Below are 86693 nucleotides of genomic sequence, written 5' to 3'. Positions count from 1 at the left end.
CGTGGAAGCCACCCACCGGTGCCAACCCACCACGCCCCCCGGCGGCGTCCGCCCCGTACCCGGGTTCCACCGGCACCCCGTGGAAGCCACCCACCGGTGCCAACCCACCACGCCCCCCGGCGGCGTCCACCTCGAACCCGGGTTCCCGCTTCGGCGCCTGGCGCAATGTCCCCTCACAGCCCCAGACCAGGCGCTACCGCAGCGAACCCGACGGCACCGAACACGAGATCGCCTACCGCACCACCCGCAGCGGCGCGATCGAAGCCCCCGGCGCCCGGATCCTCACCGTCACCCCCGACCACGTCACCGTCGAGACGGACGACGGCGTCACCCACAGCTTCCGCCTCGCCGCCCACCACGACCGGGTGTACGTGGACGGCGCCACCGGCTCGTACACCTTCACCGCCCTGCCCCGCTTCACCGAACCCACCGACCGCACCGACCCCGGCTCCCTGCTCGCCCCCATGCCCGGCACCGTCGTCCGGCTCGCGGACGGACTCGTGGCGGGCGCGGCGGTCGAGGCGGGGCAACCGCTGATCTGGCTGGAGGCGATGAAGATGGAACACCGCATCCTCGCCCCCGCCTCCGGCACCCTCACCGCACTGCATGCCGCACCCGGCCTCCAGGTGGAGGTCGGCGCCCTGCTCGCCGTCGTACAGGAGGAACCGACCCCATGAGTACCGTCCTCGAAACCGAAGAGCAGCAAGCCCTGCGCGCCGCCGTCGCCGCACTCGGAAAGCGGTACGGGCGTGACTACATGACGACCGTCGTGCGCGACGGAGCCCACCCCCGCGAACTGTGGACCGAAGCGGCCAAGCTCGGCTACCTCGGGGTGAACCTCCCCGAGGAGTACGGCGGCGGAGGCGGCGGAATGGCCGAACTCTCCATCGTCCTGGAGGAATTGGGAGCGGCGGGCAGTCCGCTGCTGATGATGGTCGTCTCCCCGGCGATCTGCGGCACCGTCATCGCCCGCTTCGGCACCGACACCCAGAAGCAGCAATGGCTCCCGGGCCTCGCGGACGGCTCCCTCACCATGGCCTTCGGCATCACCGAACCCGACGCCGGATCCAACTCCCACCGCATCACCACCACTGCCCGCCGCGACGGCGAGGACTGGCTGCTCACCGGACGGAAGGTCTTCGTCTCCGGCGTCGACATCGCCGACGCCACCCTCATCGTCGGCCGCACCGAGGACGCCAGGACGGGGAGGCTCAAGCCCTGTCTCTTCATCGTCCCGCGCGACGCCCCCGGCTTCCGGCGCTCGCAGATCGACATGGAACTACAGGCACCGGAGAAGCAGTTCGAGCTCGTCCTCGACGACGTGCGGCTGCCCGCCGACGCCCTCGTCGGAGGGGGTACCTCCCGCTCGAGCGAAGCCGAGAGTGGGGGAGAGGACGCAGGTCTGCTCCAGCTCTTCGCCGGACTGAACCCCGAACGCATCATGACCGCCGCGTTCGCTCTCGGCATGGGGCGGTACGCGCTCGGCCGCGCCGTCGAGTACGCGCAGACCCGTCAGGTGTGGAAGGAGCCCATCGGCTCCCACCAGGCCATCGCCCACCCCCTCGCCCAGGCGCACATCGAACTCGAACTGGCCCGCCTGATGATGCAGAAGGCCGCCAGGCTGTACGACGAGGGCGACGACATCGGCGCGGGCGAAGCCGCCAACATGGCGAAGTACGCCGCCGCCGAAGCCTGCGTGAAGGCCGTCGACCAGGCCGTGCACACCCTCGGCGGCAACGGCCTCACCCGCGAGTACGGGCTCGCGTCCCTGATCACCGCCGCCCGCGTCGCCCGGATCGCACCCGTCAGCCGGGAAATGATCCTCAACTACGTTTCCCACCAGTCCCTGGGTCTCCCCAAGTCCTACTGACAGGAGGGACCCTGTCCCCCCACCCGCCGTATCGAAGGGACCCGCCATGGTGAACGTGTTCCGCAGCGAGTACGCAGATGTCCAGCCGCTCGACCTGCCCATCCATGACGCGGTCCTCGGAAAGATCCTCCGGCGCGAACTGCGCGACCGGGAGAAGGCCGACGAAAAGGTCAGCGAGAGGGCGGAAGAGGCATGAAACTGGTCCGCACCGGCCACGAGCGCGGGATCGCCACCGTACGGCTGGACTCACTGAAGAACCGCAACGCGCTCTCCGCACAGCTCGTCGCCGAACTCCGCGACACCCTCGCCGCATTCGGCGCGGACGACACCGTGCGGGCCGTGGTCCTCACCCACACCGGCAATACGTTCTGCGCCGGCGCCGACCTCGCCGCACCCCCGGATCCCCAGGCGTTCGTCGCCCTGATGCGGCAGATCGTGACCCTGCCCAAACCGGTCGTGGCCCGCGTCGACGGACACGTCCGGGCGGGCGGCCTCGGCCTCCTCGCGGCCTGCGACATCTCGGTCGCCGGACCCGCCTCCACCTTCGCCCTCACCGAGTCCCGGCTCGGCCTCGCCCCCGCCGTCATCTCCCTGCCGCTGCTGCCCCGCCTGGACCCGGCCGCGGCCTCCCGCTACTACCTCACCGGAGAACGCTTCGACGCGGCAGAAGCCGCCCGCATCTCCCTCGTCACGATTGCCGCGGAAGACGTGGACAAGGCGCTCGTACCCGTACTGGACGGACTGCGCCGGGCCTCACCGCAGGGGCTGGCAGCATCGAAGGAGCTGGTCACAGCTACTGTGCGGGAGAGTTTCGACCAGTACGCCGAAGACCTCATCGCCCGCTCGGCAGCACTCTTCGCCTCCGCCGAGGCACGAGAAGGGATGACGGCCTTCCTCGAACGACGGGACCCCGCATGGGTGTTGTGACGCCCCCCACCGACCGGACCCCCAAGCAGGACCGCAGCCGCGCCACCCGCCAACGGCTGCTCGAAGCCGCGGTCGCCTGCCTCGCCGAACACGGCTGGGCAGGCTCCACGGTCTCCGTCGTCGCCGAACACGCCGGGGTCTCCCGCGGCGCCGCCCAGCACCACTTCCCCACCCGCGAGGACCTGTTCACCGCCGCCGTCGAATACGTCGCCGAGGAACGCTCCGCCGCCCTGCGCGCCCTTCCCGTCCAGGGCCGTACGGCTGTCGTCGCCGCCCTCGTCGATCTCTACACCGGCCCGCTCTTCCGCGCCGCCCTCCAGCTCTGGGTCGCCGCGTCCAACGAATCCCAGCTCCGCCCCCGCGTCACGGAACTCGAAGCCCGCGTCGGCCGCGAAACCCACCGCATCGCCGTCGAACTCCTCGCCGCCGACGAGACGAAACCCGGCGCACGCGAAACCGTCCAGGGGTTCCTCGACATGGCCCGCGGGCTCGGCCTGGCCAACGTCCTGACCGACGACACCGCCCGGCGTCAGAGGGTCGTGGCACAGTGGGCGGCACTGGTGGACGAGGCGTTGGGGTGAGCGGCGTCCGACCGCGCTGCCGCTACTCCGGGCCGCCGATGGCGAGGGCGAGCCTCCACATGCCCGTGGAGGGATTCACTTCCGGCTCCTTGCCCTCCGGAGCCAGCCCTTTTGCGCGGCGGACGGCTTCGCGCCAGTCGCTTTCGTAGTGACGGAAATCGAGGCCGGTCTTGCAGTATCCGCCTGGCGTGTGCTTGTTCAGGTGCGGCACAAGATGGTCGTAGGACGGCGCGTGACTGCGGTGGTCGGTGAAGTGCAACAGTAGCCAAAGCTCGAAGCACGGGTTGGACAGAGCGATGCCGACCTCGTGGAGGTCTGCCTCGGCCACGGCCTGATTGATGTCCGTGAATTCGTCGACGTCAAAGACGCACCACGCTTCGTCATACTCGTCGCCGGCCGACTTGAGCTGCTTCACGGTGTACGCGACGACCTGGGAAGGCGCTTTGGGACGCTCGAAAATCTTGACCGAAACCGCTGGATTTCTCACAGAGGACTTGAGGCCCTGCAAGTAGTCCCGCTCCGTCACCTCGGCGCTGCAGACGACCAGTAATCGCTGCCGGGGAACACGACGCCCCATTCTCCTGTCGAGCCGGGACTCAAAGGAGGGACGTTTCCGTCCGTCCGGCTTCGGTTTCCTCGCCATCCTGCTCCCCCCGAGTCGCCAGAGCCTTGGCGAAACTCTCGTCGATGAACGGCACGCCGCCGTAGCTACCGCCCAGGTAGCGGCGCTCGTGGTTCTCCCCGATGCGCGGTTTGAACTCCGAGAGAGCGAACAATTCCGTCTCCCCGTACTGGTTCTTCTCCACGAACCACACCTGGTCCCGCTTGAGGATGTCCTCCCCACCCGTGCGTCCGAGAAGGCTGGCATCGTGGGAGGTGAAGACCAGTTGCGCGCCGCGCTGGTTGTTGGCCGGATCCTGAAACAGACCGATGAGCTGCGCGGTGAGCAACGGGTGGAGACTGGAGTCGATCTCGTCCACGACGAATGTGCCACCCCGACGCAGGACCGCCATGAACCGTGGGGCCTGCTCCAGAAGCGCCCGCGTACCGGCGGACTGCTCGTGTAGCTCCATCCGCACCACGCCGGTACGACCGCGATGCCCGATCCACGGTCGTACGAGTTCCCGCGGCCCCTCTTCCTCCAGCCTGGCGAGCACATGTGTCGGAACGCGTCCGCCGTATCGCTGGCGCAGGGCGTCCTCGTCCATGAGCACCCGCTCCGTGCCGCACTCCTCGATACCCAGGTCGGCCGCACGCAGGAGCGCCATGAGCTCGGGGTGACGCTCAGGTGCCTCCAGCATCCGACCCACGTCGACTCCCACGGGGTGCCGCGGACGCTGCCCTCCGAACCTCAGGTCTGTCGCGAACCAGTCGTAGACCGGGCGGAAGTCCATCTGCTTGGAACGTGCCGCCATGGTCAGGAACAGCACATTGGGTTCGGTGATGTTCTCGACGAGTTCCAGTTCGCGCTTGGCCTGCGAGTCGCCGGGCTGCACGTCGCCGTCGGGGCGCTCGAAGATCTTGCGCTTCTTCCCGTGCGGGTAGCTGTAGAGCCATTCGTCGAGGACCCTCTCGTCGTCGACGCTGAATCCGTAGGTGTAGCGGACGCCACCGAGCTGCAGGTCCACCACGTACCACGAAGGCTCGTCGGACGCGGAGGCGTCCAGGCGGAAGGGGCTGCGGGTAACGCCGCCGCCGGGCTCCGCGTCACGGTGCGAGTTCACCACCATCCGGGCCATGTACTCCAGCGCGCCGACGAGGTTCGACTTGCCCGCGGCATTCGCGCCGAAGAGGCCGGCCACGGGGACGGCGTGCCAGTCCGTGCCCGGGGGGCGGTCCGCGTCGTAGGCGGGGTGAAGCTGGAGCTCCTGCTCTTCCCGGATCGAGCGGTGATTTGACACCCTGAAGTTCAGCAGCATGTACGCCCTCCCCCCGACGATCTAATGGATATCTGTGCAAGTGAATCGCGTGAATCAGAGGTAGGCAACCTCTTGCAGGGAATACCAGGCGGTCGAGGTGGTGATTCCACCCGATGGGTCTCGATGCTTGGAGGCGCCCCGCTGCCGTCGGGGCGTCGTACAGAACTCAAGGCGCCTTGAGCAGGTCGCGGAGGCGGCTGACGTGTACGCGGACGTCGGGCTGGATGGGCGGCGCGCCTGCTGCCGGGGTCTCCGCCGACTTGGGCCGGCGGCAGGCCCGGCACAGCCCGTCCGGGAGCGCTTCGGGGCGGCCGGGGGTGCCGCATTCGGTGCACTCCATCATCACGCGGCGGGTGGGAGTGCCGGGCGGCGGCGGTACCGGGGCGGCCGGCAGGGCGGGCGGGATCTTGTCGTTGAGGCGGCGGCGGACGAAGCCGACGGGTGAGTCGACCTGGGCGGGGAGTCCGGCGGTAAGGGCCTGGGTGAGGTAGTCGGTGTTCACGCCGCGTGCGAGCCATTCAGCGGCCTGTGCCTCCAGGGCTTGGCAGTCGGCGGCGGAGAGGGCCAGGCGGGGATCGGTGCGGCCGAGTTGGGCCAGGGCCAGGTAGGCGGGCGAGGGGGCGTCAGGGGTGGGCTCCGGGGGCGGGGCCGCGGTTCGCTGCTGCGGTACGGCGGGGGCGGCGGGCACGGGTGCGGGTGCCGCCGCCGCTGTCGCCGTACGAACCGCGCCGTGGGTGTTCTCGGCGGCGAGGTAGGCGGCCCACCATTCGTTGTCGCGTGCGGTGCGGGACCAGAAGGTGCGGAAGACCCAGCGGACCTGGTCGCCTTCGCCGATCAGGCACCGTACGCGGCGCAGGTACCCGGCGACCGACAGAGCGGTCAGGGCGGAGCCGACGGCCTGCTGGCCGTAGAGCGGGAGCTGTTTGGCCATGCACTTCACGTTCATCGCCGCGCCGTCGGGCAGGTGGTCGATGAACCCGGCGATGTAGCGCTCCCTTGCCGGCGGCAGCGTGAAGTCATCCGCGCTGCAGGGCTGTTGGGCCGGGGCTGATCGCTTGCCGTAGCCAGTTTTGGCCATCGGGTACGGGGGCGAGGATGCGGGCGCGGACGGGGCAGGGCTAAGGTTCTGGGTAGCCACGAGATCGCTCTTTCGATCTTGGGGTGAGACCCCGGCCTGGTGCTCTAACACCGTGTCGGGGTCGCTTCGTTCTCGCACCGTAAGCAGTCGCGGCACCGCGCCGCAAGCTGTCACGATTAGTCATACTTGCTGGCCGTGACGGGGCAGGGAGGTCGGGGATGTTTTCCCAAACCCCCTTCTTTTCCTGCCGGTTAAAGAAGGAGCTCGAATCCCGGAGCCCGTGTCCCGACGCCCGAGTCCCGAAGCTCAGGCTTCGGCCCCAGCCCTCTCCTCGTACCCACGAAAGAGTGAACCGGCCGGTCTCGATGCTCGAAGCCCGAGACTCGGGACCCGAGGGCCGTTGTCAGTGGGGGGTGGCACCGTGGGTGGTGGATCCGGACGACGTACGCAACTGACCCTGGGGGAAACGTGGGAGACCACTTCCAGACGATCGTCGACCTCGACGCCACCGAGCAGGACGCCGCACCACTCGGCGCCGGGCTACTCGACTGGCTGATCGCCGAAGGAATCGTCAGCGCCGAGCGCACCGACTGCGTCCTCGACGGAGACGGCTACGGCAACGCACCTGGTCCGAACTACGCCAAGGCCGTCGACGACCCGGAACCGGTCGACCTGTGGAGCAACGGCCTCTACGTTGCGACCGGACGCACCGTCTTCGACAGCGGCCAGGGCGACGCGGGAGCCGCCACCTGCCCGCTCTGCGCCACCGAGATCCGCCTCGTCGACGACACCTGGTGCCCCGTCGACAGCGCCTGGGCCCCGCTCGCGGGCCGGCTCGGCGCCTGGGCGAACGGCGGCGAAGGCGTCGTGGAATGCCCCTCCTGCCGCCGGCCCTCCGGCGTCGACCGCTGGAGCTGGGAGGACGACTACTACGCCTGCGGGCAACTCGGCCTCACCTTCTGGAACTGGGCGGAGCTGACCTACGGCTTCGAACAGGAGGTGCGGCGCCGCCTCGGCGGACACCGCACCGTCACTCTCCGCGGCAAGCTCTAGGGCCTCTCGTTCGGATTCTGCCGGGCTTGCGCAGTACCGGGACCGTCAGTTCCCCAGATCCGTGATCTGCTCGTATCCCTCGATCTCCCGCGGGTCGCGCGGCCCGGGACCGACATACCTCGCCGACGGCCGCACCAGCCGCCCCGTCCGCTTCTGCTCCAGGATGTGCGCCGACCATCCCGCCGTACGCGCGCACGTGAACATCGACGTGAACATGTGGGCCGGGACCTCGGCGAAGTCCAGCATGATCGCCGCCCAGAACTCCACGTTCGTCGCCAGCACCCGGTCCGGGCGCCGCGCGTGCAGCTCCTCCAGCGCGGCCTTCTCCAGCGCCTGGGCCACCTCGAACCGCGGCGCGCCCAGCTCCTTCGCCGTACGCCGCAGCACGCGCGCCCGCGGGTCCTCGGCCCGGTAGACCCGGTGTCCGAAGCCCATCAGCCGCTCACCCTTGTCCAGGGCCTTCTTCACGTACGCGGTGGCGTCACCGGTCCGCTCGATCTCCTCGATCATGCCGAGGACCCGGGACGGGGCGCCGCCGTGCAGCGGACCCGACATCGCGCCCACCGCACCGGACAGCGCGGCCGCCACATCGGCGCCGGTCGACGCGATGACCCGGGCGGTGAACGTGGACGCGTTCATGCCGTGCTCGGCGGCCGACGTCCAGTACGCGTCGACGGCCTTGACGTGCTTCGGGTCCGGCTCGCCGCGCCAGCGGATCATGAACCGCTCGACGACGGACTGCGCCTTGTCGATCTCGCTCTGCGGGACCATCGGCAGCCCCTGCCCGCGCGCCGACTGGGCGACGTACGACAGCGCCATCACGGCGGCCCGCGCCAGATCGTTGCGGGCGGTCTCCTCGTCGATGTCGAGGAGCGGCTTCAGCCCCCAGACCGGCGCCAGCATGGCCAGCGCGGACTGCACATCGACACGGATGTCACCCGAGTGGACCGGGATCGGGAACGGCTCGGCGGGCGGCAGACCGGGGTTGAACGCCCCGTCGACCAGCAGACCCCACACGTTCCCGAACGACACATGACCGACGAGATCCTCGATGTCGACCCCGCGGTAGCGGAGCGAGCCGCCTTCCTTGTCGGGTTCGGCGATCTCCGTCTCGAACGCGACGACTCCTTCGAGTCCGGGTACGAAGTCGGACATCATGCGGCTCCCTCGATCGGCGGGCTGTATGGAGGCCACAGTGGCCTGCCCCAAGATATTGGCGGGTTCCCACGATGCGGGGAAGCGTGACATCCGGCACAGCCACCCACTTCATCCGTGCACGATTGACACCCCTCCTTACCGGGCAGACTCGGCCCCTGCGGCAGGATGACCCCGTGCCCACCGCAGATTCCCCTTCCGATTCCACCACCGATCCGGCCGCGATGCGCGAGCAGTACCGCTCCGAGGGCTTCACCGAGGACACGCTCGACGCCGACCCGATGCAGCAGTTCGCCCACTGGTTCCGGCAGATCGCCGCAGGTGGAATGGTCTACGAGCCGAACGCCATGGTGGTCTCGACAGCCACCCCCGACGGCCGCCCCTCCTCCCGGACTGTGCTGCTGAAGAAGTACGACGACCGCGGTTTCGTCTTCTTCACCAACTACGCCTCCCGCAAGGGCCGCGAGCTGGACGCCAACCCGTACGTCTCCCTGCTCTTCCCCTGGCACCCGCTGGCCCGCCAGGTCATCATCACCGGCACAGCGGCCCGTGTCGCCCGTGAGGAGACGGTCGCCTACTTCCGCACCCGCCCGCACGGCTCCCAGCTGGGCGCCTGGGCGAGCGAGCAGTCGACAATCATCGGCTCGCGCCAGGAACTCATCGACCGGTACGAGGAACTGGCGGCCCGCTACCCGGAGGGCGAACACATCCCCGCACCCCCCGAGTGGGGCGGCTTCCGTGTCGTACCGGAGACGATCGAGTTCTGGCAGGGCCACGAGAACCGTCTCCACGACCGGCTGCGGTACGTACGCGAGGGCGAGGGCTGGCGAGTGGAACGCCTCTGCCCCTGACCGGCCCCGGACACGCAGAAACCCGCGGGCTCCGGTCCCTCCTTGCGGAGGAGCCGGCCGGATCTACCGGCGAGCCCGCGGGTCGGTGACTGCTTGGGTTTCGGCAGACAGCCTGCCGAGGTGCACGATGTGCGACGACGGGCTGTCAGCCCGCAGCCACCTCACGAATCCGATAAGACTGCACTTTTCGGATCACCTCCTTTCAACGTGTAAGGCACACACTAGGAACCTCTCCGGGACCGCACAACCCATTTATCGAGATCCCTCGGAGCACCGATTTCCCGGAAGTCGATGTGTGCTGAGTCACGTTCGAGTTCAATGATCTGACGTGCGGCAACGGCGGACACGTCCGGCAGGGGGTCCGGGATGAGCGCTTCCAGGAGCAGTGGGATCACCGACGCCCTCGGGCCCGATCCCATCCCCGGGTCGGAGCTGCTCGCGGCGCTGCTCGACGGCATGGACGCGGCGCTCTGCGCGTTCGACGCGGGCGGTGCGATCACCCACTGGAACCGTGAGGCCGAGCGGATTCTCGGCTGGAGCGCCGAGGAAGCGGTGGGGCGGCCCGGGTTCGCGGGGTGGGCGGTGCGCCATGCGGACGCGGGTGAGGTGCACGGGCGGCTGATGGCGGCCATGGACGCGCCGGGCCGCCAGGTCCACGAGTTCGCACTGCTGCGCAAGGACGGCGGCCGGGTGCTCGTACGGACCCAGTCGGCCGGGGTGCGGGGCGCGGACGGGAAGCCGGCCGGGGTCTACTGCGCATTCGGCGAGGTGCACGCCCAGATCGACCTGGAGCGGTCGATCGCCCTCAGCGAGGCGCTGTTCGAGGACGCCTCCTGGGGCGTGGTCCTCGTCGACGTGGACCTGCGGCCCACGGTCGTCAACGCCTATGCGGCGCGGGCGCTCGGCGGCGGCCGTACGACGATGCTGGGACGCCCGCTCGGAGAGCTGCTCGTGCAGGGTGTCGAGGACCTGGAGGGCGCGTTGCAGCACGTCCTGGCCGAGGGGCCGCCGCCCGCGCCCGCCGACCTGTGGGTGACGCTGCGGACGGCGGAGGGGGACCGGCGGCGCTGCTGGCACAGCGGGTTACTGCAGCTGGCGTCGCCGCTCGCGGAGGAGCCCGTTCCGTTGGGGGTCGGCTGGCTGTTCCAGGACGTGACGGCGGAGCGGCTGGCGGCGCAGGAGGCGGACCGGGTGCGGTTCCGGTCGAACCAGCTGCACCGGGCGTGCCGGTCGGCTGCCGAGTGCGAGGACCCGATGGAGGCGGCGACGTCCTACCTGGACTACGCACTCGCGGGCTTCGCCGACCATGCGCTGATCGACCTGGTGGCGGGGGTGCGGCTGGTCCGGGCGGCGGCGACACCGACCGACGCCCCCGGCCCGTGCCGGCCCGTGGCGGGAGGCGGCATTCCGCTCCGTTACGCCCCGGGCCACCCGGCACTCGAGGCGGTGGACCGCACGGGCTCGGTCCGCGCGAGCGCCGGTGCGGCTCCGGGGGCCGGGGCCTGGGCGGCGGACCGCCAGTGGCCGGGCGACTCGGTCCATGCCCTGTGCGCGGTGCTGCGGAGCCGGGGCCGGACGCTGGGCGTGGTGACGTTCCTCCGGGCGGCGAACCGCAGCCCTTTCGGACGCCAGGACGCGACGTACGCGGAGAGCGTGGCGGCCCGGGTGGCAACAGCGGTGGACCTGTCCCGGGCACTGCCCGCAACCCCGTAGCCCGCTGGGCGGCCGATCCGCCCCGTCCGGCGTTCGAGGACGGAACCGACCACCCGGTGAAGCCGCAGCCCCTGCCTCAGTGCCGGTAGAAGATCCGATCCGCGTACTCCGCCATCACGCGCCCGTTCCACTCGTGCCCGCCATCGACGTTCCCCGACCGCAGCAGCGGCGGCTCGATCCCCCGCTCGACCAATCGCTCCGCGGCCGTCGCCATCATGGCCTGCATCACCGCACTGGTGACCACCGTCGACGCGGGCGCGAACGGCGCCTCGACGCCCTCCGCCGTCAGCTCCGCGTCGCCGATCGCGATCTTGCTGTCGATGACGATGTCGCAGTGGTCCCGCAGGAACCCGCCCGAGACGTGCCGCGACCGGGTCCCGTCCGCGTAGGCGACCGACGTGACACCGATGACCTTCAGGCCGAGTGCCCGCGCGTTGACCGCCATTTCGACGGGCAGCGCGTTGCGCCCGGAGAGCGAGATGATCACCAGCAGGTCGCCGGCGCTCGCCGGGCTGGAGTCGAGCACGGCGCCGGCCAGCCCCTCGACCCGTTCCAGCGCCGAGCCGAGCGTCGCCGGCATGACGTCGATGCCGAGTGTGCCGGGCACGGCGAGCGGGTTCATCAGGGCCAGTCCACCGGCCCGGTAGACGACGTCCTGGGCGGCGAGGGACGAGTGGCCGGCGCCGAACGCGAAGAGTCGGCCGCCCGCTTCGACGGTGTCGGCGATCGCGGCCCCGGCTGCCGCGATCGTGCCGGCCTCCTCGTCGCGTACACGCTCCAGCAGGCCGATCGCTGCATCGAAGAACTGACCGGCCAGCTTGCTGTCGCTCATCGAGGAGGCCCTTTCCGCAGGGGTGGGGTGTCCGTGCCGCGGATCACGTTGCGGTCTGGACCAGTGACCTGTCAATACCGTCCGGGACGCACACGGACGGTCCGGGCTTCGGTCGGCACGGCACGGTTGTCAGCGGTATGCGTCAGAATTGCTTGAGGGCCAGCGCACGACGTTTTTCATGTCACAGCATCGAGGGGCACGAATGTCCGGACTGATCGACACAACGGAGATGTATCTCCGCACCATCCTCGAACTCGAAGAAGAAGGCGTCGTTCCCATGCGCGCCCGGATCGCGGAACGGCTGGACCAGAGCGGTCCGACGGTCAGCCAGACGGTGGCGCGGATGGAGCGCGACGGTCTGGTGCAGGTCGCGGGCGACCGGCATCTGGAGCTGACGGAGGAGGGCCGCCGGCTGGCGACCCGGGTGATGCGCAAGCACCGCCTCGCCGAGTGCCTGCTCGTCGACGTGATCGGCCTGGAGTGGGAGCAGGTGCACGCCGAGGCCTGCCGCTGGGAGCACGTGATGAGCGAGGCGGTGGAGCGGCGGGTGCTGGAGCTGCTGCGGCACCCGACGGAGTCCCCGTACGGGAATCCGATCCCCGGCCTGGAGGAGCTGGGCGAGAAGGCCGAGGCCGACCCGTTCCTGAACGACGGCATGGTGAGCCTGTCGGAGCTCGACCCGGGAGCCGACGGCAAGACCGTGGTGGTGCGCCGGATCGGTGAGCCGATCCAGACGGACGCCCAGCTGATGTATACGTTGCGGCGGGCGGGCGTGCAGCCCGGTTCCGTGGTCAGCGTGACGCAGTCGCCGGGCGGGGTGCTGGTCGGCAGCAGCGGTGAGGCGGCGGAGCTGGACTCCGAGGTCGCCTCGCACGTTTTCGTGGCCAAGCGCTGACCGGGGCGGCCCGGGAGGGCCGCACGTGGACCGCACGCCGACCCGTACACGGGACGCCGAAGCGTCACGGCCTCCCCCGCGACAGGGAGTGGGCTCCCGGCGCCCTGCGACGTTGCTTGCGGCGTTGTCGTCGGTCACCGACTCCCCCATAGCCTTAAAGGCAGTGGGAGGGGCCCCCTTCGCGTCGACTCCGTTCTCCGCCCTGCCATCGCAGCCGCATGACGCCGCTCGCTGATCCACTCCCTGAAATGGGGGAGGCCGTGACGTCCGGTTTCCGATTTTCCGTCCCGAATGGCAGCGGCCGGGCGCATCGCGTGCCAGGCTGTGGCTGAGCCATACCTGAGAGTGCCGGCCGCCTGGCCATGCGGTCGGGGAGGGAGCAGCGGATGCGCCCGTCGTACTGGCATGTGCAGCAGAGGGCGGCTGCCACGATCACGAGCACCCGGACCGCCCTGCCCGTCCGGGCTGCCCAGAGGGGCAGGGCTGCCCTCAAGGCCGCAGCCCCGCACGTCGCGGCCCCGGCCCCGCATGCCCCGGCGCCCGCCGCCCCGCACGCCCCCCGGACGTGGGAGGGCCCCGGCGCCGCGCGGCGCCGGGGCCTCTCCTCCCCTGTTCCGACCTGGAGCCCCGAGCTCTCAAGGCCGGTCCCCACGGACCCTCATCCCCGAGTGGTCCGCCTCCCGGAGAAGATCTCCCCTCCGTGGCCGACGTCAATCCTTGGCAGCTGTCACTCGAACGAGGGGTGTTGCGCGCCGGACACCGATTTTCGAATACGGGTTCGATAGTCTGGCGTGACGCGACCACACGGCGATCGAGCGGTTGTCGAGGACCAGAAGGGGGTGCCAGGACACATGGTGCGGCGCATCGATGTAACCGGATCCGACGGCGTACGCCTCGCGGCCTGGGAGTTCGCAGATCCGCCCAAGGAGCGCACGGAGGGCGAACGCGCCCCCGGGGTCTTACTGCTTCATGGACTGATGGGCCGGGCTTCCCACTGGGCCTCCACCACCCGCTGGCTCGCCGAGCGGCACCGGGCGGTCGGGCTCGACCAGCGGGGGCACGGCCGCAGCGAGAAACCCGCCGAGGGCCCGTACACCCGTGAGGCGTACGTCGCCGATGCCGAGGCGGCGATCGAGCAGCTCGACCTGGCCCCCGTCACCGTCGTCGGCCATGCGATGGGCGCCCTCACCGCCTGGCAGCTCGCTGCGAAGCGCCCCGATCTGGTCCACGCCCTGGTCATCTGTGACATGCGGGCCTCCGCGCTCGGCGCGGCCTCGCAGCGGGAGTGGGAGGACTGGTTCAAGTCCTGGCCGGTGCCGTTCGCGACGCTTTCCGACGTTCGGAAGTGGTTCGGCGAGGACGACCCCTGGGTGGAGCGGCCGAACCCGGCCCGCGGCGAGTTCTTCGCCGAGGTGATGGCCGAGCGCGCCGACGGCTGGCGCCCCGTCTTCTCCCGCCGTCAGATGCTCCGGTCCCGTGCGACATGGGTGTACGACGCGCACTGGGAGGAGCTGGCGCAGGTCCGGTGCCCGGCGCTGGTGCTCCGTGGTCCGGACGGCGAGCTGGGCCGGGCGGAGGCCCAGGAGATGGTCCGCGTACTGCCGCGCGGGCAGTACGCGGAGGTGGCGGACGCCGGCCATCTCGTCCACTACGACCAGCCGGAGGGCTGGCGCGCCGCGGTCGAACCGTTCCTGGAGGAGTTCGCCGAGGACCCCCGGAACGACCGCGAGCCCGTCTCCCCGTGACGGAGCGGCCCGACCCGGCTCGCGTCACCCCTTGCTGACCGCCGCCAGGATCTCGGGCAGCCGGTTCGCCGTGCGCGGTGCGGCCAGCCGCAGACCCGCCCAGGCGACCAGCGCCCCGTACGCGCTGCCGACCGGCAGCATCACCCACAACCAGTCCTCCGCGTCGATCAGATGCAGCCAGATCGTCGCCACGATCACCGGCGCGCACAGCACCGCCGCCGAGACCATGCCGCCGAAGATCGAGATCCAGGCGAGCCCGGCCTGCCCCGGTGCCACGTTCTTGAACCCGCTGTCCTGAGGGATCGAGTACGGGAAGTTGGCCGATGCCAGCGCCCCCGTCGCCAGCATCGCGCCCAGCAGGGCGAGCGACAGCCCTATGGCGCCCGGCAGTTTCTCCCAGTCGCCGAGCACCGCCGCCGTCACCACGGTCACCAGCACCGTGTACGGGAGAGTGATCACCAGCAACGCCGCCGCCCGCCCCCGCAGTTCGAGGTAGGCGTCCCGGGTGGAGGAGATCGTCAGCGCCACCATCCAGAACGCGGAGGTGTCCTGCCCGAACTGGTTGTACATCTGGATGCCGAGCATCCCGGCGGCGAAGCAGGCGAAGTAGACCGAGCCGGTGCCCTGCACCGCGTTGAGCAGCGGCACGATCAGCCCGATGGCGAGCGCCGTCACCCAGGCGGCCTTGGTCTTCGGGTCCCGTGCCACATACCGCAGACTGCGCCGTATCACCGTCCCCGTGCGCCCCTCGGGCAGCAGTGCGGAGAGCCGGGAGCCGCCCCTGCCGGACTTCTCCCGGGCCGCTCCGGCGGCGGCCGCCGTGGAACCGTCCGGGGCGGTCATCAGCTTCACCAGACTCCGCTGCCAGAGCCACACCAGCGCACCCAGCGCCGCGACGGAGAGCAGCAGTTGCGCCGCGGCCCGCCCGTACGACCCCTGCGCCGCCGAGTCCACCGCGCCGATCGCCGAGGCGGGCGGCAGCCAGCGCACCACGTCCGCCGCCGGGTCGAGCGCGGCGAGCCCACCGGACCGGCCGAGCCGCTGCGCACCGAAGTTGACGACCTGGATGCCGACCGCGACCACGAGTCCGCTGAGAACCGCCAGATCGCGGCCCTTGCGGGAGCTCAGCAGCCGGGTGTTGGCCGTGGCGACGGCCCGCGCCAGGGCGACGCACACCACCAGTGTCAGCGGCACGGCGACCACCGCGCACGCCACGGCCGCCGCCCCGTGTGCCACCGCGAACGCCGAACCGGCCGCCAGACAGAGCGTGAACAGCGGTCCGATGCCGACGAGCGATGCCACCAGCAGCGCCCCGACCAGCGGGCGCGGCCGCAGCGGCAGCATCACGAGCCGGCTCGGGTCGAGGGTTTCGTCGCCGCTGGGGAAGAAGAGCGGCATCACCGCCCAGCCGAGCGCCAGCACCCCGGCCAGCAGGACCGTCAGGGAACCCGCGTGGGCATGGCCGCGCAGTGCGGCCAGCGCGACGATCTGGCCCGCGGCGAACAGCAGGGTGAGGACGACGGACGAGATGTACGCGACCCGTCTGCCGGCGGACTGCCGCAGCCCGTTGCGCAGCAGCGTCAGTTTGAGCCGTACGAAGACGGGGACGAGCCGTTCGCCGCCGACGGCGGGGCGGGCGGCGGAGGTGACGGGTGTGTCGAGCATGCTCATCGGCCGCCGCCCAGCCAGTCGAGGGAGTCACCGGTGTCCCGGCCGCCCGCGCCGACGAGTTCGAGGAACGCGTCCTGCAGCGACGTCGCGTCGCCGCGCACCTCGGCGAGGGTGCCCTGCGCCCGGATCGTGCCGCCCGCCATGACGGCCACCCAGTCGCACAGCGACTCGACGAGCTCCATCACATGGCTGGAGAAGACGACGGTCGCCCCCGAGCGGGTGTACCGCTCCAGGACCCCGCGGATGGTCTGCGCCGAGACGGGGTCGACGCCCTCGAACGGCTCGTCCAGAAACAGTACGTCGGGGTTGTGCAGCAGCGCCGCGGCGAGCCCGATCTTCTTCCGCATGCCGGTCGAGTAGTCGACGACCAGCTTGTTCCGGGAGCCCGCCAGGTCGAGCACGTCCAGCAGCTGGATGGCCCGCTTGTCGACCTCGGCGCCCGGCAGCCCGCGCAACCGTCCGGTGTACGCGAGGAGTTCGCGCCCCGAGAGGCGCTCGAAGAGCCGCAGCCCCTCCGGCAGGACGCCGATCCTGGCTTTCACCTCGACCGGGTCCCGCCAGACGTCGTGCCCGCCGACCTCGACCGTGCCGTGGTCGGGACGGAGCAGCCCGGTCACCATCGACAGCGTGGTCGTCTTGCCCGCGCCGTTGGGTCCGACCAGACCGATGAACTTGCCTGCGGGCAGCTCCAGATCGATCCCGGCGACCGCGACCTGTTCCCCGAACCGCTTCCACAGGCCCTGTACGCGAACGGCGGGCGGCGCCGTTCGCGCCCCGCCCGCCTCCACCGCCCCGTGCGATCCCGCCGTGTTCCGGTCCGACATGGTGCTCCTGCCTTCGGTGTCCCCGTGTGAGGGGCCCAGACTACGAAAGGCGTGCGCGCGCGTCGGCTGCTTCCCGTCCGCAGGCGTAGGCGAGGGGGCTGATGACCTCTTCGGCGTCGGGCAGCCAGCGGTTGGCGGGGGTGGGCCGACGTGCCCACTGCACCGCACCGCGCCCGCCGATCCTGGTCGGCGGGCCCGCCACGTAGTGGCCCTCGCCGCGGCCGAGCAGACCGATCGCGGTGGCGCTCCAGCCCAGCCTCCGTACGAGATCGTCCACCTTGGCCGCCGCGCCGGGCAGTACGAAGAAGAGCATCCGGCGGTCGGGGGTGCAGGTGACGGGGGAGAGCGGCAGGTTCATCCGCTCCATCCGGGCCAGCGCCAGGAAGCCGGCGGACTCCGGTACGTCGATCGCGTCGAAGGTGCGTCCGGTGGGCAGCAGCACCGACGCCCCGGGCTGCTGGGACCACATCCGGCGGGCCGCGGCGCCGCTGCCGGTCGACCGGCTCGCCCAGTCGGGCCGGGTGGGGTGGGCTCCGGGGGCGGCGCAGCCGGCTTCTCCGCACGAGCACCGTTCCGCCCCTTCCACCGTCTGGAGCCAGGTGCCGGGGAACACCTCCCAGTGCTGCTCCTCCGCATAGCGCACGGCGGCGTCGAGCAGTTGCTCACCTCGTTGTTGGGGGGGCCTGCGCGGTTTCCGTGACTCCGATGGGCTCTTCCACGAACATCACAACTTCCGCAACCACCTGGGGTTACGGGCGTGGCGAGCGCGGTCACGGTGCATCGGCCCTGCACATGGGGCGCATGGATGCATGGACGGGGGCGCGCATGAGGCAGCGCGTCGAGGGACGGGTAGCCACATGTGGGGAATCCGGAACAGTTCCCCCATGCCGAATACGCACCGAACCTGAACAACTACACGATAAGCGCCATAAATGCCGTGAACACCGTGAACGCCACGGAAAACACCAACACGATGTATGTGCGCATTTCTTGGTCATATGCCGGGCAGTGATCCATTCACCGATCACTGCGGCCTCAGGGGGAAACATGGCAGCCAGGCCTCTCGTCGCACGCCAGCCGAACGAACGGCTCCAGGCGCTCATCCAGGAAGCCGGATGTTCCAATGCGGGCCTCGCCCGCCGAGTCAACATGGTCGGCGCGGAGCGCGGCCTCGACCTCCGTTACGACAAGACCTCCGTGGCCCGCTGGCTGCGCGGGCAGCAACCGCGGGGCAGGGCGCCGGGAATCATCGCCGAGGCGCTCGGCCGCAAGCTCGGCCGTACGGTCACGATCGACGAGATCGGGATGGCCCACGGCAAGAATCTGGCGTCCGGCGTCGGCCTGCAGTTCGCGCCGACCGTGATCGGCGCGATCGAGCAGGTCTGCGAGCTGTGGCGCAGCGATGTCGGACGCCGCGACGTCCTGTCCGGTTCGGCGGTCGCGTCCTCGGCGCTGGTCGAGCCCAGCAGGGACTGGCTGATCACCGGCGCCGACCCGCAGGTGGCGCGCGCGGCGGGGGCGCGGGTCGGGATGCCGGACGTGGAGGCGGTTCGGGCGATGACGGTGGCGCTGGTCGACCTCGACCACCGGTTCGGCAGCGGACATGTGCGGCCGGTCCTGGTGCACTACCTCAACAGCGTGGTCTCCGGGCTGCTCTCGGGGGCGTACCGCGAAACGGTCGGGCGGCAGTTGTTCGCGGCGGTCGCGCGGCTCACCGAGCTCGCCGGGTACATGGCGGTGGACACGGGGCAGCCGGGGCTCGCCCAGCGGTACTACATCCAGGCTCTGCGGCTGGCGCAGGCGGCGGGCGACCGGGCGTACGGCGGCTATGTGCTGGCCGCTTCGATGAGCCATCTCGCCGCACAGCTCGGCAACCCGCGGGAGATCGCGCAGCTGGCACGGGCCGCGCAGGAGGGGACGCGCGGGCGGGTCACCCCGCGCGCGGAGGCGATGTTCTACGCGGCGGAGGCGCGCGGGCACGCGTTGCTCGGCGATGCCCGGACCTGCCAGGCGGTGGCGGGCCGGGCCCTGACGGCGCTGGAGCACGCCGAGCCGGACACCGGGGACGACCCGTCATGGATCGTCCACTTCGACTCCGCCTATCTCGCCGACGAGCTGGCGCACTGTCACCGCGATCTCGGCCAGGCGGAGGCGGCCGCGCGCCGGGCGACGGAGTCCCTGGCCGCTCTCCCGGAGTCCCGGGCCCGGCGCCGGGGCATCGGTCTGGTGCTGCTCGCCACGGCGCAGGTGCAGCTGCGCGAGGTGGAGCAGGCGTGTCATACGGGGACGCGGGCGATGGAGCTGCTGGGGACGGTGCGGTCGAGCCGGGGCGCGGAGTACCTGGACGATCTGCAGCAGCGGCTGGTCCCGTACGGCGACGAGACGGCGGTCCGGGAGTTCGGGGCGCGGCTGGAGCTCCAGGCGGCCTGACCGGCGTCTGATCGGGGATTTTTCGGGGCGCCCGTTAACTGCGTCGTCAGGGCCCGGCGTGTTACTGCCCCGGTGAAGGGACGATGAGTGATATCGGGCGCTTGGCGGAGAGCGGCTGCCACCCGATAGCGTGAGCCGACGATTCCGTAGGTTTACACGTAGGAGTCCCGGTGACGCAGAGCGGACAGGGTGACGAGCAGCAGCCCCCTGCTGTACGGCCCGCGCACGAAGGTGTCGTGCTGCCCGCAGGTGGCGGCGAGCCCTGGATACCGGGCGGACCGGCCGACCGGTCCGCTCCGGCGGGCGGGCAGCCATGGGGTCAGCCCTGGGGGCCGCAGGCGCCGCAGCAGGACGGGTCGCCGCAGGGCCAGTACGCGCAGTACGACCAGGGGCAGGCGTACGGGCAGCAGGGCCCGGCCCTGCCGGCCGAGCAGCCTCAGCCGTACGCCCAGCCCCAGCCCCAGCCGTACGCCCAGCCCCAGCCCCAGCCGTACGCCCAGCCCCAGCCCCAGCAGTACGCCCAGCCCCAGCCGTACGCCCAGCCGCTGCCCCCGGAGGCCGGACCGGGGACGGGAACGGGCACGGGTGCGGGTGCGGGCACGGGTGCGGGCATGGGCGGCGACGCGGATGCCACGCAGTTCATCGCGCCGGTGCCGGCCGAGAGTGCCGCGGAGGCGACCCAGTTCATCGCCCACGCACAGCCGCCCGCATCGGCCTCCGACGCCGACGCGACCCAGTACATTGCGCCGGTGCCCGGTGGTGCCCCGTACGGCATCGGGCCGGGGACGCCCGAGGAGCGGCAGCCCCCCGCCGAGTTCGACAACCTGTTCCGCACCGAGGAGCCGGCGGCCTCCACGCAGCAGATGCCCCGGTTCGACCCGGGACAGGCGCCGTACCAGGGCGCCGCCCAGTCGCACCAGCAGCCCGCGCCGGCCTACCAGCCGCAGCACGGCGAGCCGCCGCAGGGCCGGGCCGGGCAGCGCAAGAAGCCGTCGCACGTCCCGCTGATCGCCGCGGTCGTCGTCGGCTGCGCCATCGTCGGGCTCGGCGCGGGTGCGCTGATGAGTGGCGACGACAAGGGCACGGACAACAAGCAGCCGGTGGCCGCGGCGAGTTCGCCCGCCGCGAAGCCCTCCACGCAGACGGCGGCCGACCCGGCGAAGCAGCAGGCCGAGGCGCTCGACAAGCTGCTCGCGGACAGCAACAGCAGCCGTGCGGCGGTCATCGGGGCCGTGGAGAAGACCAAGTCCTGCACCGACCTGGACCAGGCGGTCACTGATCTGCAGGGCGCGGCCAAGCAGCGCCGCGACCTGGTGACGCGGCTGCAGGGGCTGACCGTCGACAAGCTGCCGAACAACGCGGAGCTGACCTCGGCGCTCACGAAGGCGTGGCAGGCGTCGGCCTCCGCCGACGACCACTACGCGGCATGGGCCGCGCAGGCCAAGAACGGCAAGAAGGTCTGCAAGCACGGGCGGGCCCGCGCGACGCCCGAGAAGGGCCAGGCCGACCGGGAGAGCGGTGAGGCGAGCAAGGCGAAGGCGCAGGCGTCGGGGCTGTGGAACTCGATCGCGGCGAAGTACGGGTTGACGCGGCGGGCGCCGACGGAGCTCTGACGGCGGTGCGGGGTGCTGCCCAGCACTGGGCAGCACCCCGCACCCGGTGCGCACGCCCCCGGTGCCGCCCGCACCCCCTGTGCGCCCGCACCCCCCTGTGCGCCGCTCCTCGATCGCCGGAGGGGCTTGCGGGTGCTCAGCCCTTCGCGCTGGCCTCCGACAGCGTGTTCGTGACGTCCACGAACCCCTTCCTGTCGGACACCAGCCGCCCCTTCCGCACCACTTGGAACGTCACCTTCCGGTTCACGATCCGCGGATACGCCGACGAGCCCAGCATGTCCTCGAACCGCCACCGCAGCACCGGGGTGAGACCACCGGTGTCGACCTCGGCGCCTCTGTTGAGGGCGGCCGTGATTTTGCGGCCGGTGATGTCCGGGGCGTTGATCGCCGTCACGATCTCCTTCAGTGCCGTGTACGCGATCCACGTCGTCTGGACACCCGTGTCGTCGGGGTCGATCCGGTTGTCGCCGAACGCGTGCTTCCGGATCACCGCGCGCATCTCGTCCCAGCGGGCATCCCCCGACTCGGGGTACCAGCCGGTGACGTACGCCCCCTCGAACGGGCTGTTCCGCCCGCCGGTGCTGTTGATCAGCGGCTGGCCGACGCTGCCGAGGACCGACGAGATCCGCACGGACCCCTCCGACGGTTCGAGACGGCGGAAGGAGTCGAAGAACGTCTCCGTGCGGTTCCCGAGCACCGCCGTCACGCACCCGTCGGACCGCCCCGCCCCTTCCAGCGCCTGCTCGGCCGCCTGGTCGTAGGACGTGGCCGCCTCCGCCGCCCGGATGTCGGTGGGCGCGGGCCGCTTCTCCTCCTTCAGGCCGGTGCTGAGGAGCCACGCCTGGCCGTCGCCGCCCAGCGTGTCGGGGCGCACCAGGGAGACCCGCTCGCAACTGCGGGCGAGCTGCTTGGCGTTGCCCGCCAGCAGCGCCGACTGGCCGCCGTTGACGGGGTACGAGTTGTAGCTGGTGAACTCCTCCGCGGAGGCCCCGTAGCCGCCGATGTACGGGATCCGGGCGGCCTCCAGCGGCCCCATGAAGGAGTGGCCCTCCGGACTGTACGAGCCGACGACCGCGACCGCCTTCTCCGCGACCGCCCGCCGGGCGCAGTCCCCCGCGCCGCTCGACGTGTCGTCCTCGTTGCAGGTGACGACGCGCAGTTTGTGCCCGTCTAGCCCGCCGTTGCTGTTCACCCAGCGGGCATAGGCGCGGGCCATGGCCGTCATGCCCGCCATGTTCTCCGTATCCGGACCGTTGGAGCCGTCGGGGGCCCAGGTCACGACGGTGACGGGCTCCCTGGAGTCCCCCGAGGCCCCAGGGAGCACACCGCAGCCGGTGATCAGCAATGCCCCGGCCGCCGCCGTACATGTGAGGAATGTGTAGGGGCGGGGGGAAGTGAGGCGTTGCCATCCGGTCATGGGTATGGACATTTCCGCGTCCGGGGTAACGCCGATGTGTGCTCCGTTCAACGCTCGGTGACGTCCAGGTGAATTACAGGGGCCGGTGCGAGCCCGGAAGGAAGGAACGTACGATCGACAACCGTGCAGCAAGGTTCGGAGAACACTTCCCGTCGCGGCCGTCGCTCCTCCACCATGGGCGGCATGCCGCTCAATGATGTTCCTTGGTGGCGCTGGCGCAGCAACGTGCGCTCGGCGCTGCACATGCTCTCCGACCCCGTCTTCCACCACGAGTGCTGGCTGGCCGGCCGGGAGGGGTACGGCGATGTCACCGACGCCGTGTACCGCCTGGTCGAGGACACCTGGCTGGACAACTGGTCCGCCGAGAAATACGTCGGCACGGTCTTCCGCGACTCCGGCGAGGCGACCCTCGTCGACGTCGCCGTGCTGCGGGTGCTGCGCATCATGCACCAGGTCGGCGCCGACGCCCCCGTCTCCGCCTACCTGGAGCACCACGGCTGGCCGGAAGGCGTACGGGCCGCCCGTGAGGCGCACGTGCTCCTCGCCACGAACGACGGCGAGGACCCCGACACCCCGCCGCGCTCCCTGGACGTGCTCCGCATCATGACCAGGACCGCCTGAACCAGGGGACGGTGTGGCACGCTACGGACATGACCGCGCCGCAGCCTGCTGAGACCACCCCCGAGCAGTACGTCCTCACCCTGTCGTGCCCGGACAAACAAGGCATCGTGCACGCCGTGTCGAGTTATCTCTTCATGACCGGCTGCAATATCGAGGACAGCCAGCAGTTCGGTGACCACGACACGGGTCTGTTCTTCATGCGGGTCCACTTCTCGGCGGACGCCCCGGTGACCGTGGAGAAGCTGCGGGCCAGTTTCGCCGCCATCGGGGACTCGTTCCGGATGGACTGGCAGATCCACCGCTCCTCGGACCGGATGCGGGTCGTGCTGATGGTCAGCAAGTTCGGCCACTGCCTCAACGACCTGCTGTTCCGCTCCAGCATCGGCGCGCTGCCGATCGACATCGCGGCCGTCGTCTCCAACCACACGGACTTCGCCGAGCTCGCCGCCTCGTACGACGTGCCCTTCCGGCACATCCCGGTGACCAAGGAGACCAAGGCGGAGGCGGAGGAACAGCTGCTGCAGCTGGTCCGCGAAGAGAACGTCGAGCTGGTCGTCCTCGCCCGCTACATGCAGGTCCTGTCCGACGATCTGTGCAAGCAGCTCAGCGGCCGGATCATCAATATCCACCACTCCTTCCTGCCGAGCTTCAAGGGCGCGAAGCCGTACCACCAGGCGCATGCCCGCGGTGTGAAGCTGATCGGTGCGACGGCGCACTACGTGACTGCCGACCTCGACGAGGGACCGATCATCGAGCAGGAGGTCGAGCGGGTCGGCCACGGCGTCACGCCGGACGAACTGGTCGCGATCGGGCGCGATGTGGAGTGCCAGGCGCTGGCGCGCGCGGTGAAGTGGCACGCGGAGCGACGCATCCTGCTCAACGGGCGCCGCACGGTGATCTTCGCGTAGCGCGAAAGACGCCAGGAGCCACCGTTTATTGGATCGCCACCAACGCGCCCGTCATGCCTCCGACGCACCGCGACGGGTACGTACCCGTACCCGTATCCTCAAGGGATGGGAAGGAGTACGACGATGTCCGATGCCAATGTCCGTATCCCCAAGGAAGCCAAGGACCGACTGGCCGCGATCGCGGCTGCCGAGGGTCTGTCGCTGCGCGCCTATCTGGCTCGCCTGGCCGAGACCATGCTCACCCCGGCCGAGCGCGCCGAACGTGCGGAGAAGGCCCGTGCCGCGCTGAATGAGTGGAACGGCTACGCCCCCTCTCCGGCCGAGCAGGACAACCTGGACAGCGAGCTGGACCGGCGCCTGGCCCAGGTGACTGCCCGGTGAGCGACGCCATGCACATCGTCCTGGACGACACGGCGATGACAGCGGCCGGCCAGGGCAACGTACTCGCCTCACGACTCATCCACCGGGCCCACGCCGAACCGGACTGGTTCCTCTACGCCCCGGCCTGCGCTCTCGTCGAAGCCGACCGCGCACGGCCCGGCACGGCCGAGCATCTGGCCGCTCTGCCGGGCATCACGGTCCTGGACCTGGATCTGGCCGCAGCCCTGGCCCTTGCCCGGCAGGAGACGTGGGCGGCGGCCCACAGTCAGTACGCGGCGCAGCCCACCCCCGACCGCCCCGACGGAGCGGTCATCGCCACCACTGCCCCGAAGCGGTGGGAGGGCGAGCCGGTCCGCGTGCTGGACCTCAACGCCTGAGCAGCGGTCGCCGAGAACCGCCGATCTCGTTCCGACAATTGCCGGACTGCCGAGAATGCCTGGGACGCCGCGCTCCGAAAGCGCGAGAGATTCCCCGCCGCGGTGGTTGAGCTACGTGCGAGTGCCATGTGAACGCCGTCTCCGTCAGGCGATGGCTCGCGCTGCGCTGCTGACGTCCTTGGTGCACTGCCGCGGCACTGAATGCAGCCCCAAGACCGATGACGCTCGGGTCTTCCTCCTTCTTGCCGCCTCCCGAGGTGGAGAGACCCTTGATGGCGGTGTCGAAGTAGGCCTTTGTGACCCATGTATCCTGACTTTTTGTCAGGAGGGTCTTGATTTCAGCTACTTTTTCGTAGATTTCGTCGTTGGTTCGATTACTCACTGTTTCTCCTGCGCTTTTGATAGAAGTGAGGGGGCGACGGTTCGTTTCGGAGGCAGAGTTACTGGTTCCCAGGTCTGTGAACGGCTAGAAGTCCGGATTGCTGGATTCGGGTGGAGCTGGAGAGGTGGGGGATCATGCTTGATGGGCTGCACGGATATGCGATGGATATCCTGGTCTTTGGAATTCCCGTACTGGCCGGGGCGCTTCTATTTATCTGGCGCGATGGGAATCTTCGTCGCAGAGGTGTCGTTATTCGCGCTGCGTGCGTCAATAGGGCCTTTGATGGAAAAGGTCTGGTCACTTTACGCCTGGAGTACGAAGTTGAAGGCCTGCGCTATTACCGCGACAGCATGCCGTATAGATTTCCTCCGGTTGGTGTCGGTCAGCGGTTGGATGTGATCTATGACTCCAAAAATCCCGGCTACTCGGAGGTGGTGGAACAGCGGGGCCGCGGCACAGTGCCCTGGATCGTCGGAGGTATCGCGTTCATATTTCTCCTGCTGGCAGGTATTTCTTACCTCTGACCTCGGGGGGCTAGGTAAAGAAGCGAGTCATTTCGCCATGGCTCGGCAGCCTGGATTCGGCAGGCTCCGTCTCGTTGGCCGGAGCAGGGATCTCCGAAGGTGTGCCGGGACGGGGGACGGGCTCAGGGAAGTCCAGGGGATCGGCGTACCATCCCGACCGGCACGCCCACCACGGCAGCGTCCACCTAGAGCCGGCTGAGCGACGCCGCCGCGAACAGCACGTCGCGGATCGCCTCGCGGTCGCCTTCCTGTCCGGCCGCCGCGTCGACGGGCGACACATGGCCCGCGACCAGCCGGCAGAACTCAGTGCTGTCCAGCGCCACCTGCGCGACCGCGTGGTCGGGCGAGCCGAGCGCGGCCGGGGAGTCCAGGGCGATGTACCAGTTGCCGCCGCCCGAGCCCTCGATCTCCAGATGGAGCGAACGGCCCGGCGAACCGGCCGTCACCAGATGGCGGGCGGGCGCCGCGAGCCCGGCCCGGCGGCGTCCGGCGAGGGCGGCCGGCAGGAGCCGGGCCGCCAGATCGATCATCGGTTGGAGATGGGCGGCGGACGGGGCCTCGTACGGATAGTCCACCGCGTCCGCGATGTCACCGCCGTGCACCCAGCACTCGAAGGCCCGGTCCAGCAGGGCGTCCTGCAGCGGGAGGGCGAAGTCCCCGTACGAGACGGACAGCTCGGCGACCCCGCGGCCGGCGAACGACACCGTACGGATGAGGGCGTGGCTCTGGTCGCGCCAGGGCTCGCGGACGGCCCGGGTGGGCGGTCGTCGGGCCGCCGACCAGTACGTCTCGGTGCGCGGGGTGGGGGAGAGCGGGAGCTCGGAGCCGGCGGCGGTATCGCTCCCGCCGCGTCCGCCGGCGCCGTCGGCGACCGGATCGTCCAGGCCGAGGGCGGTGCTGACCAGCCCGTCGACGGTCATGAGATGGCCGATCACCCCGGCGACCGTCGTCTTGCGGTTGACCTGTCGTTCACCCTCGAACCACCTCAGCCGCACCGGCGCATGCCATTCCGAGCTGCCGATGTCACGGAGGAGCGCATCGAGGCGGGCGGTCTCCGCGTCGTACGGAACGGCCCAGCCCGGTACCGGGATCTTGGCCGGGCGACGGCTCAGACAGCCTTCGAGCACCCGGGAGCGCAGCAGCGGGTCGAGGTCCAGGCTGCGGTCGGTGTGCAGCAGACCGACCGCGTCGCGCAGCCGCAGCGCTTCGTCCGCGCAGGCGGCGCACCCGGTGAGGTGCGCCTCGACCGCCTCGGTCTCCTCGGCGGAACAGGCGGCCAGCGCCCAGGCGCCGAGGAGGGCCTCGAGCACGCGGTGGGGAAGCACCGGGGCGGGCGGTTGCGGTGGCGCCGCCGGGGATTCCGGTTCCGGTTCGGGTGTCGCCGGTTCACGTGTCGTGGGCCCGGGCGCCGTCGGTACGGCGCCGAGGTCGAAGTCGTCCGCCGCCGCCCGCGGTCCCGGTATGCGCCGCGCGCCCCGCACCTCGTCGTCGCGCATGTTCGCGTCGTCGTCGCCGGTCACAGCATCCGTCCGTATCCGGGCGGCGCGGCCCCCTCGAGCGGGCGGGTGCCGGCGGTGGAGAGCAGCTGCAGCCCGAGCCGCAGCCGGCGGCGGGCCTCGTCCGCGGTCACCCCGAGGTCGGCCGCGGTCTGCCGGTAGTCCCTGCGCTGGATGTACGCGAGCTCCAGTGCGGCCCGCAGCGGCGCGGGCATGGAGGCGACGATGTAGTCGGCGCGGGCTGCGGCCGTGGCGCGTTGCACCCGCTCCTCCAGCTCCTGCCGGGCCGCGGTGTCCTCACCCCCGCCGTGTTCGCCGTCCTCGCTGCCGTCCGCGCCCCGCGCGAACGAGGACGGTTCCGCGGCGCGCAGGCGCCGCACGGACTGGCGGTGGGTGAGCCGGGCCACCCAGGACCGCATCGAGCCCTGCTTGGGGTCGTACGCGTCGGGGTTCTCCCACACGTACCCGAAGACCTCGCGGGTCACCAGGTCGGCGGCCGACTCGTCGTCGAGCATCCGGTGGGCCTGGCTGTGGACGAGCGAGGCGAAACGGTCGTAGAGCTCGCCGAGGGCCGCCGCCTCGCCGCGTGCCAGCCGCTGCTGCATCTTGCGGTCCCAGCGGGGCGGTGCGTCTTTCGCCATAGGACCCCCAGCCCTGTCCCCCTCGTCACATCGAATGTAGTCGGCGGCACTCGCCCTGCAGGCGTCTTTGCGGCAAGTACGCCCCTGAGAACGCCCTGGATGGTAGGGAATGCGACATCCCGGGATGTTGGAATCGGACCTGAAGTGATCATTTCTGCCGGAAACCCGTCTGTGTCTACTTCTGTCTGTCGGTCGGTGTTTCATGGGTGTGCGGCGGGGGCAGCCGCGAGGAGGAACAGATACTTCCGGATCGCCGGATTCCCCGGAACGAGAGGCCCAGTCGCGTGACTCTGAAAGTGGCCGAGACCGAGCAGGGCGTATGGACCGTGCTGCACATACGAGGCGAACTGGACCTGCTGACGTCGCCAGCGGTCCGCCAGTCCGTCCATGACGCGGTCGCCGTCGGACGTCACGACGTGGTGCTCGACCTCTCCGAGGTGCTGTTCTGCGATTCGAGCGGCGTCGGCGTGCTGATCGCGGCCCGGCGTCTGATGCGCTCCTGCGGCGGGAGACTGCGGCTGATCCTGCCGGCCCGCGGCGCGGAGGAGGGCTCCCACGTCAACCGGGTGCTCGCCGCCCTCGGCGTGCGCCGTTTGTTCGATGTCTACCCCGACTGGGACGCGGCCGTCGACGACCGAGCCCAGCCGCTTTCGGCCTGAAACCATCCCGCCACACGGTGTTAAGACCAGGTTGTAACACCGGTGGCGCGCGTAAGTGACACGTGATGCCCGCAGGCGTCGTACGCTCCCCGCATGGACAGCGCAGAGTATGAGCGCAAGATCGCCTTCCGCTTCGCCGCCTTCGACCAGGACGGCAACGGATACATCGATCGCGCGGATTTCAACGCCGCCGCGGCCCGTCTGCTCGCCGAATTCGGTACGACGGCCCGCTGCGACAAGGGGCAGGCGCTCTACACCGGGGCCGAGGCGTTCTGGCAGGGCATGGCGGGCATCGCCGATGTCGACGGGGACCAGCGCGTCACCCGTGAGGAGTTCGTGGGCGGGGCCGTGAAACGGCTGCGCGACAACCCCGAGCGCTTCGCGGAGATCGCCCGCCCGTTCCTGCGCGCGGCGATCGCCGTGGCGGACAACGACGACGACGGCGCGGCCTCGGTGCCCGCCGTGGAGCGGGCGATGAAGATCCTGGGCGCGAGCGAGGAGTCGGCAGGACTGGCCGCACGGAGCCTGGACACGGACCACGACGGCAAGATCGCCGAGGACGAGGCGGTTGCCGCGTTCGCCGTCTATTTCACGGTGATCGAGCCGGACGCGTAACGGCCTGACCAGGCCGGGTGCGGCCCCCTCGCCGAGACCGCACCCGGCCCCCTCACAGGTCCGCGACCGCCTCGGCGAGGCGGCCGATGGGATCACCGTCGACACGTTGCCCGGACCGCCCGGCGGGCCAGGTCGAGAACCCGTCGCCGGGCCGGCGGGGCACGACGTGGACGTGCAGATGGGGGACGGACTGCTGCGAGCCCGGCCCGCTCGCGCTCAGGATGTTCACGCCCCCGGCGCCGAGCGCCGGCCGCATCACCTCGCCCGGCCGGCGGTGAGCGACGGAGGCGACCCGTTTTCCGTCAGGAGAACTGCTCCCGCAGCCTGTACTTGAGCACCTTCCGCAGCGTCTCGTTGCGCGGCAGCGCGTCCACCACCTCCAGCTGCTCCGGCAGCTTGTGCACCGCGAGCCCCTCCGTGCGCAGATACCCGGCCAGCTCCGCCAGCGTCAGCGCCCCCGCCCCGGCCGGCTGCTCGACGACCGCGCAGACGCGTTCCCCGCGCTCCTCGTCCGGCAGTCCGATCACGGCCGCGTCGGCGACCCCGGGGTGGCGGTGGAGCAGGTCCTCGATCTCCTTGGCGGAGATGTTCTCGCCCTTGCGGATGATGATGTCCTTGAGCCGCCCGGTGAGGACCAGATGGCCGCTCTCCAGGAGATGGCCGACATCGCCGGTGACGAGGAAGCCGTCCGCGTCGAAGGCGTCCCGGGCCGCGTTCAGATAGCCCTGGCAGACGGCTTCCCCGCGGAGCCGTACCTCGCCGTCCGTCCCGTACGGCAGCGGCTTGCCGTCCTCGTCGGTGATCCGTATCTCCATGCCCTCGGGCGGCCGCCCCTCCGTCTCGGCGAGGTGTTCCACCGTGTCGTCGGGGGCGCCCATCGTGATCATGGGAACCTCGGTCATGCCGTAGCCGTGGGTGAGCTGGATGCCCATCTCCCGTACGACCGCGTGGTAGATCTCCGGCGGTTTCGGCGCCCCGCCGCCCGCCAGCAGCCGCAGCGTGGGGACCACCTTGCGCGTGGGGTCCTTGCGCTGTTCGGTCAGGAACATGGAGTAGAACGCGGTCGAGCCGCCCGCGACCGTCACCCCGTGGCGCCGGTAGCCGTCCAGCGCCCCGTCCATCGCGAAGTGCTCGAACAGGACCGCGGGGAATCCGTACAGCAGCAGCATCACGGTGTAGTCGGGCCCGGCGATATGGGCGAACGGGAACGCCATCGAGCCGATGTCGTCGGCCGACAGATGCAGTGCGTGGGCCAGGCACGAGCCGCCCGCGATCAGGCTGCGGTCGGTGTGCAGGACGCCCTTCGGGTCGGAGGTGGTCCCCGACGTCCAGTAGATCCAGCGCACTGCCGTGCCGTCCGTGGGAGGGGGCGGGAGCACGGCGGGGTCGCCGTCCGGCAGCTCCTCGTACGCCTCGAGGACCTGCGGCGGTTGCTCGAGGTCCGCGGCGATCCGGTGCGCCATCGCGGTGTGGTCGAAGCCGCGCCAGGTGCCGGGCACGGCGAAGAAGGCGGCCTTCGACTCGCGCAGCGCGAACCCCACCTCGCGGTCCCGGTAGAACGGGATGACGGGCGACTGTACGGCCCCGAGCCGGGTGAGGGCGAAGGAGAGCAGCGCCGTCTCCAGGCGGGTCGGCAGCTGCCAGGCGACGACGCTGCCGGGGCGCACCCCCAGCCCGTGCAGGCCGGCCGCGACCCGCTCGCAGCGGTCGCGCAGCTCGCCGAAGGTGAGGGTGCGGTCGTCCTGGATGAGGACGGGGCGGTCCGGGGTCAGCGCGGCGCGGCGCTCGATGAGTTCCCAGAAGGTGGCCGATGCGCCCAGGGCGTGTGCGGTCTCGTTCACTGCGTTCCCCGCTCCCTCGTAGCTGACGGGTAGTCAGATGATGCGGAGAGCGTAGAGCGCTGCGCCTTGTCGGTCCAGGGGTGCGGGGCTAGCCTGGGAGCCGAACCAAATCTGACGGGGCATCAGATACATGCCTTGTGTGCCGAAGGGGACACCATGACGGAACTGCCTCGGATCGTCAGCGTCGACGACCATGTGATCGAGCCGCCGCACCTCTTCTCGACCTGGCTGCCCGCCAAGTACCGCGACCGCGGCCCGCAGCCGCTCACCGCCGGGATCGGCGAGCTGGCGTACACGGGTGGCAAGTACGTCATCACCATGGATCCGGACGGGCCGCCGACCGACTGGTGGATCTACGAGGACCTGAAGTTCCCGTACAAGCGGAACATCGCCGCCGTCGGCTTCGACCGCGACGACATGACGCTGGAGGGCATCACCCGGGCCGAGATGCGGCGCGGCTGCTGGGACCCCGTCGAACGCCTCAAGGACATGGATCTCAACCATGTCGAGGCGTCGCTCTGTTTCCCCACCTTCCCGCGCTTCTGCGGCCAGACCTTCGCCGAGGCCGAGGACAAGGAGGTCGCGCTCGCCTGTGTGCGCGCCTACAACGACTGGATGGTGGAGGAGTGGTGCGGCGACAGCGGCGGCCGGCTGATCCCGCTCTGCATCATCCCGCTCTGGGACATCGGCCTGGCGGTCGCCGAGATCAGGCGGAACGCCGCCCGCGGGGTGCGGGCCGTGACGTTCTCCGAGATCCCCACCCATCTCGGCCTGCCGTCGATCCACACCGGCTACTGGGATCCGTTCTTCGCCGTCTGCCAGGAGACCGGCACGGTCGTCAACATGCACATCGGGTCCAGCTCGCAGATGCCGGCCGCCTCGCCGGACGCCCCGCCCGCCGTCCAGGCCTCGCTCTCCTTCAACAACGCGATGGCCTCGATGATGGACTTCCTGTTCAGCGGAGTGCTGGTGAAGTTCCCGCAGCTGAAGCTGGCGTACAGCGAGGGCCAGATGGGCTGGATCCCGTACGCCCTGGAGCGCGCCGACGACGTGTGGGAGGAGCACCGGGCCTGGGGCGGGGTGCGCGATCTGATCCCGGAGCCGCCGTCGACGTACTACTACCGGCAGATGTTCTGCTGCTTCTTCCGCGACAAGCACGGGGTCGCGTCGCTCGACGTGGTCGGGCGGGACAACGCCACCTTCGAGACCGACTATCCGCACGTCGACTCGACCTTCCCGCACACGAAGGAGGTCGCGCTCGACCACGTCAGGGGACTGGACGACGAGACCGTCTACAAACTGATGCGCGGAAACGCGATCAGGATGCTGGACCTGGATCTCGACCGGGACCGGGGCCGGTAGTGGATCTCGCGGACACGGACGAGGAGCAGGAGTTCCGGGCGCGGCTGCGGGAGTGGCTCGCCGCGGTGCTGCCCGGGCTGCCGGCGAAGCCCGGCCCCGACGACTGGCCGGGCCGGCGGGCCTGCGACACCACCTGGCAGCGCCTGCTGTACGACGCCGGGTACGCGGGGCTGCACTGGCCCGTCGACGCGGGCGGGCGGGGCGCCACCCCCACCCAGCACCTGATCTTCCTGGAGGAGACGGAGCGGGCCGGGGCGCCGTATGTCGGCGCGAACTTCGTCGGGCTGCTGCACGCGGGTCCCACGATCGCGGCCGAGGGCACGGCCGGGCAGCGAGCCCGCTGGCTGCCGCCGGTGCTGCGCGGCGACGAGATCTGGTGCCAGGGGTTCAGCGAGCCGGAGGCGGGCTCCGACCTGGCCTCGCTGCGGACCCGGGCGGTCCGGGACGGCGACCACTACGTCGTCACCGGCCAGAAGATCTGGACCTCGCACGCGGAGGTCGCCGACTGGTGCGAGCTGCTCGTGCGGACGGATCCGGCCGCGCCGAAGCACCGCGGGATCAGCTGGCTCGCGATGCGGATGGACGCCCCCGGCGTCACCGTCCGCCCGCTGCGCACACTCGCCGGATCCACCGAGTTCGCCGAGATGTTCCTCGACGAGGTGCGGGTGCCGGTCTCCCACCGGGTCGGCGCCGAGAACGACGGCTGGCGGGTCACCATGGTCACCCTCTCCTTCGAACGCGGTACGGCGTTCGTCGGCGAGGTCGTCGCCTGCCGCCGCACCCTGAACGCCCTGGCCGCCGAGGCGCGGCGCAGCGGCCGCTGGGACGACCCGCTGCTGCGCAGGACGCTCGGCAGACTGAACGCCGAATTCCGGGCGCTGTGGCGGCTCACCCAGTGGAACGTCGGCGAGGCCCAGCGCAGCGGCGGCGTCCCCGGCACCGGCGGCTCGGTCTTCAAGCTGCGCTACTCGCAGGCCCGCCAGGAGCTGTACGAAGCGGCCGCGGAGGTGCTCGGCGCCGACGGGGCCGATCTGGACCGGGAATGGGTCCTGGACCGGCTGACCTCGCTCTCGTACACGATCGCCGCGGGCACCTCGCAGATCCAGCGGAACATCGTCGCCGAGCGGATCCTCGGCCTGCCGAAGGGACGCTGAGCGGACCGTGGACTTCCAGCTTTCGGACGACCAGCGGGCCCTGCGGGCAGGGATACGGGAGCTGCTCGCCGGCCGCTTCGGCAGGGACCGGATGCGGGCCGCGCTCGACGCGGGCGTGGCCGTCGACCGGGGGGTGTGGGGGGAGCTGGGCGCGGCCGGGTTCTTCGCGCTGCGGCTGCCCGAGGCGGACGGCGGCGTGGGGCTCGGGCTGCCCGAGTCCGTGCTCCTGTTCGAGGAGGCGGGGCGGGTGCTGCTGCCCGGACCGCTGGCGGCCACGCATCTCGCCGCGGGCGCGGTGGGGGCGGTGAAGGGGGCGGCGGACGGCGGGGCGGTGGTCGCGGTGCTGGACGAGGGGCGGCCGGTGGCCCATCTGGAAGCGGCGGATGCGCTGATTGCCCTGGTGGGAGGGGCGGCGCGGGTCCTGGAGGGGGACGCGTTGCGGGAGCTCGTACGGACGGCGCGTCCCGTACGGTCACTCGACCCGCTCACGCCCCTGCACCGTGTGACGGCGGGCGTCGAGGACGGGGCCGCGCTGCCCGGTGCGACGCCGCTCCGGCTCGAAGGCGCCCTGCTGGCCGCTGCCGAGCAGCTCGGCAGCGCCGCCCGGACCACTGAGATGGCCGTCCAACACGCCCGTGAGCGCGAGCAGTTCGGATCGCCGATCGGCGCCTTCCAGGCGGTCAAGCACCTGTGTGCCCAGATGCTGGTGCGCGCCGAGGTGGCCCGTACGGTGGTGTACGCGGCAGCGGTGACCGCGGACCCGGCCGAGATCGCGGGCGCCAAGCTGCTCGCCGACGAGGCGGCCGTCCGCAACGCACGGGACTGCCTCCAGGTGCACGGCGGCATGGGCTTCACCTGGGAGGCGGACATTCATCTGCATCTCAAGCGGGCGTGGCTGCGGGCCGGGCAGTGGCTGACGGCGGCAGAGGCCGAGGAGGCCCTGGCGGCAGATCTGTGCCGAGTGCACGCATGTGACGGGGGAGACCCCTGAGGTTCACGCTGCGGAGTTACCCAGTGCAGTCGGCAAGCGCCGATACCGGCTTGTGTCCTTTGCGTGATTCGTCACGGGCCGCAGTTGCCCTCTGCTCGGGTACGCTCCGTTGGATGCGAGTGGTTCTGGAACCGGGCGATCCGGGTGTTGCCCGTGCGGCGACTCCGGTCCGGACGAGGTGCCCTGCTCGCGTTCCACGCAGAAGCGCCGGGCCTGCCCGGGGAGCGTTCCCCACGGCTTCGGTGCGCTGCTGTTCGACTCCCCGCGACGTGCGTCGCACAGTATGCACCACGCGTACTCCTTCGCGCTGGAATATGCCCGAAGCGCTTGTTGCGGTGACTGTACGTCAACCATGCTGTCTCGTAAGGGAATCACGTTCCGTGACCCTGAGGAGGCGCGAGGCGATGTGTCCGCCGGTTCGGATGGTGTGAGCGGTGCAGGTGCTTCAGGTTCAGCTGGAGGTCGGTCCGGATCCCGCGGAGGTCGGGCGGGCCCGTAGATGGGCGCGGTCGAGACTGGTCTGCTCCGGGATAAGAGACGACGAGCCACTGGCCGAGACGCTCATCCTGCTGATCTCGGAGCTGGTCACCAACGCGGTCGTCCACACCGGCTGTCCGGCCGTGCTGCGCATGCTGTTCGGCGCGACGGGAGCGGCCGGGACGGCCGGGACCGTACGGGTCGAGGTGGCCGACACCAGCTGCCGCCCGCCGCAGCAGCGGCACGCGGAGGGCGAGGACACCGGCGGCCGCGGCCTGGAGCTGGTCGACGGCCTCGCCGACCGCTGGGGCTGGCAGCCGGAGGGCGCCGGAAAGCGGATCTGGTGCGAGGTGGACCGGGGCGCGCCGGTGGTGCAGATGCGGACGGGTGCGCACGGTCCGGGCGTGCCGGGCATCGGCGCCCAGAGCGCGGGCCCGTACGAACCGTCGCGCGCCGTCACACATCGCGCATAAGACCGGCCGGCAATTGGGGGCGGCGTCACGGGGCCGGGGCACGCACCTCGCTGCGTTGTCGTCAATCACCATGGCTCAATCCTCCGCCTTGCGATGCACGCACCCCCCCATTGCCGGTCGGTCCAAGAAGCCGGAATGTGCTGGAACGTTCCTGGCCGTGGCCGGTCAGAGAAGGGCGACCGGGGCGACCGGCGTGCCGGTGGCGCCGACGAACGGTTCCGGCATCGCGGAGAGCAGGAAGCCGTAGCGCTTCTCCTCCGCACAGGCTGTGGACAGCGTCTCCAGGTTCCAGTTCTGGCCCTGCAGCATGCCCATCTCGACCAGGTCGAGCGCGTGCACGCCCAGCCACAGGTCCTCGATCTCCGCGGGGAAGATCTCGAAGGTCAGCGTGTCATTGGCGACCGCGGCGACATCGCGGGCACGGAACCACTCGGGCGTCCGGATCGACAGGCCGGGTGACGGATAGGCGTACGCCTGCTTGTCGCCGGCCAGATACACCTGGACCTGCCCGGTGCGTACGAGCACGATGTCCCCGGCCCGGACCCGGATCCCGGCGAACTCCTCCGCCGCGTCGAGGTCTTCCGGGGTGACGGCGTGGTCGCCTGGCAGCCGGTCGACACCGTGGGCGCGTGCCACGTCCAGCAGGACGCCGCGCGAGACGAGGTGCGGGGGCTTGTCGATCCCGCTGAACTCGGCGCCGCCGTGCGCGGTGACAGTGGTGGCGGGACGGCCGTTGTAGATCTTCCCCGAGTGCGAGGCGTGCGTGAGCGCATCCCAGTGGGTGGCCGCCTGCAGGCCGAGCGTCACGACGTCGTCGCTGGTCGCGACCGTACCCGGGCCGAAGAGCTCCTGGTTGATCTGGACCATGGCGTGCAGTGGGTTGACCCGCCCCGGAATCAGTCCGCTCTGCACACCGTCCTGCTGGAGCGGGAGCGCGAGAGGGATCCGCTGCCCCGTGCGGACGGTGGCCGCCGCGTCCCGCACCACCGCGTCGGTGATCAGGTTGAGCGTCCCGATCTCGTCGTCCGCGCCCCAGCGCCCCCAGTTGTTCACGTGCTTGGCGATCTCGTGGAACTCGGCGGGCAGGGACATGAGGGCCTCCTCGAATCGGTGGGTCACCGGGTCTTGTGCTGACGGAGCCGACTGCCCATAAAATCTAACGGTCCGTCAGAAACCGCGGGAAGGGGCCGGGCATGGGGAACTTCTTGGCAGGCAAGGTGGTGGCCGTGACCGGTGCCGGCCGTGGCATCGGACGGGCCGTCGCGATCGCCGCGGCGGCGGAGGGGGCCAGGGTCGTCGTCAACGACTACGGCGTCTCCGTCGAGGGCGGAGAGCCGACCAGTGCGATAGCCGAGTCCGTCGTCGAGGAGATCGAGGCGGCGGGCGGCGAGGCGGTCGCGGTCGCCGACGACATCTCCACGATGGAGGGGGGCCGGCGCATCGTGGACACGGCGCTGGCGCAGTTCGGGCGGATCGACGGGGTCGTGTGCGTGGCCGGGATCCTCCGCGAACGGATGCTGTTCAACATGTCCGAGGAGGAGTGGGACCCGGTTGTCGCCACCCACCTCAAGGGCACCTTCACCGTCTTCCGCGCGGCCTCGGCGGTGATGCGGAAGCAGGAGGGGGGCGGCACGCTGATCGGCTTCACCAGCGGCAACCACCAGGGCAGCGTCGCCCAGGCGAACTACAGCGCCGCGAAGGGCGGCATCATCTCGCTGGTCCGCAGCGCAGCGCTCGGCCTGCACAAGTACGGCGTCACGGCGAACGCGGTCGCCCCGGTGGCCCGGACCCGGATGTCCGCGAACGTCCCGATGGAGCTGAAGGAGATCGGCGAGCCGGAGGACGTTGCCGCACTCGTCGTCTACCTGCTCAGCGAGCGGGCCCGCGAGGAGAAGATCACCGGCCAGGTGTACACGATCGCGGGCCCCAAGATCGCTGTCTGGGCCCAGCCGAGGGAGCTGCGGGCGGGGTACGCGGAGGGGGCGTGGACCCCGGAGAGAATCGCCGACTTCCTGCCGGGGACGGTGGGGGTGGACCCGATGCCGATGCTGGCGCAGCTGGAGGAGATGGCGGCCGCGGCGGCGGCGAAGGCGAGGCCCAACGCGTGACCTCCCACCGGGGCTCCGCCCCGGACCCCGCTCCTCAATCGCCGGAGCGACTGGATTTCCGCCCGACCCCGAGGAGTGGACGTGGACTTCGCGTTCGAGGCAACGGACGACGCCTTCCGCCAGGATGTCCGGGCCTGGCTGCAGGCGCACCTCACACAGCCCTGCGCCGCCGAGGGCGGCCGCGCGTGGGAGCGCGAGCTGGGCCGCGGCGGCTGGATCGGCCTCGGCTGGGACAGCGGGGCAGCCGGCTACGGAAACCGGCACGCCACCCTCACCGAGCAGGTTGTCTGGGCAGAGGAGTACGCCCGCGTCAACGCTCCCGCCCGCGTCGGCCACATCGGCGAGAACCTCCTCGCCCCCACCCTCCTCGCGTACGGCACCGACGCGCAGCAGCAGCGTTTCCTCCCCGCCATCGCCCGCGGCGAAGAGCTCTGGTGCCAGGGCTACAGCGAACCCGGCGCCGGCTCCGACCTCGCCGGCATACGCACCACCGCCGAACCCGACGGCACCGGCCGCCGCACCGTCACCGGCCAGAAGATCTGGACCTCGCTCGCACGGGACGCCGACTGGTGCTTCGTCCTCGCCCGCACCACCCCCGGCTCACAGCGCCACCACGGACTTTCGTTCCTGCTCGTGCCGATGGACCAGCCGGGCCGTATCGAGGTGCGGCCGATCCGCCAGATGTCCGGGACGAGCGAGTTCAACGAGGTTTTCTTCGACGGCGCGCTCGCCGAGGAGCTCGTCGGCGGCGAGGGCAACGGCTGGACCGTCGCCATGGGCCTCCTCGCCCTGGAGCGCGGTGTCTCCACCCTCGTCCAGCAGATCGGCTTCGCCGCCGAACTGGACCGCGTGATCCGCACCGCCGTCGACAGCGGCGCGGTCACCGACCCCGTACTGCGCGAGCGGCTCGTGCGTCAGTGGGCGGAGCTGAAGACCATGCGCTGGAACGCCCTGCGCACCCTGGGCAATTCGCGCGACGCGGGCGCCCCCAGCGTCGCCAAGCTGCTCTGGGGCGGCTGGCACCGACGTCTCGGCGAACTTGCCGTGGAGATCAGGGGCGCCGCCGGAGCCGTGGGTCCGGACGACTGGTCGCCCACCACCCCGTACGAACTCGACGAAGCGCAGCGCCTGTTCCTGTTCACCCGGTCCGACACCATCTACGGCGGCTCGGACGAGATCCAGCGGAACATCATCGCCGAGCGGGTGCTCGGCCTACCGAGGGAGCCGAGATGAGAGGCGTCGTCTTCGACGGCAAGCAGACCGAGGTCGTCGACGACCTGGAGATACGCGACCCGGGCCCGGGCGAGGTGCTGGTCGCGGTGGCCGCCGCGGGCCTGTGCCACAGCGATCTGTCGGTCGTCGACGGAACCATCCCGTTCCCGCTGCCGGTGGTCCTCGGGCATGAGGGCGCGGGCGTGGTGGAGGCGGTCGGCGCGGGCGTCGTCCATGTCGTGCCCGGCGACCACGTCGCACTCTCCACCCTGGCCTGCTGTGGCGCGTGCGCCCAGTGCGACCGGGGCCGGCCGACGATGTGCCGCAAGGCGATCGGGATGCCGGGGCAGCCGTTCTCCCGGGGCGGCACACCGCTGTACCAGTTCGCGTCCAGCTCCGCGTTCGCCGAACGGACCCTGGTCAAGGCCGTGCAGGCGGTGAAGATCCCGGCGGACATCCCGCCGGCCTCCGCAGCCCTGATGGGCTGCGGCGTGGTGACGGGCGTCGGAGCCGTACTCAACCGGGCGAAGGTCGACCGCGGCGACACGGTCGTCGTGATCGGTACCGGTGGCATCGGGCTCAATGTGATCCAGGGCGCCCGGATCGCGGGCGCGCTGACGATCGTCGCGGTGGACACCAACCCGGCGAAGGAGGCGGTGGCGCGGCAGTTCGGCGCGACGCACTTCCTGACGTCGACGGATGGCGTACGCGAGATCCTGCCCACCGGCGCCGACCACGCCTTCGAGTGCGTGGGCCGTACGGAACTGATCCGGCAGGCGATCGACCTGCTGGACCGGCACGGCCAGGCGATCCTGCTGGGCGTCCCGGCGGCGACGGCGGAGGCGTCGTTCCTGGTCTCGTCGATGTACCTGGACAAGTCGATCCTCGGCTGCCGGTACGGCTCCTCGCGCCCGCAGCGCGACATCGCGCTCTACGCGGAGCTGTACCGGTCCGGCCGCCTCATGCTCGACGAACTGGTCACGGAGACGTACCCGGTGGAGGACTTCGCGAAGGCGGCGGACGACGCGCACCACGGAAGGGTGGCGCGCGGGGTGCTGGTCTTCTAGTGCCCCTCCCGGCAAGCTTTGCCCCGTCGCGCCGCCCGGCACGCCCGCTCGCCGCGTTGGCCACAAGCCCTGGTAGCTCCTTCCCCAAGCTCTCAACTTCGTTCGAGCAGGGGAGACCCCATCCAAGGACTTCCGGCCGCCTTGCGATCGCACGCACTGGACGACGCTCCTCATGGGGCAGACATTGCCGGTCACGGCACTAGTGCCGGGAGGGGCACTGGGGGCCCGTCCTTCGGATCCGAAAGGCGCTGGGGCTGGCGCTTCCCCGCCCTCACCGGCCCCCGGCCGTCGCCCGGAACGTCCGCCGGTACACCGTCGGCGACACTCCCAGCGCCGCCTGGATGTGCTGCCGCAGTGACGTCGCCGTGCCGAACCCCGCCTCGCGCGCCACCTGGTCGATCGACAGGTCCGTGGACTCCAGCAGCCCCCGCGCCCGCTCCACCCGCTGCTGGGTCAGCCACTGCCCGGGGCTGATCCCGACCTCCTCACGGAACCGGCGCGTGAACGTCCGTACGCTCATCGACTCCTGCTGCGCCATGTCGCGCAGCAGGATCGGCCGGTCAAGCCGCCCGAGCGCCCAGGCCCGCGCACCGGTCGTGGTCGCGAACTGTGCCTCGGGTACGGGGCGCTGGATGTACTGCGCCTGCCCGCCGTCGCGGTGCGGTGGCACTACCGTGCGGCGGGCGACGTCGTTGGCGACGGCCGTGCCGTGGTCGCGGCGCACGATGTGCAGACACAGGTCGATGCCGGCGGCGACCCCGGCGGATGTGAGGACGTCCCCGTCGTCGATGAACAGGACGTCCGGGTCGACCTGGACCTGCGGGAACAGCCGCTGGAAGTGGTCGGCGGAGGACCAGTGCGTGGTGGCGGGGCGCCCGTCGAGGAACCCGGCGGCGGCGAGGACGTAACTGCCGGTGCAGATCGAGACGAGCCGGGTGCCCGGCCTGATGTACGCGAACGCCGCGGCGAGCTCGTCCGTCAGCCTGCCCTCTTCGTGGACGGGGCCGAGTTCGTACGAGGCGGGGATGACGACCGTGTCGGCGGTGGCCAGTGCTTCGGGGCCGCGCTCGACCGTGATCGTGAAGTCCGCGTCGGTGGAGACCGGTCCCGGTGGGCGGACGGAACAGGTAACGACTTCGTACAGTTTCCGGCCCTTGTCATGCGGCTCTGAACTGAGCGCCAGGCCGAAGATCCTTTGAGGGATGCCCAGTTCGAACGGGAGCAGCCCGTCGAGGGCGAGGACGACGACTCTGTGCTTCACGGCAAGGCTCCCTTCAACCCCTAGTGGTATAGACCATAAACTGATACATGTCACCGACGTGAAGGAAAAGTCAGCAGAGCACGAGTGCATTCCCGGCACGGCCCGCGCGAACGCACCCTCGCAGTCGTCCCCCTTGGATTCATCGGCCGCCCTGCCGCCCCTGGACGCGAGCCGGGACGGCGAACGACCGGGAAGTGAGCTCTGGAACCGTAACTTCCGGCTCTTCTTCATCGCCCGGACCGCCGCACTCTTCGGTGACGGCATGATCCCGGTGGCGCTCACCGCGGGTCTGCTGGGAGCGGGTCGCCCGCACGCGTCCGTCGGCTTCGCGCTGGCCGCATGGATGGGCCCGCTGGCGCTCTTCGTGCTCTTCGGCGGCGTGTTGGCGGATCGTTTCACCCCGCGCCGAATGATGATCATCGCCGATGCGCTGCGGCTGGTCGGGGCGTCGGCGCTCGCCGTCTCCTTCGCTACCGGCAATCCGCCGCTGTGGGCGGTGTACGCACTGAGCGCGGTGGCCGGCGTCGGTGCCGCGCTCTTCCAGCCGGGCGTCGCATCGACCGTGCCCCGGGTGTCGCTGGACGTGCAGCGCGGCAACGCGGTGCTCCGGGTCTCCGAGGCGCTGATGACGATGGCGGGCCCGGCCTTCGCAGGACTTCTGGTCGGACTCGCGAGCGCCGGAGCGGTGTACGCGGCGAACGCGGCGACGTTCGCGGTCTCCGGCGTCTGCCTCTTCCTGCTGCGGCTCGCCCCGATGCCGTCCGACGCGACGCAGCGTGGCACGTTCGTCGCCGAACTGGTCGACGGATGGCGGGAGTTCAAGGCACGCAGCTGGCTGTGGGGGGTGATCGCGATCTGGACGGTGTACGGATTCACCGTGATCGGCCCGATGCTCCCGCTGACCGCGGTCGAGGTCACCGAGGCGCACGGCTCGGGGACGTACGGCGTGATGATGGCGGTGAACGGCGCGGGCAGCGTGGTCGGCGGACTGCTGGCCCTGCGGCTGAGACCGCGCCGCCCGCTCGCGGCGGGCGCGATCGCGTTGACGGGGGTGTGCGTGAACCTGGTGGTGCTGGGGCTCGGGCTGCCGGTGTCCGCGCTGGGGGTCGGGCAGTTCGTGGCGGGCGGGGTGTTCGCGTTCTGGCTGGTGATGTGGTCGACGACGGTCCAGACACACGTCCCGCCGGAAGCCCTGAACCGGCTGCACGCGTACGACGTGGCGGGCTCCCTGCTGATGCTGGCCGCGGGCCGGGCACTGGCGGGACCGGTCGCGGACGCGGTGGGCGCCCCCGAGGTGCTGCTGGCCGGAGCGGTGATCAACGCACTGGTGGTGGGCGTGCTGCTGGTGGCCCGCCCGATCCGCCGCCTGGAGCGGATCGGGTGAGCCGGGCAACCGCGGCGGGGGCCGTGGCGCTGACGGTCGCGGCCGGGCTCGGAATCCGGGCGGTGGCGTCCGGCGGCCTCGCCAAGTACGCCGGGGACGCGCTCTACACCGTGCTGATCTATGCCCTGGTGGTGCTGATCGCACCCCGCGCGAGGCCGACGGTGGTGGCCGGGGCGGCGCTGGCGTTCAGCTGGGCGGTGGAACTGCTGCAGCTGACGGGGGTGCCCGGGGAACTGTCCCGGCACAGCACCGTGGCTCGTCTGGTGCTGGGCTCGACGTTCAACGCACCGGATCTGTTCTGGTACGCGGTGGGGGCGGGGGCGGCCTGGGCCGTGCACCGCGGGACGGCTGCCCGGGCGGCTCCTTGACCGGCCGCGCCCGTGGCCGTCAGCGCTTCTGCCGGTCCCGCTCCTCGGACTTCTGCTTCTCGATGACCTGGAAGACATGCGCACTGGTCTGCCTGCGCACACTGCCACCGACGAGCAGTGCGGAACCGAGGACGGACAGCGGCCCGGAGACCGCCAGGACGGTGAGCTGCTTCGGCCACTCCGAGACGACCTCGCACCGCGCAGACGCCCGGTAGCAGTACGCATCCGCCTGATCCACCAGCAGGAACCCCAGCCAGATCCACAGTCCGGCGGCGATCAGGAGCAGCCCGGCGCCCCACGCCTGCATCAGCGCGGAGCGGTGATGGAACTGCTGACGCGCGACCCATTGCATGAATTCCCCCGGTTCGTCCGCATCGTTCGTCCGCGTCGTTTCGTCTGGCGGGGCGGCCGACAGGTACGCCCCTGACCGACAGGTGATCGTACGGCCCCGGGGAACAATGGAACAGCGGTTGGCGCTAAGGGCTGATCTTGCCGTCTAGCACAGCGATCTACGGCGCTGCTGAGGTTCGGCAAAGCTCGGTTGAGCTGGTCGGCGCGGGGCTACGGTCCGGCCGTGTCGGTGGAATTTCTGACTGATGAGCAGGCTGAGGCGTACGGGAAGTTCGCCGAGGAGCCGACGAGGCCTGAGCTGGAGAGGTTCTTCTACCTCGATGACGTCGACCGTGCGCTGATCGGCAAGCGGCGCGGGGATCAGAACCGGCTCGGGTTCGCGCTCCAGATGTGCACGGTGCGCTACGTCGGGCCGTTCCTGGAGGACCCGCTCGCGGTGCCGTGGCCGGTCATCGAGCACCTCGGCCAGGAGCTGGGCATCGAGGACGTCTCGTGTATCAAGCAGTACACCGAGCAGCTGAAGACGGCGTACGAGCACGCGTGGGAGATCCGCGACGCCTACGGCTACCACCAGTACGAAGACCCGGAGTGGGGCCGGTTGTTCCGTACGTTCCTGCACGGCCGGGCGTGGACGAACGCCGAGGGGCCGGTGGCGCTGTTCAACCAGTCGGTGCACTGGCTGCGGCGGAACCGGGTGCTGCTGCCCGGGGTGAGCGTGCTGGCCCGGCAGGTCGCGGAGGTGCGCGGGATCGCCGAGCAGCGGCTGTACGCGACGGTGGCGAACGCGGCCCGCCGCGCGGACACCTCGCTGCCCGGGGACTTGGTCGCCCTGCTGGAGGTGCCGGAGGGCAAGCGGCTCTCGGAGCTGGAGCGGATGCGCCGGCCGCCGACGCGGACCACCGGCAATGCGATGAAGGGGGCCCTGGAGCGGGTCGACGAGATCGCGGCCTTCCGCCTGGGGAAGGTGAAGGTCGAGCAGATCCCGCCGAACCGGCTGGCCGCGCTGGCGAAGAACGGGCTGGGCTCGAAGGCCCCGGACCTGGCCCGCACCCCGGAGCCGAAGCGCACGGCGATGGTCACCGCGGTGGTCCGGTCGCTGGAGGCGGCAGCGATCGACGACGCCCTGGACCTGTTCGCGCTCCTGATGCAGGTCAAGCTGATCAGCTCGGCGAAGCGGGCCACGAACAACGACCGGCTGTCGACGCTGCCCCGGCTGGAGAAGGCGTCGCGGGTGATGACGGCGGTCTGGCGGGTGCTCTCCGAGGAGTTGGGCCTGGTCGAGGAGCACGGCACCGATCTGGACGTGGCCGCGCTGTGGCGGGCGGTGGAAACGGTCGCCCCGCGCGAGGAGGTCAACGCCGCCGCGGCGACGGTGGAGGAGCTGGTCCCGCCCGGGGACGACGCGGCCGAGGCGGGGGTCCGCGCGCTGCTGGCCGCCCGGTACAACACGGTCCGTCCGTTCCTGACCCTGCTCGGGGAGTCGACGGCGCTCGGGGCCGCGTCGGGAGGGCGCCGGGTGCTGGCCGCCGTGCAGAAACTGCCCGCGCTGTCGCGGCGCCGGGTGAAGGACAAGCCGCTGCTGCCGAGAGAGATCGACAGCAAGCTGGTGCCGCCGGCCTGGCGGCGGGCGGTGTTCAACAACGCGGACCTCCCGGCCGGGGCAGTGGACCGCGACGCGTACGTGGTGTGCGTGCTGGAGCAGCTCTACCGCGCGCTTCAGCGCCGGGACGTGTTCGCGTCGCCGTCGAACCGGTGGTCCGACCCGCGGGCGCGGCTGCTGGACGGCAAGGCGTGGGAGGCGGTACGCGAGGACATCCTGGCGGGGCTGAGCCTGAACGAGCCGGTCGAGGAGCATCTCAAGGGCCGGGTCAAGGCGTTGGATGCGGCCTGGCAGTTGATGGCGGAGCGGCTGGAGGAGGCCGGGCAGGAAGCGAAGCTCAGCTTCGAGGTGCAGCCCAACGGCAGGTTGAAGCTGAACGTGGACCGGCTCGGCGCACTCGGCGAGAGCGCGTCGTTGAAGTGGCTGCGCCAGACCACCGCGAAGATGCTCCCGAAGATCGACCTGCCGGACCTGCTGTTCGAGGTCGACTCCTGGACCGGGTTCTTGGACGCCTTCGTGCACTTGGGCGACGGCCGGACGCGCATGGAGGACATCAAGACCTCGCTGGTCGCGCTGCTGGTGAGCGAGGCGTGCAACATTGGCTACACGCCGGTCATCGACGCCGACGACGAGGCGCTCATGCGGGCCCGGCTGGTCCACGTCGATCAGTACTACCTGCGGGTAGACACCATCGCCACGGCGAACGCGAAGCTGATCGAGGCCCAGGCGAAGGTGCCGATCGTGAAGTTCTGGGGCGAGGGGCTGCTGGCCTCGGTCGACGGGCTGCGCTTCGTGGTACCGAAGCGGACCATCCACGCCGGGCCGTCGCCGAAGTACTACCACTTCAAGCGCGGCATCACCTGGCTGAATGCCGTGAACGACCAGGTCGCGGGCATCGGGCAGATGGTCGTGCCGGGCACCCCGCGCGACTCCCTGCACATCCTGGACGCGCTGCTGAACCTGGACGCCGGGGTGAAGCCGGAGATGGTCGCCACCGACAACGCCTTGTACTCCGACATCGTGTTCGGGCTGTTCACGATGCTGGGCTACAACTTCTCGCCGCGCTTCAAGGACCTGAGCGACCAGCGGTTCTGGCGGGCGGAGATGCCCGGAGTGGAGACCGGCGAGTACGGGCCGCTGGAGGACCTGGCTCGCAACAAGGTGAACCTGACCAAGGTCACCACGCACTGGCCGGACATGCTGCGGGTCGCCGGCTCGCTGGTGACCGGGCAGGTCCGCGCGTACGACCTGCTGCGGATGTTCGGCCGCGAGGGGCGGCCCACGCCCTTGGGGCAGGCGAAGCGTTGCCGCAGGCAGGCAGCGGCGGGGCCCGAGGGCCCCGGCTGCGTGCCCGCCGGGATGGTGTGTCAGACCATGGCGAGCCGGTCCACCAGCAGCTCCACCCTCGGCTCGGTGTCGCCGGGCGGCAGCCGTCCCGCCCGGGTCAGGGTCGCCAGGCCGTGCAAGGACGCCCAGAACACCTCGGTGAACAGCCCCGGGTGGACGCCGTCCCCGGCGACCTCGCCCAGGCTCTCCAGCAGCGCGGCGAAGGCGTCCTTGAGAGGTTCCGGGGTGTCCTCGTCCGCGAAGGCCAGGCCGCCGTCGAGCTGGAACATGGCGTCGTAGACCGCCGGGTTGCGTGCGGCGAAGTCGAGGTAGGCGCGGGCGAGGGCGGCGACCCGCTCGCGCGGGCTGTTCGCGCTGGAGGCCCCGGCCCGCACCGCCACGGCCATCTCGGCGGCGCCTTCGAGGGCGACGGCGCCGATGATCTCGCGTTTGCCGCGGAAGTGGTTGTAGAGGACAGGCTGGCTGTATTCGATGCGCTCGGCGAGCCGGCGGGTGGTGACCGCGTCCCAGCCCTGCTGCTCGGCGAGTTCGCGGGCTGTCGCCACGATGAGGCGTTCGCGCTCCGCCCGTTCGCGCTGCTTGCGTTCCTGTACCGACATGATTCGATCCTAGCATCGCTAGACAAGAGAGCGGCAGCAGTACTAGCGTTGCCTCATCAGCTAGCAACACTAGATGCCAAGAGGGTCATCATGCTCAACGCACTCGAGGTCGTCACCACCGTGGTCGTCGGCGTGATGGTGGGGGTGGAGTTCTCCGTCGCCTTCGTCATCAACCCGATCCTCAACGCACTCCCCGGTGACAGCGGCCAACTCGGCCACGCCCACGGGGGCCGGATGCTCGGCGCCGTGATGCCGGTCTGGTACCTCACCTCGCTCGTCCTCGTCGCGGTCTGGGCCATCGCCGGATGGCACCACCACGGCACCGGCCTCGTCGTCACCGCCGGCGCGCTGCTGATCCTCAGCGTGATCATGTCGATCCTGCTGCTCGTCCCGATCAACAACCGGAGCAAGACGTGGACCCCCGAGAACCGGCCCGCCGACTGGAAGGAGCAGATGAACCGCTGGGACCGCTTCCACTACGTCCGCGTCGCCGTCATCATCGCCGCCTTCGCCCTGCTGGTCGCCGCCCTCACCTGAGCCCGCGGGCTCACCCGCCCGGTCGTCAGCCGCAACCGCTCGGCCGTGCGCCCGAAGTGCGGCACCGCCACCTCCATCTACATCCAGGACCCGGACACCAACACCCTCGAACTCCGCTGGTATCCCCAGGACGCGGGCCCCAGCGACACCCACTGACCGATAGAGAGAGGAAGTACCGAAAATGGCCAAGCTGCAGAGTCTCGACCCGCACACGCCGATGTTCGCGCAGTTCAAGGAGAAGACCGGGCCCATCGTCCTGGCCAACACCTTCTTCGTCCCGAAGGAGAGGACTGAATCGTTCCTGGCCCTCTTTCGGAGGCAGGCCGAGTTCATGAAGGCTCAGCCGGGATTCGTCTCCCTGCAGATGCACAAGGGAACGGCGGACAGTCAGCTTCTGATGAACGTCGCGGTCTGGGAGTCGACCGAGGCGCTCGCCACGGCATTCGGCAGCCCGGAGTTCCAGCGCATGGCGGCCGAGTTCCCCGACGACATCGTGTCGTACCCGCACATCTTCGAGCAGATCGACGTATGACACGGCAGTTGTAGCCGGAGGAGGGCAGCCGGAGAAGCCCTGCCTTCCCCCGGGCAGTCACGCATCCATGCACCATGCCGGGTCGCCGAGGCCGCCACCACGCGTAGCCCCGTCCCTGAAAAGGAGTCACTATGACCGTGGAACTGAATCACACCATCGTCCCCGCCCGTGACCCGCAAGCCTCGGCGCAGTTCCTGGCCGAAATCCTCGGCCTGAGTGTAGATCCGCCGGTGGCGCACTTCACGCCGGTCACGCTGGCCAACCAGGTCAGCCTGGACTACGACCAGCTGGACGACTTTGAGCCACACCACTACGCGTTCATGGTCAGCGAGCAGGAGTTCGATGCCGCCCTCGCCCGCATCCAGCACGGTGGAATCACCCACTACGGCGATCCCGCATGCCAAGAGATTGGGCAGATTTATCACAGTAAGCACACCAAAGGCCGCAGGGGCACTTACTTCCACGACCCCGACGGACATCTCATGGAGATCCTCACCCCGGGCAGCGCCGGGTCGTGAGGCCGATGGCGGCCCAGCGGATCATGGCTTCGCTGGTGGCGGGATCGCGTTCGTAGTCGCGACCGACGTGGTGCTGTGCGCGGACGGTCCGGTGACGTCACCGGTCGCCCTGACGCTGCTGCCCGAACACCGACGGGGGCACGGCGGGCCGTACAGCAATCTCAACCGGGGCTGCATCGACGTCGACCGGCTGCGTGTGCTGCTGGCCGGGCTGCCACTGCCGCGCTCTCCGGACGGCCGGCTGGTCCTGGCCGTCGACGTGTCACCGTGGCTGCGCTCGGACGCGCCGTGCTCGGCAGAGCGGCTCTTCTGTCACGTCCACGGGCGTAACGGGCGCTCCAGCGACCAGTTCATCCCGGCCTCGTCGTCACCGCCGGCGCGCTGCTGATCCTCAGCGTGATCATGTCGATCCTGCTGCTCGTCCCGATCAACAACCGGAGCAAGACGTCGACCCCTGACAACCGGCCCGCCGACTGGAAGCAGCAGATGAACCGCTGGGACCGCCTCCACTACGTCCGCGTCGTTGTCATCATCGCCGCCTTCGCCCAGCTGGTCGCCCCCCTCGCCTGATACCAAAGCCGCCCCGACATGCCCTGGTTCGCCCCTGTATGTCGACGGCTTTCGCCCCGTCGGGATGAGCCCGACAGGGCTTCGGATTACTGACCCCGCGGGCCGACGCCGCGCCGGTGGCGCACAATCCCCACTCCCCGGGCGGCAGCTGGCCACCGAAATCCCGACATTCGGGAATGCAACTGCCGCTCAGATCCCACAACTGCGATCCCGACAAACTACGCCCCTCGATCAGCCGCGTCCGCGCGGCCTGATCAGGCCCCACACGACTCAGCAAGCTCCACGAAGCTCACCAAGCTGACGAAGACTCGCAAGGAGAAGAACAATGTCGCTGAAGAAGATCAACACCGTCCTGGCCGCCGCCTTCATCCTCTTCATCCTCTGGTTCGGGGTGGAGTTCATCCTGAGCCCGGAGACGACGGCGCCGGGCTTCGGCCTGCCGAGCTGGCCGTCCGGCGACGGCGACGGCTTCCTGATCATCAAGGGAATCCGCGACGTCGTCTTGGCCCTGGTCCTGGGCATCCTGCTGGTGACGGGCCACCGCCGGGCGCTGGGCTGGGTGCTGCTGGTGGAGGCCCTCGCCGCGTACGGCGACATGGCCACCGTGCTGGCCCACCACGGCTCCGTGGCCACCGCGCTCGGCGTCCACGGCCTGACCGCGACACTGATGGTGGTCAACGGCCTGCTGATAATGCGCGAGACCCGCAAGGTCGCGGCCGCTCCGGCAACGCCCGCCCCGCAGCCCGCCTAACGCCACCTTGGCGCGTGTCGGTATTCGCCTGTCAGCGCCCGCCGGGAAAGGCGAGGCGCACGATCTTCTTCTATCAGCGCTGGCTGACCGAACGGCTCGCCACCATCGAGGACCCCGAACACCACCTGCTTCTCCGGCACTTCGCCACCTGGCACCAGATGCGCCGACTGCGGGCCACGGCGGAGAAGGGGCCGCTGGGACGCTCCCAGACGCACCAGGCCAAGCAGGAGACCACCCAGGCCGGCGCCTTCCTTGGCTGGCTCGCCGACCGCGGCCGCACCATCGAGCATTGTCGGCAGGCCGACCTCGACGCCTGGCACACCGAGAAGCTGGCCACCCGGCGCCCAGCCCAGACGTTCCTCCGCTGGTGCATGAAAACGGGCCGGATGCCCAGCCCCACCCTTCCGCCCCAGGTCATCACCCAGGACCAGGCGCCGCTGCACCAACACCGCCGCCTCGCCATGCTCCGGCGGGTCCTCAACGACGACTCCTTGCCTCTGCGGAGCCGCATCGTTGCCGCGCTCGTCCTCCTCTATGCCCAGCCCGTGAGCCGCATCGTTCGCCTAACCATCGACGATGTCACCGACGACGGCACCACTATCGCCGTCTGCCTCGGAGATCCACCGTCTCCCCTCCCGGAGCCCGTCGCCGAGCTGATGCGGGCCTACCTCCGTTCCCGCCAGCACCTGCCTACGCCAGCAGCAGAAGTGCCCGATGGCTCTTCCCCGGCCGCCAGCCCGGGCAGCCGATGAACCCGGTCAGCCTCCAGGTCCACCTGCGCGAGATCGGCGTCCCTCCGCAGCGCGGCAGGACCTCCGCGATCCGCCAGCTCGTCCTCCAAGCCCCGGCCCCCGTCATCGCGAAGGCGCTCGGCTACCACGACAAAACCACCACGCGGCTGGTCACCGAAGCCGGCGGAACCTGGAGCCGATACGCCCCAGGCGGCCACAAGCGGTGACCGCCAGGAGCCGTTCGGCCGAACACTCAGGCGCCCGAAGCCCGGAAGAGATCAGCGGGAATGATCTCTGCCTCGTCGAAAAGCTGCTCCAACGCCTCGTGGCCGTGACCCCGCCAGGTTCTTCTCACGGCCGGCGGGGCGGCAGAGCCGCTCGGCCCCGCCAGTAGTCCGCATCACGAGGATCTGCCAACCATCTGGTCAGACGCTCAGCACCTGCTTCGACTGCTTGGGGAAGCGAGGTCTTCTCACCGACAACAAGCCTGAGGGCATCAACATCATGGGTGGCGTGATCGGTCTCGCACCAGCAGGCCACGTTCACGGCCGCGTCGACCGCGAGTTGGCCCCGATCCGTCCACACCACCTGAAGCAGGAACTCCAGCTGATCGCCCCCGCCTGCATGCTCGATGACATCCAGGCCGAGGATGATGGGCGTCCACGGCTGCGGGCCCGGGAAGACCACGTGATCCAGTGCCCACTTCCACTCCGCCCTGTCTCCGTCGACACGAGCCGCATCAACCGCGCGGACCGCCTGTTTCAGAGAGTCCACGTCAGCAGCCGAGAGGCGGGGGAAGAGCGTGGTCAAAGGGACGTCGTCGAAGACACCTCGGCTCATAGTCATGAGCCGATGATCCGTTCTCTCTGACTTGGCAGACAACCACCCCCTGCCCCTGAGGCCTTCTTCCCCACCCGGCCGCCACCTTGACGACCACCAAGGTGAACACGTTCATCCGTACCTGCCTGAGCACTTCAACGAGTACGCCGACACTCAGACCGCAATCGACCGCCCCAGACCGCTCACACAGCGTCATGGAATTGCGGGCCTCAGCCGCGAATACGCGACACCTCAACATGCGAGCCCACCAGTCCCGGGGCCGTCGTACGCCTTCCCCCATGGCCCGATCCCTGCGAACCATGTCCCTCGGGCCACTCGTGGAGACCCCCCGCCGGACCGGATGCTGTGTGACGTGACCCAGACAACCGATAGCGCCGCCGCCCGGGACGACGAACGCCCCGTCGACCGCATGCCGTCCCCCGGCCCCTCCCGCCTGCGCATCCACCGGGCCTGGATCATCGCGGCCGTCACCTTCGTGACGATCATCGGCGGGGCGGCGTTCAACTCCCTTCCCGGCCTTCTCATCGACCCGCTGAACACCGAGTTCCACTGGTCGCGCGGGGAGATCGGGCTGGCCGTCTCGATCGACATGGCCCTGTACGGGCTGACCGCGCCGTTCGCCGCCGCGCTGATGGACCGCTTCGGCATCCGGCGGGTCGTGGTGGTGGCCCTGTCCGCGGTCGCCGGCGGGGCGCTGGCCAGCATCTGGATGACGGCCTCCTGGCAGTTGATGATCTACTGGGGCGTCCTCGTCGGCCTCGGCTCGGGCTCGATGGCGATGTCCTTCTCGGCGACGGTCACCAACCGCTGGTTCGTCGCCAGACGCGGACTGGTCACCGGCATCCTCACCGCGGCCGGCGCCTCCGGACAGCTGGTCTTCCTGCCGCTCTGCGCCTGGATCGTCGACAAGCACGGCTGGCGCCCGGCGTCGGTCACCGTGGCCCTGTCCGCACTCGCCGTCGTACCGTTCGTCTGGCTGCTGATGCGCGACCACCCGGCCGATGCGGGCCTGGCCCCCTACGGCGGCGAGTACGTCGAGAAGCCGGCGCCCGCCCGGGGCGCGGCGGCCCGTACCGTACGCGTGCTGGTCGACGCCGCCCGCACCGGACCGTTCTGGCTGCTCGCGGGCACCTTCGCGATCTGCGGCGCCTCGACCAACGGCCTGATCCGTACGCACTTCGTGCCGTCGGCCCACGACCACGGCATGGAAATCACCGCGGCCGCCTCGCTGCTCGCCGTCATAGGCGTCTTCGACATCGTCGGCACGATCTTCTCCGGCTGGCTCACCGACCGCTTCGACGCCCGTCGGCTCCTCGCCGTCTACTACGCCCTGCGCGGTATCTCGCTGCTCTTCCTGCCGATCCTGATGGAGCCGACGGTGGAACCGCCGATGGTCTTCTTCATCGTGTTCTACGGCCTCGACTGGGTGGCCACGGTCCCGCCGACCATCGCCCTGTGCCGTGAGCAGTACGGCGAGGACAGCGCGATCGTCTTCGGCTGGGTCCTCGCCTCGCACCAGGTGGGCGCCGCGCTCGTGGCCTTCCTGGGGGGTGTGGCGCGCGATGTGTTCGGCACGTACAACGTGGTCTGGTACTCGGCGGGGGCACTGTGCGCGACGGCTGCGCTGATGGCGCTGGTGATCCGGCGGGCCCGGGAGCCGTCCGGCGCCGCCGGCTGACGGTGCCGGACGCGGTCGGGCACCGAAGGGCGCACGGTGCCCGACAGGCTCTCAGGCGGAGAGGTTCTCGGCGACCGCCAGAAAGACGTGGAAGTTCGCGATGTCGCTGACCGCGACGCTGCACCAGCGGCCGGATTCACCGGCCCTCATGATGTGCACCCTGCCCGCCCCGACCTGGATCTCCTGGACGTCGGACCAGGGGAGGTGACCGTTCCTGGTGGTGGCCATGCCGGTGCGGGAGAGCGAGAAGTCCCCGAAGTTGACCGTCCGGCCTTCCAGGATCGATTGCAGGACCGCCGGTCCCTGGGCGCGGAGAATGGCCCCCTGCATATGAGGTCCCCAGGTTCCGGGGCCTTCGTAGAATTCCGTGATCGTTGCGCTGACGCGGCCCGGGCCGACTGCGGAGTAGACGCGGTTGGTGGGGCCGGGAACACCATTGATGATCTTCTGGGTGATGTCCTGGTAGAGCCGCACGGAGTCCCAGCGGATGGCGACCATGCCGTCGCCGGACCGCGGGTGCACGATCATTCCGTTCTCGAACAGGTGGAGGCGCTTGGCGGCCTGTTTTCTGCTGAAGTCCGGAGTCCGGCGCAGCCACCAGAAGAACAGCAGGCCAGGTATCACGAAGATCGCCAAGAGGTGGACGATGGTGAAGATGTAGAGGGCGAAGACCGGCTTGCTCAGGCGCTTTGGGGTGAATGTGCCTTCCAGCGCGCCGAGTTGATGACGGGCAGCCAGTTCGGCGGCCTCGGGCGACAGGGCGGTCGGTGCTGGTCGGGTCATCGCCGGGTCCGCGCGATCAGTCGGGCGAGGAGATGGGTCCGGGGGATCAGCTGCCCGGTCACGACATGCTCGCTGTCCGCGTGGGCGCCGCTGCCGACGCCACCCAGGCCGTCCAGCGTCGGGCAGCCGATGCCCGCGGTGTAGTTGCCGTCGGAGGCGCCACCCACGGCGACGCCTCGCAGGGGTTCCTGCCCCAGCTCCGAGGCGATCGCGGAGGCGAGGGCGAACAGCTCGGCGGAGGCCTCCGGCTCCATGGGAGGCCGCCTCCTGCCGCCGAGAACCCTCAGACGCGCCCCGTCCGTCCGGGCGGTCAGTCCTCGCATGAGCGTGTCCATCCGGTCCTGCGCCGCCGCGGTCGGCACACGTACGTCCACCGACACCTTGGCCTGAGCGGGCACCGTGTTGATGGTGCTGCCGGCGGACAGCAGGGTGGGTGTGACGGTCGGGTCGCCCAGCGGCGAACCGGTCGGGTGGTCCATCGAAGCCGCGAGTCCGGCGATGGCCAGGACCTGATGAGCGGCCTCGATCGCGGCGTTGACTCCCTTCTCCGGTTCCAGACCGGCATGCGCAGCCCGGCCGTGCACCACGACCTCGTACCGCGAGGTGCCCTTGCGGGCGGTCTTGAGGGCACCCTCCGCGTTCGCCGAGGCCTCCAGCACGAAGGCCGCCGCGCAACCGCGTGCGGATTCCTCGATCAGCTCCCGGGAGGTCGGGGAACCGACCTCCTCGTCCCCGTTGACCAGCACGCAAACGCCGTCCGGGGACGGCAGGGATGCCAGGGCGTGGAACATCTGCACGAGCCCGGCCTTCATGTCCAGGACCCCCGGGCCCCGGGCCACCCCGTCGGTCACCGACCAGGGATGCGTCTCCAGCGAGCCCATGGGCCACACCGTGTCGTGGTGTCCCACCAGCAGGACGCACGGGGTGCCGAAGACCCACCGCAGATGAGGCACCCCGTCGATCACGATCGTCTCCGGTGCCCGGCCCAGCAGCCTCGTCCCCTGGGCGCCGACGACCTCGGCGCTGCGCGCCAGCGCCGCGTGGTCGGCCGAGAAGGACTCGCAGACCACGAGCTCCTCCAGATCGGCCAGCATCGCCGGCAGCGCGGGCGCGGCTCCCGCGTTCACCGGGCCCGCCCCGGCCCGGCCTTCGGCAGTAACGACATGATTCCCCCTCGGAGTTGGTCCTTCGGTGAAAGCACGGTCGGCAGCGGTTCCCACCGGCCCTCGTCGCGCAAGCGCGACCACGTGATTGACGCTAGGGCGGGACAAGGCATTCCACCAGCGACTAGATTGCATGGGAGCCATGCTTGGGGGGAATGTGTTCGAGATCGACGCACTGCGTCTGCTGGTGACGGTGGCCGAGACCGGCTCGTTCACGAAGGCCGCGGTCCGGCTCGACTACACCCAGTCCGCGGTGTCCCGGCGCATCGCCTCGTTGGAGAAGCAGGCGGGCGGCCCGCTGTTCGAACGGCTCGCCCGGGGCGTACGGCTGAATCCCGCCGGTCACGCGCTGCACCGTCACGCTGTGGAGGTGCTCGATCGTCTGTCGAGGGCGGAGCACGAGCTGACCGTGATCCATGCCGGGCACGGTGGGACGCTGCGTGTGGGGGCGTTCGCCACCGCCAACATCTCGTTGGTGCCCGCCGCTCTGCGGGTGTTTGTGCGGTCCAGGCCGGATGTGGACGTCATAGCGGTCGAGGGCCGGAGCGGCGCCTTGATGCAGCGTCTCGCGGAGGGGGCGCTCGACCTCGCCGTGGTCAGCGACTATCCGTCCGGTCTGCCGTCGGCCGACGGTGTCGGCACTGAGGTTCTGATGGAGGACGAACTGTTCGTCGTGCTGCCCCGGGACCATCGCCTGGCCGGAGCCGGGACGATCGATCTGCGCGAACTGCGCGAGGAGGCGTGGCTCCAGGACTCGCCCACGGACCGGCCCACGATGCTCGCCGAGGTGTGCGCACGGGCCGGCTTCCAGCCGAGGAAGATCGTCCGAATCGCGGAGTGGACCGGGAAGTTCGGCTACGTGGCCGCGGGGCTGGGCGTTGCACTGGTCCCCTCACTGGCCGCCTGGGCGGTCCCGGACGAACTGGCCATCTGCCGGCTCGGCGGCCTCGCCCCGCGCCGGACCGTGCATGTCGCGCTGCCCGCCGCGCCGCTTCCGGCGGCGCTGAAACTGCGGGAGTTGCTGCACGACACCGTCGGCTGAACGGCCACTTGCGCGCCGGGCGGAGGCCCTGGTGCACGTTCACCCATTGGTTTGGGCCGGGGCCCCGGTGCACGCTCATCCGGTGAGCGGCCCGAACCGTCCGAAGGCCCCCCGGTGGAACAGCAGCGGATCACTCCCGTCCGCCGCCCCCAGCGCCTCCACCCGGCCGACGACGATCAGATGGTCGCCCCCCGTGTGGACGGCCTGGATGCGGCAGTCGATCCAGGCCGGTACGGAGTCCAGCAGCGGTGACCCTGTCGCGGGAGCCGCCTTGTACGCCACCCCCGCGAACTTGTCGGCACCGCTGACCGCGAAGCTCCGGCACAGCGCGCCCTGGTCCGCGCCCAGGATGTTGACGCAGAAGGCCCCGGCGCGGGCGATGCGGGGCCAGGTCGTCGACGTACGGGCGACCATGAACGTGACCAGCGGCGGGTCCAGGGAGAGCGAGGCGAACGACTGGCAGGCGAAGCCCGCCGGTCCTTCGGCGTCGTCCGGGTCGTGCGCGGTGACGAGGGTGACTCCGCTCGCGAAATGGCCGAGTACGCGACGGAACTCGGACGGTTCGACCGGCGGTCGCTCGTCGTCCGCGATCGCCCGCAGATCCGGGCGCGGCAGCGGATCGACCGGTGTCGGCGCTGCGGTGGTGGCGGCGGCGCCGACGGACCTGAGGTACCGGACGGCGGTGGCGGCCATGCCTGCGTGTCCCATCACGCTCCCCATTGAAACTGATGATGCGTCAGATAGGAAGGGCGGGGGAAGCGGGGTTCCGGGAGCGCAGGGGCCGTAAGCCGCGCCCCGGAGCCCGGATGAACCGGCTCGGGGGCGTGAGCGCTCGGCGATCAGCTCCTGGCGGCGTACGTGACGAAGTCGGTCCAGGCGTGGGTCGCGATGGTGAATCGGGGGCCCTGGGTGTTTTTGGAGTCGCGAACGTGGATCGTGCCGGGGGTGGCCGCGACTTCGATGCAGTCGTTGCCGTTGCTGGTATCGCTGTAGCTGCTCTTGAACCAGCTGAGTTGGTCGGATTCCTCGGCAGAGGGCATGCGGATCATGTTTCTCCCAGCACTTGCTCGATGAAGTCCAGCGACTCCCGTGAAGTGAGAGCCTCGGCCCGGATGATGCCATAGCGCAGCTCAAGTACACGGAGTTGTTTCGGAGCAGAGACGGGGCGACCGCCGTACTCGTCGTCGATGCGGCCGACTGCCGAGCCGTCGTCGAACTTGAGAACCTGGATCCTCCCACCCGTTCCGGGATGGTCCCAGCGAGTGGTCGGCATCACCTGGATCTCAACGTTCCGCATCTGCCCCACCTCCAACAGGCGTTCGAGCTGCTGACGCTGCACCATTGTGCCCCCGAATGGGCGCCGCAGTGTCACCTCTTCCAGGACAAAGCTGAGTTCCGGTGCAGGTGACCGGTCGAAGACGGACTGCCGAGCCATGCGGGCTGCAAGCATCCGCTCCAACTCGGTGACCGAGTAGGCAGGACGTCGCGTTCGCAGCAACGCGCGGGCGTGCGCCTCAGTTTGCAGGAGGCCGTGCATGGCGTGGCTCCCGTACGACAGCAGCTCCACCGCCCGCGCCTCCATCCGCGCCAGATCCCGAATCTTCTTCGGGTACCGGACCTCCGCAACGTCCTTCTTCATCGCGGTGAGAAGCCCACCCGCGCCCAGCACCTCGTCCGCCCTGTCCAGATACTCCGGGCGCGGAATCCGCTTCCCGGCCTCGACCTTGTAGACCTGGTCCTCCCCATAGCCGATCGCCACACCGAACTCGGCCGCCCGCATCCCGGCCGCCTCCCGGCGCAGCCTCAACTGCCGCCCCACCGTGGCAACGACCGCCGCGCCGGACTCGTCGTCGGGGTCGACCTCCCAGCCGGGCTCGTCCGTCTCGCCCCCGGACCGCTCCGTACCGTCCGCATCCACCCACATACGCGCCACCTCCGACGTGCCGTCACGATCGCGGCACCACCTACCCGCACGTCTGCTCAGGACAGCCCGGACAAGCGCCGGACAGTCACCGTACGCATCCGCTTGATCACTGTTCAGCGTATGCGCGCCCGGCCACGCTCAGTGACGTGAAACAAGAAATCACCGTCTCCCAACCCCCAGCCCTCAGCCGCACGTTCACCGTGTTGCTCTCGCCCACCCGCCGAGGAGCCAGGCTGGCCCGGCTGCTCACCGCCGCGTATCTGGGCAAGTGGGGGCTCCCTTCGGAGTCGGCCGCGCAGATCGTCGCCGAACTGGCGGCCAACGCCATGGTCCATGGCCGCGTGCCGGGGCGGGACTTCCGGCTCGACCTCACGGTCCACGACGGCGGCGCGCTCCTGCGGATCGAGGTGAGCGACGCCCGTGGCGAGTGCCTTCCGTCCGGTCCGACGGGCACGGCTGTCCCGGACGGCGACTGCGAATCCGGGCGCGGTCTGCTGATCGTCGAGGCACTTGCGGACCGGTGGGGTGTCAGTCCCGGGCCCTTCCCCCGTAAGGCCGTCTGGGCCGAGCTAGACCTCGTACCGTAACCGCCGCCACCGGGTCGTGGATTTCCGCGATTCGGTCCTCCGCGGCGCGGCTCCGCACGACATCAAAAACCTTGAAGAACTTGGGAAATGACCCCTCCCAACCTCACCCCGCCTCCCGTCACCCACATGGGTGAGATTGGCCAACTTGGCTGCCATTCGGGCCGGTTGGTTGGCATATGCTCGCCGCGACGAACAACCCCAGACATGCGACGGCCCCCGGCCGGGACTGGCATCCCGATCGAGGGCCTGACCAACGAGGAAGTAAGAGGCTTCCCGATGGATACCCGGCAGATTAGCGCGCCCTCGCGCGCCCCGTCCCGCGTACGCGGAGACGCCACGCCGTCCTCCGGTGTCGTACACGACAACACCCGGCACACCAGCCGTTTCACGGTCGTGGGCAACCACCTCACCCAGCACCGTGAACTCTCCCTCACCGCGATCGGGCTCGCCGCGCACATCCAGTCGCTGCCCGCCGGAGCGAGGATCGGCATCAAGGACCTCGCCGGCCGCTTCCCGGAGAGCGAGGCCCGGATCGCCGCCGCGTTACGCGAACTCGAAGCCCACGGCTACCTGCGACGCACCCGTACGCGCCTGGCCAACGGCCGGATCGTCACCCGTACCGTCTCCTGCAACTACCCTGCCGACCGGCGGCCCACAGACGCCGCACCAGGTCGCGAGTGTCCACCGCGCCCGCAGCGTACGGCCCGGCCGCCCGCGCCCATCCGGCCCTGCCGGGAGCCCGAAGCCGACGACACGCGTCCGCTCCGGTCTCCGGCCCACACCGTGCCCGCACCACGCCGCGAGAGCGCCCCATACAGCCGGTCCAGGCCCCTCCTCGTACCGCAGCCGGCCTTTCCCGCAGCGTCCCTCCTCCGGACCGCCGCCGACCTGCTCGCCGGGCTGCACCGCCAGGACCCGCGCCTGCTGCTCTCCGCGCAGGACGTGGACGTTCTGGCCCCGGGGGTTGCCACATGGCTGGAGCGCGAGGTCGGCCCCGCCGCCGTAGAACACGCCCTGACCAGCGAACTCCCACCCGAAGGGCTGCGCCGCCCCGCCGGTCTCCTCGCCCACCGGCTCACCGCCCGGCTTCCGCCACCACCCCCGTTCCGGGCCCCGGCCGATCTCCCGCCCCGGCCGCTTCCGCTGCAGAACTGCGACGGCTGCGACCGGGCGTTCCGCGCGGCGGAGCCAGGGGGGTGCCCCGACTGCCGGACCGACAACTCTCATCCGACCGCTCAACAACTCTAGGAAATCCACATGGTCAGCTCGTCCCACGAGGCGATGCACCGCATCTTCCAGGAGTATCCGGGACTTTTCTCCCGCGTCTCCGAGGTACTGGGGGTCGAAATTGGACCACCCGCCTCGGCCACCGTCATGCCTACGGACCTCACCGAGAACAGGCCCCTCGAACGCCGTGTCGACACCCTGCTGCGCATCGACATGGAGGACGACCAGTCGTACCTCCTCGCGATCGAGGCCCAGGGCAAGAAGGACCCGGAGAAACCGGCGAGCTGGATGTACTACCTGTCCTACTTACAGGCGAAGTACAAACTGCCGCCGATGCTGCTGGTCGTCTGCCAGGACCGAGCCACCGCCGAATGGGCCGCACGCCCGTTCCCCGTCGGCCACCCGCAATCGCCCGTGCTCACCCTGCAAGCCCTGGTCGCGGGCCCGCACAACATGCCGGTGATCAAGGATGTGGCCGAGGCCCGCAAGGACCTGGCACTGGCCACGCTGGCTGCGATCACACACGCGGGCGATCCGGACATCGGTGCCATACTCAAAACACTCTCGACCGCTCTGCGGGACGTACCGGAAACCATCGCCGACCCCATCGTCGAACTCACCGCACAGGGCCTGGGCAACCGTCCGGCCGCACAACAGTGGAGGAACCTGGTGGCCGTGGACCTTTCCTTTTACAAGTCACCCCTCTCGGAAGAGATCCGGGACGAGGGGCGCGCAGAAGGCCGCGCAGAAGGCATTGCGAGGAGTATCTTGCTGCTTCTCGCCCAGGTCGGCGTCGACGTGTCAGACGAGGCGAGCGAACGCATCACGGGCTGCACTGATCTCGACATGCTGAGTCGCTGGCTCCTGCGCGTCCCCACCGCCGCTTCCGTCGAGGACGTCTTTGCCGAGAGGTAGGCAGACTGCGGCCGAGACCCGCCGGTGGCCCACGCCAACCGGCGAGTCCCCGCCGCACAGCGCTGGAAGAGCCTTGTGGGGTGCCGCGACGACTGGTTTCTCGCAGTCCAGGACCGCGGCGATCAGGCGCTGCGCGCCGAACCGGATCGTACGGGCCACGTTGCCGGGTACCCGGTCGTTCGTCGACGGGGCGCCGCGCAGGTCGGCGCCCGCGCAGAAGCCGCGGCCGGTGGCGGTGAGGACGACGGCCCGGACCGCCGGGTCGGCGGAGGCCTCGGCGAGGAGCGTGATGACGCGTTCCCGCTGGTCCCAGGTGACGGCGTTCATCGCCTCGGGGCGGTTCAGCGTGATCCACGAGACGCCGTTGTCATTGGCGTGTCGCGCCTCGTCAGGGCAGGCGGGACGGGGCCCGGCAGTGGAGCGGACCGCGGGATGGTGGTCGAGGCAGGTCAGAGTGGTCGGGTCGTGGCGACCATGCGTCCCGCATGGTCCATCACGGAGATGGACCGGATGTCGGGAAGGTGCAGGGCACTCGCCCCCGTCACGGCGGCGCTGCCGTTGGGAGTGATCGCCCAGGTGGCCGCCTGCTCCTTGCGGCCGTCCACCGAGGAGACCTGGAGGATGAAGGATCCTGGCGCTCCTGCGGGCAGGTCGGCCAGGGTGACGCTCACCGCAGTGCCCCAGGGCTTGGCCGTGAGCGTGGCACGACCGGACACGGAGTACCCGGCGGCCGAGGTGAAGGCCGTAGACGGACCGGTCGACTGCCGGAACGGCAGCATCGACCCCAGTCCGAGCCCGGCAACCACGATCAGGGCCGCAGCCAGTGCCAGCCACTGCCGACGAGCCCGGCGCCTGCGTGAGACATCGACGGCGCGGACCTGCTCCAGCAGGCGGTCGAGCCCGGTCGGCGAAGCCGGGGGCGCCGCATCGGTGTCGGCCTCGTGCGTGGCCTGGGGGCGGGGCGCGGACATGCCCGGGGCGCGGCGGAGCAGTCCAGCCAGCGGGGCCGAGCGCGCGAGCTCGTCACGGCATTCCTGGCACGTGGGCAGGTGGGACTCCAGGACGCGGCGGTCGGTCTCGCTGAGACCGCCCAGCACATACGCGCCGATCAGCATGCGCACGTCATCGTGGTCGGTGCTCACCGTAGAACTCCCATTTCTTCAAAGGCTGCGCGCAGGTTGCGTACGGCGTAGTAGGCGCGGGACTTGACCGTTCCCTCCGGGATCGTGAGCCGTGACGCGGACTCGGCGGTGGTCAGCCCCTCGAAGTACAGCGCCTGGATCACGTCACGATGCTCGCTGGACAAGCGTTCCAACGCTGCGGCAATCACGTGCCCCTCCAGCGCCGCCTCCACATCATCGGCAGAAGGTACAGCCGCGAGTGCCTCGTCGTCGTAGAGCGGTTCCGGACGCCGCTGCTCAGCGCGCCAGCTGTCGGTGAGCACGTTGCGGGCGATCGTGAAGAGATAGGAGCGGATGGTGGCGTGGCGTGGCTCGATCTTGGTGATGCTGCGCCATGCCCGCAGCAGAGTCTCCTGCACGACGTCCTCCGCCTGCTCAGGACTGCGCACGTACCTGCGCACGAAGGAGAGCAGCACATCGTGGTGCTCGGTGTACAACGCAGTCATCAACTGCTCGTCCGGCGTCACGCTCGATGTCCTCGTCTCGCAGGCTGGGGTCGCTTGGACCATCGCCGGGCCCGAACTGCAGGCGGCGGACAGCCCGCGCCCCGGGGAGGCGCGGAACCAGATCCGATCCATCCGACTCACTTCCATACCTGACCGCACCGGCTGCGCCGTCTTCGAGGACGGCTGCGACATGCGGCTTCTTGTGTCCTGAGGCACTGATCGTGTGCCCTTGCCGCTACGTATACGACGAGCTGGGGGTTCGAGTTCACCCGCAGGCAGCGGACGAACTCAGGTTCTCGCCGTCCGTCGGAACGAAGGCCTGTCGGCGCTCTTTGCAGCAGGGGTGTGCACAGGAGCGCGGACACGGGTCGGGCGTCGAGACCACGGGCGCGCTGGACGGCATCCTCGTCCCCGCAGCCTTGACGGACGCCGGACGATCCGACCCTGTGCGACTTGGTCGACCTGCGGGCTGAACCGGGTGCCGCAGGTGGTCGTACACATGACCGCAAGCCTCTCAACACTCAGGAGAACAAGTCATGAGGAAGAAGAACCTCGGCTGGTCCCTCGGCGCGGGTACGGCCATGATCCTCGGCCTGGGCGTCGCGGCCTCCGGGCTGTCCAGCGCGAACGCCTCGAGCCTGGACGAGTCCGCCTCCACCGCAAGGCACCCGGTCAAGGTGGAGGTCCTCTCACCCAAGCGCGGGGACAACGCGGGTGTGGAGGGCAAGGGCTGGATCGTGGACCTGAAGCTCTCCTTCCGGGGCAAGACCCTGGCTGGGACCGGCTTCAACGGGCTCCAGCTCACCGGCCCGGCCGCGCACAACAACATCGCCCCCTTCCCCGGCACGTTCTCCACCGGCCAGGACGACAAGATCCCTGGACTGGTCGTGCTGGACTCCACCACCAACAGCACCCTCCCCGGCTTCTCCGGGCCCGGCACCAACCTGGCCAACCTGTTCAACCTCTCCGGCGTCACCAACCGCACCCCGCACAAGACCGAACTGTGGGACACCTGGATCGTCGGCGCCCCCATCGTGGGGCAGAACGTCGACACCACCCTGACCGTGGCCGTCGTCGACGACCTCAACCACGACGGCGTCTACAACGACGCACCCGGCGTCGTGAAGGACCTCAACGGCGATGGGAAGATCGGCGCCAAGGACCTGGATCTGATGGGCGTCGCCTCCAACGTCGTCACCGTTCCCTTCCATATCAACGCCGACCCCGCCTGAGAGTCCGTCGGGTGACCTTCGCCCGATCAGAGGTCACCCGACAGGCTCTGAACCCCGCCGGGTCAGGAGGGTGCCGCTGCCGGGCCTGTGAACACCTGCACGTGTGCCGCAGTGTGCGCCGGCGCTGATGAGACGGAGCGACGACGATGTCGTCTCGCCCGCCTTCGTCTGCTGCTCCGTACGCGGTCCCCTGCGGACACCCGTTATCCGGCTGCAGACATGTCTGGGCACTTCCTGGGCTTGCCGGCTCCCGGGATACATCGTTGCCGGCGCCCGTCCGGCCACGCCGAAGACTGCCCCTGCCTGCAGCGGCATCCCCGCATGGCACCGTGCTCCGCAGGTTCCCGGGCCAAGGCCCCACGGCTTCGTCCGGGAACCTGCTGCGGCCCGTGCAAGGTCCTCGGTTCTCTGCGTCCCGTCGGACATGACTGCCAGACGGACGGGCCGACACCCGGCCCCCACCATGAGGAGCTACTTCCATGAACTCCCCGAAGACCCGTGTGGCCCTGGTGGCCTCCACGGCACTGCTGGTCGCCTCCGGCGCGGCGCCGAGCGTCGCCGCCGCCCCTGCGCCTGGGCACGCTCGCGCCTCCGTGGCGCTCGCCTGGTACGACACCACGGCTGACACGATCGCGGCGGCCGGCTCATCACTCCCTCCGGTGACCAACAGCCGCACCTGGGCGGTCAGTTGGATCGCGGCGGCGCGGGCCTTGCAACATGTGCCGTCTGGGGTCGACCGCAGGGGCTACCAGGACGCGGCGCTGGCCGCCGCGGTGCACCGCGCCCTGGTCGAACTGGTGCCCACCCGTGCCCCGGAGCTGGATGCCGCCCTGCAACAGACCCTGGATCAGACCCCCGACGGCCCGGCCGAGACCTTGGGCGCCGCAGCCGGCGAACGCCAGGCGCTGGAGGTCCTGCACGACCGTGAGGGAGACGGCCTCGACGCGGCCTCGGTGAACGCCCCCTTCGCCGTGCCGCCGGCCGCGCCAGGCGTCTGGCAACCCACCCCGCCCGCGTTCGCGCCCGCCATCCAGAACGGCACCCGGTTCGCCCGGCCCTTCCTGCTGAAATGCGCTGGCCAGTTCCGACTGCCCGCGCCTCCCGCTCCGACGTCCAAGCGGTACCAGACCGACCTGAAGGAGGTTCGAGACTTCGGCGAGCTGAACAGCACCGTGCGCACCGCGCGGCAGACCGACACGGCCAACTTCTGGTTCGACTCCTCGCCGGCCCTGTGGACCAAGCCGATTCGCGTCGCGCTCGCCGCCACTTCCCACCAGCCGCTGCGCAAGCAGGCCGAACTCGTCGCCCTGGCCAACGCCACGCTGGTGGACACCCAGATCGCCACCTCCGACAGCAAGTACACCTACCCGCTGTGGCGCCCCGTCACCGCGATCCGGACAGGCGTCGGCGAGATCCCTGCCGACCCGTCATGGAACCCGCTGCACACCACCCCGGCGCACCCGGACTACCCCAGCGGCCACAACACCTACGCAGGCGCGGCGGAAACCGTTCTCACCGCCCTCGCAGGACCGCGCACGGCCCCGTTCACCCTGACCAGCGGCACCGCGCCAGGCGTCGTCCGTACCTACACCGCATGGCACCAGCTCACGCTGGAGAACATGGACGCGCGGGTCTGGCTGGGCATTCACACCCGACTCGCGGATGAGGCCGGGGTCACACTGGGTACCGATGTCGCCAGGTACGGCCTGAACCACGCACAGGCGCTCTTCCAGTAGCACTGAATCGGCCAGGCGAACACCGCCTCGACCGTGCGCAAGCCCCTGCTCCGCTGCCAGTCGCTCGTGGACCCCGCCCGGCCAGAGGCTGGGCGGGGTCCACCGTGAACCGCTCCTGACCGGCCGACCCGGTGCTCCCCCTGCACCAGGGCGGCCACCCGATCAGCCAACCATCACGACCCTCAAACACCTGGTGAGCGCGGTTGTGACGGTGTCGTCGGGGTCTCTCTCCTTCGATCGGGTGGAGGCGGCGGCTGAAGTTTCCCCGCGGGCTGCGGCCGGGGCCCGCCGGCGACCACGCCAACCGGTGAGTCCCGGCGGCACAGACGGGAGCAGTTTCTCCGTGGTGGTGGTGGATGCAGGCGTGAGCGCCCCCGGATTCCTCACAACCCTCGGTACTTCGGTGTACGCCGTTCCACGAAGCTTGCCACGCCCTCGTTGGCGTCCTGCGTTGTCATATTGATCTCCTGGGCCATCGCCTCGGCCGCGAAGGCCGTCGCCCGGTCGGAGTCGAGGGAGGCGTTCACCAGCTGCTTGGTGAGGGCGATCGCGCGGGTCGGGCCGTCGGCCAGGCGCTGGGCCCACGCGCGGGCCTCCGTTTCCAGTTCCTCGTCCGGGACCACCCGGTTGACCAGACCCAGGCGTTCCGCGTCCGCCGCCGGGAGCGAGTCGCCGAAGAACATCAGCTCCTTGGCGCGCTGCGGCCCGATCAGGCGCGGCAGCAGATACGCGCCGCCGCCGTCGGGCACGAGGCCGCGGCGTACGAAGACTTCGATGAACTTCGCCGACTCGGCAGCCAGCACCAGATCGCAGGCGAACGCGAGATGGGCACCGATACCGGCCGCCGTGCCGTTGACGGCCGCGATCAACGGCTTCTCGCAGTCCAGGACCGCGGCGATCAGGCGCTGAGCGCCGAGCCGGATCGTACGGGCCACATCCCCCGGCACCCGGTCGCCGGTCGACGGCGCGCCTCGCAGGTCGGCGCCCGCGCAGAAGCCGCGGCCGGTGGCGGTGAGGACGACGGCCCGGACCGCCGGGTCGGCGGAGGCCTCGGCGAGCAGCGCGATGACGCGTTCCCGCTGGTCCCAGGTGACGGCGTTCATCGCCTCGGGGCGGTTCAGCGTGATCCACGAGACGCCGTTGTCAGTGGCGTGGAGTATCAATGAATCGAGCGGGTCGGCCGGTGCGGCGGACCCGGTGTGTCCGGTGTGCTCGGCGGTGTCTTCGGGGGAGGACGGCATGAGGCAGCTCCTGGGTAGGTGGTGTGACCGGTGGCGCGTCGGACGCCGTGGCCGGCGGTGTGACCGGTCAGCGGCAGACGGCCAGCGCGTCCAGCGCCACCGCTCCCTGTCCCCGCCCCAGCACCATCAGCGGGTTGATGTCCAGCTCGGAGATGTCGTCGCCCAGTTCCAGCGCCATCCGCTGGACCCGCAGCACGACCTCGACGAGCGCGTCGACGTCCACCGGCGGTCCGCCGCGTACGCCTTCCAGCAGGGCCCGGCCGCGCAGTTCGCCGAGCATCGACCGCGCCTGGTCCTCGCCGAACGGCGGCACCCGCACCGCGGCGTCGTGCAGCACCTCCACGAGCACGCCGCCGAGCCCGACCGTGACCGTCGGTCCGAACAGGGCGTCGTGCGTGACGCCGACCATCATTTCGACGCCCCGCTCGACCATCTGGCAGACCAGGATGCCGTCGAGCTCGACGCCCTCGTACCGCGCGATGTCGGTCAGTTCGCGGTACGCGTCGCGGACCTGGCTCGCGGAGGTGAGCCCGACCTTGACCAGGCCCAGCTCCGTCTTGTGGGCGAGCCGCGCGCCGGACGCCTTCATCACGACCGGGTAGCCGACCAGGCCCGCGGCTCGGACGGACGCCGCGGCGCTCGTCACCAACTGCTCCCGCGGCACGCGGATTCCGTACGCCCGCAGCAGCTGCTTTGCCGCGTGCTCGCTCAGCTGGTGGCCCGGGCGCATCAGGGCCTGCGCCTTGCGGAACGAGGGCGACGGGGTGCGCGGCGCCTCGTCGAAGGGCGAGCGGTACGAGGCGGCGAACCGGTGGTGGTCCAGATAGGCCTTCACGGCGGTGATGCAGTTGCCGAAGGTGCGGAAGGTGGCGACGCGCGACGAGCCGAGCAGCGTCGTGCGGTACGCGTCCTCCGTGCCGACCGGCGAGCCCCACACCACACACACCAGCTTGTCCGTGGTCTCCGCCGCGTCCACCAGGTCCTGCGCGAGCCGGTCGCTCATCGGGGGGAACGGGCCGGTGATCGGACAGATCAGCACCCCCACGTCCGGGTCGGCGAGGATCGCGTCGATGATCTTCCGGCCGCGCCAGTCGCCGACCGGGTGCCCGCCGTTGTCGACGGGGTTCGCCACGTTCAGATAGCCGGGAATCCATGCGTGCAGTTCGCGCTGCTTCTCCTCGGACAGGGTGGGGAGCTTCAGCCCCGCCCCGGTCGCCAGGTCCGAGAAGTGCGCGCCCGTGCCGCCCGAGATCGAATACACGACGACCCCGTCGGCCTGCGGCTTCCGCGCCCGGGCCAGCAGGGCCGCGGTGTCCTGGAGTTCGTCGAGCCCGTCCACCCGGATCACGCCGAACTGCCGCATCGCCGCGTCCACCACCTGGTCGGCGCCGGTCAGCTTGCCGGTGTGTGACGCGGCCATCCTGGCCCCCGTCTCCGTACGCCCCACCTTGACCGCCACGACCGGCACCCCGGCCCGCGCCGCCCGGTCGGCGGCGAGCAGAAAGGAGCGGCCGTCCTTGAGGCCCTCGACATAGGCGGCGATGGCCCCGACCTCGGGGCGCTCGGCGAAGTACGAGATGAAGTCGGCGGTCTCCAGATCCGCCTCGTTGCCCGTGGGCGCCCAGTGCGACAGCCGTACGCCCAGCTCCTGGAGGGTGTACACGGGACGGCCCTGGTGACCGGACTGGGTGATCAGGGCGATCGCCGGCCCGTCGAGGTCGTCCCGGAACGCCTCGAACGCGTTGAGGTTGGTGTTCGGCCCGAGCAGCCGCAGCCCCGACCGCTCCACCGCGGCCGCCAGCCGCGCCTGGGCGGCGGCGCCCTCCTCGCCGGTCTCGGCGAACCCGGAGGCGAAGGCGACCGCGAACTTCACCTTGGCCTGCCCGAGTTCCTCGATCAACGGAAGCGGGTCGCCGACCAGCAGCACCGCCAGATCGACCTGCTCCGGCAGGTCCGCGACGGAACGGGAGCAGGGCCGGCCGAACACGGACTCCCGCGTGGGATGGACCGGATGCAGCCGCGCCCCGACCCGCTCGGCCCAGACGACGAGCTGCCGGGTGATGCCGGTATTGGGCCGACCCTCGGCGTCGGACGCCCCGATGACGGCCACGGACTCGGGCCGGAAGAACCGGTCCAGATCCGGCACGGGAGCGTGCAGCGGGCGTCCGCTGACATCGAGATCGCCTTCCGCGGCGGCGACCGCCATGCTGTGGACGGCGGAGTGCGGCTCTTCGCCGCAGGCCACCACCCGGGCGCGGAAGTGTGTGGTGAGGGTGCCGTGAGTCGATCCAAGCATCGTTCCGCCCACTCCTGCCAGAAGTCCGTCGGGGTGCCTGTACCCGGCCAGCCATAAGCTGACACACTGTCAGGTTACTGAACTGACGCTCCGTCAGGAATGGGTGTGCAGGCAAAGGCTGGACGGGCCCGCCGGGCCGGCGATCCCCGGCTCCGGCCCGAAAACCCTCCCCATTTGCCGCAGTCATGACATACGCTGCGCGTGCGGCCGCGCCCTTCACATCGTCTTCACTTCTTCACCTGACGATGTGCGGGTGTCGCGCGGCCCGACTCGTCACCCGGCCGACCAAACCGGGTTTCTCCCTGGGGGTACGTATCAACGTGCGCATGCGCACCGTGGCGACCGCGCTCGCGGTCCTCTTCAGTTCGTCGGTCATGGCCGTCGGTGCCGCGGGACCGGCGGCAGCCGACTCGGCCAACGCTCTGCCGGTTTCCTCGTACGGCGACCTCGCCGTGGACGGTGTCCACAAGCGGGTCTACATCAGCGATCCGGCCGGCAACAAGATCGTCGTCACCGACTACGCGGGCCAGGTCGTGGCGACCGTCCCGAATCTCTCCGGCGTCAGGGATCTGGCGATCTCGCCCGACTCCGGATTCGTCTACGCGGCCCTCCCGGGCGCCGACGCCGTCGTGGCCATCGAGACGGTCAACTCGACCGCGACCGCCCGGTACAGCACCGGCGAGAACACCGGCCCGCAGACCCTGGCGGTGGCGGGCGGACAGGTCTGGTTCACGTACGGGCAGGAGTCCTCGCGCAACCTGGGCTCGTTCGACCCCGCGCAGAGCAACCCCGAGATCGCTCTCGGCCGGCTCCCCGGCAACATGTGGACCGACGCCCCCGAGCTGGAGTCCGCCGGGAACACCCTGGTGCTCGGATTCCACGGCACCTGGTCGGGCCTCGCGGTGTACGACGTGTCCACCGGCGCCCCCGTCCTGCGCAAGGAGGGGACGCAGGCCGATGCCAGCAGCGAGATGGCGGACTTCGCGCTCAGTGCCGACGGCGCGCAGATCGTCACCACCTCGGGCACCTCCTCCTACGAGGCGACCGCGATCAACGCCGGTGACCTGATCCGCACCGGCGGCTACCCGATCGACGCGTACGGCCCCGACTCCGCCGCGATCGCACCGGACGGCACGGTCGCCCTGGCCGCCAACAGCCCGTACGACAAGGACGTCTTCGTCTTCAAGCCCGGTGCGACGCAGCCGTTCCGCACCTACACCTACGGCGCGTCCACGCCCGGCGGCGACATCATCGCCGCTCAGGGTCTGAGCTGGGCGCCGGACGGCAGCCGGCTGTTCGCCATCGCCCAGGGCCAGGGCAGGACCTATCTCCGCGTCCTCGACGACGCCGCCCGCTACCCGGTCACGGCGGCGCTCTCCGCTCCCGCCCGGGCGACCCGCGGCAAGCAGCTCGGCGCCACCGGCAGGCTGACCTCCGACAAGCCGTTCCCGGCGGACGCGAAGGTCACGGTGGTCCGTACCGACCTCGACAGCCCGAAGGGCACGTCGCTCGGTACGACCACGGTCGCCGCGGACGGCGCGTTCTCGTTCACGGACACCCCGCCCGCGGGCGGGGACGTCACCTACGCCGTTCAGTACGCCGGTGATGCCACGCACACCGCGGCCTCCGCGTCCGCGAAGGTGGACGTCTCCCGGGCGACGCCGTCGCTGACGCTGAACCGGAACGGTTCCACGTATTCCTACGGTGCGGACGTCTCGTTCACCGCGCACCTCGGCACGACGTACAAGAACCGGACCGTGGAGATCTGGTCCGACCCGTTCGGCGCGGACAAGCCGAAGAAGCTGCTCAGGAAGGGCACGGTCAACTCCAGCGGGAACCTGTCGGTGACCGTGGACATGACCCGGGACACCACGGTGACCGCCGTGTTCGCGGGCGATGCCCGGTACGCGCCGACGTCCGTGAAGTCGACCGCGTACGCCAGGGTGAAGATCTCCACGTCGGTTGCCAAGCAGTACAAAACAGCGAAGATCGGCTCGGCCTCGTACGCGTACTTCCACAAGAAGACCAACCCGGTCTTCACCACGACCATGACGTACTACAAGAACCGCGCGCAGAAGCTGGACCTGGAGATCTACTACCAGGGCAAGTGGTACGACGGGGGCTCGAAGTACTTCAAGCTCGGCACCGACGGCAAGTCCGTCGTGACGCTCGGTGGCACGCACGAGACCGGCTACCGGATGCGTCTGCGCTCCTCGTACGTCAACGGCTCCTCCGGCGACACCGTGAACTCGACCACGCACGGCGCCTGGAAGTACTTCTGCTTCACCAAGTAGGGCCGGGAGAAAGCGAGAAGGGCCTCCGCGGCTGCGGAGGCCCTTCTCCGCGTACCGGCTACCAGGTCGGCGCGCCCGCCGGCTGCCTGGTGGTGGCGTTGAGGCGGTTGAAGAGGTTGGTGATGCCGATCATCAGAGTCAGCGCGGCGAGCCCCTGCTCGTCGAAGTGGCCGGCCGCCGCGTCCCAGATGTCGTCCGGCACCGCGTCGCCCCGGTCGCTCAGACGGGTCGCCGCCTCGGCGAGCGCCAGCGCCGCGCGCTCCTCGTCGGAGAAGTACGGCGCCTCGCGCCAGGCCGCCACGGCGAACAGCTTCTCGTCGGCCGTGCCCGCCTTCCTGGCGCTGCGGACCCCGTAGTCGACGCAGAAGCTGCATCCGTTGATCTGGCTCGCCCGCAAGTGGACGAGTTCCAGCGTCGAGTCCGGGACGCCACGGTTCCGGGTGGCCTTCAGGAGTTCCTGGATGGCGGGCATGGCCTCGGGGATGACGGCGGCCGGGTTCTTCATCCGTGCTTCCATGGTGCTGCTCCTCCGGATCTTCGGGGCCTGTGGTGACACCCGCTCGTTTTCGTCCTTCACAGCAATGACGGAACGCGTCGCGCGGATGTGACAGACCCCGAGAATTTCTTTTCCGGACCGGAGAGGACGCCCTCGGCGGTGTCCGTGACGACGAGGCGGGGAAGCGCCGGGCACGCCGGCCTGCGGGACGCGAAGTCCCGGGTCACGGCCCCCGGGGTCAGCCGGTTCGCTTCGCCAGCCGCTTGGCGATCTTCTCCGCGTCCAGGGCCATTTCGCGGAGCATGCCGCTGATCGGGTTGGTGAACCCGGTGAAGTAGAGACCTGGCGCCTGCTTCGGCGTGCGGCCGCCGTGCACGACCGGCCTGCCTCGTGCGTCCAGTACGTCGAGGTGTCCGACCAGCCCTTCGAGCGCCCGCCGGTAGCCGGTTGCCGCGATCACGGCGTCCGGCGTGATCCGGGTCCCGTCCGCCAGCACCACCGCGCCCTTGTCGAATGAATCGACGGTTGGCACCGGCACCACCCGGCCGCCCCGCACCGCGTCGATCAGCCCCACGTCCTGGACCGGAATGGCGCCGTCCTTGACCCGTGAGTAGAGACCCGTGTCCGGGCGCGGCAAGCCCTGTTCGGAGAGGTCGGGCACGGCGGCCCTGGCCATCAGCCGGCCGGCCCGGTCGACCAGGCGCACCGGCAGTCTGCGGACCAGGATGCCGGTCGCCTGCGCGGGCCAGCCCGCCGTGGAGCGGCGCACGATGTGCGGAACGGTGCGTACCGCGATCCGCACCCGGGAAGCGCCCCCCTCCACCAGGTCCACGGCGATCTCCGCCCCCGTGTTGCCGATGCCGACGACGAGGACGTCCCTGCCCGCGTACGGGGCGGGATTGCGGTAGTCCGAGGCGTGCAGCAGCTCGCCGGTGAACGTGTCGCGGCCCGCCCAGTCGGGGATACGTGGGGTGTGGTTGTGGCCGGTGGCCACGACGACGGCCCGCCCGGTCAGGACCCGTCCGCCGCTTGCGGTCAGCTGCCAGCCGGTGCCGTCCACCGCCCGGTCGATACGGGTCACCTCGACGCCCGTCACCACTTCCAGCTCATGCTGTTCGACGTACTTCTCCAGGTAGCGCACCACGTCGTCGCGGGCCACCCAGCGTCCGAACCGGCGCGGCATCGTGAGCCCCGGCAGTGCGGACCAGCGCCGGGTGGTGTGGAGATGCAGCCGGTCGTAGTGGCGGCGCCAGGAGGCGCCGACGCTCTCGGACTTCTCCAGCACGACGGCCCGCACCCCCTGCGCGCGCAGGGCGGCCGCGGCGGCGAGACCGCCCGGGCCGCCGCCGATGACATAGACGGGCCGGTGTTCCGTGATGTCGGTGGGCGCGGAGCTGGAGCTACCGGCGGTAGGGGTGCTGTCGGGCATGGTTCGGAGCGTAATCGCGCGCTCACTTGATGGGTCTCGGTCAAGAGCGGAATCGATTGCGAATTGATCACGGGCGTGTGCCTTCGGCCCATGTTCTGCGCACCTCTTGCGCAGCAGTGCCGGATCAGCTGAACTGATGTACCGTCAGATGCTTTGAGCGGGAGGGGTCCTGATGCGGACGATCTGGCTCGGCGGAGCCGAGTGGCTCGCCGTCCTTCGAACAGGGCTCGGGCTGTGGTGGCTGGAGAGCTGGCGGCACAAGGACAAGAAGGGCTGGTTCGAACGCGGTACGGGCATCGCCTGGGCGGCGGACGTCGCGGGCAAGCACAAGTGGCCGGCGGTCAGGAGCGGCTTCGAGAAGGTCGTCGCGCCCCGCCCCAAGGCGATGGCCCACCTCGTCGTGTACGCGGAACTCGCCCTCGGTATCGGGCTGATCGTCGGCTTCCTGACCCCGGTCGCGCTCGTCGGCGGGCTGCTCCTCAACCTCCTCTATCTCGTGCTGATGATCCACGACTGGGCCGAGCAGGGGCAGAACGCGATGATGGCGCTGATCTCGCTGGTCGCCCTCTTCGCCATGTCCTGGCAGGTCTGGTCCCTCGACCACGCGATCGGACTTTTCGGTTGACCGCCGCCGCCCCCCGCTTCGACCTGCCCGAACCGGACGACTTCACCCGCCGCTACTGGGACGCCGCCGCCGAGGGCCACTTGCTGCTCCGACGGTGCCGTGCCTGCGGCGCCGCCCACCACTATCCGCGCGAGTTCTGCCCCACATGCTGGAGCGAGGACGTCGACTGGGAGCGGGCGAGCGGCCGCGCCACGCTCTACACCTGGTCCGTCGTCCACCGCAACGACCTGCCGCCGTTCGGTTCCCGCGTCCCGTACACGGCGGCCGTCGTCGAACTCGCCGAGGGGCCCCGCATGATGACGGAGATCGTCGATTGCGAGGAGTCGGCCCTCGCGATCGGCATGGAGCTGCGCGTCTCCTTCCGGCAGGAGGAGGGGTGCGAGGCGGTCCCGGTCTTCCGGCCGGAAGCCGGTGCCTGACGCAGCAGGGTCAGCGCCGCTTGCTGCGGCGCAGCTTCCACCGCTCCCAGATGTTGGGGTGGCGGACGACGACTCCGCCCATGCCGCCCGAGCCGGTGAGGCGGAGCAGCGGTGCGCCCGGGAGCCTCTCGCCCCGGGTCCGGTCCTTGAAGCCGCCCAGGCCGGGACGGACGTCGTCGCTCTCCGCCGCCCACCCCCTGGGCACGACGACGACGACCCCGCCCATCTGGCCGTTGACCTCCAGCTCGATCTCGCGCAGTCGGGTCTCGGTCTGCGTGAAGTCGAGCTTGGCGCCGCCCATGCCGCCGTCCACGTCGATGCGCGCAGGCACCTTCCACCGTCCGGTCCGTGCCAGGCCGCCCATGCCGCCCTCGACGACCAGCGGCTCCGTCGCGTTCTGCGGCGCGGGCGCCAGATCGGCGGTGAGGGGTTCCAGCTCGGCGAAGGTCTTGGCGCCGAGCGCCTGCCCCAGGCGCGTATCCAGCTCGTCGAGATCGATGCGGCCCTCGGCCGCCGCCTCCTGGAGTTGCTCCACCACCGCTTCGCGGTCGGCGTCGGAGGCACGAAGCCGACTGACGGAATTCGGGCGCTCAGGAGTCATGAACCTGATGATACGGAACGGGTCACCAGTTCTCCCGTACCAACTGCGCGACCACCACCCCGTGCAGCAGCTCCGCGTCCACGAACTCCCCCTCCTCCGGCGCCCCGCACCGCCAGCTCAGCGGATACGTGTTGCCGTGCGCCGCGGGGATCCCCACGTACAGATCCCGCGCCGACGGTCCGAGGCAGGTCGCCCCGGGCGGCCAGTCGTACTCCTTGCTCACCCCGGGCGGGATCAGAAAGTACGTCCACCGCCCGCCCGCGACCTCCCGGACCACCGGACCCGGTTCGCCGTCCGTGAGCGCGGCGAGGTGGTGCAGGACGGCCTCGCCGCGTACGCCGCGCACCCGGATGGCGTCGAAGTGGACGCCGGTCAGATGGAGTTGCAGCCCCGCGGGCGGTACCCATTCGGGGAGTTTCTTGCTCGTCATGGATACGAGGATCCCGCCGACTGCGTAGCGTGACCAGGTAGACACGGTCTACATTCGGCAATGTGGTGAGAGTGGTGGTGGCTGTGGGGGCGAGTGGTGAGCCGTCGCAGGTGCGATCTCTTCGACCTCTTCGGCACCCTGCGGGCGCAGGCGCTCACGCCATGGGAGACCGCGGAGCTCATCGAGGGGAAGCGGCGCAGCTATGAATGCGACGGAACCGGCCTGGTTCAAGTCGAGTTACAGCAACAACTGGGGCGGCGCCTGCTTAGAGGTCGCCACCGGCCCCCATACCGTCCACGTCCGCGATTCCAAGGTCACCGACGGCCCCACCTTCGCGGTCACCCCGGCCGCCTGGTCCGCCTTCGTGGCCGGTGCGCGCGCTGTCTGATCTTCACAGGCCGGGCGCGCCCCAGACCGGGAACCACCGGGAGAGATCCTGCTCGACCCGCAAGTCGTCGCCCAGTGTCGCCCTGACCTGCAGCTCCAGGGGGCTGTCGCGTTTCTCGGCGCCGCCCGGCACCGGGGCGAACGGATAGAACGTGCCGCGCTTGTAGAGGTAGACCAGCGCCAGCGAGCGCCCTTCGGCGTTCCGGAAGCCGATCAGTGAGCAGAGCAGTTGCGGGCCGAAGCCGCCGTCCTGGAGCAGGGTGTTGACCGCGTGCAGGTCGTTGACCAGGGCGGCCACGTCGTCGGGGGAGTGGCGGGCGAGCAGCCAGGTGTAGCCGTACGTGTCGTGGCTGAACTCCACCGGGATCCCGCCCCGGTCCGTGTCCGCATCGAGCAGTTCCTGTACGTCCTGCTGGATACGGGCGAAGGTGCCGCCCTCCACGCCCGCGAAGCAGACCGAGCCCAGACCGGTGGGGATGAAGCCCGCGCCCGCCTGGAGGGTGAGCGCGGCGGACGGTACGGCGAAGAGCTGGTCGAGGTCGGGGCGGACCGGTTTGCTGCGTCCCAGGATCGTGTCGAGCAGACCCACTGCGGACTCCTTACGGGCGGGCGAGTTCGGCGGAGATGCGGGCCAGCTGGTCGAGGCGCTGTTCGAGGGTCGGGTGGGAGGAGAGCAGCCGGCTGAGGCTCTCCTTCGAGGAGAACGCCGGGACGAAGTAGAAGGCGTTGTACGGCTCTGCCTTCCGCAGATCCTCCGTCGGGATCCGGGCCATCTGCCCGCTGACCTTGGTGAGCGCCGAGGCGAGCGCGGAGGGGCGGCCGGTGAGGAGGGCGGCGGCGCGGTCGGCGGAGAGTTCGCGGTAGCGCGAGAGCAGTCGCGTGAGCAGGAAGCTCAGGCAGTACACGACGGCGCTGATCAGCGGGATCAGCAGGATCGCGATGCCGACGGGGTCGCTGCTGCGGCTGCTGCGGGAGAAGCCGCCCCAGAGGGCGACGCGGGTGACCACGCCGGCCATGACACCGAGGAACGAGGCGATCGTCATGACGGCGACGTCCCGGTGCGCGACGTGCGACATCTCGTGGGCGAGGACGCCCTCCAGCTCCTCGGGTTGCAGTCTGCGCAGGAGCCCGGTGGTGGCGCAGACGAGGGCGGTCCTCTCGCCGCGGCCGGTGGCGAAGGCGTTCGGTACGTCGCTCCGGGCGATGGCCACCCGGGGTTTCGGCATGTCGGCCAGGGCGCAGATCCGGTCGATGGTGCCGTGCAGCTCGGGTGCTTCCTCGGGGGTGACCTCGCGGGCGCCCATGCTGAAGGCGGCGATGCGGTCGCTGAACCAGAACTGCGCGATGAACAGGCCACCCACGACGATCAGGATGATCGGCCAGGCGCCCCGCAGCACCGCGAGGAGCACGCCCACCAGGACCACGTACAGCAGTCCGATCAGGAACATGGTGGTGACCATGCGCGTGGTCAGACCGTGGTCGGGGGCGTAACGGGAACGGGCTCGTGTCATGGAATGCCTCCAGCAACTCACCTGCTTCCCATAGTGCCCCTTTCTGGTGGAAATCGGTTTACCGGCTCACGGCCAGAGCAGCTCCCGCTCCCACGACCCGCCCGCCCGGCGGTAGCGCAGCCGGATGTGCCGTCGCTGCGCGTCGCCCTGGAAGAACTCGACCTCGCGCGGCTCCACCACGTACCGCGTCCAGCTCGTCACGTCCGCGTCCGGTTCTGCCTGCGCCCGTTCCCAGGCGGTCTCGGAAGCCCGGGTGAGGTCCTCGTACGAGTCCAGTACCTCGCTCTGCCGCCCCACCAGCGCCGACGCCAGGGCGCCGGTCGACCGGGCGTGCAGATCGGCCCGGCTCTCGGCGGGTGGGCACGCGGTGACCGGACCTCGTACGCGTACCTGGCGACCCTGCGCCGGCCAGTAGAAGCCGAGGGCCGCATGCGGATGCGCGGCGAGCTGGCGGCCCTTGGTGCTGGTGGCGTGCGTGGCGAAGTGCCAGCCGCGGTCGTCCGCGTCGTGCAGCATCAGCGTCCGTACGTCCGGGTGGCCGTCGGTATCGACCGTGGCCAGCGACATGGTGTGCGGCTCGGTCTGCCCGGCGGCCACCGCCTCCGCGAACCAGGTGCGGAAGAGGGGAATCGGGGCACGGGGCGCAGCGGCCAGGTCGAAGGCGGGGAGGTCCACATCCCAGACGTGCTGGGCGTGAAGGAGGTCCCGGAAGGTGCGCTGCGCAGGTGTCGATGCATCCGTCATGCGGCCATTGGACATCAGGGGCCTCTGAAAAAGCATCGACGTAGCACCATGAGACACGCTGGGCTACGCTGATTCCATGAAGACCATCACGCAGCGGGAATTCCGGAACAAATCCGCCGAAGTCATGGATGCGGTGGAGGGGGGCGAGATCTTTCACATCACCCGCAATGGCATAGAGGTCGCGGAGCTGCGGCCGCTCACCCGGAAGCGGCAGCTGAGCGCGGAGGAGTTGGTTGCCCGCCACCGGCGGCTGCCTCGTGTGGATCACGCGCTGATGCGCCGTGAGGCGGACGAGTTCTTCGGCGCGGAGGACCGCGTCGGGGACGACGACCCCTGGGAGCGCGACCGTGGCTGAGCGCTACCGCACGGGGGTGCTCGACACGTGCACCTATATCGACCTCGACGTGCTGAGTCCCGGTGATCTGCCGGTGATCCCCGCACTCACGGCTGTGACGTTGGCCGAACTGCAGCAAGGCGTTGCCATGGCCAAGGAACCGGCGGTGCGGGCTGCCCGGATGGAGAAGCTGGGAGCTGCCGTCGCAGACTTCGAGCCTCTGCCCTTCGACGGCGACGCCGCCGCCAGGTACGGGACTCTCGTGGCCCTGGTCATCGCGGCCGGGCGCGATCCGCGCCCACGGCGACTGGACCTCATGATCGCGTCCATCGCGTCGATCAGAGCGCTGCCGCTCTACACGCGTAACGCCGACGACTTCAAGGGGCTGGAGGGGACGCTCACCGTCGTAGGGGTCTGAGCTGCCGGGAAGGCCCCCCGACCGGCCTCGGTCAGACTGTCGAGATCGACATGTCATCGCGCTGATCGCAACGAACTCCGAAGTGGAATGGCGCATACGCAACGGATTCGCCGCCGCTGATCGCGGACCAGGGCACCTTCGACGAGATCGAGCAGATCCTGCGCCACTGCCTCACCGAGGCCGCCGCCCGGATCTGACCGATTCGGCCCCTGGGTGCAGGTGGGGCCCCGAAGGCCCCGGCACGGCACGTGCCGCGGAGCTATGCCCGCCCCAGCACCACCGTCCCCGACGAGCAGAACCAGCCGCCCGTCCCCGAGGCCACCGCCAGCTCCGGCAGCCGTCCGTCCGTCTTCCGGACCTGACGGTCTCCCGCCTCCCCGCGCAGTTGCCGTACCGCCTCCACCAGCAGGAACAGCCCGCGCATGCCGGGGTGGCAGGCGGAGAGGCCGCCGCCGTCGGTGTTGACCGGGAGTTCGCCGGTCAGGCCCGTGCGGCCCTTCTCGACGAAGGCGCCGCCCTCGCCCTTCGCGCAGAATCCGAGGTCCTCCAGCGTCACCAGCGTCATATAGGTGAAGGCGTCATAGATCTCGGCCAGGTCGATGTCCGCCGGCCGTACCCCGGCCCGTTCGAACGCCAGGCGGCCCGAGACGGCCGCCGGGGAGACCGTGAAGTCGTCCCACTCCGACATCGTGGAGTGCGAGACGTGCTCACCCGTGCCGAGGATCCACACCGGAGCCTTTGCTGTGTCCGATACGTACTCCTCCGCGGCCAGCAGCACCGCGCACCCGCCGTCGCTGCGGATGCAGCAGTGCAGCTTGGTGAACGGGTCCGCGATCATCGGGCCGGACAACACGTCGTCCACCGTGATCGGGTCCCGGAACATCGCGTCCGGGTTGGCCGCAGCGTTCGCCCGCGCCTGGACCGCCACCTCGGCGAGCTGCTCCAGCGTCGTCCCGTACGCGTGCATATGGCGGCGGGCGGCCATGGCGTACTTGGCGATCAGTGAGTGCCCGTACGCCACCTCGAACTGGAGCGGGCCGCGCGAACCGAACGACAGGTTCGACGTGCGGCGCCCCGCCCTGATGTCGGCGCGGGCGGTCGATCCGTACACCAGGAGTACGGCGTTCGCGTGGCCTGCCGCGATCGCGTCGGCGGCGTGGGCGGCCATCACCTCCCAGGTCGCACCGCCGACCGCCGTGGAGTCGACCCAGGTGGGTTTCAGCCCCAGATACTCGGCGACCTCGACGGGGGCGAGCGGGCCGAGTCCGGCGGAGGCGAAACCGTCGACGACCGAGCGGTCCAGGCCCGAGTCGGCGAGTGCCCGGCGGGCGGCCTGGGCATGGAGGGCGTACGGCGTCGGGCCGTCGACGCGTCCGCAGTCCGCGAGGGATATGCCGACGACAGCGACCTTGCGCGGGGTGGAGGAGGGTGAGGAAGGCATGAATCTGACGGTACATCAGATGCGGTGGTGCGGACCGGCGTACGGGCGGGATCGGGTCCGGGGGCAGGGGTGTGCGCGAGTCTGGGTTTCTGGCGCCACCACCCCTAGCATGACGGCCCGTCAGATCAGGAGCCGACGGCCCCTGAGGGGAAGGAGCCCGACGATGGACGCCGCCTTCACCGCGGAACAGGACGAGATCCGCCGCACCCTGCGCGAACTGCTGGCCAAACGCTGCGGACCCGCCGAGGTCAGGAGCGCCGTACGGACCGCGCACGGATACGACGAGACCCTGTGGCGGCAGCTCGCCCAGGACCTCGGACTGCCCGGCCTCGCGCTCGCGGAGGAGTACGGAGGAGTCGGCGGCGGCCCCGCCGAACTCGCCGTCGCCTGCGAGGAGGCCGGCCGCGCCCTGCTGCCGTCCCCGCTGCTCGCCACCGCCGCGCTCGCCGCACCGCTGATCGCCGCCGTCGGCACCGACGCCCAGCGCACCGCCCTGCTGCCCCGCATCGCGGCGGGCGAGCTGACCGCGACCCTCGCCGTCCCCGGCGGCTCACCGGCCACCGCCCTCGGCCTCATCGGCGACACCAGCGGCGGCGCCTGGGCGGGCGGCGGCCGGTCCGGCGGCGTACAGGCCAGGCCCGGCCCGGACGGGTGGCGGCTCTACGGGGAAGCCGCCCAGGTCCTCGACGGGCACAGCGCCGGACTTCTGCTGGTCGCCGCCCACGCGGGTGGCTTCCCGCGCAGCCGGACTCTCCTCTTCCTCGTCCGCTCCGACACGGCGACCGGGCTCGCCCGCACCCGGCAGACCTCGCTCGACGAGACCCGGCCGGTGGCCCGTGTCGAACTCCGTGAGACCACCGCCGAACTGCTCGGCGCGGACGACACGGTGGATGTGTCGGGACCGGCCGGAGCACTCGCCGCCGTCGGGCGCACGACCGCGGCCGTACTGGCGGCGGAGGCGGTCGGAGCCGCGGCGAGCGCACTCGACCGGACCATCGAATACGTCAAGGCGCGCGAGCAGTTCGGCCGCGCCATCGGCTCCTTCCAGGTGGTGAAGCACCGGCTCGCCGACCTGTACGTACGGGTGCAGGCGGCCAGGTCCGCGGCGTACTACGCGGCCTGGGACCCGGCAGCCGGAGGGCTCGCGCTCGCCCAGGCGCTGGAAGCGCTGCGGATCACCACCGCCGAGGCCGTACAGCTGCACGGCGGCATCGGCTTCACCTGGGAACACGAGGCGCATCTCTACTTCAAACGGGCCGCCGCCGACGAGCTGCTCTTCGGACCCGTCCACCGGCTGCGCGACCACGCCGCCGAACAGGCCGGTCTGTTCACGCCCGGCGTCCGGAAACCGCGCGTGGAGGTGGCGGTCTGATGGCGCCCGGAGTCCGGCTGGTCCAGAAGGTGTCCTCGACCCGCACCTTCGCCAGGATCGCCCCGCACGTCGTGCCCGCCATGGACCGCACCGTCCACCGGCTCACCCGCGGCAAGGTGCTGCTCAGCGCCCGGATGCTGCCCGGGGTGATCCTGACGGTGCGCGGGGCGAAGAGCGGACAGCCGCGCACCACTCCACTCGCCTGCATGCCGGAGCGCGGCTCCGAGGGCGGCGGCAGCGACAGCTGGATTCTGATCGGCAGCAACTTCGGCCGTCCGGGTCATCCTGCCTGGACCGCCAACCTGCTGGCCCATCCGGACGACGCCGTCATCAACTGGAAGGGGCACGACATCGCCGTGCGTGCCCGGCTGCTGGAGGGCGCGGAGCGGGCAGATGTGTGGCAGGCGGCGCTGACGTTCTGGCCGCCGTACGCCACGTATCAGGCGCGGGTGGAGCGGGAGATCCGGCTCTTCCGGCTGGAGCGGCGCGACACTCCGTGACGCGGAGGCCGCCCGGATACGCCGATGGCGGACCACATCGGGTGGTCCGCCATCGGTGAGACAGGACGTGGGCAGCCCGGGATTGCCGTGCGGAGCCCAGTACAGGAAGAAGCGAGGCAAGAAGCCGGAAAGAAGGGTGCGCCCGGCGCTATCTCGTCGGTTTCTTGCCGGTGATGCCCAGATGCACCAACAGTGCGAGGTTCGGCTTGAGTTCCGCCTGCTTGACGCCCCAGGTCTGGAAACCCTTCTGGTGCGAGGCGACCGCCGCCAGCATCGCGACGAGCGAGCCCGCCATCGCCGCCGGACTGACGTCCTTGTCGACCTTGCCCTTGGCCTGGAGCTCCTTCACCGAATCGGTGAGGGAGTTGGTGACCGAGTTCAGGATCTTCATGCGGATCTTGTAGAACCGCTTGTCGCCCTCGGCCGCCCCCAGGTCGACCACGCGCAGGATCGCGTCATGGCGTCGCCAGAAGTCGAGGAACCCCTCGACGAGCTCTTCGGAGGTCTGCCAGCCCGCCTTGCCGACCCAGGAGCGGCCGGCGACCAATTCGGTCAACGCGGCGCCCTCCTTGGCCATTTCTTCGGCGATCTCGAGGACAGCTCCCTCGACGTCGGGGAAGTACTGATAGAAGGTTGCGGGTGAAGTCCCCGCCTTGCGGGCGACGTCGATGACTTTGACGTCCCGGTAAGGCGAGGAGCTGAGCATCTCGCTGAGGCAGTCGAGCAGCTTCTGCCGCGTCGCCTGTCCTCGTCGACCGGCCACGCGGCCGTCGACGGTGCGCACTTGTCCTGTCATGCCGTCAGCTTACCGAGGGGTGATCGGAGCGCGATTCGGCCGACTGCAAATGGGGAGTTCCGCAGGTGCAGTGGGGTGGCATGGGAGAAGTGGCCGGATTTCGACGGATGCGATCCACAGCCTGAATAGTGTTATCAACAGCCTGTGGACAACTTTGGTGGATAACTTTCCGTGACGCGACGGCCAAGGAGCTCCGATATCGAACCTTCGTTCGACGAAGGGCATTCGCTGCGCGGTACATGCGGTGCGGGGCTACTTTGAGTGTGACGAGCGTCACTTCGATGGAAGGACCCGGGCCCATGGCCGCATTCCCGCGCTCCGCGCCGTGCTGGGTGGACGCGCAGCTCCCCGATCTCGAAGCGGGCAAGCGCTTCTACGGCGGGCTCTTCGGGTGGACCTTCCGGGCCGGGGACGCCGCCGGGGGCGCGTACGCCGAGGCCCTCAGCGACGGCAAGCTCGTTGCCGCACTCGCCGCCAAGCAGGACGGCCGGATGCCGACCGCCTGGGGCGTCCACTTCGCCACCGACGACATCGCCGCGACCGTCGCCCTGATCCGGCAGGAGGGCGGCCAGGTCATCACCGAGCCCGTCCGGGTCGGCCGCGCGGGCGTGCTCGCGCAGGCCGCCGACCCGGGCGGTGCGGTCTTCGGGCTCTGGCAGGCCGGTGACCGCAGCGGGTTCGAGAAGCAGAACGAGCCCGGATCCTTCTGCTGGACCGAGGTCTACACCCGGCAGAAGGACCGCGTCGACGCCTTCTACGAGAAGGTCTTCGGCTTCCGCGGAACCGATCTCGGCGAGTCCGGCACCGATCACGGCGAGCCGGGCACCGGCGATGGGGGCACCGGCGATGGGGGCGCCTCCGAGTCCGGATCTGCCGAGTCCGGCTCCGGCGGTGCGGGCGCCTCCGAGTCCGGCGTCGACTACCGCATGTGGTCCCCCGAAGGCACCGAACCCGGCCCCGACACCGCGATCGGCGGACGCAGCGTGATCACCGACGCCTTCCCGGCCGAGATGCCCAGCTATTTCCTCAGCTACTTCGCCGTCGCGGACTGCGACGCCGCCGCCGAGACGGCGGTCGGGCTCGGCGGCCGGGTCTCCGCGCCGCCCTTCGGTATCCCGTACGGGCGGATGGCGGTCCTGCACGACGATCAGGGTGCCGAGTTCGCCGTACTTCAGCCCCCGGTGTCCTGATAGAGGGCAAAGTGACATGTGACACCCCGATCCGCCCCCGGGTTCGCAACCATCGCATCGGCCAGGAACAATCAGGGAGCGCACCGCCGGGTGGTGCCCAGTGGTGAGACGCTGCACAGGGCGGGGTTTTTCGCGGACTTCTGTTCCTGAGGTCCGTACGGGGAGGTGGCAGGCAAGTGGTGGAGCAGCTGACGCAGCACGACCCGAGGCGGATCGGCCCGTTCGAGGTGCTGGGACGGCTCGGGGCCGGCGGCATGGGGCTGGTCTATCTCGCCCGCTCGGCGTCCGGCCGACGAGTGGCGATCAAGACCGTGCGTACGGAGCTCGCCGAGGACCAGCTCTTCCGGGTCCGCTTCACGCGTGAGGTGGAGGCCGCCCGCGCGATCAGCGGCTTCTACACGGCCGCCGTGGTGGACGCCGACCCGCGCGCCGCCGTGCCGTGGCTCGCCACCGCTTACGTGCCCGCTCCCTCGCTCGAAGAAATAGTGAATGAGTGCGGCCCGATGCCGACCCAGGCGGTGCGCTGGCTGGCCGCCGGGATCGCCGAGGCGCTCCAGTCCATCCACGGCGCGGGGCTGGTCCACCGTGACCTCAAGCCGTCGAACGTGCTGGTGGTCGAGGACGGTCCGCGGGTGATCGACTTCGGGATCGCGTCCGGAGTCTCCAACACCCGGCTGACCATGACCAACGTGGCGGTCGGCACCCCCGCGTACATGTCGCCGGAGCAGGCCAGGGACTCGCGCAGTGTCACGGGCGCGAGCGATGTGTTCTCGCTCGGCTCGACGCTCGTCTTCGCCGCCACCGGGCATGCGCCGTTCCACGGGGCGAACCCGGTCGAGACGGTTTTCATGCTGCTGCGGGAGGGCCCCGATGTGGAGGGGCTGCCCGACGACCTGCGGCCGCTGATCGAGTCCTGCATGCAGATGGACGCCGGGCTGCGGCCCAGCCCGGCCGATCTGCAGGCCCAGCTCGCCCCGCACCTCTTCGCCTCCGGCAGCGACGACAGCGGTACGGCGTCGGCCTGGCTGCCGACGCCCGCCACGGCGATGATCGAGCAGCGCCGCGGCGGGGGGCGGACGGCGACACCCGCCGCCCCGGCGCCCGCTCCGGCGCCGCCGCCGCCCCAGCAGCCGCCGCGGGGCGCGGACTGGGAGTCGGCGTGGCGCAGCGGCGCGGACCTGAGATCGCCGTCCCCCGCCCCCGCACCTGTTCGGGCGGCGGAGTCGGACGAGGGCGGTCCGGTGCGGCTGCCTGGGGCGAAGGTGCCGATCGGACCCGGGCCGCGTGCCGCGGACGTGCGCGCGACGGCCGGCGCGGAGGCGGGTCCCGCGACCGGGTGGGTGCGCCCGCCCGCCGGGCTGAACGGCGCGGTCCCGGCCGCCGCCCCACTGCCCGCTCCGGCGCACGCCCCCGATGCGCCGCCCGCGGAGCCGGACCGCTGGCGACCCTGGCGGTTCCGGATGTCGAACGACGTGTGGGGCACGCCGGTCGTCGCCGGGGACCTGCTGTACGTGACGTCGTTCGAGGTGCACGCGCTGGACGTCGGCAACGGGCGGCGCCAGTTCAAGACTCGTGACGTCGCCTGGTCGATGACGCTCGACGGCGGCCGCATCCACGGCTCCGACGGCCCTTCGCTGTACGCCCTGGACGCGCTGACCGGCGCCGAACGGTGGCGGCTGCAGACCGACGCCTGGGTGTACTCGCTCAAGGCCGACCGGGGCACCGTCATCACCGGCACGCGCGGTGGCGGCGTGCAGGCGTGGGAAGCGTCCACCGGCGAGAAGCTGTGGGAGACCGGAGGCGTACAGACCGACTTCGAGACGGCCGAGGCCGGGCCCGCGATCCACGACGGCATGGTGTACCTGTGGCAGGACGCCCGGCTGCGCGCGGTGGACGCCCGTACGGGCATGGAGCGCTGGTCGTACCCGATCGGTGACGCGGCGTCCTGCGGGGGTGTGCCGGTACGGGTGACGGCCGCCGCGGACGGCCACGTGTACGTCGCCGCGGGTACCCGGGTCCTCGCGGTGGACATCGCGTCGGGGCTGGTGCGGTGGCACTTCGAGTCGCCCGCGGTCTTCCTGTCCCCGCCCGCGTTCGCGCCGGGGCCCGCGGTCACCGGCGGCGGGGTGTACCTGGCCGACTACCTCGGCACGGTGTACGCACTCGACGCGACGACCGGCAAGGACCGGTGGCGCATCGCGACGGAGGCGCGCCAGTCGATCGAACCGGTACTGGTCACGGCGGGCAATGTCCACGTCGGCAGCGGCAGCGCGCTGTACACGCTGGACGCGGTGACGGGTACCCCGAAATGGCGGTTCGCCGCGGGCGGCGAGGTCGTCGGCGCGCCGGTCGTCGCGGACGGCCGCGTCCACTTCGGTTCCGCGGACCACGTGCTGTACACGCTGGACGCGGCGGGCGGCCAGCTGCGCTGGAAGCTTGCGACGGGCGGCGAGATCACGGGGTCGCCGGTGGCGAAGGGGGGCGTGGTGTACGCGTGCAGCAAGGACCGCTGCGTGTACGCGCTGGACGCGCTGAAGGGGACGGGCACGGGGAACCGGGCACGGGCGTAGGCGTTCACCGGGCTCGCCCGGCAGCCGCTTTGTCCTCAATCGCCGGACGGGCTCGAATTTCCCCGCTCGGCCGGCACGTATCGGCCCGTCCTCACACCCCGGCCCGTCCGGCGTGTGAGGACGCAACCGTGCGCCACGGGTGGGGCGGGGCTGCGAAGCGCGTCGGGTTCGTCCGGCGCGTCAAGGGCCCGGCGGACGGTGCGCCTCCGGGCCCTCCGGGGACTCGGGGCCCGTGTACGGGTCCGCCTCCGGCTCAGGCAGGGGACTTGTCTGCACCGATGGCCCCGGCTCCTGCGTCGGCGGCCACGTGTCCGGATCGTCCGACCCCGGCGCCGCGTAGGGCCGCTTCCGGTCCACGCGCCCCGGATGTTCGCGCCCACCCCGCCGCCCCGGCATCACCGCAGCCCCCACCAGCATCAGTGCCCCGCCCACC

87 protein-coding genes and 6 pseudogenes (1 of these 93 only partly in view) are annotated in these 86693 nt (G+C 70.4%); 55 read left to right on the top strand and 38 right to left on the bottom strand.

What is annotated here, in order from left to right:
• From ACWD6R_RS00730 to ACWD6R_RS00710, 5 genes and pseudogenes are all read left to right on the top strand, one after another.
• Positions 1-677 (top strand): annotated as a pseudogene (locus ACWD6R_RS00730) (biotin/lipoyl-containing protein); the annotation flags it as partial.
• Positions 674-1870 carry an acyl-CoA dehydrogenase family protein gene (locus ACWD6R_RS00725; protein WP_451816686.1) on the top strand — a complete coding sequence of 399 codons (1197 nt, stop codon included), beginning with the start codon at positions 674-676 and terminating at the stop codon, positions 1868-1870. The pseudogene ACWD6R_RS00730 and the gene ACWD6R_RS00725, both read left to right, overlap by 4 nt.
• Positions 1871-1916: 46 nt before the next feature.
• Positions 1917-2066 (top strand): hypothetical protein, encoded by a 150-nt coding sequence (locus ACWD6R_RS00720; protein ID WP_451816685.1) that lies wholly within the window; start codon positions 1917-1919, stop codon positions 2064-2066.
• Positions 2063-2797: an enoyl-CoA hydratase family protein gene (locus ACWD6R_RS00715; protein WP_451816684.1), complete on the top strand. Its 735-nt coding sequence runs from the start codon at positions 2063-2065 to the stop codon at positions 2795-2797. The genes ACWD6R_RS00720 and ACWD6R_RS00715 overlap by 4 nt, the downstream gene beginning before the upstream one ends.
• The gene (locus tag ACWD6R_RS00710; RefSeq protein WP_451816683.1) at positions 2785-3378 is read left to right on the top strand and encodes a TetR/AcrR family transcriptional regulator; all 594 of its coding nucleotides are present in this window, start codon (positions 2785-2787) and stop codon (positions 3376-3378) included. Before ACWD6R_RS00715 ends, ACWD6R_RS00710 begins: the two co-directional genes overlap by 13 nt.
• Before the next feature lie 22 nt (positions 3379-3400).
• On the opposite strand, the gene ACWD6R_RS00705 is transcribed toward ACWD6R_RS00710, so the two are convergent.
• The 3 genes from ACWD6R_RS00705 to ACWD6R_RS00695 all read right to left on the bottom strand — a co-directional run bounded on the left by ACWD6R_RS00705 (position 3401) and on the right by ACWD6R_RS00695 (position 6435).
• Positions 3401-3955 (bottom strand): RloB family protein, encoded by a 555-nt coding sequence (locus ACWD6R_RS00705; protein ID WP_451816682.1) that lies wholly within the window; start codon positions 3953-3955, stop codon positions 3401-3403.
• Between the two features lie 19 nt (positions 3956-3974).
• Positions 3975-5297, bottom strand: a complete 1323-nt coding sequence (locus tag ACWD6R_RS00700) for an AAA family ATPase (RefSeq protein WP_451816681.1) — start codon at positions 5295-5297, stop codon at positions 3975-3977.
• Between the two features lie 166 nt (positions 5298-5463).
• Complete coding sequence (locus tag ACWD6R_RS00695; protein WP_451816680.1) at positions 5464-6435, bottom strand: MarR family transcriptional regulator; 972 nt, start codon at positions 6433-6435, stop codon at positions 5464-5466.
• Between the two features lie 408 nt (positions 6436-6843).
• Between ACWD6R_RS00695 and ACWD6R_RS00690 the strand changes: the two genes are divergently transcribed.
• Complete coding sequence (locus ACWD6R_RS00690) at positions 6844-7428, top strand: hypothetical protein (protein WP_451816679.1); 585 nt, start codon at positions 6844-6846, stop codon at positions 7426-7428.
• Between the two features lie 45 nt (positions 7429-7473).
• Here ACWD6R_RS00690 and ACWD6R_RS00685 read toward each other — a convergent pair whose 3' ends face one another.
• Positions 7474-8583, bottom strand: a complete 1110-nt coding sequence (locus ACWD6R_RS00685; RefSeq protein ID WP_451816678.1) for a citrate synthase 2 — start codon at positions 8581-8583, stop codon at positions 7474-7476.
• A gap of 224 nt (positions 8584-8807) precedes the next feature.
• Between ACWD6R_RS00685 and pdxH the strand changes: the two genes are divergently transcribed.
• Together pdxH and ACWD6R_RS00675 are read left to right on the top strand one after the other, a co-directional pair.
• Entirely contained in the window at positions 8808-9434 is a 627-nt protein-coding gene (gene pdxH / locus ACWD6R_RS00680) for a pyridoxamine 5'-phosphate oxidase (protein ID WP_451816825.1), read from the top strand.
• A 366-nt stretch (positions 9435-9800) separates the two neighbouring features.
• Positions 9801-11147 (top strand): PAS domain-containing protein, encoded by a 1347-nt coding sequence (locus ACWD6R_RS00675; RefSeq protein ID WP_451816677.1) that lies wholly within the window; start codon positions 9801-9803, stop codon positions 11145-11147.
• Positions 11148-11223: 76 nt separating this feature from the next.
• Here the strand turns inward: ACWD6R_RS00675 and ACWD6R_RS00670 are convergent, their stop codons facing one another.
• The gene (locus tag ACWD6R_RS00670; RefSeq protein WP_451816676.1) at positions 11224-11979 is read right to left on the bottom strand and encodes an SIS domain-containing protein; all 756 of its coding nucleotides are present in this window, start codon (positions 11977-11979) and stop codon (positions 11224-11226) included.
• A 202-nt stretch (positions 11980-12181) separates the two neighbouring features.
• On the opposite strand from ACWD6R_RS00670, the gene ACWD6R_RS00665 reads away from it, so the two are divergent.
• On the top strand, positions 12182-12874 hold the full coding sequence (locus tag ACWD6R_RS00665) for a metal-dependent transcriptional regulator (RefSeq protein ID WP_266982858.1): 693 nt from the start codon (positions 12182-12184) through the stop codon (positions 12872-12874).
• Positions 12875-13725: 851 nt separating this feature from the next.
• A complete protein-coding gene (locus ACWD6R_RS00660; RefSeq protein ID WP_451816675.1) occupies positions 13726-14619 on the top strand; it encodes an alpha/beta fold hydrolase in 894 nt (297 codons plus the stop codon).
• 24 nt (positions 14620-14643) lie between these two features.
• Here the strand turns inward: ACWD6R_RS00660 and ACWD6R_RS00655 are convergent, their stop codons facing one another.
• The 3 genes and pseudogenes from ACWD6R_RS00655 to ACWD6R_RS00645 form a co-directional block, all read right to left on the bottom strand.
• Positions 14644-16290: a transporter gene (locus tag ACWD6R_RS00655; protein ID WP_451816674.1), complete on the bottom strand. Its 1647-nt coding sequence runs from the start codon at positions 16288-16290 to the stop codon at positions 14644-14646.
• Positions 16287-17114, bottom strand: a complete 828-nt coding sequence (locus ACWD6R_RS00650) for an ABC transporter ATP-binding protein (RefSeq protein ID WP_451816673.1) — start codon at positions 17112-17114, stop codon at positions 16287-16289. Before ACWD6R_RS00650 ends, ACWD6R_RS00655 begins: the two co-directional genes overlap by 4 nt.
• A gap of 40 nt (positions 17115-17154) precedes the next feature.
• Positions 17155-17842 (bottom strand): annotated as a pseudogene (locus ACWD6R_RS00645) (bifunctional DNA primase/polymerase).
• A 319-nt stretch (positions 17843-18161) separates the two neighbouring features.
• Between ACWD6R_RS00645 and ACWD6R_RS00640 the strand changes: the two are divergent.
• Both ACWD6R_RS00640 and ACWD6R_RS00635 read left to right on the top strand, forming a co-directional pair.
• Complete coding sequence (locus ACWD6R_RS00640; protein ID WP_451816672.1) at positions 18162-19544, top strand: transcriptional regulator; 1383 nt, start codon at positions 18162-18164, stop codon at positions 19542-19544.
• 170 nt (positions 19545-19714) lie between these two features.
• Positions 19715-21157 carry a hypothetical protein gene (locus ACWD6R_RS00635; RefSeq protein WP_451816671.1) on the top strand — a complete coding sequence of 481 codons (1443 nt, stop codon included), beginning with the start codon at positions 19715-19717 and terminating at the stop codon, positions 21155-21157.
• A gap of 136 nt (positions 21158-21293) precedes the next feature.
• Here the strand turns inward: ACWD6R_RS00635 and ACWD6R_RS00630 are convergent, their stop codons facing one another.
• Positions 21294-22574: an ABC transporter substrate-binding protein gene (locus tag ACWD6R_RS00630; RefSeq protein WP_451816670.1), complete on the bottom strand. Its 1281-nt coding sequence runs from the start codon at positions 22572-22574 to the stop codon at positions 21294-21296.
• Between the two features lie 174 nt (positions 22575-22748).
• Between ACWD6R_RS00630 and ACWD6R_RS00625 the strand changes: the two genes are divergently transcribed.
• From ACWD6R_RS00625 to ACWD6R_RS00605, 5 genes are all read left to right on the top strand, one after another.
• The gene (locus tag ACWD6R_RS00625; protein WP_451816824.1) at positions 22749-23195 is read left to right on the top strand and encodes an SCO4402 family protein; all 447 of its coding nucleotides are present in this window, start codon (positions 22749-22751) and stop codon (positions 23193-23195) included.
• Positions 23196-23224: 29 nt separating this feature from the next.
• Positions 23225-24103, top strand: coding sequence for a formyltetrahydrofolate deformylase (gene purU, locus ACWD6R_RS00620; RefSeq protein WP_451816669.1), 879 nt, complete (start codon positions 23225-23227; stop codon positions 24101-24103).
• A gap of 123 nt (positions 24104-24226) precedes the next feature.
• Complete coding sequence (locus ACWD6R_RS00615) at positions 24227-24484, top strand: hypothetical protein (RefSeq protein ID WP_451816668.1); 258 nt, start codon at positions 24227-24229, stop codon at positions 24482-24484.
• 8 nt (positions 24485-24492) lie between these two features.
• A complete protein-coding gene (locus ACWD6R_RS00610) occupies positions 24493-24861 on the top strand; it encodes a hypothetical protein (protein ID WP_451816823.1) in 369 nt (122 codons plus the stop codon).
• A gap of 516 nt (positions 24862-25377) precedes the next feature.
• Positions 25378-25767 (top strand): hypothetical protein, encoded by a 390-nt coding sequence (locus ACWD6R_RS00605; RefSeq protein WP_451816667.1) that lies wholly within the window; start codon positions 25378-25380, stop codon positions 25765-25767.
• A gap of 185 nt (positions 25768-25952) precedes the next feature.
• Here the strand turns inward: ACWD6R_RS00605 and ACWD6R_RS00600 are convergent, their stop codons facing one another.
• Together ACWD6R_RS00600 and ACWD6R_RS00595 are read right to left on the bottom strand one after the other, a co-directional pair.
• Positions 25953-27263 carry a zf-HC2 domain-containing protein gene (locus tag ACWD6R_RS00600; RefSeq protein WP_451816822.1) on the bottom strand — a complete coding sequence of 437 codons (1311 nt, stop codon included), beginning with the start codon at positions 27261-27263 and terminating at the stop codon, positions 25953-25955.
• A 20-nt stretch (positions 27264-27283) separates the two neighbouring features.
• Positions 27284-27904 (bottom strand): RNA polymerase sigma factor, encoded by a 621-nt coding sequence (locus ACWD6R_RS00595; protein WP_451816666.1) that lies wholly within the window; start codon positions 27902-27904, stop codon positions 27284-27286.
• Positions 27905-28188: 284 nt separating this feature from the next.
• On the opposite strand from ACWD6R_RS00595, the gene ACWD6R_RS00590 reads away from it, so the two are divergent.
• The gene (locus tag ACWD6R_RS00590) at positions 28189-28563 is read left to right on the top strand and encodes an STAS domain-containing protein (protein WP_451816665.1); all 375 of its coding nucleotides are present in this window, start codon (positions 28189-28191) and stop codon (positions 28561-28563) included.
• Between the two features lie 93 nt (positions 28564-28656).
• The gene (locus ACWD6R_RS00585) at positions 28657-29178 is read left to right on the top strand and encodes an EF-hand domain-containing protein (RefSeq protein ID WP_451816664.1); all 522 of its coding nucleotides are present in this window, start codon (positions 28657-28659) and stop codon (positions 29176-29178) included.
• Positions 29179-29230: 52 nt separating this feature from the next.
• Here ACWD6R_RS00585 and ACWD6R_RS00580 read toward each other — a convergent pair whose 3' ends face one another.
• The gene (locus ACWD6R_RS00580) at positions 29231-29434 is read right to left on the bottom strand and encodes an HIT family protein (RefSeq protein ID WP_451816663.1); all 204 of its coding nucleotides are present in this window, start codon (positions 29432-29434) and stop codon (positions 29231-29233) included.
• A 46-nt stretch (positions 29435-29480) separates the two neighbouring features.
• Entirely contained in the window at positions 29481-31019 is a 1539-nt protein-coding gene (locus ACWD6R_RS00575) for a class I adenylate-forming enzyme family protein (protein WP_451816662.1), read from the bottom strand.
• A 156-nt stretch (positions 31020-31175) separates the two neighbouring features.
• On the opposite strand from ACWD6R_RS00575, the gene ACWD6R_RS00570 reads away from it, so the two are divergent.
• From ACWD6R_RS00570 to ACWD6R_RS00555, 4 genes are all read left to right on the top strand, one after another.
• Positions 31176-32381, top strand: coding sequence for an amidohydrolase family protein (locus ACWD6R_RS00570; RefSeq protein WP_451816661.1), 1206 nt, complete (start codon positions 31176-31178; stop codon positions 32379-32381).
• The gene (locus ACWD6R_RS00565) at positions 32381-33535 is read left to right on the top strand and encodes an acyl-CoA dehydrogenase (protein WP_451816660.1); all 1155 of its coding nucleotides are present in this window, start codon (positions 32381-32383) and stop codon (positions 33533-33535) included. The genes ACWD6R_RS00570 and ACWD6R_RS00565 overlap by 1 nt, the downstream gene beginning before the upstream one ends.
• Before the next feature lie 7 nt (positions 33536-33542).
• On the top strand, positions 33543-34526 hold the full coding sequence (locus tag ACWD6R_RS00560; RefSeq protein WP_451816659.1) for an acyl-CoA dehydrogenase family protein: 984 nt from the start codon (positions 33543-33545) through the stop codon (positions 34524-34526).
• Between the two features lie 434 nt (positions 34527-34960).
• Positions 34961-35476 carry an ATP-binding protein gene (locus tag ACWD6R_RS00555; protein ID WP_451816658.1) on the top strand — a complete coding sequence of 172 codons (516 nt, stop codon included), beginning with the start codon at positions 34961-34963 and terminating at the stop codon, positions 35474-35476.
• A 165-nt stretch (positions 35477-35641) separates the two neighbouring features.
• Here ACWD6R_RS00555 and ACWD6R_RS00550 read toward each other — a convergent pair whose 3' ends face one another.
• The gene (locus ACWD6R_RS00550; RefSeq protein ID WP_451816657.1) at positions 35642-36568 is read right to left on the bottom strand and encodes a cyclase family protein; all 927 of its coding nucleotides are present in this window, start codon (positions 36566-36568) and stop codon (positions 35642-35644) included.
• 101 nt (positions 36569-36669) lie between these two features.
• Between ACWD6R_RS00550 and ACWD6R_RS00545 the strand changes: the two genes are divergently transcribed.
• From ACWD6R_RS00545 to ACWD6R_RS00535, 3 genes are all read left to right on the top strand, one after another.
• On the top strand, positions 36670-37584 hold the full coding sequence (locus ACWD6R_RS00545) for an SDR family oxidoreductase (protein ID WP_451816656.1): 915 nt from the start codon (positions 36670-36672) through the stop codon (positions 37582-37584).
• Positions 37585-37665: 81 nt separating this feature from the next.
• The gene (locus ACWD6R_RS00540; protein ID WP_451816655.1) at positions 37666-38817 is read left to right on the top strand and encodes an acyl-CoA dehydrogenase family protein; all 1152 of its coding nucleotides are present in this window, start codon (positions 37666-37668) and stop codon (positions 38815-38817) included.
• Entirely contained in the window at positions 38814-39863 is a 1050-nt protein-coding gene (locus ACWD6R_RS00535) for a Zn-dependent alcohol dehydrogenase (RefSeq protein ID WP_451816654.1), read from the top strand. Before ACWD6R_RS00540 ends, ACWD6R_RS00535 begins: the two co-directional genes overlap by 4 nt.
• A 271-nt stretch (positions 39864-40134) precedes the next feature.
• Here the strand turns inward: ACWD6R_RS00535 and ACWD6R_RS00530 are convergent, their stop codons facing one another.
• Complete coding sequence (locus ACWD6R_RS00530; RefSeq protein WP_451816653.1) at positions 40135-41124, bottom strand: GlxA family transcriptional regulator; 990 nt, start codon at positions 41122-41124, stop codon at positions 40135-40137.
• Positions 41125-41257: 133 nt separating this feature from the next.
• On the opposite strand from ACWD6R_RS00530, the gene ACWD6R_RS00525 reads away from it, so the two are divergent.
• Together ACWD6R_RS00525 and ACWD6R_RS00520 are read left to right on the top strand one after the other, a co-directional pair.
• Positions 41258-42508: an MFS transporter gene (locus tag ACWD6R_RS00525; protein WP_451816652.1), complete on the top strand. Its 1251-nt coding sequence runs from the start codon at positions 41258-41260 to the stop codon at positions 42506-42508.
• Positions 42505-42876, top strand: coding sequence for a ribosomal maturation YjgA family protein (locus ACWD6R_RS00520; protein WP_451816651.1), 372 nt, complete (start codon positions 42505-42507; stop codon positions 42874-42876). Before ACWD6R_RS00525 ends, ACWD6R_RS00520 begins: the two co-directional genes overlap by 4 nt.
• Positions 42877-42895: 19 nt before the next feature.
• Here the strand turns inward: ACWD6R_RS00520 and ACWD6R_RS00515 are convergent, their stop codons facing one another.
• Positions 42896-43228, bottom strand: coding sequence for a hypothetical protein (locus ACWD6R_RS00515; RefSeq protein WP_451816650.1), 333 nt, complete (start codon positions 43226-43228; stop codon positions 42896-42898).
• A gap of 222 nt (positions 43229-43450) precedes the next feature.
• On the opposite strand from ACWD6R_RS00515, the pseudogene ACWD6R_RS00510 reads away from it, so the two are divergent.
• Positions 43451-46126: pseudogene (locus tag ACWD6R_RS00510) on the top strand (Tn3 family transposase); the annotation flags it as partial.
• 68 nt (positions 46127-46194) lie between these two features.
• Here the strand turns inward: ACWD6R_RS00510 and ACWD6R_RS00505 are convergent.
• Positions 46195-46773 (bottom strand): TetR/AcrR family transcriptional regulator, encoded by a 579-nt coding sequence (locus ACWD6R_RS00505; protein ID WP_451816649.1) that lies wholly within the window; start codon positions 46771-46773, stop codon positions 46195-46197.
• A gap of 90 nt (positions 46774-46863) precedes the next feature.
• Here ACWD6R_RS00505 and ACWD6R_RS00500 point away from each other — a divergent pair, with 90 nt between their 5' ends.
• The 8 genes and pseudogenes from ACWD6R_RS00500 to ACWD6R_RS00465 all read left to right on the top strand — a co-directional run bounded on the left by ACWD6R_RS00500 (position 46864) and on the right by ACWD6R_RS00465 (position 50639).
• A complete protein-coding gene (locus ACWD6R_RS00500; protein ID WP_451816648.1) occupies positions 46864-47310 on the top strand; it encodes an anthrone oxygenase family protein in 447 nt (148 codons plus the stop codon).
• Between the two features lie 181 nt (positions 47311-47491).
• Positions 47492-47842: an antibiotic biosynthesis monooxygenase family protein gene (locus tag ACWD6R_RS00495; protein WP_451816647.1), complete on the top strand. Its 351-nt coding sequence runs from the start codon at positions 47492-47494 to the stop codon at positions 47840-47842.
• 131 nt (positions 47843-47973) lie between these two features.
• Positions 47974-48360: a VOC family protein gene (locus ACWD6R_RS00490; RefSeq protein WP_451816646.1), complete on the top strand. Its 387-nt coding sequence runs from the start codon at positions 47974-47976 to the stop codon at positions 48358-48360.
• Between the two features lie 64 nt (positions 48361-48424).
• A pseudogene (locus tag ACWD6R_RS00485) lies at positions 48425-48718 on the top strand (transposase); the annotation flags it as partial.
• A pseudogene (locus tag ACWD6R_RS00480) lies at positions 48718-48930 on the top strand (anthrone oxygenase family protein); the annotation flags it as partial. The pseudogenes ACWD6R_RS00485 and ACWD6R_RS00480, both read left to right, overlap by 1 nt.
• 325 nt (positions 48931-49255) lie before the next feature.
• On the top strand, positions 49256-49681 hold the full coding sequence (locus ACWD6R_RS00475; protein ID WP_451816645.1) for a DUF4267 domain-containing protein: 426 nt from the start codon (positions 49256-49258) through the stop codon (positions 49679-49681).
• Positions 49682-49695: 14 nt separating this feature from the next.
• A complete protein-coding gene (locus ACWD6R_RS00470) occupies positions 49696-50433 on the top strand; it encodes a hypothetical protein (protein ID WP_451816644.1) in 738 nt (245 codons plus the stop codon).
• Positions 50430-50639, top strand: coding sequence for a hypothetical protein (locus ACWD6R_RS00465; RefSeq protein WP_451816643.1), 210 nt, complete (start codon positions 50430-50432; stop codon positions 50637-50639). Before ACWD6R_RS00470 ends, ACWD6R_RS00465 begins: the two co-directional genes overlap by 4 nt.
• A 124-nt stretch (positions 50640-50763) precedes the next feature.
• Here the strand turns inward: ACWD6R_RS00465 and ACWD6R_RS00460 are convergent, their stop codons facing one another.
• Positions 50764-51222 (bottom strand): hypothetical protein, encoded by a 459-nt coding sequence (locus ACWD6R_RS00460; protein ID WP_451816642.1) that lies wholly within the window; start codon positions 51220-51222, stop codon positions 50764-50766.
• A gap of 382 nt (positions 51223-51604) precedes the next feature.
• Between ACWD6R_RS00460 and ACWD6R_RS00455 the strand changes: the two genes are divergently transcribed.
• Positions 51605-52930, top strand: coding sequence for an MFS transporter (locus ACWD6R_RS00455; RefSeq protein WP_451816641.1), 1326 nt, complete (start codon positions 51605-51607; stop codon positions 52928-52930).
• Positions 52931-52981: 51 nt separating this feature from the next.
• On the opposite strand, the gene ACWD6R_RS00450 is transcribed toward ACWD6R_RS00455, so the two are convergent.
• Positions 52982-53713: a DUF6585 family protein gene (locus ACWD6R_RS00450; RefSeq protein ID WP_451816640.1), complete on the bottom strand. Its 732-nt coding sequence runs from the start codon at positions 53711-53713 to the stop codon at positions 52982-52984.
• Entirely contained in the window at positions 53710-54807 is a 1098-nt protein-coding gene (locus tag ACWD6R_RS00445; protein ID WP_451816821.1) for a M20 family metallopeptidase, read from the bottom strand. Before ACWD6R_RS00445 ends, ACWD6R_RS00450 begins: the two co-directional genes overlap by 4 nt.
• 226 nt (positions 54808-55033) lie before the next feature.
• Between ACWD6R_RS00445 and ACWD6R_RS00440 the strand changes: the two genes are divergently transcribed.
• Complete coding sequence (locus tag ACWD6R_RS00440; protein ID WP_451816820.1) at positions 55034-55918, top strand: LysR family transcriptional regulator; 885 nt, start codon at positions 55034-55036, stop codon at positions 55916-55918.
• 75 nt (positions 55919-55993) lie between these two features.
• Here the strand turns inward: ACWD6R_RS00440 and ACWD6R_RS00435 are convergent, their stop codons facing one another.
• The 3 genes from ACWD6R_RS00435 to ACWD6R_RS00425 form a co-directional block, all read right to left on the bottom strand.
• Complete coding sequence (locus tag ACWD6R_RS00435; protein ID WP_451816819.1) at positions 55994-56611, bottom strand: flavin reductase family protein; 618 nt, start codon at positions 56609-56611, stop codon at positions 55994-55996.
• 146 nt (positions 56612-56757) lie between these two features.
• Positions 56758-56967, bottom strand: a complete 210-nt coding sequence (locus ACWD6R_RS00430; RefSeq protein WP_451816639.1) for a DUF397 domain-containing protein — start codon at positions 56965-56967, stop codon at positions 56758-56760.
• A complete protein-coding gene (locus ACWD6R_RS00425; RefSeq protein WP_451816638.1) occupies positions 56964-57842 on the bottom strand; it encodes a helix-turn-helix domain-containing protein in 879 nt (292 codons plus the stop codon). Before ACWD6R_RS00425 ends, ACWD6R_RS00430 begins: the two co-directional genes overlap by 4 nt.
• 146 nt (positions 57843-57988) lie before the next feature.
• Here ACWD6R_RS00425 and ACWD6R_RS00420 point away from each other — a divergent pair, with 146 nt between their 5' ends.
• From ACWD6R_RS00420 to ACWD6R_RS00410, 3 genes are all read left to right on the top strand, one after another.
• Complete coding sequence (locus ACWD6R_RS00420; protein WP_451816637.1) at positions 57989-58429, top strand: ATP-binding protein; 441 nt, start codon at positions 57989-57991, stop codon at positions 58427-58429.
• A 276-nt stretch (positions 58430-58705) separates the two neighbouring features.
• Positions 58706-59677, top strand: coding sequence for a helix-turn-helix domain-containing protein (locus ACWD6R_RS00415; RefSeq protein WP_451816818.1), 972 nt, complete (start codon positions 58706-58708; stop codon positions 59675-59677).
• Between the two features lie 9 nt (positions 59678-59686).
• Entirely contained in the window at positions 59687-60571 is an 885-nt protein-coding gene (locus ACWD6R_RS00410) for a hypothetical protein (RefSeq protein WP_451816636.1), read from the top strand.
• A gap of 81 nt (positions 60572-60652) precedes the next feature.
• Here ACWD6R_RS00410 and ACWD6R_RS00405 read toward each other — a convergent pair.
• From ACWD6R_RS00405 to ACWD6R_RS00395, 3 genes and pseudogenes are all read right to left on the bottom strand, one after another.
• A pseudogene (locus ACWD6R_RS00405) lies at positions 60653-61024 on the bottom strand (enoyl-CoA hydratase/isomerase family protein); the annotation flags it as partial.
• Positions 61021-61713 (bottom strand): anti-sigma factor family protein, encoded by a 693-nt coding sequence (locus ACWD6R_RS00400; protein WP_451816635.1) that lies wholly within the window; start codon positions 61711-61713, stop codon positions 61021-61023. The pseudogene ACWD6R_RS00405 and the gene ACWD6R_RS00400, both read right to left, overlap by 4 nt.
• The gene (locus ACWD6R_RS00395; protein ID WP_451816634.1) at positions 61710-62198 is read right to left on the bottom strand and encodes a sigma-70 family RNA polymerase sigma factor; all 489 of its coding nucleotides are present in this window, start codon (positions 62196-62198) and stop codon (positions 61710-61712) included. Before ACWD6R_RS00395 ends, ACWD6R_RS00400 begins: the two co-directional genes overlap by 4 nt.
• Between ACWD6R_RS00395 and ACWD6R_RS00390 the strand changes: the two genes are divergently transcribed.
• From ACWD6R_RS00390 to ACWD6R_RS00380, 3 genes are all read left to right on the top strand, one after another.
• The gene (locus ACWD6R_RS00390) at positions 62182-62409 is read left to right on the top strand and encodes a hypothetical protein (RefSeq protein ID WP_451816633.1); all 228 of its coding nucleotides are present in this window, start codon (positions 62182-62184) and stop codon (positions 62407-62409) included. The two genes, ACWD6R_RS00395 and ACWD6R_RS00390, sit on opposite strands and share 17 nt — an antisense overlap.
• A gap of 325 nt (positions 62410-62734) precedes the next feature.
• Positions 62735-63430, top strand: a complete 696-nt coding sequence (locus ACWD6R_RS00385) for a hypothetical protein (RefSeq protein WP_451816632.1) — start codon at positions 62735-62737, stop codon at positions 63428-63430.
• 479 nt (positions 63431-63909) lie between these two features.
• A complete protein-coding gene (locus tag ACWD6R_RS00380; protein WP_451816631.1) occupies positions 63910-65166 on the top strand; it encodes a vanadium-dependent haloperoxidase in 1257 nt (418 codons plus the stop codon).
• Between the two features lie 383 nt (positions 65167-65549).
• Here the strand turns inward: ACWD6R_RS00380 and ACWD6R_RS00375 are convergent, their stop codons facing one another.
• Positions 65550-66407: an enoyl-CoA hydratase/isomerase family protein gene (locus ACWD6R_RS00375; protein ID WP_451816630.1), complete on the bottom strand. Its 858-nt coding sequence runs from the start codon at positions 66405-66407 to the stop codon at positions 65550-65552.
• A gap of 67 nt (positions 66408-66474) precedes the next feature.
• Positions 66475-68703, bottom strand: coding sequence for an acetate--CoA ligase family protein (locus ACWD6R_RS00370; protein ID WP_451816629.1), 2229 nt, complete (start codon positions 68701-68703; stop codon positions 66475-66477).
• 326 nt (positions 68704-69029) lie between these two features.
• Here ACWD6R_RS00370 and ACWD6R_RS00365 point away from each other — a divergent pair, with 326 nt between their 5' ends.
• Positions 69030-70997 carry an Ig-like domain repeat protein gene (locus tag ACWD6R_RS00365; RefSeq protein ID WP_451816628.1) on the top strand — a complete coding sequence of 656 codons (1968 nt, stop codon included), beginning with the start codon at positions 69030-69032 and terminating at the stop codon, positions 70995-70997.
• 58 nt (positions 70998-71055) lie between these two features.
• Here ACWD6R_RS00365 and ACWD6R_RS00360 read toward each other — a convergent pair whose 3' ends face one another.
• Positions 71056-71514, bottom strand: coding sequence for a carboxymuconolactone decarboxylase family protein (locus tag ACWD6R_RS00360; RefSeq protein ID WP_451816627.1), 459 nt, complete (start codon positions 71512-71514; stop codon positions 71056-71058).
• Between the two features lie 217 nt (positions 71515-71731).
• Complete coding sequence (locus tag ACWD6R_RS00355; protein ID WP_451816626.1) at positions 71732-72922, bottom strand: flavin-containing monooxygenase; 1191 nt, start codon at positions 72920-72922, stop codon at positions 71732-71734.
• A 172-nt stretch (positions 72923-73094) separates the two neighbouring features.
• Here ACWD6R_RS00355 and ACWD6R_RS00350 point away from each other — a divergent pair, with 172 nt between their 5' ends.
• Positions 73095-73547: a DoxX family membrane protein gene (locus ACWD6R_RS00350; protein ID WP_451816625.1), complete on the top strand. Its 453-nt coding sequence runs from the start codon at positions 73095-73097 to the stop codon at positions 73545-73547.
• Positions 73544-73966, top strand: coding sequence for a Zn-ribbon domain-containing OB-fold protein (locus ACWD6R_RS00345; RefSeq protein ID WP_451816624.1), 423 nt, complete (start codon positions 73544-73546; stop codon positions 73964-73966). The genes ACWD6R_RS00350 and ACWD6R_RS00345 overlap by 4 nt, the downstream gene beginning before the upstream one ends.
• A gap of 10 nt (positions 73967-73976) precedes the next feature.
• Here ACWD6R_RS00345 and ACWD6R_RS00340 read toward each other — a convergent pair whose 3' ends face one another.
• Together ACWD6R_RS00340 and ACWD6R_RS00335 are read right to left on the bottom strand one after the other, a co-directional pair.
• Entirely contained in the window at positions 73977-74567 is a 591-nt protein-coding gene (locus ACWD6R_RS00340; RefSeq protein ID WP_451816623.1) for a DUF1707 SHOCT-like domain-containing protein, read from the bottom strand.
• Between the two features lie 22 nt (positions 74568-74589).
• Positions 74590-74997 (bottom strand): hypothetical protein, encoded by a 408-nt coding sequence (locus tag ACWD6R_RS00335; RefSeq protein WP_451816622.1) that lies wholly within the window; start codon positions 74995-74997, stop codon positions 74590-74592.
• 202 nt (positions 74998-75199) lie between these two features.
• On the opposite strand from ACWD6R_RS00335, the gene ACWD6R_RS00330 reads away from it, so the two are divergent.
• Positions 75200-75385 (top strand): DUF397 domain-containing protein, encoded by a 186-nt coding sequence (locus ACWD6R_RS00330; RefSeq protein ID WP_451816621.1) that lies wholly within the window; start codon positions 75200-75202, stop codon positions 75383-75385.
• 3 nt (positions 75386-75388) lie between these two features.
• On the opposite strand, the gene pspAB is transcribed toward ACWD6R_RS00330, so the two are convergent.
• The 3 genes from pspAB to ACWD6R_RS00315 form a co-directional block, all read right to left on the bottom strand.
• Complete coding sequence (gene pspAB / locus ACWD6R_RS00325; RefSeq protein WP_451816620.1) at positions 75389-75973, bottom strand: PspA-associated protein PspAB; 585 nt, start codon at positions 75971-75973, stop codon at positions 75389-75391.
• Between the two features lie 10 nt (positions 75974-75983).
• Positions 75984-76895, bottom strand: a complete 912-nt coding sequence (gene htpX / locus ACWD6R_RS00320; RefSeq protein ID WP_451816619.1) for a zinc metalloprotease HtpX — start codon at positions 76893-76895, stop codon at positions 75984-75986.
• Between the two features lie 66 nt (positions 76896-76961).
• Entirely contained in the window at positions 76962-77639 is a 678-nt protein-coding gene (locus tag ACWD6R_RS00315; RefSeq protein WP_451816618.1) for a pyridoxine/pyridoxamine 5'-phosphate oxidase, read from the bottom strand.
• 76 nt (positions 77640-77715) lie between these two features.
• On the opposite strand from ACWD6R_RS00315, the gene ACWD6R_RS00310 reads away from it, so the two are divergent.
• Both ACWD6R_RS00310 and ACWD6R_RS00305 read left to right on the top strand, forming a co-directional pair.
• The gene (locus ACWD6R_RS00310; protein ID WP_451816617.1) at positions 77716-77994 is read left to right on the top strand and encodes a type II toxin-antitoxin system Phd/YefM family antitoxin; all 279 of its coding nucleotides are present in this window, start codon (positions 77716-77718) and stop codon (positions 77992-77994) included.
• Complete coding sequence (locus tag ACWD6R_RS00305) at positions 77987-78391, top strand: type II toxin-antitoxin system VapC family toxin (RefSeq protein ID WP_451816616.1); 405 nt, start codon at positions 77987-77989, stop codon at positions 78389-78391. The genes ACWD6R_RS00310 and ACWD6R_RS00305 overlap by 8 nt, the downstream gene beginning before the upstream one ends.
• 259 nt (positions 78392-78650) lie before the next feature.
• Here ACWD6R_RS00305 and ACWD6R_RS00300 read toward each other — a convergent pair whose 3' ends face one another.
• The gene (locus tag ACWD6R_RS00300) at positions 78651-79832 is read right to left on the bottom strand and encodes a thiolase C-terminal domain-containing protein (protein WP_451816615.1); all 1182 of its coding nucleotides are present in this window, start codon (positions 79830-79832) and stop codon (positions 78651-78653) included.
• Between the two features lie 163 nt (positions 79833-79995).
• Here ACWD6R_RS00300 and ACWD6R_RS00295 point away from each other — a divergent pair, with 163 nt between their 5' ends.
• Positions 79996-81204 carry an acyl-CoA dehydrogenase family protein gene (locus ACWD6R_RS00295; RefSeq protein ID WP_451816614.1) on the top strand — a complete coding sequence of 403 codons (1209 nt, stop codon included), beginning with the start codon at positions 79996-79998 and terminating at the stop codon, positions 81202-81204.
• Complete coding sequence (locus ACWD6R_RS00290) at positions 81204-81704, top strand: nitroreductase family deazaflavin-dependent oxidoreductase (RefSeq protein WP_451816613.1); 501 nt, start codon at positions 81204-81206, stop codon at positions 81702-81704. Before ACWD6R_RS00295 ends, ACWD6R_RS00290 begins: the two co-directional genes overlap by 1 nt.
• 148 nt (positions 81705-81852) lie before the next feature.
• On the opposite strand, the gene ACWD6R_RS00285 is transcribed toward ACWD6R_RS00290, so the two are convergent.
• The gene (locus ACWD6R_RS00285; RefSeq protein WP_451816612.1) at positions 81853-82500 is read right to left on the bottom strand and encodes a TetR family transcriptional regulator; all 648 of its coding nucleotides are present in this window, start codon (positions 82498-82500) and stop codon (positions 81853-81855) included.
• 299 nt (positions 82501-82799) lie between these two features.
• Here ACWD6R_RS00285 and ACWD6R_RS00280 point away from each other — a divergent pair, with 299 nt between their 5' ends.
• Entirely contained in the window at positions 82800-83690 is an 891-nt protein-coding gene (locus ACWD6R_RS00280) for a VOC family protein (protein ID WP_451816611.1), read from the top strand.
• A 176-nt stretch (positions 83691-83866) separates the two neighbouring features.
• Positions 83867-86260 carry an outer membrane protein assembly factor BamB family protein gene (locus ACWD6R_RS00275; protein ID WP_451816610.1) on the top strand — a complete coding sequence of 798 codons (2394 nt, stop codon included), beginning with the start codon at positions 83867-83869 and terminating at the stop codon, positions 86258-86260.
• A 180-nt stretch (positions 86261-86440) separates the two neighbouring features.
• On the opposite strand, the gene ACWD6R_RS00270 is transcribed toward ACWD6R_RS00275, so the two are convergent.
• Positions 86441-86693: the 3' portion of a hypothetical protein gene (locus ACWD6R_RS00270; RefSeq protein ID WP_451816609.1), read on the bottom strand. The gene runs 359 nt beyond the window's last position; 253 of the gene's 612 nt are visible here — the last part of the coding sequence; its start codon lies off the right edge, out of view; the stop codon is at positions 86441-86443.

The sequence above is a fragment of the Streptomyces sp. NPDC005151 genome (genome assembly GCF_053599875.1).
This window is presented reverse-complemented; position numbering and strand designations above follow the sequence as displayed.

Excerpts from the sequence above, each read along its gene's own strand:
- ACWD6R_RS00655 (WP_451816674.1), bottom strand. The coding sequence starts at position 16,290 with ATGAGCATGCTCGACACACCCGTCACCTCCGCCGCCCGCCCCGCCGTC.
- ACWD6R_RS00340 (WP_451816623.1), bottom strand. The coding sequence starts at position 74,567 with ATGACTCCTGAGCGCCCGAATTCCGTCAGTCGGCTTCGTGCCTCCGAC.
- ACWD6R_RS00600 (WP_451816822.1), bottom strand. The coding sequence starts at position 27,263 with ATGCGCGACGACGAGGTGCGGGGCGCGCGGCGCATACCGGGACCGCGG.
- ACWD6R_RS00380 (WP_451816631.1), top strand. The coding sequence starts at position 63,910 with ATGAACTCCCCGAAGACCCGTGTGGCCCTGGTGGCCTCCACGGCACTG.
- ACWD6R_RS00285 (WP_451816612.1), bottom strand. The coding sequence starts at position 82,500 with ATGACAGGACAAGTGCGCACCGTCGACGGCCGCGTGGCCGGTCGACGA.
- ACWD6R_RS00425 (WP_451816638.1), bottom strand. The coding sequence starts at position 57,842 with ATGTGGGTGGATGCGGACGGTACGGAGCGGTCCGGGGGCGAGACGGAC.
- ACWD6R_RS00500 (WP_451816648.1), top strand. The coding sequence starts at position 46,864 with ATGCTCAACGCACTCGAGGTCGTCACCACCGTGGTCGTCGGCGTGATG.
- ACWD6R_RS00725 (WP_451816686.1), top strand. The coding sequence starts at position 674 with ATGAGTACCGTCCTCGAAACCGAAGAGCAGCAAGCCCTGCGCGCCGCC.
- ACWD6R_RS00615 (WP_451816668.1), top strand. The coding sequence starts at position 24,227 with ATGTCCGATGCCAATGTCCGTATCCCCAAGGAAGCCAAGGACCGACTG.
- ACWD6R_RS00640 (WP_451816672.1), top strand. The coding sequence starts at position 18,162 with ATGGCAGCCAGGCCTCTCGTCGCACGCCAGCCGAACGAACGGCTCCAG.
- pdxH (WP_451816825.1), top strand. The coding sequence starts at position 8,808 with ATGCGCGAGCAGTACCGCTCCGAGGGCTTCACCGAGGACACGCTCGAC.
- ACWD6R_RS00335 (WP_451816622.1), bottom strand. The coding sequence starts at position 74,997 with ATGACGAGCAAGAAACTCCCCGAATGGGTACCGCCCGCGGGGCTGCAA.
- ACWD6R_RS00495 (WP_451816647.1), top strand. The coding sequence starts at position 47,492 with ATGGCCAAGCTGCAGAGTCTCGACCCGCACACGCCGATGTTCGCGCAG.
- ACWD6R_RS00595 (WP_451816666.1), bottom strand. The coding sequence starts at position 27,904 with ATGGCGAAAGACGCACCGCCCCGCTGGGACCGCAAGATGCAGCAGCGG.
- ACWD6R_RS00365 (WP_451816628.1), top strand. The coding sequence starts at position 69,030 with ATGCGCACCGTGGCGACCGCGCTCGCGGTCCTCTTCAGTTCGTCGGTC.
- ACWD6R_RS00670 (WP_451816676.1), bottom strand. The coding sequence starts at position 11,979 with ATGAGCGACAGCAAGCTGGCCGGTCAGTTCTTCGATGCAGCGATCGGC.
- ACWD6R_RS00350 (WP_451816625.1), top strand. The coding sequence starts at position 73,095 with ATGCGGACGATCTGGCTCGGCGGAGCCGAGTGGCTCGCCGTCCTTCGA.
- ACWD6R_RS00570 (WP_451816661.1), top strand. The coding sequence starts at position 31,176 with ATGACGGAACTGCCTCGGATCGTCAGCGTCGACGACCATGTGATCGAG.
- ACWD6R_RS00505 (WP_451816649.1), bottom strand. The coding sequence starts at position 46,773 with ATGTCGGTACAGGAACGCAAGCAGCGCGAACGGGCGGAGCGCGAACGC.
- ACWD6R_RS00550 (WP_451816657.1), bottom strand. The coding sequence starts at position 36,568 with ATGTCCCTGCCCGCCGAGTTCCACGAGATCGCCAAGCACGTGAACAAC.
- ACWD6R_RS00360 (WP_451816627.1), bottom strand. The coding sequence starts at position 71,514 with ATGGAAGCACGGATGAAGAACCCGGCCGCCGTCATCCCCGAGGCCATG.
- ACWD6R_RS00710 (WP_451816683.1), top strand. The coding sequence starts at position 2,785 with ATGGGTGTTGTGACGCCCCCCACCGACCGGACCCCCAAGCAGGACCGC.
- ACWD6R_RS00290 (WP_451816613.1), top strand. The coding sequence starts at position 81,204 with ATGGCGCCCGGAGTCCGGCTGGTCCAGAAGGTGTCCTCGACCCGCACC.
- ACWD6R_RS00300 (WP_451816615.1), bottom strand. The coding sequence starts at position 79,832 with ATGCCTTCCTCACCCTCCTCCACCCCGCGCAAGGTCGCTGTCGTCGGC.
- ACWD6R_RS00280 (WP_451816611.1), top strand. The coding sequence starts at position 82,800 with ATGGCCGCATTCCCGCGCTCCGCGCCGTGCTGGGTGGACGCGCAGCTC.
- ACWD6R_RS00665 (WP_266982858.1), top strand. The coding sequence starts at position 12,182 with ATGTCCGGACTGATCGACACAACGGAGATGTATCTCCGCACCATCCTC.
- ACWD6R_RS00295 (WP_451816614.1), top strand. The coding sequence starts at position 79,996 with ATGGACGCCGCCTTCACCGCGGAACAGGACGAGATCCGCCGCACCCTG.
- ACWD6R_RS00445 (WP_451816821.1), bottom strand. The coding sequence starts at position 54,807 with ATGCTGGCCGATCTGGAGGAGCTCGTGGTCTGCGAGTCCTTCTCGGCC.
- ACWD6R_RS00310 (WP_451816617.1), top strand. The coding sequence starts at position 77,716 with ATGAAGACCATCACGCAGCGGGAATTCCGGAACAAATCCGCCGAAGTC.
- htpX (WP_451816619.1), bottom strand. The coding sequence starts at position 76,895 with ATGACACGAGCCCGTTCCCGTTACGCCCCCGACCACGGTCTGACCACG.
- ACWD6R_RS00430 (WP_451816639.1), bottom strand. The coding sequence starts at position 56,967 with ATGATCCGCATGCCCTCTGCCGAGGAATCCGACCAACTCAGCTGGTTC.
- ACWD6R_RS00700 (WP_451816681.1), bottom strand. The coding sequence starts at position 5,297 with ATGCTGCTGAACTTCAGGGTGTCAAATCACCGCTCGATCCGGGAAGAG.
- ACWD6R_RS00355 (WP_451816626.1), bottom strand. The coding sequence starts at position 72,922 with ATGCCCGACAGCACCCCTACCGCCGGTAGCTCCAGCTCCGCGCCCACC.
- ACWD6R_RS00585 (WP_451816664.1), top strand. The coding sequence starts at position 28,657 with ATGGACAGCGCAGAGTATGAGCGCAAGATCGCCTTCCGCTTCGCCGCC.
- ACWD6R_RS00660 (WP_451816675.1), top strand. The coding sequence starts at position 13,726 with ATGGTGCGGCGCATCGATGTAACCGGATCCGACGGCGTACGCCTCGCG.
- ACWD6R_RS00545 (WP_451816656.1), top strand. The coding sequence starts at position 36,670 with ATGGGGAACTTCTTGGCAGGCAAGGTGGTGGCCGTGACCGGTGCCGGC.
- ACWD6R_RS00450 (WP_451816640.1), bottom strand. The coding sequence starts at position 53,713 with ATGACCCGACCAGCACCGACCGCCCTGTCGCCCGAGGCCGCCGAACTG.
- ACWD6R_RS00705 (WP_451816682.1), bottom strand. The coding sequence starts at position 3,955 with ATGGGGCGTCGTGTTCCCCGGCAGCGATTACTGGTCGTCTGCAGCGCC.
- ACWD6R_RS00515 (WP_451816650.1), bottom strand. The coding sequence starts at position 43,228 with ATGCAATGGGTCGCGCGTCAGCAGTTCCATCACCGCTCCGCGCTGATG.
- ACWD6R_RS00315 (WP_451816618.1), bottom strand. The coding sequence starts at position 77,639 with ATGACGGATGCATCGACACCTGCGCAGCGCACCTTCCGGGACCTCCTT.
- ACWD6R_RS00630 (WP_451816670.1), bottom strand. The coding sequence starts at position 22,574 with ATGACCGGATGGCAACGCCTCACTTCCCCCCGCCCCTACACATTCCTC.
- ACWD6R_RS00375 (WP_451816630.1), bottom strand. The coding sequence starts at position 66,407 with ATGCCGTCCTCCCCCGAAGACACCGCCGAGCACACCGGACACACCGGG.
- ACWD6R_RS00415 (WP_451816818.1), top strand. The coding sequence starts at position 58,706 with ATGGATACCCGGCAGATTAGCGCGCCCTCGCGCGCCCCGTCCCGCGTA.
- ACWD6R_RS00580 (WP_451816663.1), bottom strand. The coding sequence starts at position 29,434 with ATGCGGCCGGCGCTCGGCGCCGGGGGCGTGAACATCCTGAGCGCGAGC.
- purU (WP_451816669.1), top strand. The coding sequence starts at position 23,225 with ATGACCGCGCCGCAGCCTGCTGAGACCACCCCCGAGCAGTACGTCCTC.
- ACWD6R_RS00435 (WP_451816819.1), bottom strand. The coding sequence starts at position 56,611 with ATGGCCGCCACCGCCGTCCGGTACCTCAGGTCCGTCGGCGCCGCCGCC.
- ACWD6R_RS00715 (WP_451816684.1), top strand. The coding sequence starts at position 2,063 with ATGAAACTGGTCCGCACCGGCCACGAGCGCGGGATCGCCACCGTACGG.
- ACWD6R_RS00395 (WP_451816634.1), bottom strand. The coding sequence starts at position 62,198 with ATGACTGCGTTGTACACCGAGCACCACGATGTGCTGCTCTCCTTCGTG.
- ACWD6R_RS00330 (WP_451816621.1), top strand. The coding sequence starts at position 75,200 with ATGAATGCGACGGAACCGGCCTGGTTCAAGTCGAGTTACAGCAACAAC.
- ACWD6R_RS00720 (WP_451816685.1), top strand. The coding sequence starts at position 1,917 with ATGGTGAACGTGTTCCGCAGCGAGTACGCAGATGTCCAGCCGCTCGAC.
- ACWD6R_RS00535 (WP_451816654.1), top strand. The coding sequence starts at position 38,814 with ATGAGAGGCGTCGTCTTCGACGGCAAGCAGACCGAGGTCGTCGACGAC.
- ACWD6R_RS00685 (WP_451816678.1), bottom strand. The coding sequence starts at position 8,583 with ATGTCCGACTTCGTACCCGGACTCGAAGGAGTCGTCGCGTTCGAGACG.
- ACWD6R_RS00650 (WP_451816673.1), bottom strand. The coding sequence starts at position 17,114 with ATGTCGGACCGGAACACGGCGGGATCGCACGGGGCGGTGGAGGCGGGC.
- ACWD6R_RS00370 (WP_451816629.1), bottom strand. The coding sequence starts at position 68,703 with ATGCTTGGATCGACTCACGGCACCCTCACCACACACTTCCGCGCCCGG.
- ACWD6R_RS00490 (WP_451816646.1), top strand. The coding sequence starts at position 47,974 with ATGACCGTGGAACTGAATCACACCATCGTCCCCGCCCGTGACCCGCAA.
- ACWD6R_RS00625 (WP_451816824.1), top strand. The coding sequence starts at position 22,749 with ATGGGCGGCATGCCGCTCAATGATGTTCCTTGGTGGCGCTGGCGCAGC.
- ACWD6R_RS00675 (WP_451816677.1), top strand. The coding sequence starts at position 9,801 with ATGAGCGCTTCCAGGAGCAGTGGGATCACCGACGCCCTCGGGCCCGAT.
- ACWD6R_RS00475 (WP_451816645.1), top strand. The coding sequence starts at position 49,256 with ATGTCGCTGAAGAAGATCAACACCGTCCTGGCCGCCGCCTTCATCCTC.
- ACWD6R_RS00465 (WP_451816643.1), top strand. The coding sequence starts at position 50,430 with ATGAACCCGGTCAGCCTCCAGGTCCACCTGCGCGAGATCGGCGTCCCT.
- ACWD6R_RS00410 (WP_451816636.1), top strand. The coding sequence starts at position 59,687 with ATGGTCAGCTCGTCCCACGAGGCGATGCACCGCATCTTCCAGGAGTAT.
- ACWD6R_RS00610 (WP_451816823.1), top strand. The coding sequence starts at position 24,493 with ATGCACATCGTCCTGGACGACACGGCGATGACAGCGGCCGGCCAGGGC.
- ACWD6R_RS00385 (WP_451816632.1), top strand. The coding sequence starts at position 62,735 with ATGAGGAAGAAGAACCTCGGCTGGTCCCTCGGCGCGGGTACGGCCATG.
- ACWD6R_RS00605 (WP_451816667.1), top strand. The coding sequence starts at position 25,378 with ATGCTTGATGGGCTGCACGGATATGCGATGGATATCCTGGTCTTTGGA.